This window comes from Amycolatopsis samaneae, assembly GCF_039541975.1.
In the GTDB taxonomy this organism is placed as follows: domain Bacteria; phylum Actinomycetota; class Actinomycetes; order Mycobacteriales; family Pseudonocardiaceae; genus Amycolatopsis; species Amycolatopsis samaneae.
Map to the genome: position 1 here is coordinate 171,508 of NZ_BAABHG010000004.1, position 115,343 is coordinate 286,850.

Sequence of the window (115,343 nt, forward strand, 5' to 3'; positions counted from 1 at the left end):
GGCGGGGGCGGCGGGGGCTTCGGCGCACCGGCCACAGTGGACGTCGGCAGCCCACTGGACACAGTGGACACCGGCGCGCCCGAGCTGGTCATGATCGACGGCGGCGCGGCCGCGGCGGGCCGGGCCGGGGGTGGCGGGCTCGCGGGCGGCGGGCTCCCCCCACCCGGCCCGGACGGCGGCATCGGGCCAGACCCCGGCACTGGTGGCGTGCCCGGAACCGGACCGACGAAGGCACCCGGCACGGCGGGCACCAGCGCATTCGCCGCCATCCAGTCCGTACCTGCCCGCACGGGCACGAAATCCCCCTGCCCCGGCGGAATCGCACCGTCCATTGCGGACGGTGCGACCGGCGGCGCCTGCGCGGCCGGGACCGAGGGCAGCATCTCGGCGGGAACCACCGGCACCACCGGCTCGGCCGGAACACCGGGGATCGCGGGAGTCAGCGCGCCACCGGGCGGCGCACGGAACGGCCGGGCGCCACCCACCTGCCCGGCACCGTCCATTGCGGACGGCGGGGAGACCGGTGGCACCGGCACCACCGGACCGGCGGGCGGCATGGGCCGGACACCCGCCGCCCAGCCCGTACCGGACGACGCACCCGGCGCGGCCGGGGCCGAAGGCAGCATCTCGGCGGGAACCACCGGCACCACCGGCACCGCCGGAACGCCGGGAATCGCCGGGGTCAGCGCACCGCCGGACGGCGCGGGGAACGGCCCGGCAACGTCCGCTCCGCCAGCCACCTGACCGGCGCGATCCATTTCGGACAGTCGCGAGACCGGTGGCGTCGTCCGGGCCGGGGCGTCGGGAAAAGCCGGGACGGTGGGAAGCATCGGGTGGGCACTCGCCACCGCCTGGTCCGGGCCGGAGGGGGCCATCCGCGGCGGCAGCGCGCCGTCCGATCCCGACGGCGCGGGCCCCGTACCACCCGGCGTGGGCGGGCGGAACGCCGGAACACCCTGCGGCGGAACGGATTTCCGGTCCGCCGCGCGGTGGTCGAGCGCGTGCGCGGCCTCGCCGTCGGGGACGCCGGCCATCCGGACCCGCACCGCCGCCCGCTCCTCGTCCGGGAGCGCGGCGAGCAGCTGCTCCGCCGCGGCCAGCACCGGCAGGCCGAGCGGCGCCCCGGCGGCGCCCAGTGTCAGTGTCCAGTGTGCCGGGTCGAACGGCGCCGCCTCCGCGTCCGGATCGGGATCGCCGTCCTCGGCACGCAGCACCAGCCCGGCGGGCACGACGTCGGCGAGCACCGGCACGCCGTCTTCCCCGGTGAACCGGTAGGAGCGCTGCCCTGCCCGCTCCCAGCCGGGCGGGGGTTGCGTGACGGCGAGCACCTGCTGGTCCCCGCCGCTCGCGGACTGCCGCAGCACGATCGGGAAGGGCTGGAACCGCCCGCCCGGCACGACGGTCGTGCCGCCGAGCTGCGGTCCGGCGCTGAACACGATATCCCGCGAGAGGCGCAGCGCCAGCTCGATCTGCCAGGTGTGCTTCGCGGCCTCCGGTGTCGCGGGGACCACCATCACCGGGTGCGGCGGGAATCCTTCGAGCAGCGCGGCGACCTCGGCCACGGTCGGGACCGTGACGATGATCTTGGGGAACCGCTGGTTGACCGCGATGTCGAAGGCGATGTCGACGGCGGTGGTCCCGTCCGCCGCCGCGGGACGGACCAGCAGGCCGCAGGGCACCGGCACGGCCACGACGCCGTCGAGGGTGACCGGGCTGGCCGGCGCCCACGACTCCCAGTCCGGCACCGGGATCCGGGCCCCCTCGAAGCTCACCGTCCGGTCCGGGTGGAACCGGTGCCAGCCGGTGCCGCCCGCGCCGTGGCCCGCGTACAGCGCGGCACCCGGCATCGCCGCGATCCCGCCGTCGGGCGCGACGATCTCGACGCCGAGTTCCCCGGCGAGGCGCTGGGCCGCCTCGGTGTCCGCGGCGAGGCCGCCGACACCGAGCCACAACGTCTCGACACCGGTCAGGCGCTCGCGCAGGAGACCGGGCAGCGCGGACACCAGTGACGGCACCCGGTGCGCACCGGGGGTGGCCAGCACGAGCAGCTCACCGTCGGACAGCGGTGCCGCGCCGATGCGCGGCTGCTCGAGTCCCGCCTCGTCACGGTGCCGGACGAGCACGTGCCGCTCGCGCGACTCGTGCTCCTCGACGACCAAGAGGCCGGGGTCTTGCTGATCCATCGTCTCTCCTCCTCCGCACGGCTCACCTCGTCGGCATGGCTCACCTCATCGAGAGCAGGTCGTCCTCGGTCAGCAGGGTGAGGTCCGCGGTGTCGGCGGTGGCGGCCGCGGCGAGCCGGGAGGCCTGCCGGTCGGTCATCCGCTCGAACACCCGCCGCGCGGTACGCCCGTTGCCGAACGTGCCGTCCTTCGGGATCTCTTCGAAATACTTCAGCAGTGCCGCGCTCGCGCTCTCGGTGAGGCGGTAGTCGTGCTTGCTGCACTGCGCGCGCACGATCGTCACCAGCTCGTCCGCCGTGTAGTTGGCGAACTCGATGGTGCGGCTGAACCGGGATTCCATCCCGGGGTTGGCGGAGAGGAACTCGTTCATCTCCTTGGAATAGCCCGCCGCGATCACGACGACGTCGTCGCGGTGGTCCTCCATCAGCTTCACCAGCGTGTCGATCGCCTCGCGGCCGAAGTCGGGGCCGGTGCCGCCCCCGCCGGAGCTGAGCGCGTAGGCCTCGTCGATGAAGAGCACGCCACCGAGCGCGGTGTTGAACACCTCGGTGGTCTTGATCGCGGTGCCACCGATGATCTGGGCGACCATGTCGGCCCGCGCCACCTCGACGAGGTGCCCCTCGCGCAGCACGCCGAGCTGCGCGAGGATCTGGCCGTACAGCCGGGCGATGGTGGTCTTGCCGGTACCGGGCGCCCCGGCGAAGACCAGGTGCCGCGCCATCGGCGGAGCGGACAGCCCCGCGTCGATCCGCCGCTTCGCCATCTTGTTCAGGTTGACCAGCGACGTCACTTCGCTCTTCACCCCGGCCAGCCCGACCAGCCCCTGGAGCTCCTCCAGCGGATCGGTGCCGGGCGCCGGGCGCCTCGGCCCGGCGCCGGCGGGCGCGGCGGGCGGGGTGGCCCCGGCGGAGGCGGCGGTGCCGTACGCGTCGTTCGCGAGGTTGCCGCCGCTGATCAGCTCCAGCACCTCGATCGCCTTGCTCGGCCGCAGCTGCCGGACACCGCTGCCGTGGTTGTCCCGGACCGTGCAGCCCTTCACCGAGACCGATTCCCCGGTCTCCAGCAGGATCCCGTCGGCGGAACCGCCGGAGAACTCGGAGTCGAGCACGCTGCCGGACGCGCCCTCGGCGAACGTGCAGCCCGCGCCCTTGCTTTCCTGGACCCGGCAGCGCGTCATCGACAGGTCCGCGCCCGCGCCCGCGTGCACCCCCTCGGCGCCCGAGCGGAGCAGCTGGCTGTCGGACAGCGAGAGCGCCGCGCCGACCACCCGGACCCCGGCGTCGGCGAGGTCGCGGGTGTTCAGCCCGCTCACCGACGGCCGCGCCGCGCCCGACACGGACAGGCCCACCCCGGCCCCGCCGTCGATCTCGATGTTCTCCAGCCTGCCGCGGGCACCGCCGTCCACCTCGATGGCCGCGCCGTCGCAGCCCCGCACCTGGAGCCTGCGGAAGAACGGGTCGGAGCCGTCGTCGATCCGGACACCGGAGGAGGTGCACCCGGAGACGGAGACCTGGGCGAACTCCGGCAGGCTCCGTTCGGTCACCCCGATCCCGATACCGTCCACATCGGACACTTCGCAGCCGCTGACGGAACCGGAAGCCCGCCCGGCGAAGTGCAGGCCACGCCCCCTGGTCCCGCGGACCCGGCAGCCGCGCAGCGCCGGCGCGCAGCCCTCGGCGACGAAGACCCCCTCGGCACCCGCGCCGTCGACCGCGCAGTCCTCCAGCATCACCTGCTCCGAGGTGGCCAGGTAGAAGCCGATCGCGGCCGTGTCGCGCACGCCGAGCCTGGTCGCGGTCAGCGCGGCCTGCTGCTCCACCGCGATCGCGGGCTTGCCCGATCCGGTCACCACGGTGTCCTCGACGGTGAGCCTGCCCTGGCCGTTGAGGCAGATCCCGTTGGCCGCGGCGGGACCCACCGTGCTGGACCGCACCAGCAGCGTGCCCTGCTCGGCCACCACGACGGCCGAGGTACCCAGATCGGCCAGCTTGCAGTTGTCGAGCACGCCACCCTCGGGCGAGGTGACCACGACCCCGGCGCCGGCGCCGTTGCGCACCTCGCTGGAGCGCATGAGCAGGGTGCCGCGGTCGCGGACGAAGACCGAGGTCCAGCTCGACGCCTCGACCACGCACTCGGTGACGCTGAGCTGGCCGCTCATCACGAGCACCGCCGGGCTGTCCGCGTCGGCGGCGACCACGGTGACGCCGGACAGCGCCGCCGAATCCGCCTGCAACGACACGGTGACGCCGGTGGCCGCGACGATCCAGACCGTGCCCGGCCCGTCCTCCGCGGTGATGGTGACCGGCTTGGTCAGCACCAGGTTCTCGGTGTAGCGCCCCGGACCGACCACGATCACCGCCCCGTCGTGCGCGCGGTCGATCGCCTCGCCGATCGTGCGGTGCCCCTGCCCCGGTGTCTGGGTGACCGCGATGACGTTACTGCTCACAACTCCTCCATAGTCCCGGCCTCACGCGCCGAGCGGTTGCGGCCGCCCGCCGAGATCGGACGTGGCCAGCCCGTGCCGCGTCCGGCACCCGGCCTTGGCGAACAACCTCGTCAGGTGTTTCGCCACGGTCTTCTCACTCATCCGCACCGCGTGCGCGATCTGCCGGTTCGTCCGGCCGAGGCGGATCAGCTCGATGATCCGCAGTTCGGTTTCCGACAGGTCCTCGTCGCGGTCGCGTTGTTCCTGGACGACGCCGCCGCTGCCCTGGAACACCCGCTTGACCCGCGCGGTCAGCCGTGCCGCGCCGATCGACTGCGCGATCTCGAACGCCTCGGCCAGCCACGGCGCCGGTTCCGCGGTGGTGCTGCCGACCAGCTGGCAGGCCAGCGAAAGCTCGAACCGGTTGCCGCCGCCCCGGACGAGGCGCTCGGCCGTTCGCGCCCTGGCGCCGTCGCCGGTGACCAGGCCCTTCACATACGACACCGTTTCCCGCGCTTCGGGACTGTCGTCGCGCGCGTACGTCCGCTCGGTTTCGGCCAGCACCCGGCGCGCCCGCATGACCTCGCCCGACTCCATCGCGATCGCCGCCATCCGGCGCAGCAGCCGCGCGGTGCCGGGGCCGCCCGCGGCCCGCTCGCCCGCGCTCAGTGCCCCCGCGCTGTTCCCGGTCTGGTGCAGCCAGCCGGCCACCACCCAGGACCACAGCGCCGGGAAGGCGCAGTCCGCGGCGGGCACGGAGTCCAGCCAGGCCGCCGCGCGCTGGTCCTCGCCGCGCCACGAGCACATCTCCGCGGCGTGCAGGCGGGCGCTCTGCCGGGCGAGCGTGTCCGCGTGGGGGTCGAGCTCCAGCTCCCGCGCCGCGCTCAGCGCCGCCGTCCAGTCGCCGTCGGCGTACCCGGCGAGCACCCGGTGGTAGGCGGCGAGCGGCCCGTCGGCCGGGGTGCCGAAGTCCGCGCCGAGCACCGAGGCGAGCACCGGGACCAGGTCGCGCAGGGCGAAGGCGTGTTCGACGCCGACGGTCCGGCGCTCGATCGTCGGCAGGGCGAGCGAGCTCCGCAGCGGCGCGAAGGCCGTTTCGACCTCGCCGATGGTGAGGTCGCCGGCACCGGCGAACCACCGGTCGCAGAACTCGAGCGCGGCGGGCACCCGCCCGTCCCGCGTCACCGCGGCGCGGACGGACGCGGGGACCGGGCGTCCCGAGTGGAGCGCGGCCAGCGCGGCCGCCGCCGCGAGGTCGGCGGGATCCAGTTCCCCGGCGGGGACCTCGCCGACGAACCGCGCCAGCCGCGCGTAGTCCGCCGTACGGACGAAGCGGCGCACCAGCTCGACCGCCGCGCGGGACCGGTCCTCGCCGTCCTCGGTGTGCCACCAGGCCGCGTACCACCTGGCCGTGTCCGGTGCGCCGTCGCGCAGTCCCGCGGCCACCTCCGGGCGCCGCGGCACCGCCGTGCCCGCCGCCGCGAGGTGCCGGGCGAGCACGTGCGGCCGCGCGCCGTCCGCGTCGAGCAGTTCCCCCGCGACGGCCTCGTGCAGCGGCGCACTCCCGTGCTCCGCCACGGCGGCGCCCAGCGCGGGACAGCGGACGCTCAGCCGTCCCTCGCCGTCGGCATCGAGCACCCCGGCCCGGACCAGCCGGTCGGCCGCCCTGCCGTACTCGGCCGTCGACCGGCCGGTGGCGGCGGCCAGCAGCGGGATCTCGTCCACCCCGAAGGCGGTGTCCCCGGCCAGCCGCACCAGATCGCGGCCGAGGTCACCGCAGCGCTCCAGCGCGACGAGCAGCGGATGCTCCGGCGACAGCGCGACCGGCGTCCCCGGATCGCGCAGGCACACGTGACCGTGCACCGTGACCAGCCGCCCCCGGCGGCGCAGATCGGCCACTGTGGACACCACGGTGCCGGGATTCCCGTACAACGCGCCGAGACCCTCGCGCACCGCGCGCCGGAGCCCGTCGTCGACCGGCAGCCCCACGGCCTGCCGGAGCACGCCGTCGGCGTCCTCGGCGGACAGCGCGCCGAGCTCGATCGTCAGGTCGGCCACCTCGCCGAGGCCGGTGTCGTCGGCGCACGCGGCGAACACCGGGCAGCCCGCGTGCCGGGCCGCGGCGAGGCCGATGGCGGGCTGGGCGAGACCGTCGGCGTCGTCGACGAGCACGGCGGCCGGGCCCAGCCTGCGGAACACCGTGCCCAGCGCGTTGACCAGCCGCGAGCGCTCCCAGGCGGACTCGTACCCGGCGGGGACGCACAGCCGGCTCAGCGCGTCGATCGCCTCGGTCAGCCGCGCGCGGCCACCGAGGTCCTCGAATCGCTCACGGATCGCGTCGAGGACGATCCGGACACCGAACCGGTCCCACTCCGGGTGCCGCGCCGCACCGGACAGTTCGAGGACGAAAACCCCGCGCCGCGCCAGTTCGGCACCCGCCCGCGCGAGCACGGCGCCGCGGCCGCTGCCCGGCTCGCCGCGCAGCACGACCAGGCCCCGGCTCTCCGCCGCCGCCCCGAGCGCGGCCAGTTCGGCCTGCCTGCCCACGAGCCCCGCGCGCTGCCGTCCCATCCCGATGTTCCTCCCGCTGCCCAAGGCTGCTCTTCACCGGTCCGCCCCGGTCCACAGCGGACCGGGGCGTTCCGTGGACCAAGCATCCCGACACTCACTTCATGCCTTCTCTACGCGATCTCTATCCGCGGCTGACCAGGTCACCGACAGCGCGCCGCCCTCCCGCATCGCGGCCGACAGCTCGATCCGGGACCGGTAGCCGGTCCGCGCGAACAATCGGCTGAGCCGGTTCTCCACACTCTTCTCACTGACGCGCAGGGCCATCGCGAGTTGCCTGTTGGTGAGTCCGTCGGCGACGAGGACGGCCAGCAGGTGCTCGCTTTCGGCGGCCGTGCGCGTGCGGCCGGGTACGACGATCGCGTGCTCCCGCATGAGATTGCGCAGCCACGAACGGTATAGCAGGGCGTCGATCGCGTCGAGGTGTTCGTACGCCGCGCTCAGCAGCCCGGGATCGGCGGCCCCGTGCCGGACCAGTTTTTCCGACACCGTGGCGATTTCGAAGGGCTGCCCGCGCCGTCGCGCCAGGTCGAGACACTCCTCCGCGCGCGCGGGGTCACCGTCCACAAGAGACCCGACGAGCGCGGCGTGCAGTCTGACGCGGGAGGTCGGCATCGTACGGGCGAGGTCCTCGATCGCGCCGAGGCACCGCTTCGCCTCGTCGTGATCACCCGCCTGTAACGCCAGGTCGGCGAGTTCGGCCCAGCACAGGTCGGTGCCGACGGCGAGGCCCCGCTCGGCCGCGGTCCGCTCGCAGTCGAGGAGTTTCGCCCGCGCCGCCTCGCTTTCCCCGAGCGCCCGCTGGATCTGCGCGTCGGCGATGTCGAGCAGATGGCCCAGCCGAGGGCCCGCCTCCCGCGCGGCGGTCAGCGTTTCCCGTGCCGCGCTCAGCTTTCCCTGCGCCACCAGCATCGCGATGATCGTCTGCTGCATCGCCGAGTACCCGATGTGGTAGCCGCGGTGCGCCCCGCCCGTCCTGGCCCGCCTGGCCAGATCGACGGCGAGGTCGGCCTCGCCCCGCATCGCGGCGAGCGTAGCGCGGTCGCACAACGGCGTCCCGCCGGGCTCCTGACCGGCCAGCAGCTCGCCCGCGCGCTCGGCGTCGCCGAGGACCAGCAGCGCCGCCGCCCGCGAGGTCACCAGCTCGGCGCGGTGCCTGCGCACGGCCCTCGGCCCGGCGCCCTCCGGCGCGGGAAAGTCGCGTTCGGACAGCTTCTCGACCAGGTCACCATGGCCGGTCCACAGCGCGGCGTGCGCTTCGAGCAGCGACCCGTGCAGCACGGTCGTGGCGCTCCCGGTTCGCCAGCGCTCCCCGCTCTCCCCGAGCACGGCACGCACCTCGCCCCAGCGGTCCAGCATGCCCAGCGCCAGTGCCCTGGTCACCGGGCGCTGGCTGGGGTCCTCCCGCCAGCCGCGCCAGGATTCGGCGATCTTGCCGAGGAATTCGTCGTCCCCGGTGCTCTTGAGCGCCCGCACCGCGATCACCTGGAGTTCCTGTGCCACGTCCGGCGCGAGCTGATCGGCGAAGCCGGTCAGCAGCACCTGGGCGCCGCGAAGACTGCCCTCGTGGTAGCCGCGGGCGTGGCAGATCTCGGTGTGCGCGAGCAGCGCCGTCACCCGCCGCGCCGGGGTCTCCGCGAGCTCGATCGCCGCGCCGAGCCAGCGGGAGGCCCGCCACGGCAGCCGGTCACCGACCTCCGCCGCCCGCTCCAGCAGCGTGTCGAAGGCGAGATCGGGATCGATCAGCCGCCCGGCGTCGGCCACGAGATCGGTGAAGTAGTCCCGATCCGCGCAGTGTGCCTCGCCCGCCCACACCGCGGTGACCGCCCTGGCGGCGAGCTGTCTGCGGGCGAAGGGGCCCATGGCGGCGGTGAGCGCGATGGCCAGTACCGGCACCGGCACGCGCCACGAGTGCCCGTGGCGGCCCCGGTGCAGGACGCCCTCCCGGCGCAGGTCGTCCAGCAGCGCCACGGCCTCGGGCTCGCTCGTTTCGAGGGCCTCGGCGACCAGCCGCGGCACCGCCGCGCCGAGCGGTGCGAGCACACAGGCCGCGGTCGCCGCCGCGGCGGCCTTCGGGTGCAGGCCGCGGGCGAAGCGGGGGAACTCGTTGTCCGGTGGGCAGTCCACCGGCCGTGCCAGCGGCGCGAGGTAGGCCCGGTCGCCTGCCTGCCGCACGGCCCCGTTGTGCCGCAGCACGTCGATCGCGTCGTGGACCGCCGCCGGGATCCCCCGGGACAGCTCACCGATCCTGGCGACCAGTTCGGCGTCGGGCCTGACCCGCGTCACCGCCGCGAAGGTCCGGCCGGTCTCGCTCGCCGACATCGGCCGCAGCCGGACCGGGGACACCAGCCCGGCACCACGCAGGTCACGCAGCCAGCCGAGGTGTTCGGCGGGCAGCGGGGTGCGGATCGCGCAGACGCACACCGCGCCGGTGCCGGACAGCCGGTGCGCCAGCGCGCCGAGCACGGCGCGGGAGTCCTCGTCGATCCACTGCGCGTCGTCGACCAGCAGCACGGCCTCCCGGCCCCCGCGCAGCAACGCGGTGGCCGCCGCGGCGGCGGCCCGTCGCGCGATCTCCGGCTCCCGGTGCGCGCCGGCCACCGGGCCGAGCGGCGCCGGGCCCGGCTCGGCGCCGGGCAACCGGACCGGGACGACGTCGCCGTCGCGGGTGAAGCGGATCGCCGACACCCGCGCGCCGTGCCGGGACAGCGTTTCCCCGATCCTGCCCAGCGTCGTGGTACGCCCGATCCCGGCGGGACCGGTGACCGGCACGAGCGGCCGGCCCGAGGCGAGAGCGGTGAGTACGGCGTCCACGCCCGTATCATGCTGTTCGCACGGCCACCGGAGCGCGCGCTGAGCGGGGATCGATGACTTTCGGCGCGTGAGGGGTGCCCAAACTACTTGCCCCGGGTCCCGGGCGGACCACTGAGCTAAGTGGTTCGTTCCCCTCCGTTCATTCAGTAGTAACATCGCTCAATGGAGCTGAGGCAGGTCGAGCACTTCCTCGCCGTGGCGCGGTGCGGCAGCTTCACCGCCGCCGCGCGGGAGGTGCACGTCGTCCAGTCCGCGCTGAGCGCGTCGGTCCGCAAGCTCGAAGCCGAGCTGGGCACACCGCTGTTCGAGCGCACCACCCGCCGGGTGGCGCTGACCGCGGCGGGCGAGGCGCTGCTGCCGCGGGCGCACCGGATCGTCGCCGACGTCGTCGCGGCGCGGGGCGAGGTCGCGGCGGTGGCCGGGCTCGCCCGCGGCCGGGTGTCGATCGGCACCATCCAGACGCTGACCGTGGTGGACCTGCCCGCCCGGCTCGGCGAGTTCCGGGTGCGCTACCCCGGCGTCCGCATCCACGTGCGGGAAAGCCTCGTCCCCCTGCTGGCGACGGCGGTCGTCCACGGTGAACTCGATCTGTCCTTTCTGGCCGGCGACGAGCCACTGCCGGAGGGCCTGCACGGGTTCGCGCGGTGGAGCCAGGCACTGGTACTGCTGTGCCATCCCGGCCACCGGCTGGCCCGGCGGCGCCGCGTCCGGCTCGCCGAGCTGGACGACGAGCCGTTCGTCGAGTTCAGCGGCAGCGGCCTGCAGGAGATGATCGCCCGCGAGCTCGCCGAGGCGAACATCCGGCACAACCGGGTGTGCGAGGCCACCCACATGCCGCTGCTGGTCGACCTCGTCGCGGCCGGCCTCGGCGTCACCGTCGTCCCCCAGCCGGTCGCCGAACGCTCCGGCCTGCCGTTCGCCCGTTTCGAACCGGCGCTCGGCCGGGCCATCCACCTCGCGGGCCGGGGCCAGGAGCTGACCAATCCCGCCGCCAGGGCCCTGCTGAGTCACCTGCTGTCCTGACCCCCGCGCCCCGTCTACAATGGACATTCAGGGCCGCGATGCCCCACCCCGGTTGCCCGATCGGTTCCCGATCCCGGCCCGAACGGGCAACAACCTTCCCGTGCCGTTCCCCCGACCAGCGGTTTCCCCCGGCCGTGTGCCACCCTCCGGCCCATCTTGTCCGTTCCTGTCCACCCGGCCGACTTTCCGTCGTCGTAGCCTGACGGCACACTTCTCCCCCGGAGACGCGATGCCGCTCGCGTCCCGACGGCTGCTTCGGCAGGACGGAGACATCGTTGACACCGCCATCGACACCCCGGACCAGTGATGCCCGCAGAGGATGACGAGCTCAGGGTCGCCCTCCTCGGCCCGGTGACCGCGCACCGGGCCGGTGCCGAACTCCCGCTCGGCCCGCCCCGGCAGCGCGCCGTGTTCGCCGTGCTCGCCCAGCGCGCGGGCAGGCCGGTGCCCCGTGCCGAGCTGCTGTCCGCGATCTGGGGCGCCGAGCCGCCCGCCAGTGCGACCGGCAACATCCACACCTACGTCTCCGGGCTGCGGCGCGCGCTCGAACCGCGGCGCGGCCGCTGGGCCGCGGGCGAACTGCTCACCAGCACGCCCGCCGGGTACACCCTGAACGTCGACGGCGACCACGTCGACGTCACCCGGTTCGAGCGGCTGATCCGGCAGGCACGCGGCGAGGACACGCCGGAGGCCACGACCGGGCTCCTGGACGAGGCGCTGGCGCTGTGGCGCGGCGAACCGCTGTCCGGACTGCCCGGCCCGTTCGCCGAGCAGGAACGCGCTCGCCTCGGCGAACTGCGCGTCACCGCGCACGAGCTGCGCGCCGAAGCCCTGCTCGACCTGGACGGCCACAACGAACTCGTGCCCGGCCTGCTCGCACTGGTGCACGAAAACCCGCTGCGCGAACGGCTCAGCGAGCTGCTCATGCTCGCGCTCTACCGCGACGGGCAGCACGCCAAGGCGCTCGACGTCTTCCGGGACGTGCGGGCACGGCTGCGCGCGGACCTCGGCGTCGAGCCCGGCCCCGGCCTGCGCGAGCTGCACTCCCGAATCCTGACCCAGGACCCCGGTCTCGAACCGCGCCGGAGCGAGCCCGCGCCCGCGCCGGTGCCCACGCACGAACCGCTGCTCGCCCTGCCCGCGCAGATCGCGCGGCGGCGGCAGGCCGCGGCGAACGCCACCTTCGTCGGCCGGGAAGCGGAACTGGCCCTGCTGCGCGGGCTCGTCGACGACGTCCGCGACGGCCGGGGCGGGATGGCCTGGGTCGAGGGCGGGTTCGGGATCGGCAAGTCGGAACTGCTCGTCACCGCGCTGGCCGACGCGCCGGAGCGCGGCTGCCAGCTCGGCTGGGCGATCGCCGACGAGCTGTCCGGCCGGATCCCGTTACAGGTCATGCTGGGCTGTCTCGGTGTCGACAAGGAGACCGGCGACCCGGCGCCGCGGTTCGGCCTGTTCGACCAGCGCGACGGCGAGGACCGCGACCCGGCGCTCGCCACGGTCGGGCGGCTGCTGGCGCTGATCGACGAGTTGTGCGCGCGGGGCCCGCTGGTGCTGGTGGTCGACGACATGCAGTGGGCCGACGAGGCCAGCGTCCTGCTGTGGCACCGGCTCACCGCCGCGACCCGGCAACTGCCCCTGCTGCTGATCGCCGCGGCGCGCCCGATCCCGCGCACCCCGCAGCTCGTCCGGCTGCGCCAGGCGGTGGAGAGCCGGGGCGGCACGATCGCCGACCTGGCCCCGCTCACCGACGAGCAAACCCTGGAACTGGAAAAACGGCTGCTGGGCGCGGAACCCGGCCCGGAACTGCGGGACCTGGTCGAGCGCACCACCGGAAATCCGCTCTACATCACCGAACTCACCGGCACCCTGATCCGTGAGCACGCGCTGCGCACCGAGTCCGGGATCACCGATCTCGCCGACAGCAGCACCTACACCGCGCCGCGCGGCCTGATCGACACGATCCGCCGGAACCTGGACGTGCTCTCGGCCGAGACCCGGGAAGCCCTGCGCTGGGCGGCGTTGCTCGGCACGGAGTTCACCGTCACCGACATCGCCGCGGTGACCGGGAAACGGCCGACGGAGCTGTTCGCGGCGTTCGAGGAGTCCGTCGCGGCCACCGTGATCGTCGACTCCGACACCCACCTCGCGTTCCGGCATCCCTTGCTGCGCCAGGCCTTCTACGACGGCATCCCGGCGGGCGCGCGGGCCGCGCTGCACCGACAGGCCGCCGAGGCACTGTCCACAGTGGGCGCCTCGGTGACCCGCGTCGCCGAACAGGTCGCCGCGACGCCGGTGACCGACCCCTGGGTGCTGCAATGGCTGGTCGACCACGGCACCACGGTCGCGAACCGGGCGCCGCTGCTGGCCGCGGAACTGCTCGGCCGCGCGCTGGAGGCCTGCCCGCTGCGCGATCCCCGGCGCGAGGTCCTCGCCCACGCCCTCGTCAAGGTGCTGTTCCGGCTGGAACGCCGTCCGGAGGAGGAGGCGCGGACCGCGCTCGCGATCGCCACCGATCCCTACCGCGCGGCGGAAATGCGCCAGCTGCTCGCCGCGATGCGCTATCGGCGCGGCGACGTCGAGGGCGCGGTCCGCACCGTCGAGAACGCCGTCGACGATCCGGAAGTCCCGGAGATCTGGCGACAGCGGCACCGGCATCTGCTCGCCAACTTCCGGCGCGGCGGGCTCGACGACCTCGACGCGGCCGAGAACGCCGCGCGCCAGGCGCTGGCAGCCGCGGACGGCGACGCCTACCTCACCGCGCACGCACTCCAGACCCTGTGGCTGACCTCTTCGGTACGACGGCACCACGACACCGCGCTCAAGCACATCGACAACGCGCTCGACGTCGCCGGGCGCGGCGGTGACCTCGCCGAGCTCGAACTCGACCTGCTCGACAACCGGCTGTTCACGTTGCAGAACATGGACCTGCTGCCCGAAGCCGACGAAACGCTGCGGCGTGCCAGGCGGATCGCGATCAGCCACGCCTTCGGCAACGAACTACAGGTCCCCGCCGCGGTGCACAACTACTGGACCGGGCACTGGAACGAAGCGCTCGTCGAACTCGACACGGTCACCGAGGACGGCCCCGCGATCACCTTCCTCGGCCTGCGCGAACCGCCGGCGGCGGCGTTGCTGCTGCACGGCGTCGCGGCGTACATCGCGGCGCGGCGCGGCGACCGGGTCCAGGCGGCGGCGCACCTCGAAGCCGTCGAGGAGTTCGCGGCGGCGACCAGTTCGGAGCGGGAGAGCATCGACTTCCTGCTCGTCGCGCATTCGCTGACGCTCGAACAGCGCGACCGGCCGGCCGAGGCGCTCGAAATCCTCGAACCGTTGCTCACGCCGGAATTCTCCCCGATGATGCTGCGGCACCAGTGGCTGCCGATGATCGTCCGGCTCGCCGTGGACCTCGGCGCGACCGAGCATGCCGAGCGGGCCATGCGGATCTGCGCGGAGGAAGCCGCGAAGGAACGACCCGCCGCGCGGGCGGCGGCCGCGGCGCAGTGGTGCCGCGGTCTCGTCGACGAGGACCCGGCGCCGGTGCTGGCCGCCGTCGACCACTACCGCCGGGTCGGCCGGGTGGTCGAACTGGGCACCGCGCTGGAGGACGCCGCGGTGCTGCTCGCCCGGCGCGGCGACACCGAGGCGGCGCGGACCGCGTTCGCGGAAAGTTCCGCGCGGTACGCGGACCTGTCCGCGAACTGGGATCTCGAACGCGCCACGGCCCGGCTGGCCGCACTGGGTATCCGCCGGGACACCGCCGCGCCACGGGTCCCCGCTCCTCGTGGCTGGGAATCCCTTTCCCCGGTGGAAATCTCCATCGCGCGGCTGGTCGCCGCCGGGCACTCCAACCCCGCGATCGCCGAGCATCTCGACCTGCCGCGCCGTACCGTGCAGGCACACGTCGCCCGGTTGCTCGGCAAACTCGGGACCACCTCGCGGGATCGTGTCGCCGCGGAGATCGGGGCGCTGGGCAGGCCGGGGGCCGGTACCCGGCACGCGCTTTCCGGGTGAGCACTTCCTGGGTGAGCACTTTTTGGGTGAGCACTTGCCGCACGCTTTTTTCTCCTCCCGGAGAAAATGGTGCGTACGCTCCTCCCCGCTACTGGGAAAAGAGGTCCTTTCCGGACCCGGTAAGTCCGGAAAGGACGGTCAGGCCAGTGCCCCGGACCGGATCGCGTAGGCCACCACGTGGGTCCGGTTGGTGAGCCCGAGCCGCTGCATCGCACCACGCAACACGTTCTTGACCGTCCCTTCCGAACAGGACAGCTTCGTCGCGATCTCGTCGGTGCGGAACCCGTCCGCCACCAGGCGGATCGTGTCCAGCTCACGCAGGCCGAGCCCGGACAGGGTCAGCCCGTTCGGTTCGAGGACGTCGCGGCGAAGGCCGTCGAGCTGCCGCAGCAACGCCGACTGCAGACCGCGCGGCAGCATCGAATGTCCTTTCACCGCACCGACCACGGTCATGGCGAGCCGGCCGGCGGTGCAGTGCGCGCCGGGCAGGATGCTCACCACCCCGCACTGCACGGCGAACAGGGTGTCCCGTTCGTCGAACCGGTCGGTGACCACCACACACCGCGGGCCGGGTGCGGTGGCACTGGTGGCGCGCAACCGGCGGACACCGTCCAGCTGGGCGGCCCCCACGGTGTGCTCGGCGATGACGAGCACGTCCGCGCTCGCCCGTTCTCCTTCGGTCAGGATGTCGATCTGCTCGGCTGAGCGCAGCATCGCGGCGATGCCCGCGCGCTTGACCGGGTCGGGCGCCTGGATCAGAACTCGGATGGGTTTCACGGCGGTCCCTCACACTCGCTGGATCCCTGCTGTGGATACAGACTGACGGAGTGGTCTTCATTCCTCCTATAGACGCCCGCCACACCATGAAGGTTCGGTAGATCGCCGCGACTTTTGACCGCTCATTTGAGCAGTCACCCGAAAAAGACGTCCTGACCAGGTGGTTCTATCGCGACAGGAGCGCCAGTTCGGCGAGCGCCCGTTCGCGCCGGTCGCGCGCGGCCGGTCCCCGGGAAAGCTCCACGGCCAGTACGAGACACTCCCTGGCCTCTTCCGCGACACCTTCGGCTCGCCAGGCCCGGCCTTCACGAAGCGCGCAGTCCGCCTCCACGGAGTCGAACCCGCCTTCCCACGCCTGCCATCGGGCGGTGCGGTAGGTCTCCGCGGCCGCCCGCCAGTCGCGGATTTCCCCGAACGCGTCACCGATGCCGCGCAGGGTCACCGCCCGCAGCATCCGGCGGATCTCGGGATTCGCCGCGTCCGCGTACCGCTCGGCGTCGGCGAGGACGGCGCGGTGGATGGCCAGTGCCTCCGTGTGCCGTCCGACCGCCCGCAGCGCGTGCGCGTAGGTGTTGCGGATCGAGCACTGCCCGGACCAGAACGACAGCTCACCGCCGAGCGCCCAGCCCTGCTCCGCGTAGGTGAAGGCTTCGTCGGGCCGTTCGAGGCACAACAGCGCGGACACCAGATAGGCGTTCGCCCACGCCTGCTCGACGCGTTCGTCCACCCGGATCGCGATGTCCAGTGCGCGACGGTGCGCCCTCACCGCGGCTTCGTGGTCGGCGAAACAGACTTCACAGGCCCAGCCGACGAAGTTGAGCAACTTCGCCTCGGTGGCCGCGTCGCCGATCGCCTCCGCCGCCGCCGCGCCGAGCGAGAAGATCTCCCGCCACGGGCGCTGGTTGCTCCGGCCGTCGGAGTACCAGTGCATCGCCGAGGCGAGTTCGCTGACCTCGGCGTGCCTGCCCTTCCGCGCCGCGACGCGCTGGGCGGCCACCCAGTTACCGCCTTCGCTGTCGAGCCACCGGGCGGCCTCGGCCCGTGAGGCGAACTGCCCGGTCTCCAGTACCTCCGGGAAGAACAGCCGCGCCGCCCGCGCCGCCTTGTCGAGCAGGTAGCCGAGCACGGTGTCCGCCGCGCCCGCGTCCTCCTCCGCCTCGAACCGTTCCCCGGCGAAGAGCCGGATCAGGTCGTGGAACTGGTAACGCCCCGGTTCGGCGGTGGCCTGCACCATGCTCGCGTCGACGAGTTCGTCGAGATGCTCGCGGACGTCGGCGGCGGCCGCCCCGGACACCACCCCGGCGAGTTCGAGGCCGAAGTCCGCGCCGGGCACGGTGGCCAGCCGCCGGAACAGCAGCCGCGCCCCGGCCGACACCCCGCGATAGGACAGGTCGAACGCCGGGCGCAGCCGCAGGTCGCCCGCCGAGAGCGCGCGCAGCCGGGTGTGCTCGTCCCGCAGCAGCTCGACCAGGTGCGCGAGCGACCACCGCGGCCGGGTGGCGAGCCGGTTGCCCGCGATCCGCACCGCGAGCGGCAGGTTCCCGCACAGCTCGACGAGTTCCCGTGCCGCCGCGGGCTCGGCGCGGATCCGGTCCTCGCCGAGGATCGCGGCGAGCAGCGCGGTCGCGGCCCCGTCGGTCAGCGGGTCCAGCCCGACCCAGCGGGCGCCGACCAGCCCGGCCAGCGTGCGGCGGCAGGTGATCAGGGTCAGGCAGCCGGGACCGGTGGCGAGCAACGGCCGGACCTGCGCCTCGTCGGAGGCGTTGTCCAGCAGCAGCAACACCTTCTTGCCCTCGAGCAGCATCCGCAGCAGCGCGGACTGCTCCGCCTCGGTGCCCGGCACCTGGCCGGGGCCGACGTCGAGCGCGCGCAGCAGCCGGTCCAGCGCGGCCCGCGCGCTCAGCGGTTCCTCGTCCATCCCGCGCAGGTCGACCGAGAAACAGCCATCCGGGAAGTCCGGGCGCAACCGGTCGGCCGCGGCCACCGCGAGCGCGGTCTTCCCGACCCCCGCCTGCCCGACGACCGCGACCACCCCGCCGCCACCGGCCACCTCGCCGGACAACAACGCCAGCTCGCGTTCCCGGCCGCACAGATCGGCGATCGGGGTCGGCAGCGCGCAGGCACCCGCGACCTGCGCGATCCGCGAGGGACTCCGGCGCCGTCCCTTCCTGGCGACGGTCAGGAAGAACTCGCGATCGCCCTCGGTCAGGCCGAGCGCGTCCGCGAGCACCTCGGCGGACCGCTGCTGGGCGGCCCGCGCGCGGCCCCGCTCCAGCTCACGCAGGGCGCGGACGCTGAGGCCGGACGCACTGGCCAGCCGCTCCTGTGTCCAGCCGGCCGCCCGCCGGTGTTCGAGCAGGAGCTTGCCGAACACCGAGCGCGTTTCGTCTGATTCGTCCACCGGATTCACCGCCGTCCATTCAACCGGCAGGTTTCCGATCGGGGAAAGCTGCCCCCTCGCCGTCCTTGTTCGCCCCTAGGCCGAACGAGTTACCTAGCCCCATGTCGACAACCACGCCCCCGGTGGTCAGGCACACCATCCCGGCGCAGGAACGCAGGCAGATCAGGGTCGCGGTGTGCGCCGCGGACCATCTCGTCCGGGCCGGGCTGCGCGGTGTGCTCGGTGGCAGGCCGGGCATCGAACTGAAGGACGAACCGGCGGCGGCCGACGTCGTGGTCGCGATCGCCGGGGCCGATCTCCGCCGGCTCCCGGCCACCCGCGCCCGGCTGGTCCTGATCGCCGACCAGCCGAAACAACCGGAACTGTGGACCGCGGTCGAGCACGGCCTCGCGGTCCTCGTGCCCCGGGCCGAGGCGACACCCGAGCGGCTGCTGCGCGCGGTCGCCGACGCGCACGCCGGCCGGGGCGATCTGCCCGCCGACCAGCTCGGCGCGCTGCTGCGCGGGCTCTCGCGGCTGCACGAGGAGATACTGGCGCCGCGCGAGCTCACGCTCAGCGGGCTCTCCCCCCGGGAGGCCGACGTGCTCCGGCTGCTCGCCGACGGCCTCGACACCGCGGAGATCGCGCGGCAGGTGGCGTACTCCGAGCGGACCGTGAAGAACATCCTGCACGGGCTGCTCACCCGCTTCGGCCTGCGCAACCGCACCCATGTCGTCGCCCACGCGCTCCGTGAAGGTCTCATCTGAAAACGCTCAGATGAGCGGTTTCAGATGACCCCGGCCCGCATCGCGTACGCCACCGCGTGCGGCCGGTTCCGCAGCCGCAGCCGGTCGGTGATGGCGTAGATGATGTTCTTCACCGTGCGCTCCGAATAGGACAGTTCGGCCGCGATCTCGTTGGTGTCCAGGCCGTCGGCCATCAGGCGCAGCACGTCGATCTCCCGTGGCGAAAGGCTCGCGCCGGTCAGCCCGCCGGGGGCGAGCACCTCCCGGTACAACCGCTCGGTGTGCTCGACCAGCGTGCCGAGCAGGTTCGAGGGCAGGTTCGCCCCGCCGGAGGCCGCGGCGCGGACGCTGTCGGGCAGCCGTTCGTCGGTCACCGCGGCGCGCGGGAGCACGGCCACCACGCGGCATTCCACCGCCACCGGCAGTTCGCTCTCCTTGACCTGCCCGACCACCAGCACGATCGGCTTGCCCACCTCGGCCGCGACCTCGCGCAGCGCGGCCACCGCGTCGGCCGAAAGGCGCTCGAACGCCGCCACGACGACGTCGGCCTCGTCGCGGCGCTGGTTCCCGACCACGCTCATGTCCGTGTGCGACTCGAGGCAGTTGACCATCCCGGCCGTCGTGATGGGGTCCAGTGCACACACCATCACCCGAACACGTTCCATGTGTTCCTCCGTCTCCGGTTCGAGGTGGGGAAAGTATGGGGGGCCAGACTTCACGTCATCTCTAGGCGTAGGAGAAGCGGTGAAGGCCGGATTTCCCGACGTCCACTGTGGAGAAAGGTGCGAAACGGCGCATACGGCAGGCGACCGCGTGGTCACCCCGCTTCCCCGGCCAAGGGAAACCGGGTAGGACTGCTGGCCGGAACGGGCAAGAACCGCCCGGATCCGCGGGTTCCGGTGGCAGGATCGGAAGCCATGGACGGCGACAACGCGGCCCGGCGGGAAGTGCTCTGGGATCGCTGCGGGGAAAGCGTTATCGGGATCTTCACCCCGCACCAGGCACAGGTGCTGCGCGAGCGCCTCGCGGACTATCGGCGGCGCGTCGAACGCGCGCTCGAAAGCCTGCACGACGACGCGGTGATTTCGGCGCTGCTGACGACCGAAACCGACCGACTCCGGGTCAAGCTCGAACTGACACTGGCCCGGATCGCGTTCTTCCTGCACGACCTGCCCGACCACGGCGGCGTGGTCGAACTGCACGACTACCCGCACCGCATGGAGTGGATCTGGATGCTGCAGGAACTGCGCATCGCCGCCGCCTCCGCGGCCGAGGGCGGGCCGCGGCCGTTGGCCGAACCCGGCGCCGAGTGCGCCGAATTCGTCGAATGGTCCTTCACCGTCATCGCGGGCATGATCGCGGTGAGCGAGCAGGAGCCGCCACCCGAGCTGCCGGAGCCCGAGCGGGACCCCTGGCCCGGCGGCGAAGCGGACGTCATCGTGGTCCGGCGGCACCCCGGCGACCCGGTGGCCTGACCGGGGCGAGGCGGCCCGCGAGCCCGGCCCGGAACCGCCCGGCGGCCGTGGAGCCGCGATGAAGGCGACGTGAAGCCCGCTCACGCAAGCTGTTCCCGCGCACGAAACGTCGTCGTCAGCTGCGAGGTGGCCCATGGAGCGGATCCGAGTGCTCGTCCAGACGTCCGACCCGATCACCAGGCTGGGCCTGACCGAGCTGCTGCGTGCCACGTCCGTGCTCGACCTCGACGGAGACGGCGAGGTCGACGTCGTCCTGCTGGCCGAGGACCGGATCGGCAAGGGCCAGCTCGGCGCGCTCTGGCGGGCCCGGCGGTCGCCGGACGGGCGGGGCCCGCGCGGTGTGCTCGTCACGCGGCACTTCGATCCGGGGGACATCCTGGTCGCCGTGCAGTACGGCGTGCTCGGCGTGCTGCCCGCGGCGCACGTTTCGGCGGAGCGGCTCGTGTCGGTGCTCGTCGGGGTGACCCAGGGCCGGGCCTATCTGCCGCGCCATCTGCAGGCGGCGTTCCTCGACCAGCTGCACCACCTGCGGTGCGACCGGCTGGCGCCGAGGGGGCTGACCTTCGGCGACTTCGACGCGCGGGAGCTGGACGTGCTCAACCTGCTCGCCGAGGGTTTCCGCACCGACGAGATCGCGGCGAAACTCGCGTATTCCGAGGGCACCGTCAAGAGTGTCCTCTATGGACTGGTGACCCGGCTCGGGCTGCGCAACCGCACCCACGCGGTCGCGTACGCGATCCGGACCGGCGCGCTGCGCGCCGAGGCCTGCCCGGAGCTGGGCAGGCCCGCCGCCACCAGCTAGATCACGCCCGCGCGCATCGCGTAGGCCACCGCGTGCGGCCGGTTGCGCAGCTGGATCCGCGTGGTGAGCGCGTAGATGATGTTCTTGACGGTGCGCTCGGAGTAGCCGAGTTCCTTGCCGATCTCCTGGGTGTCCAGCCCGTCGGCCATCAGCCGCAGCACGTGGATCTCGCGGGTGGACAGGCCTGAGGCGGTCATCCCCCTGCTCTCCAGCACCTCGCGGTGCAGCCGCTCGGTCTGCTCCAGCAGGTGCCCGAGCAGGTCCGCGGGCAGGTCCGCGCCGCCCGCCGCCGCCGAAACGACACAGCGGGCGAGCTTGTCGTCGCAGGCACCGGCCCGCGACACGATCGCCACCACCCGGCACTCCAGGGCGGGCAGCAGATCGGCCTCCTTGATCTCGTTGGTGACCAGCACGATGGGCGCTCCCGCCTCGGCCGCCGCGACGCGCAGCAGGCGCATCGCCTCGGGCGAGAGCCGTTCGACGGCGACGACGGTGACGTCGACCGGGCCGACGCCCTCGCCGTCGAGCACGGAGATCCGCGGCCGGGGCCGCAGACTGGCCTTGATCCCGCTCGCGGTGATGGGATCCGACGCGTACACCTTTACCCTGATCAGCTCCATGCACCCAGCATCGAGGTTGGGCCTTCACGAACTCTCTACACGATCTCCACGGCGACTCGTGCTTCGAGTCTTCCCTGGTCAATGCCCTACCGTGACAAGCAGCCCGCGCCATGCGGTGGTCATGCGCCCCAATGTGGCGTTCGGTGCGTCCAACGCACCGAACGCCACATTCGCTGCGTCCAACGCACCCAATGCCACATTGGGGCGCTCGACCCCGCGAGTTCCCGGCACAGGAGTTCGGCGTCCCTCGGCGCGCCCCTGGCACAGCCACCGGAGGCGAGGATTTCGGTGCTGGGAAGAGTCCTTCGCAGCAAAGCAATGATCGTTCGGGCAGGATGCCGGGGACGTTCGGGCAGGGCGGTAGCCGGTCGTACCCAGCCGGTGAATGTTCGACATAATCCGGCTGACCCGTTCGAGATGAGGAGCCGCATGACCCGCACACGCGTGTTCGTCCCGGTCCTCGCGCTCACGGCCGCGACGGCTCTGCTCGCGAGTTCCTGCAGTTCGCCCAGCGAGGAAAAGGTCACGCTCTCGGTGGCCACGTTCGGCGATTTCGGCTACGAGCCGCTGTTCAAGCAGTACGAAAAGGACCATCCGAACATCAAGATCCAGAACCGGGTGGCAGCCTTCGACGCGCACAACCAGCAGCTGCTCACCCAGCTGGCGAGCGGGCACGGCGCCGCCGACATCGAAGCCGTCGACGAGCAGTACCTCCCGCAGCTGCGGCAGTCGGCGGACAAGTTCGTCGACCTCGCGAGCATGGGCGCGCAGCAGCTGAGCTCCCAGTGGGCCCCGTGGAAGTGGGACCAGGGCCTGCTCAAGGGTGGCGGGGTGCTCGGCCTCGGCACCGACATGGGCGGCCTGGCGATGTGCTACCGGCCCGAGCTGCTGGCGAAGGCGGGCCTGCCGACCGACCGGGAGCAGGTCGCGAAGCTCTGGCCGACCTGGGAAAAGTACGCCGAGGTCGCGGACCGGTTCACCGCGGCGAACACCGGCGCCAAGTTCGCCGACTCGGCGGGCACCATCTACACCGCGATGATCAACCAGGCCCCGGAGAACTACTTCGCCCGCGCGGACGACGCGTTCATCGGTGACAGGAACCCGAACCTGAAGCACGCCTTCGAGGTCGCGGGCGCCATCGGGGCCAAGGGCCAGACCGCGGGCGTGACCCCGTTCAGCCAGGAGTGGAACGTGGCGATCAAGCAGGCCTCGTTCGCCACGATCGCCTGCCCCGCCTGGCAGCTCAAGCAGATCACCGAGGCGGGCGGCGCGGAGAACAAGGGCAAGTGGGACGTCACCACGGTGCCCGGCGGCAGCGGCAACAACGGCGGGTCCTTCCTCACCGTGCCGAAGCAGGGCAAGCACCCCAAGGAGGCCTACGACCTCGCCGTCTGGCTCACCGCGCCCGCGCAGCAGAAGCAGCTGTTCCTCTCGGCGGGCATCCTGCCGAGCGAGCCCGCCGTCTACCACGACCCCGAAGTGCTGAACAAGACCGACGAATACTTCAGCAACGCGCCGACCGGCAAGATCTTCGCCAGCTCGGCCGACGACCTGCGGCCCAACTACCGGGGGACGCGTGACCGCGACGTGGCCCCGGAGTTCGGCCGGGCGCTCGGCCGGGTGGAAAGCCGTAAGCAGGGCGCCGAAGAGGCGTGGGGACAAGCGGTGCAGGGCGCGCGCAACGTGCTCAAGTAGCCTTCGCGATGATGCGGGCACCGGCTTCCGAGGATCTGGGACAGCGCACCCCGGCACCACCCGCCGCACGCCCCCGCGCACCGAGGGGCGTGCGGCTGCGCCGGGGTGCGCCGCTGCTGTTCGTGCTGCCGTTCCTGGTGATCCTCGTCGTCTTCGGTGTCCTGCCGCTGGTGTTCCTGGCGTGGATCTCGCTGCACGACTGGCATCTGGTGAACGGCGACAACGGCTTCGTCGGGCTCGGCAACTACGTCGCCCTGCTGGGCGACCCGAACTTCTACAACGCGCTCTGGAACACCGTCACGATCTTCCTCGAGGCCTCGGTGCCGCAGGTACTGCTGGCGCTCGGCATCGCCGCGCTGCTCAACCGGCCGCTGCGCGGCGGACGGCTCTGGCGGACCGGGATCCTGCTGCCCAACGTCGTCTCGGTGGTCGCCGTCGCGCTGGTGTTCGGCCAGCTGTTCGGCCACCACTACGGCATCGTGAACTGGCTGCTCGGCCAGGTCGGGATCGCCCCGATCGCCTGGCAGTCCTCGTTCTGGTCCTCGCACCTGGCGATCGCGGTGATGGTGATCTGGCGGTGGACCGGCTACAACGCGCTGATCTACCTGGCGGCGATGCAGGCGGTGCCGAAGGAGCTCTACGAGGCCGCGGCGCTGGACGGCGCGGGCCGCTGGCGGACGTTCTGGTCGATCACCGTGCCCGGCATCCGGCCGACGATCCTGTTCACCGTGCTCACCTCGACCGTCGGCGGTCTCCAGCTGTTCACCGAGCCGCAGCTGTTCGACTCCTCCGGCGTGGCCGGGACCGGCGGGGACAGCCGCCAGTTCCAGACCATCGTGATGTACCTGTACGAAAAGGGCATGGGCACTCTCGACGCCGGGTACTCCGCCGCGATCTCCTGGATCGTGTTCGTGCTGTGCGTGGTCTTCGCGCTGGTCAACGTCGGCCTGGTCCGCAAGCTCGTCCGGGCGGCGTGAGGATCATGGACGCCACCACCGCGCGACGCTGGCGCACGCTGCCCGTCTACTTCGCACTCGTCCTGGTGACCGTCGCGTCGGTCTTCCCGCTGTACTGGTCGTTCGTGATCTCCACGAGTGACAACTCGGTGATCGGGGACCGCACGCCCGCGCTGCTGCCCGGCGGCCACCTGCTGGACAACCTCGCCGCGGTGTTCGACGCGGTCGACTTCTGGGCCGCCATCCGGAACTCGCTGATCGTGGCGTGCACGGTGGCGGTGTCCAACGTGGTGCTGGCCAGTCTCGCCGGGTTCGCCTTCGCCCGGCTGCGCTTTCCCGGCCGCAACTCGCTGTTCCTCGTGGTGGTCGGCTCGATGATGGTGCCTGCCCAGCTCGGCGTGATCCCGCTGTACATCCTGGTCGGCGAGCTCGGCTGGGAGAGCAAGCTCCAGGCGGTCATCGTGCCCGGCCTGGTCAGCGCGTTCAGCGTGTTCTGGATGCGGCAGTCCTGCGAGGAGTCGGTGCCCGCCGAGCTCGTCGACGCCGCGCGCGCCGACGGCTGCTCGCTACTGCGGGTCTACTGGCATGTCGCGCTGCCCGCGCTGCGCCCGCAGGCCGCCGTGCTCGGGATGCTGTCGTTCATGGCGGCGTGGAACGACTTTTTCTGGCCGTTGATCGTGCTCGACCCGAACGAGACGCCTACCGTGCAGGTCGTGCTTTCCCAATTGGCCAGCGGTCGCTTCACGAATTACTCCCTCATGCTCACCGGGGCGACGCTGGGCGCGCTTCCAGTGATAACACTGTTCCTGCTGCTGTCGCGGCAGGTGATCAACGGCATGATCGGAGGAAGGTTCCATGCTTGACGGGACGCCAGACAACGGGGGTGACTCGGCGTCACAACTCACCTTCCCGCGCCGGTTCCTGTGGGGTGCCTCCACGGCGTCCTACCAGGTCGAGGGCGGGGCCACCGAGGGCGGGCGCGGTCCGTCGATCTGGGACGTGTTCTCCGGTCTGCCGGGCAAGATCCACGGCGACGCCACCGGGGAGGTCGCCTGCGACCAGTTCCACCGGTACCCCGAGGACGTCACGATCATGGCGGACCTCGGGCTGCCCGCCTACCGGTTCTCGGTGTCCTGGTCGCGGGTCATGCCGGACGGGAAAACGGTGTCCCAGCGGGGACTCGACCACTACCGCCGTCTCGTCGACGAGCTGCGCGGGCGGAACATCGAACCGGTGCTGACGCTGTATCACTGGGACCTGCCGCAGGCGCTGGAGGACGAGGGCGGCTGGCTCTCCCGCGAGACTGCCGACCACTTCGCCGAGTACGCGACCACGGTGCACACCGCGCTCAGCGACCGGGTCGGCCAGTGGACCACGATCAACGAGCCGTTCTGCGCCGCGTTCCTCGGCTACGGCAGCGGCATCCACGCGCCGGGGCACACCGACTACGCCTCCGCGCTGATCGCCGCGCACCACCTGCTGCTCGCGCACGGGCGCGCGACGCGGGCGCTGCGCGCGCAGGCCACGCCCGGCCAGGAGTTCTCGCTGGCGCTCAACTTCTCCCCCGCGCTCGCCGACGGGCACGGCCCCGAGCACACCGAGGCGGCGCGGAAGTTCGACGGCATCCACAACCGGTTCTTCCTCGACCCGGTGCTGGGCAAGGGATATCCGGAGGACGTGCTCGCCGACGTCGCGCACATCGGCGGCCTCGAACCGGCCATCAAGGACGGCGACCTCGAAACGATCGCGGCGCCGGTGGACTGGCTCGGCGTGAACTACTACGCGCCGACCAGGGTCGAGCCCCTCGACGATCCGCTCGCGCCGAGCAACTGCCCGCTGCCGGGCCTGCGCGGCATGAACGTGCTGCCCCCACGCGGACGGCTGACCTCCTTCGGCTGGGAGCAGACGCCCGCCTCGCTGACCGAACTGCTGCGCTGGCTGAACTGGCACACCGGCGGCCTGCCGCTGATCGTCGCGGAGAACGGCGCCGCGTTCGACGACATCGTCGACGCGGACGACCGGATCCACGACCCGGACCGGATCACCTACCTCGCCGAGCACCTGCGCGCGGTGCACGCGGCGATCGACGGCGGCGCCGACGTGCGCGGCTATCTGGTGTGGTCGCTGCTGGACAACTTCGAGTGGTCGATGGGCTACTCGAAGCGGTTCGGCATCGTGCACGTCGACTTCGAGACGCAGCGGCGCCGGCTCAAGGACAGCGCGCTGTTCTACCGCGACGTGATCGCGCGCAACGCGGTCCCGGCCGGTACCTGAGCGGGCCCGATCGCCGCGATCTCCACGGCGACCCGGTCCCGCGACGCGGTGCCGAGCTTGCCGAGGAGACGGGCGACGTGCGCCTGCACCGTGCGGCGCGGCAGGCCGAGCCGCACGGCGATGGACGGGTTCGAGTGCCCGGCGGCGACCAGCCGCGCGATGTCGATCTCCACCGGCGAAAGCGCTTCCCAGCCGCGACGGGACCGCGGCTGGGGCGCGGACAGGTCCCGGTGGACACCCAGCGCGGCCAGGCGCTTGGTGGCGCGTTCCAGGTCCCACGCCGCGGAGAGGTCGGCGTAGCGGTCCGCGCTCTCGGCGAAGGCCGCCCGGGCCGCTTCCCGGTCGCCGCGCCAGGCCAGCAGCACCGCGAGATCCTCCAGCGCGGTGCCCAGCTCGACCACCCGGCCGACCCGGCGGTAGTGGTCGACGGCGGCCAGCACCGGCGCCGGGTCCTCGTCGACGAGACCGCGGCACCACTGCGCCGCGGCCGCCGCCCGCGCGCCGGGACGTTCCCGCGACGCTTCTTCCTCGCAGATCCACATCGCCCGCCGCACCTGGTCGTGCGCGCCGGCGTCGAGCGCGAGCCGGACCACCAGCGGCAGCCACTGGTGCCGCAGCATCATCGGCGAGAACTGCGGGTTGAGCAGCGGTTCCAGCGCCTGCAACGCCCGTTCGCCCTCGCCGCGCTGCTCGAACATCACCGCCTGCGCGATCAGCAGGAAGTCGATGTTCTCCCGCTCCGCGCTGGTCGCCGGCGCGTACTCCTCGACGGCGTTGAGATGGCCGGTCGCCTGGATCCGGTCGCCGCGCCTGCCCGCGATGTACGCGGCGACGCCGTGCATCAGCAACGCCGCCGCCGGTGACTCGCGCAGGCCGTAGAAGGTGATCGCCGGGCCGTCCTCGGTCACCGAGTCCAGCTCGGCGAGCGCCTCGTTCCACCGCCCGGCCCAGTAGTTGTGCACCGCGGCCGGGACCTGCAGCTCGTTGCCGAGCGACTGGTCGAGCGCGACCCGGCGGGCCAGCCGCAGGGTGTCGTCCGCCGCGGGCAGCCGATCCATGTTCTGCAACGTGAACAGCCGGTTGTCGAGCAGGTCGAGTTCGAGCTCGGCGAGGTCCCCGACGTCCTCGACCACCTCGATCGCCCGGTCGATGTGCGCCAGCGCCGCGCCGTGGTCACGCCGGACCGAGGAGACCAGCCACAGGGTCTGCTGGGCGTGCGCGGTGAGGTAGGCGTCGCCGTCCGCGACGGCCAGCGCCCGGTGCCCGGCCTCCTCCGCGGCGTCGAGGTCGTCGAGGCCGCCGCGCCGGAAGTTGGCGAGCAGGTGCCGGTGCCGCTGCCGCCACAGCTCCGGGGCGTCCGGATCGTCGAGCACCGAGGCGACGATCCGGGTCGCGCCGTCGATGTCGCCGCGGCGGTAGCGGAGCACGGCCAGCAGGTGGTGCATCTCCGCCGCGCGGTGCGGATCGGTGGCGATCGCGAGCGCGGCCCGCGCCTCGTCCTCGGGGTGCCGGTCCAGCCGGAACAGCACGCGCACCAGTGTCGCGGCGAGCACCTCGCGCCGGGGATCGCGCAAGGGGCAGGCCTCCAGCGCGCGGGAAAGCAGCTCCGCGGCCAGCAGCGGCGCCCGGGTGGCGACGTCCGCGCCGTGGTCGACCAGCCACTGCAGCACCCACGGGTCCGGGATGGGCGCGGCGACGACCTGCTCGGCGACCCGGGTCACCGAAGCGCCCACTGTGGACAGTGCCTCGGCGGCCTGTCGGTGCAGCGCGGCCCGCGCCCCCGCCGGGATCCCGTCGTAGAAAGCCTGGCGCAGCAAGGGATGCCGGAACGCGAGATGGGTGTCGGAGTCGACGATCACGGTGGCCGCGACGGACTCCTCGAACGCCGCCACCAGGTCCGAGGGCCGCCGGTCCACGACCGCCGCGATGTCGGTCACGGTGAACTCGGACCCCAGCACCGCCGCCCAGCGCAGCATCTCCCGCGTCTCGGCCGAGAGCACGTCCAGGTTCCGGCGGATCGTGTCGACCAGGCCACGCGGCGCGGTGTAGCTGTCGCTGTCGGCCAGGTCCGCGACACCGGACACGGTGTGCAGCACGTCCTCGCGCACCAGCGTCCCGGTGAGTTCGGTGATGTAGAGCGGATTCCCGGTGGTCCGTTCCACGAGGTCCCGCAGCTGGGGCCCCGGTTCCGCGCCCAGCAGGCGTTTCTCCAGTTCGACGCTCTCCTCGCCGGTGAGCGGGACCAGGTCCAGGACGGTCCCGCCCCTGGCCTCGATCGCCTGACGCAGCCGCACCACCTGGGCGCTGCGCGGCACCGGGCGCGCCGCCGCGATCAGCAGCAGCGGCAGCTGCCGGGTCGCCGCGGTCAACCGGTGCCACAGCAGCACACTGGCCTCGTCGGCCCACTGCATGTCGTCGACCACCAGCACCAGCGGGCCCCGCGCGCACAACTCGTCGACCCACGCCAGCAGCCGCCCGACCGTGGCCGAGGCCGGATCGGGCTCGCCCCACGCGCCGCGCCGCTCCTGGAACAGCGCGGGTGAGGGGGTGTCGATGCCGAGGCAGCTCAGCATGACCTGCAACGGGATCCGGCCGGACAGCTCGTCGGCCAGCACCCAGCCGAGCTGGCAGCCGCGGTCCGGCGCGTCGGCCAGCGCCCGCGCGAGCAGCTCCGACTTGCCGATCCCGAACTCGCCCTCGATCCACGCCGCGCCGCCCCGGCCGTCCCGGACGTCGTCGACCAGCCCGCGCAGCCGGGCCAGCTCCGTTTCCCTGCCGACGAACACGCCGTCCGCGCCCGCCTCGCACCGCCGGACGACCTGCGCGGGCAGCACGAGCAGCCGCTCCGGCACCGCCGGGGGCGCCGGGGTTCCGGCCTGCTCGTCGGTCAGCCCGGGGTCCTGGCTGAGCAGCCGGGCGTGCAGCCGCTGGAGACCGGGACCCGGTTCGGTGCCGAGCTCGGCGACCAGCGTCGCCCGCACGTCCCGGAACACCTCCAGTGCCTCGGCGTGCTGGCCGTTGCGGTGCAGGGCGAGCATCTGGAGTTCCCGAAGCCGCTCGCGCAGCGGGTACTCGTGCGCGAGCGCGCCCAGTTCCGCGGCGAGCCCCGCGCTCTCGCCCAGTTCCAGCAGCGCCTCGGCCCGCAGTTCGTACGCGGTGAGCCGGAGTTCGCCCAGCCGGCTCCGTTCCCGGTCGGCGTAGGGACCGGGCAGGCCGGAGAGCGGATCGCCGTGCCACAGGGCGAGCGCCTCGTCGAGGACCGCGACCGCCTCCGCCGGGGCGATCGGCGCCCGGCCGCCGCGGGCCTCGCCGATCAGCCGCTCGAACTCCAGCGCGTCGACCGACCCGGGCGCGATCCGCAGCGTGTAGCCGCTCGGCCCGCTGGTCAGCAGCTCGGCCGAGCCCCACCGGTCCCGGTCGGGTTCGAGCGCGCGCCGCAGGCCGGAGACGTAGGTGTGCACGCTGCCGGTGACGCTCGCGGGCGGCTGCTCGCCCCACACCGCCGACACCAGCTCGTCGCGGCTGACCAGCCGGCCCGCCCGGAGGGCGAGCACGGCGAACACCGCGCGCTGCCGGGCGGGGCCGAGCGACAGCGCGGTCTCCCCGCGTGCCACGTGCACCGGGCCGAGCACCCCGACGCGCAGGCCGTCACCGCTGGTCGGCATCGTCCGTCCCCGTCACCTGTGGTCTGGCCTCACACTGTCCGAAATCACGCTGTCCGACTTTGTGCTGTCTTGTTGTGTGCTGTCCTGTCCGCTCAGCGATCGTATCCTTTCGCGCAATCGCCGGACGTTCCACTCCGCACCGATCACGTGGTAACGCTCGACCGCCTCGTCGAAGGCCATCGCCGCCTCGTCGTCCCGGCCGTGCTTGGCCAGCAGGCACGCGAGGTCCGCGGTGGCGTGCGCGGCCAGCAGGTCCAGCCCGCCGATCGCGTCACACCGGGCCGCGGCGTCCCGCACCCGGTCGGGCACCTCGTCGACGAGCCCGAAGCAGTACTCGCGCAGCATCTCCTGCTCGGGGGCGAGCTGCTTGCCCTTGTGCGTGCCGACGAGCAGCCGCACCCGGTCCCGCCGCGCGCGGTCGTCGTGCCAGACGGCGAGCCCGGCCAGCCGCGGCAGCCACCGCGTCCAGGGGAACAACCGGCTCGCGATCGGGGAGAACACGTCGATGGCCTCGCGAGCCCGCCCGGCTCGCTCGGCCAGCATCGACCGCGCCATGAGCAGCGTCGCCACGAAGCTGGGGTTCTCCTCGCCGACGGCGGGGTCGGACGCGAGCCGCTCGTACTCCTCCGCGACCTCCCAGTCGTCCCGGTGCGCGGCGAGGATCGCGACGAACGCGTAGACCACTCCCGCGCCGTGACGCAGCACGTACGACGGTCTCGCCGGGTCATCGGTGCGCAGCGCCTCCACCTCGGCCGTCGCCCTCGTCCAGTCCCCCGCCCAGTACAGCTGCCCCGCGTTCACCCGGTGGGCCTCGGCGGGCAGGGCCCGGTACGGGGCCATCCGCCAGGTGGCGGAGACGTCGAGGAAGTCCGGGGGGCCGAACTCGGCGGCGGACTCGTCGTCGAGGAGCCGGAACCCGGCGATGCCCGGCGCCACGGTGTCCGGCGAGGAATGCGCCCAGCCGACCGCGTGGGCGGGCACCCGCGTGTGCGGCTCGTCGGACAGCCTCGCGAGCAGCCGCTCGTGCCGCACGAGCCACCGCTGCGGGATCCGGTCGTCGGCGAGCGCGTCGGTCACCTGCCGCAGCGCCTCGTCGATCTGGTTCCGCCGGTAACCGACGTAACCGAGTATCCAGCGCATCTCGGCGGCCAGCTCGGGATCGGCCGTCCTGGCCAGCACCGAACCGGCCTCCGGGCCGGGGTCGCGGCCCAGCCAGAGCTCCAGCCTGGCGAGCATCGCGGTGAGCGTTTCCTGTACTTCGGGGGCCAGCGAGCCGAGCCCGAGCAGCGGCCGCAGCAGCTCGACGGCGAGTTCGGGGCGTTCCTCCGCGACCGCGCCGACGTGGCCGGTCAGCCACTCCTCGCCCCAGGGGATCGTCGCGGGCGACGCCGCGGCGAGCTGTTCGGCGACCCGCACCGCGGGCGCGCCGGAGGCGATCAGTGTCTCGGCGATCTGCTGGTGCAGCGCGACCCGCATCGCCCCCGGTGTCCGCTCGTACAGCGCGGTCCGCACCAGCGGATGCCGGAACCACAGCGCGTCCCCCGCCGCGTCGAGCACGCCCGCGTCCCGCGCCTCCTCGATCCGTTCGGCCAGCTGGGCCGGGGGCTGCCCGGTCGTGACGGCGAGTTCCCCGAGGGTGAACCCGCTCCCGAGCACCGCCGCCCGTTGGAGTACCGCGCGCGTCGGCGCGGACAGGAAGGTGAGGTAGTCGGTGACCCATGCCGCGAGCCGCCGGGCCGGAGACGTACCCGTCTCCGCGAATCCGGCGACGATTTCCCTGATGTAGCAAGGGTTTCCGGCGGCGGCGTCGACCACCTCCCGCTGCCGCGCGGACAGCGGGGCTTCGCTGAGCCGCCGGGCGAACCGGTACGCGTCGGCTCCGGGGAGCGGGCCGAGACGCAGCGTCCGGCCCCGTGCGCCCGCCCGTCGCCACAGCCGCGCGCGCGGTTCGGCGCGCGGGATCGGCCTGCTCGCGGTGACCAGCAGCAGCGGCAGCCGCTCGGCGAGCCCGGCCAGCCGCTCCCAGACCGCCACGGTCTCCTCGTCGGCCCACTGGAAGTCGTCGGCGACGAGGATGAGCGGGCCCTCGCCGCACAGCCGGGTCACCACCTCGGGCACCTCGTCGGCGGTGAGCCCGGCCGGGCCGCCCTCCTCGCTGAGGCAGTCGTTGACCAGCCGCAGCGGGATGTGGCTGTCCAGTTCGTGCGCCGCGGCCCAGCGCAGCCGCGCCGTCGCGGGCAGCGGGCCGCCCAGCGCCTCGGCGAGCAGCGCCGACTTCCCGATCCCCGGCTCGCCCTCGATCCACACCGTGTCCCCGTGCCCGGCCACCACCTCGGCGACCGCGGTCCGGAGCAGCTCCAGCTCGCGTTCCCGGCCGACGTGGAAGTCCGGTCGTTCCGGCCGCCAGACCGGAAACGCCGTCGTGGCCGGGAATTCCGCGGCCGGACGCGCGCCGAGCAGCCGCTCGTGCAGCCGGCGCAGCTCCGGCCCCGGCTCGATCCCCGACGCTTCGACCAGGTTCGCGCGGGTGGTCTCGAACACGTCGAGCGCCTCGGCGGTCCGGCCGCCTTCGGCCAGCGCGCGCATGAGCAGCGCGGGTGGTTTCTCCCGCAACGGGTGTTCGCGGCACAGCGCGCCGAGTTCGTCGACGAGCTCCGCGTGCCGCCCGAGTTCGAGCAGGGTCTCCGCCCTGCTCTCCACGACGGTCAGCCGCAGTTCCGCCAGCCGGGCCCGCTGGGCCCGCGCGAAGGGCCCCGGCACCCCGGAGAGCACCTCGCCGGTCCACAACGCCAGTGCCGCGTCGAGGTCGGCCACCGCTTCGCGGGGTTCGCCCGCGGCCCGCCGCCGGACCGCGTCCGCCCGCAACGCGTCGAACCGGTGCACGTCGACACCGTCGCGGCCGACCCGCAGCGTGTAGCCCGACCCCGTCGAGGCGAGCAGACCGCCGCCGGAGCGGGGCGCCTGCCCGGGGTCGACGGCCCGGCGCAGCCCCGAAACGTAGGTGTAGATGCTGCCGCTCGCGCTGGTCGGCGGCTCGTCGCCCCACAGCGCGTCGACGAGTTCGTGCCGGGAAACCGTGTCACCGGCGGAAAAGGCGAGCACCGCGAACACCGCGCGGCGGTGCGCCGAGCCGAGGTCGATTTCGGTGCCGTCGCGCCAGGCCCGTACCGAGCCGAGAACCTGTACCCGCAGCTCGGTTCCCGCGTCAGCCATCCTTGTCCCCGTCGTACCGGAATACAGTGCGGCGCCCGGGTCTGCCGATGCCGGGGCGAAGGTCCACCGGGGCACACTACCGGCACCATTGAGGCAATGTCGTGGCGCGGGAGGCGTATTCCCGGTTACGCCGGGAAACGGGCAAATCGAACCGAACACTTCCACGAAGTGTCTCGGTCCGGGAATCGCCGGGCGGCTATCCGTCCGCGCCGGGGTCCTCCGGCGGATGGGTGCCGTGCGTGTTGAGCCAGGCCGGCCACGGCCCGAGCCGCCCGGCGACCGCGGCCGCGCGGTCAGGGTCGGCGGCGAAGACCGAGGCGCCCCGGCGATGCGGGGCGGCGAGCGCACGGCCGACCGCGTCGTCGAGGTCGTGGTAGGCGATCACCGGCAGCACCGGGCCGAACTGGTCCTCGTCCACGACGCGGACGCCGTCGGTGACGTCGGTGAGGATCGTCGGCGCGTAGAAGTACCCGGGATACTCCAGCTGCCGCCCGCCCGCCGTGACGACGGCCCGGTTGGCCACGGCGTCCGCGACGAGCCCGGCGACGTGGTCGAACCGCGGCCGGGTGCCGAGCGGCCCGAGTTCGGTGCCGGGCAGGGCGGGATCCCCGGTCTTCGCCGCGCGGGCGAGTTCGGTGAGCGCCTCGACGAACGGCTTCCGGCGGGACTCCGGGACGTACACCCGCTTCGGCCCGGCATACACCTGCCCGCTGTTGCGGAACGCCGCCGCGAAGACCTCCGCCGCCGCACCGCCGGGGTCCACGTCGTCGAGCACGAGCACCGGGTCGTTGCCGCTCAGGTCGAGGGACAGCGGCCTCGGCTCGACCGCCGAGGCCACCTTCCGGCCGACCCGGACCGAGCCGGTGAACGCGACCGCGCGCACGAGCGGATGCGCGACGAGCCGCGCGCCGAGCGGGTCACTGCCGGACACGACGTTGAGCACACCCGGCGGCAGCACGGCGCGCAGCAGTTCACCGGCCAGCAGCGCGGAAAGCGGGGCGTCCGGCGAAGGCTTCCACACGCAGGTGTTCCCGGCCCGCAGCGCGGGGGCGATCCGCGCGAACGCGATGCTCAGCGGGAAGCTCCCCGGCGTGACGACCGCGATCGCGCCCGGCACCTCCTGCCCGGCCGGGTTTTCCGCGTGGTGGCGGGCATAGCGCGCCGCGACGGTGACCTCGCGCAGCGCGTCGCCGAGTGGTTTTCCCTGCTCCGCGGTGAGTGTGCCGGCGAGTTCGTCCGCCGAGGCGGTGAGCGTGTCCGCGACCGCCGCCAGCGCCGCGCGGCGCGCGTCCTCGTCGGCGGCCCACTCCGAACGGGACGCCCGGTCGGCCGCGATGACGGCGGCGTGGAGCGACGCGGGCGTGGTTTCCGGTGCCATCGCGAACACCCGGCCGGTCGCCGGGTCGATGACGCCGAACTCCCCGCCCGCCGCGCCCGCCGCGCCGTCGACCGTGCTCGTCAGCTCGGCGGCGAGCCCGAGCGGGGACACCGTGCGCTCGCCCATCGTCTGCCCTCCCCGGTTCCGGGCCCCACCGTAGTCCCCCGGCCGCCGGGGGTTCCGGGGGTCGGGACGGACCGGCGCGGTTGCGCGGTCCACCCCGGTCGGCCAGCCTGACCGCATCATGACTGAGATCTCCGGACGCGCCGCCACGCCGCGGCGCGGGACACGGCTGCGCGCCGTGCCCAGGGTGTTCGCCGTCGCGCTGGGCCTGCTGGCCGCGCTCTGTGTCCTCGCCGCACTAAACGCCGCCGTCGGCCGCGGTGTCGAGCCGGTGCGGGAGTTCATCGACGACGCGGTCTTCCCCGCGCCGGCGAACATCGCCTACGGCCTGTTCCTCGCGGTGCTGGCGGGCGCGATCTCGCGACGCAAGCGCGCGGCGCGGGCCATCATGATCGCCCTGCTGCTGGTCCAGGCCGCGTTCACCGCGCTGGCGATCGTGCTGTTCACCGTCGGGCCGGTGGAGGAGCAGGTCGACGAGGACGGCGACCCGCTGGAGCTGACGGGCTGGGACACCTGGGCGCTGTGGCAGTCGTTCGTGCTCGCGGTGCTCGGCGTCGCCGTGCTGGTCGCCGCGCGGCGGGAGTTCTACGGCCGGACGAGGAAGGCCGCGCTGCGCAAGGCGATCCTGCTGTTCGCGGGCCTGCTCGGGGTGTCGATCCTGCTCGGCGGCCTGCTGGTCCAGCTGTTCCCCGGTTCGCTGCGGTCGAGCGCCGACCGGTGGAGCTGGGCGGTCGAGAAGGTCATCGGCGGCGCGATCCGGCTGGACATCACCCGCGTGGGCCACGCGCCGGGCTGGGTGGCGGTCACCGTGTCGTTGTTCGGGGCGGTGTCGATGTTCGCCGCGCTGCTGTGGACACTGCGCTCGCAGCGGACGGCGTCGATGCTCACCACCGGGGACGAGGTGGCGATCCGCGGTCTGCTCGCGGCACACGGCGAACGCGACTCGCTGGGCTACTTCGCCACCCGCCGGGACAAGGCGGCGGTGTTCGCGCCGTCCGGGGAGGCGGCGATCACCTACCGGGTGGTGGCCGGGGTCTGCCTCGCCAGCGGTGACCCGATCGGCGCGCCCGAGGCGTGGGACGGCGCGATCGCGCGCTGGCTGGCGATGTGCGCGGAGTTCACCTGGAGCCCGGCGGTGATGGGCGCGGGCGAGCAGGCCGCCGAGGCCTACGTGCGCGCCGGGCTGAAGGCGATCGAACTCGGTGACGAGGCGATCCTCGACGTCGCGGGTTTCGGCCTGGCCGGGCCGGAAATGCGGCCGGTGCGCCAGGCCGTCACCCGGGTCGAACGCGCCGGGTACACCGCGCGCGTCCGGCGGCACGCCGACATCCCGCCCGCGCAGCTGACCGCCGCGACGAAGCTGGCCGAACGCTGGCGGGACACCGAAACCGAGCGCGGGTTCTCCATGGCGCTCGGGCGGATGAACGACCTCGTCGACGGGCGGTGCGTACTGGTCGAGGCGGTGGACGCGGCCGGGGACGTGCGCGCGCTGCTGTCGTTCGTGCCGTGGGGCGCCGGCGGGCTGTCGCTGGATCTCATGCGCCGGGACCGGAACGCGGACAACGGGCTGATGGAGTTCATGGTCGCCGCGCTCGCCGCGGGCGCGCCCGCGCTGGGCGTGCGGCGGATCTCGCTCAACTTCGCGGTGTTCCGCGCGGTGTTCGAGGAGGGCGCCCGGATCGGCGCCGGACCGGTCCTGCGGGTCTGGCGACGGCTGCTGCTGTTCTTCTCCCGCTGGTGGCAGCTGGAGTCGCTGTACCGGTCGAACGTCAAGTACCGGCCGCACTGGGAGCCCCGGTTCCTGATCTTCGGCGATCGCCGCGACCTGGCCAGGGTCGGGCTCGCCTCGGCCATCGCGGAGGGCTTCCTCGGCCGCGGCACCACCGCCCCCGGCCGCGCCGGGCGCCCGGCACTGCTGACGGCGATCGAAAAGGCCGAGGCGGCCGCGCGGGAGGTGGCCGAGCACGCCGCCCCGGTCCCCGAGCAGACCCGCCTCCGGCTGGAGAAGCTCGCCGAACTCCGTGCCCGCGGTGTCGACCCGTACCCGGTCGGCGTGCCGAGGGACACCACCCTCGGCGCGGTGGCCGGGCGGTTCCCCGGCCTCGCGCCCGACACCCGCACCGGCGAGCGTGTCGCCGTCACGGGCCGGGTCGTCCTGCTGCGTGACCACGGCAAGCTGGGCTTCGCGACGCTGCGGGACTGGTCCGGTGACCTCCAGGTGATGCTCACCGAACCCGAAACCGGCGCGGACACCCTCCGCGCGTGGCGGGCCGACGTCGACATCGGCGACCTCGTCGCCGTCCAGGGCGAGGTGATCACCACCCGGCGCGGCGAGCTGTCCGTGCTCGCCGCGCACTGGGAGCTGGCCGCGAAGTGCCTGCACCCGCTGCCGGACAAGCGCGCCGGGCTCACCGATCCCGAGGCCAGGGTGCGCCGCCGTTATCTGGACCTGGTGGTGCGCCCCGAATCCCGTGCGCTGCTGCGGGCCCGCGGCGCGGCGGTGCAGGCGCTGCGCACGACGTTGCTCCGGCGGGACTACCTCGAAGTCGAGACCCCGATGCTGCAACCGGTGCACGGCGGCGCCAACGCCCGCCCGTTCCGGACCCACATCAACGCCTACGACATGGAGCTCTACCTCCGTATCGCGCCCGAGCTGTACCTGAAACGGCTGTGCGTCGGCGGGGTCGAGCGGGTCTTCGAACTCGGCCGCACCTTCCGCAACGAAGGCGTGTCCTACAAGCACAATCCCGAGTTCACCATGCTGGAGGCCTACGAGGCGTACGCCGACTACGACGTCATGCGGGCCCGCTGCCAGGAGCTGATCAAGGCCGCCGCGCTCGCCGCGCACGGACGCGAGGCCGCGCTGGGCAAGGACGAGGGCGAAGCGGACCTCGACCTGAGCGGCGACTGGCCGGTGGTCCCGGTCAACGAAGCCGTTTCCCGGGCGCTCGGCGAAGAGATCACCACGGAGACGCCGGAATCCCGGCTGCGGGAACTGTGTGACGCCAAGGGGATCCCACACAATCCACAGTGGACACGCGGTGCGGTGGTGCTCGAACTCTACGAACGGCTCGTGGAGGAACAGACCACCGGGCCGGTGTTCTACACCGACTTCCCCGCCGAGGTCTCCCCGCTGACCCGGCCGCACCGCGCCGATCCGGCGCTGGCCGAACGCTGGGACCTGGTCATCCGGGGCACCGAGATCGCCACTGCCTACTCCGAGCTGGTCGACCCGGTCGAACAGCGGCGACGGCTGGTCGCCCAGTCCCTGCTCGCCGCGGGCGGGGACCCCGAGGCGATGGAGGTCGACGAGGACTTCCTCACCGCGCTCGAATACGCGATGCCGCCATCGGGCGGGCTCGGCATGGGCGTCGACCGGCTGGTCATGCTGCTGACCGGGACCACCATCCGCGACACGCTCGCCTTCCCGCTGGTCCGCCAGGAATGACCGGGCGGACCGGCGGGGGCGGTCAGTCGGTGCCGGACTCCATCGCGGCGCGGTCCAGCGGTCCCTCGTTGCCGACCTGGCCGCGCGAGGCGATCACGTCGGCGCCGCCCTCGGGCATCGCGCCGATCAGCCCGGTCGAGGCCGCCTGCGCGGCGCCGATCAGGGTCGGGTGCGAGCTGCCGACCATGCCGAGCCCGGCGTACTGCTCCAGCTTCGCGCGGGAGTCGGCGATGTCGAGGTTGCGCATGGTCAGCTGGCCGATCCGGTCGACCGGGCCGAACGCGGAGTCCTCGGTACGCTCCATCGACAGCTTGTCCGGGTGGTAGCTGAAGGCCGGGCCGGTGGTGTCCAGAATGGAGTAGTCCTCGCCGCGCCGCAGCCGCAGCGTCACCTCGCCGGTGACCGCGGTGCCGACCCAGCGCTGCAGCGACTCGCGCAGCATCATCGCCTGCGGGTCCAGCCAGCGGCCCTCGTACATCAGCCTGCCCAGCCGCCGTCCCTCGTTGTGGTAGCTGGAGAGGGTGTCCTCGTTGTGGATCGCGTTGACCAGCCGCTCGTAGGCCACGTGCAGCAGTGCCATCCCCGGCGCCTCGTAGATACCGCGGCTCTTGGCCTCGATGATCCGGTTCTCGATCTGGTCGGACATGCCAAGGCCGTGCCGACCGCCGACCGCGTTGGCCGCCAGCACCAGGTCGACCGCGGTCTCGAACTCCTCACCGTTGATCGACACCGGGCGGCCCTGCGCGAAGCCGATGGTGACGTCCTCGGTGGCGATCTCGACCTCGGGGTCCCAGAACCGGACACCCATGATCGGCTCGACCAGCTCGATGCCGGTGTCGAGGTGCTCCAGCGCCTTCGCCTCGTGCGTGGCGCCCCAGATGTTCGCGTCGGTCGAATACGCTTTCTCGGTGCTGTCCCGATAGGGCAGGTCGTGCGCGAGCAGCCACTCGGACATCTCCTTGCGGCCACCGAGCTCGCTGACGAAGTCCGCGTCCAGCCACGGCTTGTAGATCCGCAGCGACGGGTTCGCCAGCAGGCCGTAGCGGTAAAACCGCTCGATGTCGTTGCCCTTGAAGGTCGAACCGTCGCCCCAGATCTGGACGTCGTCCTCCAGCATCGCCCGCACGAGCAGGGTGCCGGTGACCGCGCGGCCGAGCGGCGTGGTGTTGAAGTAACCGCGACCGCCGGACCGGATGTGGAAGGCACCGCAGGCCAGTGCCGCGAGCCCCTCCTCCACCAGCGCCGCGCGGCAGTCGACCAGCCGCGCCACCTCGGCGCCGTAGGCCGTGGCGCGCCCGGGGACCGAGGCGATGTCGGGATCGTCGTACTGGCCGATGTCGGCGGTGTAGGTGCAGGGAACCGCACCCTTGTCGCGCATCCACGCGACCGCTACCGAGGTGTCGAGACCGCCGGAGAAGGCGATCCCGACGCGTTCGCCGACCGGGAGGGAGGTGAGCACTTTGGACACGAGTGGAAGTATATACATAGCCATGCATGACCATGCAACCCGGGTGCGGCGTCGCGGTCCGTGAATGCCACATTGAGGGACTCTGAGTCCCTCAATGTGGCATTCACGGATGGTCAGGGGCCGGGATCCGCGGCCCGGTACTCCCGGGGCGAGGCGCCCAGCAGCCGGAGGAACATCGTGGAGAACGCCGCCGGGCTCTCGTAGCCGAGCGCGGCGGCGATGTCGGCGATCGGCCGCCCCTCGGCCAGCGGCGGCAGCGCGTGCAGCACGCAGGCCCGCTGCCGCCAGCGGGTGAAGCTCATCCCGGTCTCGGCGTGGAAGAGCCGGTTCAGGGTGCGCTCGGACACGTGCAGCCGGGCCGCCCAGCGCGCGGGCGGATCGTGCACGTCCGGTGCCGTCAGGAAGGACTCGCACAGCGCGCGCAGCCGCTCGTCGCGCGGAAGAGGGAGGTCGAGCGGCAGCGGGGCGAGCCCGTTCAGCTCGTGCAGGAGCAGGGCCATCAGCGCCGCGTCCCGGCCGCGGCGCGGATAGCGCGGCTCGACCTCGACGGCGGCGAGCACCAGCTCCCGCAGCAGGGGCGAGACGTCGACGACCCGGGGACGTCGCGGGAACCACGGCACCGCGCCCGGTTCGATGTAGAGGCTCCGCGTGCCGCCGCTCATCATGGTGACCTGGTGCTCGGTGCCCGGCGGGATCAGCACCGCCCGGTGCGCCGGGACCACCCAGCTGCCGTCGACCGTCTCGGCACGCATGAAACCTTGGGCGCTGTAGAGAAACTGGGCCCGCCGGTGCCGGTGCCAGGCCACCACGTGATCGGGCGCGTAGTCCGTCCTGATCGCCAGTACGGCGCGGTCGATGTCGTCGACCTCGTCGATCAGCACGTTACGCACCCTGCCGAGGATACGGTGTCCGGTACGCGAAAGAACCTGGCGATCTTTCGATTGCCCGCCGGGGCCGCGCGCTCGTACGGTCACCGGAGTGCTCACCTCGATCCTGATCCTGCTCGCCTTCGGCTGCCTGAGCGGTTTCACCACCGTCCTGTTCGGATTCGGCGGCGGGTTCGTCACCGTCCCCGTCGTGTACGGGATCGCGCAGGCGCGGTCCGGCGGGGACGCGATGCACGTCGCCGTCGCCACCTCGACCGCGGTCATGGTGGTCAACTCCGCGACCGCCACCTTCGCCCAGCTCCGGTCCGGACGGCTGCGCAGGGAGTACGTGTGGCCGCTGATCGCCTTCATCGGAGCCGGTGCCGTGCTCGGCTCGCTGGCCGCGACCATGGCCGACGACGCGGTACTGCGCTTCCTGTTCGTCGCCTACCTCGCACTGACCATTGTGGACAGTGTGCTCCGGAAGGGCTTTCTCCGGCCCGGCGCCACGGACCGGCCCCGGACGCTCGGGAGGGTGACCGCCACCGCGGGCGGCGTCGGCATCGGCGCGGTGGCGAGCTTCCTCGGCGTCGGCGGCAGCGTCCTGACCGTCCCCCTGTTGCGGCGCAAGGGTCTCCCGATGGCCGACGCGGCCGCGATGGCCAACCCGCTGAGCCTCCCGGTAGCCGTGCTCGGCACCGCCGTCTACGCCTTCGCCGCCACCGCGTCCGGCCCTGCCCCCGCCGGGCGGATCGGCTACGTCGATCTCGTCGCGGGCGCCGCGCTGCTCGCCGGTTCACTGCCCACCATCGCGGTCGCGCGGCGGGTGCTCGACCGGCTGCCCGACCGCGTGCACGCGATCACCTACGTCTGCCTGCTCGCCGCCGCCCTGCTCGCCGTCCTCCTCCGCTGACGAAACGGCGAACTCGCGTACCCAGAGGGTCGGCCCGCGAGCCGACCGTCTGGGTACGCGAGCCGACGTTCCAGGTACACGAGCCGACCGTCCGGGTACGTGTGAAGCAGGCCTAACGGCGGCGTTAAGAAACCGTCGATGGACTCTCGGCGGAGCGCGAGGCAGATTGAGCCCTACCCAGCGTCACCGTTTCGGGAGCTTCCTCACCCGGATGGCCGCCGGGTTGGTCCAGGTCAGCGCCCGACCTCCCGTCCGGGTCGCCCGGCACGCGTACAGGAGGCCCCACGGTGAAAGCACTGGTGAAGGACAAGGCGGAGCCCGGCCTGTGGCTGCGCGACGTGCCCGAACCGGCCGTCGGCCCCGGCGAGGTCCTCGTCCGGGTCCTGCGGACCGGGATCTGCGGCACCGATCTGCACATCCGCAGCTGGGACGGCTGGGCCCAGCAGGCGGTCCGCACCCCGCTGGTCGTCGGGCACGAGTTCGTCGGCGACGTCGTCGAGGTCGGCCGCGACGTCACCGAGATCGCCGTCGGTGACCGGGTCAGCGGCGAGGGCCACCTCGTCTGCGGCAAATGCCGCAACTGCCTGGCCGGGCGGCGGCACCTGTGCCGCGCCACCGTCGGGCTCGGCGTCGGCCGGGACGGCGCCTTCGCCGAGTACCTCGCGCTCCCCGCGTCGAACGTGTGGGTGCACCGCGTCGAGGTCGACGTGGACGTCGCGGCGATCTTCGACCCGTTCGGCAACGCGGTGCACACCGCGCTGTCGTTCCCGCTGGTCGGCGAGGACGTGCTGATCACCGGCGCGGGCCCGATCGGGCTGATGGCCGCGGCCGTCGCCAAGCACGCGGGCGCCCGGCACGTGGTCGTGACCGACGTGAACGAACAGCGGCTCGCGCTGGCCCGCAAGGTCGGCGCCACGGTCGCGCTCAACGTCGCGCACACCTCCATCGAGGACGCGCAGCGCGAACTCGGCCTGCGCGAGGGCTTCGACGTCGGGCTGGAGATGTCCGGCAACCCCGAGGCGCTGCGCGGCATGATCGCCAACCTGACCCACGGCGGAAAGATCGCGATGCTCGGCCTGCCGTCGCAGGAGTTCGCCGTCGACTGGGCCAGGATCGTCATGTCGATGATCACCATCAAGGGCATCTACGGCCGGGAAATGTTCGAAACCTGGTACGCGATGTCGGTACTGCTGGAAGGCGGGCTCGACCTCGCCCCGGTGATCACCGGCCGGTACAGCCATCTCGACTTCGAGGCGGCCTTCGACGACGCGGCGCGCGGCCACGGCGGCAAGGTCATCCTCGACTGGGCCGCCTGACCCGCACCGCCAGCCACCGCCCACCCGCGACCTCCCAAGGAATCCAGCATGTTCGACTCCGTCCGCGAAGACCTGAAGGCCACCCTCGACGAGATCACCGCCGCGGGCCTGCACAAGCCCGAGCGAGTCATCGGCACGCCCCAGTCGGCGACCGTCGAGGTCACCGCGGGCGGCCGCCCCGGCGCCGTGCTGAACTTCTGCGCCAACAACTACCTCGGTCTCGCCGATCACCCTGAGGTCATCGCCGCCGGCCACGCCGCGCTCGACCGCTGGGGCTACGGCATGGCGTCCGTGCGGTTCATCTGCGGCACCCAGGAAGTCCACAAGGAACTGGAAAAGCGGCTTTCGGCCTTCCTCGGCCAGGAGGACACGATCCTCTACTCGTCGTGCTTCGACGCCAACGGCGGCGTCTTCGAAACGCTGCTCGGCGCCGAGGACGCCGTCATCTCCGACGCGCTGAACCACGCGTCGATCATCGACGGGATCCGGCTGTCCAAGGCCTCGCGGTACCGCTACGCCAACCGCGACATGAACGACCTCGAACAGCAGCTCAAGGAGGCGACGGCGGCCGGGGCACGGCGCAAGCTCGTCGTCACCGACGGCGTGTTCTCCATGGACGGCTACGTCGCGCCGCTGCGGGAGATCTGCGACCTCGCCGACCGCTACGACGCGATGGTCATGGTCGACGACTCGCACGCGGTCGGCTTCGTCGGCCCCGGCGGCCGTGGCACGCCCGAGCTGCATGGCGTCATGGACCGCGTCGACATCATCACCGGCACCCTCGGCAAGGCGCTCGGCGGCGCGTCCGGCGGCTACGTCGCCGCGCGCGCCGAGATCGTCGCGCTGCTGCGCCAGCGGTCCCGCCCGTACCTGTTCTCGAACAGCCTCGCCCCGGTGATCGCCGCGGCCTCGCTCACCGTGCTCGACCTGCTGGAGTCCGCGAACGACCTGCGCGAGCGCCTCGCCGCGAACACCGCGCGGTTCCGCTCCGGCATGACCGAGGCGGGCTTCGACATCCTGCCCGGCGACCACGCCATCGTGCCGGTGATGATCGGCGACGCGGGTGAGGCGGGCAGGCTGGCCGAACTGCTGCTGGAGCGCGGCGTCTACGTCATCGGCTTCTCCTACCCCGTGGTGCCGCAGGGCAAGGCCCGCATCCGCGTCCAGCTCTCGGCCGCGCACTCGGCCGAGGACATCGACCGCGCGATCGCCGCGTTCGCCGAGGCCAGGAAGGCCCTGGCAGGATAGCCGGGTGATCGAAGCCCGACGGCTCCAGGCGCTGCAGGCCGTGGCGGACCACCACACGGTGACCGCCGCGGCGGCGGCCCTGTACCTGACCCCCTCCGCCGTGTCCCAGCAGATCGCCGCGCTGGAACAGGAAACGGGGCACAAGGTCCTGGAACGGGACCGGCGTGGCATGCGGCTGACCCCGGTCGGGGAAATCCTGCTCCGGCACGCGCACGTCGTGCTCGCCGAACTGGAGCGCGCCAAGGCGGAGGTCGCCGCGTACACCTCGGGCGAGGCGGGCGAGGTCACCGTCGCGTCGTTCGCCACCGGGATCGCCGTCGTGCTGGCCCCGGCCATCACCGCGCTCGGCGCGAGCGCGCCCGGCATCCGCGTCCGGGTCCGCGACGCGGAGGGCGACGAAAGCCTGCCCATGGTGCTGTCCGGCCGCGCCGACATCGCCGTCGCGGTCGAGTACCGGGGCGCGCCCAGCGCCGACGACCGGCTGCTGCGGGTCCCGCTCTACAACGAGCCGTTCGACGCCGTGCTCCCCCGGCAGCACCGGTTCGCCGACGCGGAGACCGTCCCGGTCGCCGCGCTCGCCGACGATCCGTGGATCGGCCCGTACCCCGGGAACCCCTGTCACGACGTGATGGTGCTGGCCTGCGAGTACGCCGGTTTCGAGCCCCGCCTCGAACACTCCTCCGACGACTTCCGTGCCGTGGTCACCCTCGCCGCGGCCGGGGCGGGCGTGACGCTCGTGCCCCGCTCGGCGCTGCGTGACATGGACCTGTCCCGGGTGGCGGTCCGGCCGGTCGACGACGTCGTCGCGACCCGACGGGTGTTCGCCGCCGTGCGGTGCGGCACCGAGGAGCACCCGCTGCTGCGTCCCGTCCTCGACGCCCTGCGCACCGCCGCCACCGCGCCCGCCGCCGTCGGCTGAGTTCACCGTCCGTGAAGGTCCGTGGGGGCCTCCTTGAGGGACTCTAGGTCCCTCAAGGAGGCCCCCACGGACCGTGCGCTACCGATCACTCGACAGCGTTCCAGAAAGCGCTTCCTCGCTCCGTCCCGGCTTCCTGTTTGGACACTGAAGTCTGTCCGGTTGTCAGCCAAAGATCGGACGAATGCCTCTTTGCGTGGGTCGGCGGACAGGCCAAGATCACCCCCATGAAGCTGAGATCGGCTGTCAGACACACCCTGGTCCTCGGCCTGCTGGCCGTGCTCGGAACCACCGTGACGAGCACCGCCACCGCCACTGCGGATCCCGCCTCCCCACCGAATTCCCAGGTCGATGCCACCGGACGACCCCGGAGCGGCTGGGAAGCCATCGGACCGAACAGCATCGGCGGCATGCTGGGCGTGACCACCTCGCCCACCAGGCTCGCCATGATGGAGCCCGCCCCGCCCATGCTGTGGTTGTCCGATGACCGCGGCGCCTCGTGGAGCGCACGGCGCGAGCTGCCCCAGGACACCGTCATCCAGGCCTTCGTCGTCAACCCCACCGACGACAACCGGATGCTGGCCATCGGCACCAAGCAGGAGGGCCGGGGCGACCAGTGGCGCGGCAAGCTGCTCGCCACCACCGACCGCGGCCGGAGCTGGCAGACGCTGCAGGAGTGGTGGCCGGAGGGCGCGTTCCAGCTCGCCGCCGACCCGAGCGGCCGCACCATCGCGGTCATGCAGATGAACGGCGTCAGCATCAGCACCGACGGCGGCGCGAGCTGGCGTGTCGTGCCGAGGACCTGGCCGCGCGAGGGAATCGCCGCGCCGCTCGGCGACCAGCGCATGACCATGGTCGGCGACGACCTCTACTTCACCACGGTCCACCCGGAGTACTCGCTGTGGGCCGTTCGCGGGATCCACGCCGCGGAGCCGAAGGCCGAGCGGGTCTACCGGGCCGAGGACGAGGTCAACCAGGTGGCCTCCGACGGGCGGCAGCTCGTGGTCACCGTCGGCGCCGAACTGCGTGGTTCGGCCGACGGCGGCAAGACCTGGACCGTGCTGCGCCGCGACCCGGCCGGGCAACGGCTGCGCGAACCGCGCTTCGTCAACGGCAGGCTCTACACCGCCACCTACCAGGACCTCGACGTCAGCACCGACGGCGGCAGGACGTGGGCCCGCAAGCCGGTCCCCTCGCCCGGTGAGGGCGTGACCGACATCGCCGATCTCCCCGCCGGCGCGGGGAAACCGGCGGCCACCCTGATTTCCGCGCTGTACCGCGGTGTCTACACCGACAAGGGCAAGGCGGGCTACGAGCAGATCGGCGTGCCCGGCGAGTCGATGCGCGAGCTGGTGACGACCGGGAGCTTCTGGCAGCCGCAGAGCCTGGTCGCGGCCGGGATGCAGGAGATATACAACACCCCGCTCCCGCGCGGGCGGATCACTCCCTCGACCCGGGTCTGGCAGTCGCACCCCGGCGACCGGCTGCACGAAAACGCGTTCCTGTCCGTGTCTCCGAACCGGCCGGACGTGGTCTGGCAGGTCACCAAGAACGGGTTCAACACCGACGTGCTGCGCAGCGGCGACGGCGGCCGGACCTGGCAGCTGGTCAACCACGGACTGGAGGGCGCCCCGCAGGCGTTCCTGGTGAACCCGGCGGATCCGGACCAGATGCTGATCTCGGCCTTCTCCATGTTCGGGTACGTCACCTATCGCAGCGAGGACGCCGGGAAGCACTGGGAGCGCACCGACGCCCCCGGTTTCCTTACCCTGGCAGGGGATTCGTGGAACCGGAACCGGATCTGGGGCGGTGGCACGGACGGTCTGCACCGGTCCGACGACGGCGGCAAGACGTGGACCCAGGTGTCGGACGAGCCGACCACCTCCCTCGCGGTGAGCCGCTGGGGCGAGGGCCGCGTGCTCGCGGGCGGGGCCGGACTGCGGCTGTCCACCGACAACGGCCGGACCTTCCGCCCGGTGCACGAGGGCGCCGGGAACCCCCGGGAGTTCACCCGGATCCTGGCGCACCCGTTCGACCCCCGGGTGTGGTTCGCGAGCCGGATCGGCGAAGACGGCGTCGGCGTGCTGCGCAGCACCGACTTCGGCCGCACCTGGTCGCCGCTGCCCGGCGCGATGCCTGACTCGCGCGTGGTGTCGCTGGCGATCAGCGCGGACGGCGGGCAGCTGTTCGCCGGCACCTCGCAGTCCGGCGCGTACCGCCTGACGCTTTACTGACCGGCTGACCGGCTGACCGGCTGACCGGCTGACCGCGAGGCCGCGGGCGAACCGCCCGCGGCCTCGCGGTCCCTGAGTAGCATCCCCGGCGTGCACGAAGACGCCGAAGCCGCGGCGACCCGGCTCACCGGCCGCGCGGTAACCCGCACCCGGCACCTGTCCGCTTCACTCACCGAAGCCGAGCTGGACGGCGGCCTCGTCGTGGTGGTGAAGCGCGGGCACGCGCGCGACGCCGTCGCGGCGGAGGCGGCCGGGCTGCGCTGGCTCGCCGAACCCGGTGTCGTGCCCGTCCCGGTGGTCCGGGGTGGCGACGCGCACTGGCTCGTCCTCGACCGGGTCACCGCCGGGAGCCCCGGCCCCGCCGCCGCGGAGGACCTCGGCCGCGGCCTCGCCGCGCTGCACGCCGCGGGAGCGCCCGCGTTCGGCGCCGCCCCGCCCAGCGCGCCCGCCGAGGCGTGGATCGGGCTCGCCCCGATGTCCACCACGACAGGAACCGCTTGGCGTGCCTGGTATGCCGAGCAGCGCGTGCTCCCCTACCTGCGCCGCGCGGTCGACGACGGCGTGCTCGACCACACCGAAGCCGCCGTCGTCGAGCGAGCCTGCGCGCACCTGCCGGACTCGGCCGAGCCGCCCGCCCGGCTGCACGGCGATCTGTGGAACGGCAACGTGCTCTGGGGCACCGACGGCCGCGCCTGGCTGATCGACCCGGCCGCGCATGGCGGTCACCGGGAAACCGATCTGGCCATGCTCGGGCTGTTCGGCTGCCCGCACCTGGACCGGCTGCTCCGCGCCTACGACGAGGCCGCCCCGCTCGCCGAGGGCTGGGCCGAGCGGATCGGCGCGCACCAGCTGTTCCCGCTGCTGGTCCACACTGTCCTTTTCGGACGGTCATACGCCGGGCAGGCGATCGCGGCGGCACGCACGGTTCGCTGAGCGGGCCCCGTCCCTTCCGGACGGACGGCGAGTGGATGAAGCGCGAGTGAACGTTGCCCGGTGGGTCCCGATCCATTGGGTGAAGTGAGCTGATCTTGCTCTCGGTCGTCGGTAGCGTCGGAGGAGTCGCCGGCCGAACGAGGAGGACACGGGTGCCTGACCGGCTCTCGGTGGACATCAGGTATCTCCGGCGGCTGAGCCAGGAGTTCCGGACCGCCGCGGACGAACTGCGGGCGAAGATCCAGCGGTTCCGGGAACAGACCGAAAACACCCACGGCGCCTACGGTGAGACACCGAACGCCGCGCAGGCCGAACGCGAGTACCGGCACACCGTCCAGCAGACACTCGACCATCTCGAAAAGATGCACCAGGACCTCGTGCACAACGCGGAAGCCCTGGAGAAACAGGCGAAGGTCTTTCAGGACACCGACACGGCGAACGCCGACTCGGTGACTTCCGTCCTGCGGGCGGAGTTCTGATGACACAGGACGCGCTGGCGAAGGTCGGCCTCCCGAACCCGGGCGGCGATCCGTCGGCCCTGCACCACAACGCGCTGGGCTGGGCGGAGATCTCGGCCTTCCTGACCGAGCACAGTGCCCGCCTCACCGAGCTCACCGCGGCGGGCACCCGGAACTGGGAGGGCGAGTCCGCGAAGGCCTTCGCCGAACGCGGGGCGGCCCTCGCCCGGAACGCCGCCGCGGCCGCGGAGACCACCGCCGCGGTGGCCGCCAAACAGCAGCAGCACGCGAAAACGCACGAAATGGTCAAACAGATCATCATCGAACTGTGCGTCCAGATCGCCGTCATGCTGGCGTTCTACGCCGCGGCGGCCCTGTTCCCGCCGCTGCTGGCCTGGGCGCAGGCGTGGCTGGCCTACCTGATCGCCACCGGGGTCCGGGTGCTGCGCCTGTTCGCCCAGGCGCTGAACATGCTGGTGCGCTTCCTGGTCCAGGCCAGGGCGTGGGTCAACTCCGTCGCGGAGCTGACGTGGAAGACCTCGAAGTTCGGCCTCGGCTACGGCCGCATGATCACCGAAGGCGTCCGCGACATCGCCATCGACCTCACCGCGAACCTGGTGGCAGCCGGTGTCCAGCACAAGAAGATCGACCCGGCGCGGCTGTTCATCAGCGCCGGGATCAGCGGCGGCATCGGCGGGCTCGTCGGCGGGCTGGAGAAAACCGGTTTCAAGAAGGCCGTGGACGCGGGTGGCAACGTCAGGCGCGGCGCGGACGGCCTGCCCGAGTTCGTCCCGCTCAGCAAGCAGGCCCAGAACCTGGTGAAGAAGATCGGCCCCCGGCCGAGGCCCGCGCCCGCCCCGCCACCGCCCACCCAGTCGGCCGAAGTCCTCGCCAACGCCAAGCACGCGTACGAGAACGCACGGAACCTCGGCCTCAAGGGCACTCCCGGCGAGAACCTCCGGCTCGCCGAAAACCTCGCCACGACGCGAAACCACCACAACGGCGCCCTGACCAGGCAGGCCGAAGCGAACGCGGAGATCCGGCGGCTCGGTGACGACGTGTGGACGCGCGAACAAACCGTGCGGGCCTACCGGAACGCGGTGGATCAGGCCGATCTCCGGGTGCGGTCGGCCGAGACGAGGTTGGGCCTGTACCGGGCGTCCGGGAACCGGACCTGGGTGGACGAGGCCGTCCGCGACGCGGCGGACGCCAGGGCGGAGTTCACCGCGGCGAGCGGCGGCCTGCGTACCGCCGAGAACGCGTTGAGCGGGTCTCGGCGAGACCTCGCCCACGCGGAGCGGAACCTGGCGCGCGCGAACGACGACGTCACCTCGGCCGAGACGGCGCACCGGCTCGCACGGGATCGGGCGAACGCCTGGATCAGGCGCGACGCCACCCGCGACGTCGCGCGGAACCACACCACCTTCGGTGAGAAGTTCCGGTTCGTGCGGCGGAACAACGAGTATCAGGACTCCTTCGGCAGCCCCAAGAAGTGGCAGGAGATCGTCTTCTACGACATGCCCAAGGACGCGGTCAAGGGTGCCGCGAACGGTGCCGCCAAATCCGCCACCGAGGTCGCCAGGGGCAACGGCGACAGCGGCGACATCTGGAAGGGCGCGCTGCTCGGCGGCGCGACGGGAGCGGTACGCGGCGGGGTGAACTCGCTGGGGAACAACCGGCTCTTCCCCGCCGGCGGTATCGAGGAAACGCTGTGGAAGACCGGGAGCAAGACCATGGACGACTACGTGCGCGGCAGGATCAAGGACGCCACCTACGGTCAGGCGCACTGACTACGATCACCCCGCGAATTCGCGGACGATCTCGTCGGCGACCCACCGCACGATGCCCTCGGGATAGGGTGACGGCAGCCCGAGGACGAGGTGACCGAAGCCCGCGTCGAGCGCTTCCCCGATCGCGTCGCGAGTGGCTCCGGGCCGGTCGTAGGAGACGGGCAGGTGGATCGAGCGGGTGATCGAGGCGGGGTCCCGGCCGATCTCGGCGCAGTAGCGGTCCAGCAACGCGCTGCGCCTGCCGGCGTCGTCGATGTCGCCACCGGGGATGTTCCACAGGTCGGCGTGCTCGGCGACCACGCGCAACGTCGAGGCCGCCCGCCCGCCGATCATGATCGGCGGATGGGGGCGCTGGACGGGTTGGGGGCTGCCGAACGCGCCGGTGAGCCGGACATGTTCGCCGTCGAAGTCGAACGGTTCCTCCTCCGTCCACAAGCGACGGATCACCGCGCACGCCTCGGCGAGCGCCCCCACCGCGTGCGCGGCGTCGTGAAAGGGCAGGCCGTGCGCGTCGTACTCGCGCCTGGCCAGCGGATGGCCGGGCCGTGAACCGGCGCCGATACCGAAGTCGAGCCGCCCGCCGGACACGATGTCGACGGTCGTGGCGATCTTGGCCAGCATCGCGGGCGGCCGGAACCGGTTGCTGGTCACCAGGATCCCGAGCCGCAGCCGCTCGGTGTGCGCCGCGAGGGCCGAAAGCAGCGTCCAGCCCTCGAAAACCGGCCCGGCGGGGTCACCGCCGATGGGCATGAGGTGATCGAACAGCCAGGCGTGCCCGATCTCCGGGATCGCGTCGGCCTCCCGCCAGACCCGCAGGATGTCCTCGTAGCCGACCTGCATCGGCGCGGTCATGACCCCGAAACGTGGCTGTGTCACGGAACCGTCGCTCCCTTCCGGAGCTCGCGAACAAACGGAACGTTGCTCCGCCCAATATACGGAGCAACGTTCCGTTTGACAACCCACGAGGGTCCGCGACGGAGTCAGCCCTCCTCAGGCGACTTCTCGGCAGGCGCCTTGGCGAGCAAGGACTTCCTGCGCCCGTAGGCGAAGTAGATCACCAGCCCGACCGCGAACCAGATCCCGAACCGCAGCCAGGTGTGCGGGTCGAGGAAGGTGACCAGCCACAGCGAGAAGGCGATCCCGATGATCGGCACGAACGGCATGCCGGGGCACTTGAAGCCACGCGGCAGGTCCGGCCGCCGGTAGCGCAGGACGATCACCGAGACGCAGACGAGCACGAACGCGAGCAGGATGCCGATGTTGGTCAGCTCGGCGGCTTCCCCGATCGGCAGCAGTCCGGCGATCACCGCGGACGCGCCCCCGAGCAGCCAGGTCATCCGGGTGGGAACCTGGCGACGCGGATGCGTCTTGGCGAACCACTTCGGCAACAGGCCGTCGCGGCTCATGGAGAAGCCGACCCGGGAAGCACCCATCAGGAAGGTGAACAGCACCGTCAGGATCCCCAGAATCGCGCCGATCGCGATCACCGCGCCGAGGAGCGGCAGCCCGACGGAAGCGAACGCACTGGAGAAAGCGCTCTCCGAGTTGATGTCCGAGTACTTCACCATGCCGGTCAGCACCAGGCACGCCAGTACGTAGAGCACCATCGAGATCGCGAGCGAGTACAGGATCGCCTTCGGCATGTGTTTCTGCGAATCCTTCGACTCCTCCGCCGCCGTGCTCATAGCGTCGTAGCCGAACACCGCGAAGAAGACCGTCGCCGCGCCGGTGAACGCGCCGGACATCCCGAAGGGGAAGAACGGGTTGTAGTTGCCGGACTTGATGTGGAAGGCGCCGACGACGATCACCACGAGCACCACGCCGACCTTGAGGTAGACCAGCGCGGTCTCGAACCGCGCCGCGTTCTGCATACCCCGGTTGAGAATCCACGCGATGAGCAGGCACAACAGCACCGCGAACAGGTTGATCTTGTACGACCCCGCCGCGACACCCGCCGGTTCGGTGCCCGGCGCGCCCATCATCCACTGTGGCAGTCCGATGTGGAGGAACCCGAGCAGGTCGTTGAAATAGCCGGAGATGCCGATCGCGACGACGGCGACGATGGCGGTGTACTCCAGCAGGAGATCCCAGCCGATCGCCCAGCCGACGACCTCGCCGAGCACGGCGTAGCCGTAGGTGTAGGCGGAGCCCGCCTTGGGGATCAGCCCCGCGAATTCGGCGTACGAGAAGGCGGCCGCGGCGCTCGCGATACCGGCGATGAGGAAGGAGATCAGGACGGCCGGTCCCGCTTTTCCGTTCGCCACGGCGCCTGCCAGCGAAAAGATTCCGGCGCCGATGATGCCGCCGACGCCGATGGCCGTGAGCTGCCGCAGGCCGAGCGCGGGTTTCAGTGCCTGTTGTCCTCCTTCCGAAGTCCCGATCTGCTCGATGGGTTTGCGGCGGAACACCGAACCCGGCTTCGAGCCTCGGGGCGTCGTGGTGGTGGCCATGTTCTGCTTCCTCACTGCGCTCCATTGCGCGTCATAGTTAGCCCGAACAGTCGTCGGAAAGGTAGGGATCGCAACGCAGGCACCGTTGTCCACCGCATCCGTCGCAGGTCGACAGGACCCGCCCACATGGACAGTGGTGATCCGCGAACCGCAGGCGCGGCAACGCTTCGGCGACGATCCGCTCGGCCGCTTCGGCGATCGCGCCGGTCGCACCGGCACGACCCGGTGTGCCCGAACCGTCACCGTTCAGTAATGGCTGCATTGCCCCGCCTCGCTGGTGTGCGCTGCTTTGCCGAGAACCTTAGGAAGCGCCGACCTGTCGCATCCGGTCCATCTGGCCACTGTTCGCGCGGTAGCATTGTCCGATCGCACACTGATGGAGGGTGATGGATCGCCACGCAGCCCGGCCAGGGACCGCGAGTCTTCGCCAGCTGCTGGTGGCGCTCGGCACGCCGCTCGCCGATCTGGTCGCCGCACCGGACGGCCTCGACGTCGAGGTCAACGACGTCGTCATTCTCGACCCGGACGACAAACCCGACTCCTACGCCGGCGATCTCGTGCTGGTCATCGGTTCGCGTGGCCGGGCCGCCGCCCGGCTGGTCCGGGCCGCCGCCCGCCGGGGAGCTTCCGTGGTGGCCGTGAAGGTGCCGAGCGCCGACGCGATCGACGATCTGCGGGCGGCCGCCGGCGAGGCCCGCGTCGCCGTGCTCGCGGTCCGGCCCGAAGTGCGCTGGGACCAGCTGGACTCGCTCGCGCGCAGCGCGGTGGCCGACGCCAAGGCCACGTCACTGGCCGACACCGACGACTCCGACGACCTGTTCTCCTTGGCACAGACCATCGCCGCGCTCACCGGCGGCAGCGTGAGCATCGAGGACAGCGCGAACCGCGTGCTGGCCTACTCACGCTCGGACGACGACGTCGACGAACTACGCAGACTGTCCATTCTGGGCCGTGAGGGGCCCGCCGCCTACCTCGCGATGTTGCGCGAGTGGGGTGTCTTCGACCGGCTGAGCGCCGGGGACGACGTCGTGCACGTCGACGAACGGCCGGAACTGGGAGTCCGCCGCCGGATCGCGGTCGGCATCCGCGCCGACGCCGAACTGCTCGGCTCGATCTGGGTCCAGGAGGGCACCACCACACTCACCGAGCAGTCCGACGGCGCGCTGCTCGGCGCCGCCAGGGTCGCCGCCCTGCACCTGGTACGCCGGCGGACCGGCATCGCCACCGAGGCGCGGTTCCACGACGACCTCCTGAACGGCATGCTCGAAAACCGCATCGACGCGCCCACGGTGGCGGCCCACATCGGCGCCGACGCCACGAAACCCGCCGTGGTCCTCGTGTTCGCCGAATACAGTGCCGAGCCGACGTCCGAATCCGACCGGCCCGCCCGTGAGCTCCGCAGCGCCGCCATCACCAATCTCATCGCCGTGCACGCCGCCGCCTATCGCCGGACCGCGCTGGCGACCACGATCGGCTCCCGGGTGTACGTGCTGCTGCCCGATCTGCCCGCCGACGGCGGCGACACCCTCGCACTCGGGCTGGCAAGGGAAATCATCGCCGCCGCGGGCAAACGCCTCCGCCGCACCGTTCGCGCGGCCGTCGGCTCCATTGTGGACGGTCTGGGCTCGGTCGCCGAATCACGCCACGGCGCCGACCGGGTCATGAACGTCATGGCGCACAAGACCATCGACGTGGCGACCATGTCCGAGGTCCGGTCCGAGGTCCTGGTCTCCGAAACCCTCACCATGATCGCCGAGAATCCCCATCTCCGGGACCCGAGGGTGACCATGCTCGTGGCCCACGACCGGGAACACGGCTCCGAGCTCGTCCCCTCCGTCGTCGCCTACCTGGACCTGCTCGGCGACATCCGCACCGCCGCGCGGCGTCTGCACATTCATTCCAACACCCTGCGCCAGCGGCTCAAGCGGGCCACCGCGATCAGCGGCCTGGATCTCACGGACTCCCACCAGTCCCTGTTCACCCATCTTCAGCTCCTGCTCGCGACGAGCCCGCGGTCCCCGGAATCCGGCCGCCCCTCCTGACGCTTCAGGCGGCGCGGCGCCGCCGGGACGGATCGAGCAGCGACGGCGGGGTGTCGAGCTTCTCGTGCGCCGCCAGGTCGACACCGGGGGCGACGATCCTGTCGATCTCGTCGAGGACGTCGGCGGGGAGCACGGTGTCCGCCGCGGCGAGCTGCGTCCGCAGGTGTTCCTGCGTACGGGGACCGATCAGCGCGCTGGTCACGGCGGGATGCGCGGTGACGAACCCGAGCGCGAGCTGGATCATCGTCAGCCCGGCGCCGTCGGCGAGGACGGCCAGCCGTTCGACCGCGTCGAGCCGGGCACGGTTGGCGGGGATGGTGGTGTCGAAGCGCTGCGGCATGAACTTCGCGCGGTTGGTGGTGACCTCGCGCCCTTCGCGGACCGCGCCCGAGAGCCAGCCCGAAGCCAGCGGGCTCCACACCAGCACCCCGAGCCCGTACTGCTCGGTCACCGGCAGCACGTGGGTCTCGACGCCACGTTGCAGTATCGAGTAGCTGGGCTGCTCGGTGACGTACCGGCCGAGGTGGTGTTCGCGAGCGGCCCACTGGGCCTGCACGATGCGGTACGCGGGGAAGGTCGACGAGCCGAAGTAGCGGATCTTCCCGGCACGCCGCAGGTCGGTCAGCGCGGACAGCGTCTCCTCGTCGCCGGTCTCCGGGTCCCAGCGGTGGAGCTGGTAGAGATCGACGTGGTCGACGCCGAGCCGCCGCAGGCTGTTGTCCAGCTCGGTGACCAGCCAGCGACGCGAGCCGCCGCGGTGGTTGCGCTCCTCGCCCATGGGCATCCCGGCCTTCGTGGCGAGCACGACGTCGTCGCGGCGACCGGCGATGGCCTTGCCGACCAGTTCCTCCGACTCGCCGTCGCTGTACATGTCGGCGGTGTCGACGAGGTTGATCCCGCCGTCGAGCGCGGCGTCGACCATGGCGGTGACCTCCTCCTGGGAGGTACCCCCGATCCGGCCGAAGTTCATCGCGCCCAGCGCGAGGGAGCTGACCCGGACACCGGTGTGCCCCAAGATGCGGTACTGCATGGCCGTTGGCCTCCATGACATCGCAAATAAACGGAACGTTGCTCCGAAAACTATACGGAGCACTGTTCCGCTTGGCAACCGAGGCTGCGACCCTATCCCCCGATACCGCGCTCGACGGCGTCGAACGCCCGCTCCACCCGCCGGACATGCGATTCGGCCAGTTCCCCGAGGTCGTCTCCGGCGAGACGACGCCGGACCGTCTCGACGGCGACCGTCCGGTACGCGGCCACGAGCAGGGCGGCGGCCAGCCCGCCGTCACCGGAGAACCTCGCGTCCGCGTCGAGTTCGGCGGCCAGCTCGGCCTCGATCTCGTACCCGAACACGCGGAGCCGCGCGATCAACGCGGGCGAAGCGGCGACGGTCCGCATGATCGGCTCGATGTCCCCGCCCAGCCCGGAAAGCACGTGCCGCTCCCGCGCCAGCGCGAGCACGGCCCAGCGAAGCGCCTCGACGACCCCGACGTCGTCCGCCCGCTCGCGGACCGCGGCCCGGACCACCTCGACGGCGCCAGGGAGCCGGTCGAGCAGCAGGTCCTCCTTCCGCTCGAAGTGCGCGAACACCGTCACCTTGGACACCCCGGCGGCCGCGGCGACCTCGGCGATCGTGACGTCGTCGAAGCCACGCTCCAGGAACAGCTCACTCGCGACGGCGGCGATGCGCTCCCGTGTCTTCGTCCCGCCCCGATCTCCTCGATTGGGCATGTGGCAGCCCCTTCCCTCCGCGTGCTAGCTTTACTCGGTAAACTTACTCGGTAAATCTACCGAGTAAGGTCTTCCGACAAGAGTAAGGGGTACGCCATGCGGCGAACCGAAGTGATCGTGGCCGGAGCCGGGCCCACCGGGCTGTTGCTCGCCGGTGAACTGGCGATCCAGGGTGTGCGGGTGACCGTCCTGGAACGTCTCCACGAGCCGGACGCGACCATCAAGTCCGGCTCGATCAACGTCGCCAGCGCCGAGATCCTCGACCGCCGCGGCCTGCTGCCCGCGGCCGAGGAGGCGCACCGGCGCCGCTTCGCGGCCGTCAAGGCGCTGACCAGCGGCCAGGCGGACCGCACGGTGCGCGAGCTGGTGGGCGCGGGTGCGCGGGAGGCCCGGCGGTTCCCGGTGATGGGGCACTTCGCGGGAATGCTGTTCCGGAACGACCTGGTCGACCAGGACGACCCGGTGCTGGCCGCGCACACGGCGGTGGCGAACGGCGTCGCGGTGCCGCAGTACGAGCTCGAAGTGCTGCTCGCGGAGCACTGCGCCCGGCACGACGTGGAAATCCGCCGCGGCGTCGAGGTCCACGGGGTCCGCGGCACGACCGGGGACCGCACCGACGACGCCGAAGTCGTCGTCGAGACCAGCGCGGGCGAGTTCGCCGCGGACTGGGTCGTCGCGGCCGACGGCGGGCGGAGCGTGCTCCGCAAGCAGCTCGGCGTCGAGTTCGTCGGCACCGCCCCGGAACTGGTGGGCTACCAGGCGATCGCCGACTTCGACGATCCCGGCGAGCTGCGCCGGGGCTGGACGTGGACGCCGGGCGGGGTCTACGCCTACGGGCCGATCCCCGGCCGCATCCTCGTCGCGCGGTTCGGGCCGCAGCCCGAGGACCGCGACGCGCCCGTCACCGTCGGCGAACTGCAGGACGCGGTGCGCGAGGTCACCGGTGTCCCGGTGACCATCACGGGTGTGCGGGGCCGGGTGACCCGCTGGTCGGACAACGCGCGTATGGCGAAGTCCTACCGGCACGGCCGGGTGCTCTTCGCGGGCGACGCCGCGCACGTGCACTCGCCGTTCAGCGCGCAGGGCCTGAACCTCGGTTTCGGCGACGCGGTGAACCTCGGCTGGAAGCTGGCCGCGACCATCCGGGGCTGGGCACCGGCGGGCCTGCTCGACACCTACGAAACCGAACGTCAGCGGACCGCCGCGTGGGTACTGGACTGGACGCGGGCGCAGGTCGCCCTGCTGCGTGGCGACGAGCGCACCGCGCAACTGCGGAAGGTCGTCGGGGACGTGCTGTGCACCGTGCCGGGCGCGACCAACCGCATGCTCGCGCTCTCCTCCGGGATCATGCAGCACTACGACGTCTCCGAGGACGCCGACGGCCCGGTCGGATCGATCGCCGGGGACGTCGAACTCGCCTCCGGGAAGCGGCTCGCCGACCACGCCCACGACGGCCGCTTCGTGCTCGTCGACCGTTCGCCGGACGGCCGTTTCGCCGAAGCGGCGCGGGAACTGGGACATCGGATCGCCCACGTCCCGGATCCTGCCTCCGACACGTCGCTGCCGAGCCTGCTGGTACGTCCGGACGGGATCATCGTCTGGGCGGACGCGGGGCCTTCCGGTGACGCCCGGCGAAAGCTGCTCGACACCGCGATCGAACGCTGGGCGGGTACCCGATGAGCGACGTCAGCCGGTGACGCCCAGCGCCCGCATCCGGCTGTACAGCGTGGTACGGCTGATGCCAAGGCGCGCGGCCGCGTGCACCTTGTTGCCCGCGGTACCCCGCAGCGCCGCCACGATGGCGGCGCGTTCGGCTCGCTCGCGTCCGCCCATCCTGGCCGTTCTCGGCGCGACGCGGTACTCCGGGGGCAGATCGGACACCACGACGTCGCCGGTGCCGCGCCGCGCGGTCACCCGCCGCAGCACCACTTCCAGTTCGCGGAGGTTCGCCGGCCACGGCTGCGCGGCCAGCGCCTCGACCACGCTCGGGGTGAACCGCGGCGGGGAGTCCGGCCGGATCGTGGCGAGAAGTTCCTTGATCAGCAAGGGAAGTTCGTCGACCCTGGCACGCAGCGCGGGGAGTTCGAGACCGGCGCGGCAGGTCGCGGCCAGCACCGCCGTGGCGGCACCCGCGCGGGCCCCGGCCGGTCCGGTGAGGACGGTCGGGCGGGGCCCGCGCGCCTCGACCGTCTTCGCCAGCAGCGCGCGCAGGCGCTCGGGCAGCAACTGGATCTCCTCGACCACGAGGACGTCGTCGCCCGCCGCGTACTCCGCCAGCCGCCGGGCCCACGCCCGCTCGCCGAGCGCGGGCAGGTCGGTCGCGTCGAGCACCCGGCTCGCCCGGCCGCCGGCGACCACCCGCGCCGCCCAGGTCCGCCCCGATCCCGGTTCCCCGCCGATCAGCACCGGGCCGTCGACCTCGCGGAGCGCGTTCAGCTCACGCCGGAGGTCGGACTCGTACGAGACCGCCGCGGATTCGGTGTGCGACAACGGTTCCAGGTGCAGCACGGTGCCGTTCGCGCCGGGGACGCGCTCGGCGAAGACCGCCACCTCGGCGCCCGAGTTCAGCACCATCCGCCGGGTCCAGCGGTCCCTGGCGAGCCCGTCCATCGCGAGGGCGCGCAGCGTCCCGTGATCGGCCGCGTCCAGCAGGTCCGCCGCGGCCTTGTTGGTCAGCACCACCTCGTCGCCGAAGACCACCACGGGCCGCGCGCGCTGGTGCGCCGCGGCCTGGAACGCGTGCAGCAGCCGGCGTTCGGACAGCCGGGCGCCCTCCAGCAGCCGCAGTTCGATGTCCTGGACCGCGCGGACCAGGAACGGCGCCAGCATCGGGTTGGCGTCCCTGGTGATCCCGGTGATGTCGAGGACGCCTTCGAGACGGCGGGTGACCGGATGGAAGATCGGATGGCCGTAGCAGCTGAACGCCCGCAACGATTCGACGTAGTGCTCGTCGCCGTGCACCACCATGCCACGCCGCACCTCGAGCGGGGTGCCGAGCCCGTTCGTGCCCGCCGACTCCTCCGCGAACCCCTTGCCCGGCACCGCGCCGACGCCGTCGAGCGCGCGTTCCACGAGCGGGGCGTCACACCAGCGGTCGACGATCCGGGCGTCGCCGTTCCCGAGCAGGGTGCAGAACCGCGTGCCGCGCAGCTGCCCCGCCATCTCGTCCAGCACCGGCCGGGCGGCGACCAGCAGCCTGCTGGCCCGGTCGATCTCCGTCACCGCCAGTTCGTCCAGCGCCGTGTCCGGCTCGACACCGCCGAGTCGCGCGCGGCGCCACGACAGCTCGATCTCGGCGCGCGGCGAGCTCGCTCCCCCTGGCAGGCACTCGGGCACGTCCACGCCATCTCCTCGCTGTCGCCCCATCGCGACCGCGGGTCAGGGTAATAACACCGGGCGCCGTTCGGGGAGGTCACGGCAGAGGGAGTACTCGATTCACTCGAACGAGTCACAGGTTCGATGCATTCGCGTATCCGATACGGTACTGTATCGAAAATGGAGACCGGTAAGCGCGTGACGAAGCGGCGGGCCGAGACCCGGCAGCGCCTGCTGGAGGCCGCGCTGGCCGTGTTCGCCGAGGAGGGCTTCGGCCGGTCCACCGTCGAGCAGGTGTGCGATCGCGCCGGGTACACGCGTGGCGCGTTCTACTCCAACTTCGCCTCGCTGGACGAGCTGTTCCTGGCCATGTGGGAGCGGCGGTCGGCGGAACTGGTCACCGGGATGCGGACGACGTTCGACGGGCTCGCGGACACCGAACTGGCGGACGTCCGGTCCGTGGTCGAGCGGCTGCTCCCGGCCATCCCGCTCGACGACGTCTGGTACCGCGTGAGCGCCGAGTTCACCGCGCACGCCCTGCGCAACCCGGGCCTGCGCCGCGTGCTGACCGCCCGCGAGGAGACGATCGCCGACGCGGCGGTCCCGTACCTGGTGGCGCTGCTCGGCCGGATCGGGCGCGCCGTCCCGGATCCGGCGGCGCTGGGCCAGGCCCTGATCGCCGTCCACGACGGCACCGCGACCCAGTGCCTGCTGGAACCGGACAACCCGACCGTGTGGCACCGCCGGACGGACCTCGCCGTCCGGGTGGTGACGGCCTACAGCACCGAAACCGGAGGAAAGCCATGAGTTTCGAACCCGACGTCATCGTGGTCGGCGCGGGGCTGGCCGGGCTCGTCGCGACCCGCGAACTGGTCGAAGCGGGCCGCCGCGTGCTGATCGTCGAGCAGGAGAACCGCGCGAACCTCGGCGGCCAGGCGTTCTGGTCACTGGGTGGTCTGTTCTTTGTGGACAGTCCGGAGCAGCGACGCCTCGGGATCAAGGACTCCTACGAGCTGGCGCTACAGGACTGGCTGGACTCGGCCGGATTCGACCGCGAGCGCGAGGATCACTGGGCACGGCAGTGGGCGCGGGCCTACGTCCGGTTCGCCGCCACGGAGAAACGCGGCTACCTGCACGACCTCGGGCTGCGGCTGACCCCCTTGGTCGGCTGGGCCGAACGCGGCGGCAGCGCCGACGGCCACGGCAACTCGGTACCGCGGTTCCACCTCACCTGGGGCACCGGTCCCGAGGTGGTCCGGGTGTTCGCCGAACCGGTGCTCGAGGGTGAGCGGCGCGGCCTGGTGCGGTTCGCGTTCCGGCACCAGGTCGACGAGCTGATCACCGACGGCGAGGCGGTGACCGGCGTGCGCGGCACCGTGCTGGCGCCGACGGATCTCCCGCGTGGCAAGGCTTCCCCACGCGAGGCCGTCGGCGAGTTCGAGTTCCGCGCGCGGGCGGTGCTCGTGGCCTCCGGCGGCATCGGCCACAACCACGACCTCATCCGGCGCAACTGGCCCGCCGAACGGCTGGGTCCCTGCCCCGCCACCATGATCTCCGGCGTACCGGCCCATGTGGACGGTCGGATGATCGCGATCACCGAGGCCGCGGGCGGCGCCGTCGTCAACCGCGACCGGATGTGGCACTACACCGAAGGCGTGCACAACTGGGACCCGATCTGGCCGGACCACGCCATCCGGATCATTCCCGGCCCGTCGTCGCTGTGGTTCGACGCGCGCGGGCGGCGGCTGCCCGCGCCGAACTTCCCCGGATTCGACACCAACGCGACGATGAAGGCCGTCCTCGCCACCGGGCACGACTACTCCTGGTACGTGCTCACGCAGACGATCCTGGAGAAGGAGTTCATGCTGTCGGGGTCGGAACAGAACCCGGACATCACCGGCAAGGACGTCAAACGAGTGCTGGCCGGGCGTGTCGGCAAGGGCGCGCCGGGGCCGGTCGACGCGTTCAAGCGGCACGGCGTGGACTTCGTCGTCGCGGATTCCCTTCCCGGACTCGTGGCCGGGATGAACAAACTCTCTCGAGGCCCGGTGCTGGACGCCGCCGAGCTGGAACGCCAGATCGTCGCGCGCGATCGTGAAGTCGGCAACGCGTACTCGAAGGACCTGCAGCTGATGGCCGTCGGCAACGCGCGCCGCTACGTCGGGGACCGGGTCGCCCGGGTCGCGAAACCGCACCGTCTGCTCGATCCCGCGCACGGCCCGCTGATCGCGGTGCGGCTGAACGTGCTCACCCGCAAGACGCTCGGCGGGGTGCAGACCGACCTCGACTCCCAGGTACGCCGGCCGGACGGGGCCCCGGTGCCCGGGCTGTACGCCGCCGGTGAGGTCGCCGGGTTCGGCGGAGGCGGCGTACACGGCTACAACGCGCTGGAAGGCACGTTCCTCGGCGGCTGCGTCTTCTCCGGCCGGGCCGCCGGGCGCGCGCTGGCCGGAAAGAGGTGAAGGACACCGGCAGGTTGGAGCGGCCACCGATCTGTGCCAGGGTATGGGGTATCGCGATGTCATCACCGCCATCACCCGGATGACAAGGCAGCACGTCATACCGAACGGGGGATGGGATCGGACGCAGGACATGCATCCCACCAAGATGGTCGCGACGCCGCTGACGGCGTTGCTGGACAATGTGCTCGCCGGGGTGAGACGTGACGTACCCGGCGAAATCGGCACCGCGGTCAGCATCGCCCACCCGGCGTCCCGCCTCGGCGGCGGCAGGCTGCGGGTGCTGACCGCGACGGGTGTCGGGCAGGTCCTCACCCCGATCACCACCGGGCACCTGTGGGGCCCGTCGTTGCTGGTCGCCGCCGGTGAGGAACCCGTCATCTCCGCCGACCTGTGGCACGACCTCCGCTGGCCGCACCTGACCCCGGACACCGTGTGCGCCCAGGCCCCCACCGAATACCACGACGCGATCTCCCGGGTCCGCGGCGTGGCGGCGGTGCCGGGTGTCTGGGACGACAACGGCGTCGTCGTGCTCTCGGTCTACCTGGAAAGCGCGGCCGACGAGCACACCCTCGGCGTGCTTGCCCGGCACGAACGCCTGGTGGCCAGCGCGGTCACGGTCGCCGACATCGCCAGCCGCAGCGTCGAGGACGCCGAACGGGTCCTCGACGCACTGGCCTCGCGGGCCATCATCGAACAGGCCAAGGGCGCGCTCATGACGTTGCTGCGCTGTGCCGCGGACGAGGCGTGGGCCGTGCTGCGGCGAGCCAGCCAGCAGTTCAACGTCAAGCTGCGCGAACTGGCGCTCGCGCTGGTCGAGCACATCGGCCAGGCACCGGCCGAGCAGCCCGGCGACACCGAACGCCACGTCGTCGCGAGCCCGGAGGCACGCCACGCCGCCACCCTGGTGTGGCAGGCACTGAGCGGTCCATCCCGCGCGCTGCCCGTCACGCAGGAGGAGCGCTCCCACGCCGCGCAGCGCGACGTCGAGTTCTCCTGAAGCAAAAATCCTTACCGCACAAGGCTTCCGGAGCCGTGTGTACCGGACCGGGGTAGGGACGGCTCCACCACCGGCCGACCGGGCAGCACCACTGAGTTTTCCCGACCGCGACCCTAGAGTCGCCGCCATGACCAGGAATTCAACGTTCCCTCGGCGCTTTCGCCGTGCTGGCGCGGCTTTCACCGCCGGCGCGGTTCTCGTCGGCACGCTCGCCGCCTGCGCATCGCCTGCCGCTCAATCGCCCGCCGCTCCGTCGCCGACATCGGTGCCGGTGACGACGGCTTCGCCACCCACCGATCCCACGGTGCGGAAGGTCACCAACCACGGCCACGAGCTCGCGTTCCACGTCACGCCCGGCCGGCTGCCCGCGATCGTGCTCGACGCCGGTGGTGGCGCCGACTCCTCCTACTGGAAGGACCTGGTACCCCGGCTGGCCAGGGACACCGGTTCGGAGATCATCACCTATGACCGCGCCGGTACGGGAGCCAGCGACGAGGTTCCCGGACCGTGGAAGGTGCAGGACGCGGTGTCGGATCTGGAAGCCGGTCTCACACAGTTGGGCGCCACCAAGGATGTCATGCTGGTGTCGCACTCTCTCGCCGGTGAGATCGCCACCTACTTCGCGAACAGGAATCCGCGGTGGGTCACCGGCGCGGTGCTGGTCGACGCCAGCCTGCCCACCTTCTACACCGACGGTGAAGTGGCCAGGATCGAGGCCGTGAACGCCAAGCAGATCGAGGAGCTGAAGAAGCAGCCCTCCACGAAGCAGAACCGCCAACTGCTCGCGGTGGCCGAAGGCTACGGCGACCTGCATCGCGCCTATCACAAGATCTCCTGGCCGGAAAGCGTACCGGCAACGGTGATCGTGTCGGCGAAGACGCCCTTCGACACCCCGGACGACGCCCAGGCCTGGCGCGACGCCCAGGCGCGGTTCGCCGCGTCCGCCCCGAACCGCGAACTCGCCGTCGCCGGAAACAGTTCACACGAGATCCCGGTCGACCGCCCGGACGTCGTGCTCAAGGCAGTCGTCGACATGGCGAAGAAACTCGGCTGAAAGCCGGAGAATCCGCAGATAGTCCTGTGTCGCAAGGAAAATCCGGGGCAGAGAGGTTCACCCGATCGATAGCACATGTGTTCGATCGGGCGGCGTAGGGTGGAGGTATGGCAGGCCAGTGCAGTACCTCCGCATCGCGCACCGAGTGGTGGCGCGAGGATGCCGACTGCCTGCTGTCCGAACTCGTCCGCACCGAACGCGCACAGCGACGTTTGGCGGCGCGGCAAGGGGAAATCCTGGCCGAACTGGAACGACGGGGTGTTCGGGAGGTCACGGGGTATGGGAGTCTGGCGCGGTTGTTGTGTGAAACCCTGCACCTTCCGTTCTCCGAAGCGAAAACGCGTGCGGCACGGGCGGTGGCGTTGAACGGCACCCAGGATCTGACGACCGGCGAGCAACCGCCGATCGCGCCCGCGACCGCGCTCGCGGCGGTGGAGGGTGCGGTCGGGGCGGCACAGATCGACAAGATCCTCAGTGTTCTCGGGAAACTCCCGAAGACGCTGCCGGTGGATGAGCGGGAGCAGGCTGAGAAGATCCTCGCCGAACTGGCCCGTGCGGCTGGGCCTAGGGAGATCGACAAGGCCGGAGCCCGGTTGCTGGCCCAGCTCGATCCGGACGGGCCGGAGCCGAAGAACCCGGACCCGGAACCCTTCCGGCCCGAGTTCTCCATCGCCCCACACCGCGACGGCGGGCACCAGATCAAAGCCCGCGTCGACGACGAAACCTCCGCACGCCTCCAGGCAATGCTCAATCCCCTGGCGAAACCCCGCCCCGCCACCGAAGCCGAAGGCCGCGACACCCGCTCACCCTGGGAACGACGCGGGCACGCCTTCTCCGAACTGGTGCGGATGTGGGCCGAGCTTCCGGAGTTGCCGACGCAGGCCGGGGAAGCCACCCACATCGTGGTCACCGTCGGGCTGGAGGAACTACGCACCGGCATCGGACAGGCCACCCTCGACCCCCACGGCGAGATCACCGCCGCCCAAGCCCGACAGCTGGCCTGCGACGCCAAAATCATCCCCATGGTGCTGGGCAGCCACAGTGAACCTCTTGATGTCGGACGCGCCCACCGACTCGCCACCCCCGCCATCCGCCGCGCCCTCATCCACCGCGACCGCGGATGTGCGTTCCCGGGCTGCGAAGCACCCGCCTCCCAATGCACCGCGCACCACATCGTCTACTGGGCACACCACGGCGAGACCAAAGTGGACAATACCGTGCTCCTATGTTCCATACACCACAAGGTCATCCACCGATCCGAATGGGAAGTCCGCATCGCCAACGACGGACTCCCCGAATTCCTGCCACCCGCCTGGCTCGACCCCACCCGCACGCCTCGACGCAACACCATCCACCGAACCTGAGCCCACGGGTCCACCCGCGAACCGCCGAACGCCCGCGTCCGGCGCCGCTAGGGAAGCGGCGTCATGCGGTCGGGCATGTGCGCGCACAGGTCGTTGCCCAGCGCACGCAGATCCTGTTCCCGCAGATACGTTCCGGCACAGGCGTCGGCCAGCACCGCGCACGGCCCGGAGTCCTCGGCGTGTTCGGTGAACGGCACGACCGCGACGTCACCGGCCACCGACCGGACCTGCCCCGCCCGGATCGCGGTGATCAGATCACCGGCCTGCGCGTAACTCAGCCGGACCGACCGCCGTGGCACCCCGTATGCGGGCACCAGCAACCGCAGACCACCTGCCGTGCGCCGTACATCTATCCGCGCGGACATCAAGATTCCTTCCCCGACAAGGACTTCCAAACGTCTACAATCGCCTGGCCGCGCGGACAGCTCAACCTTGCCACGGCCACAATCACCCAGTAGCCCGGCCGACACCACACCAAGAACGGGCACAGCGGATATTCCGGACAGTCGCCGATGACTGTCCGTCACCAATTGTCAAAGATCAGTAAAGTGTGCACGGGCGACCACGAGAACGCAAGGATCTGGGCAACCCATTCGGCCTGGTGAGGTGGTGTACTGTGCGCCCCACCGACAAGTGGCCAGTTGCTTCTCCGTCATCTTCGCCGTGCTGATCGAATTCAGGAGGAACAGGCGGTGCGGCTGCCTGATCCCGAACACTCGTACGCGGTACTCATCGGCGCGAGCACCTATGCGTCGGATGAGTTGCCCGACGTGCCCGCCGTTCGCAACAACCTCGCGGGATTGGCCGCCGCGCTGACCGACCCGGGCCGGGGCGGCCTGCGGCGAGAGCACTGCGTCACCCTGGGCGATCCGACGACCGTTCGCGAAACCTACCGCGTCCTGCGCGCACACGCCGAACGCGCCGAGGACACCTTCGTCGTCTACTTCGCGGGCCACGGCCTGACCGGGCCGAAGCATCACGAGCTGTACCTGGCACTGAGCGATACCGGCCTCGACGAACTCCCGGTCAGCGCGCTGTCCTTCGAGTTGATCCGGAGTGTCTTCAACGACTGCCCCGCCAGCAACCGGGTACTGATCCTGGACTGCTGCTTCAGTGGCCGTGCCGTGCGGGACTTCATGGCGAAGCCGGAGGAGATGTTCCTCGGCCAGGTCGAGATCGCCGGCACCTACACCCTGGCCTCGGTACCGGCCAACGCGTTGGCACTCGCGCCGCCGGACGAGACGTACACCCTGTTCACCGGTGAACTGATTCGCCTACTCGACGAAGGCGTACGAGGCGGGCCGGAACTCCTGACACTCGGCGAAATCTACCGCGGCCTTCGGAAGACCATGTCCGGTCGCGGCCTGCCACTCCCCGAGCAGCGTGGCACCGGAACCGCCGACTTCCTCGCGCTCACCCGCAATCCCGCACACGGCAACCCACCGGCTCCAGCACGAAAAGAATCCACCACGGAAGGTTCCGGCACCGGCAATCGGCTGACAGGAACGGCGATCGCCATCATCTCGTGCGCCGCGGTGGCCGTGGCCGCGATCACGATCATCGCCCTGCGGCTCGTCCCGCAGGCCCAGCCGACCTCCGGCGCACCGAACCCGGCCGCCACCACACCGCACCCGACCTACGCGCCCTCGAACTCCCCGGCCACAACGGCTCCCACCGTGTCTTCGACTTCCGCACCCGGCACCTCGCGAACACCGGCCTCGGTGCCACCCGGCCCCAGGGAGCTGGCCCAGGAAGCCGCATTGAAGTGGATGAAAGCGTTTGTGACACATCCCCTCGGCATAAGCAACGAGAAATGGCTCGAAGGTTTACGTCCCTACACCGCGGAAAGCTACCTTCCCACTTTGGCCACCATCAACCCCGACAACATCTCCGACAACGAGGTGATCGGGTCCCCGGTGTTCAAGAGTTCCCACACCGCCGGAATGCTCTTCGAGGCGAAAACCGATCGAGACGTGATACTGCTCTTCATGGTCAAGACGGACGCGGGATGGCAGGTCGCACAGCACGACCTCGCCTGACGGACACCGGGGAAAGGCTATTCGGTGACTTCGGCCAGTACCTCGTGCATGAAGCCGACCAGCCAGTGCTGTGCCGGGCTGCGCGCGTGCCCGTGCCGGGCGTAGAGCGCGACCTGCGCGGATTCGATGTCCAGCGGCAGTTCCAGCAGCCGCACCCGGTGCTCGGCGGCGAACACCAGCGCCACGTTGCGCGGCACGATCGCGACCAGCTCGCCCTGCTGCACCAGATAGGGCAGCGTGGCGAAGCGGGTCACCTCCAGGACCACCCGGTCGAGCAGGCCGTAGGCCTCCAGCGCCTTGCGCGGCCCCTCCTGGCCCGCCGGGCCGAACACCGTGACGTGCCGTTCGGCGGCCAGCGCGATCCTGGTCACCCGGCCGCCGCGTAGCCGGGGGTGGTCCTCGGCGACCATGCCGAGGTAGCCCTCGGTGAACAGCGGGACCCGCGCCACCCGCTGGGAACTCAGCAGCGGCGTGGCGATGAAGGCGTCGATCTCGCCGCGGCCCAGCTGGTCGACGACGTTGACCACGTCCAGCGGCCGCACCGTCAGCGTCACGCCCGGCGCCCGCTCCGGCAGCGCCGCCATCAGCCGCGGCAGCAGCGACACCTCGCCGAGGTCGGACAGGCACAGGGTGAAGGCGGTGTGCGCGGTGGCGGGGTCGAATTGCCGGGACCCGCTCACCGCGGCCTCGATGCCGGTCAGCGCGGCGTGCAGCGGTTCGTACAGCTCGCGGGCGGTGGTGGTCGGCATCAGGCCGTTCTTCGTGCGGCGGAACAGCTCGTCACCGAACCGGCGGCGGAGTTTCTGCAGGCTGTAGCTGATCGTCGGCTGGGTGAGATGCATGGACTCCGCGGTGGCGGTAACACTGCGGGTCTCGTAGAGCAGCACGAACGTCCGCACGAGGTTCAGGTCGAACTGCTGCATTATCGATCCCATCGATATCGGTGGTCGTGAACATTTATTGGAACACAGTCCGGGCAGACTCTAGGTTCTGTCGGACAGCGCCAGAGGAGGACTCCGCCCCATGCCCACCGCACGCCGGATCGCCCACGAGTTCCTGGAGCGTCGTGGCCTGACCACGATCTTCGGCAATCCCGGCTCCAACGAGCTCCCGTTCCTCGCCGATCTGCCCGGCGCCTTCCGCTACGTGCTCGGCCTGCACGAGGGCGTCGTCGTCGGGATGGCCGACGGCTACGCCCAGGCGACCGGCCGCCCCGTGCTGGTCAACCTGCACGCCGCCGCCGGTTCGGGCAACGCGATGGGCGCGCTGACCAACGCGGTCTACTCCCGCTCCCCGCTGGTGCTGACCGCCGGTCAGCAGGTCCGTCCCGCGATGGGCATGGAGGCGATGCTCTCCAACGTCGACGCCACGCAGCTGATGCGCCCGCTGGCGGGCTGGGCCGGCGAGCCCAGCTGCGCCGCCGACGTGCCACGTTCGCTGGCGCAGGCGGTGTTCGAGGCCGAGCTGCGGCGCTGCCCCACCTACCTGTCGGTGCCCTACGACGACTGGGACACCGAACTCGACGCGAACGCGTCCGCGACGCTCGACCGCGAGGTCCGGCGTGGGCTGGTGCCGGCGGCGGACCAGCTGGACGCGCTGGTCGAGCAGGTCGGGGCGGCCCGCAACCCGGCGCTCGTGCTCGGCGGCGATCTCGACTCCGCCGGGCTGTTCGACCGCGCGGTCGCGCTCGCTGAGCACCTCGAAGCGCCGACCTGGGTGGCCCCGTCGCCGTTCCGGCTGCCGTTCCCGAACCGTCACCGGCTCTTCCGCGGCGTCCTCCCGGCCGGGATCGCCTCGATCTCCTCCGCGCTGGAGGGACACGACCTGGTCCTGGTGCTCGGCGCGCCGGTGTTCCGCTACCACCAGTACGTGCCGGGGCGGTACCTGCCCGAGGGCACCAGGCTGGTGCAGGTCACCGACGACGCCGGTGCCGCGGCCCGCGCCCCGATGGGTGAGGCGCTGGTCGCCGACCCCGGCGTGGTGCTCGAAGCGCTGCTGGCCAGGACCGGCTCCCGCGCGGTGGAGGCCGGGGCGCGCTTCGTCCCGAACCCCGAACCGCTGCGGGGCGAGGACAAGCTGCACCCGGAGCAGGTGTTCGCCACGCTGCGCGAGACCCAGCCCGCCGACACCAGCTACGTCGTCGAGTCGACCTCCACCAACTCGGCCTGGTGGCGGCAGATGGACCTGCGCCACGGCAGCTCGTACTTCTTCCCCGCCTCCGGCGGCCTCGGGTTCGGCCTGCCCGCCGCAGTCGGCGTGGCGATGGGCCGCCCGGACCGGCCGGTGGTCGGCGTGGTCGGCGACGGCTCGGCGAACTACGGCATCACCGCGCTGTGGACCGCGGCCCACTACCGCGTGCCGGTCACGTTCGTCATCCTGCGCAACGGGGCCTACGGCGCGCTGCAGTGGTTCGGCACGCTGCTGGGCACCGAGGACGTGCCGGGCACCGAGATCCCCGGGCTCGACTTCGCCCGCATCGCCGAGGGCTACGGCGTCCCCGCCACCACGGTCACCGACCTCGACGACCTGCACATCCAGCTGAAGGCCGCCACCGACGGCCCCCGGCTGATCCAGGTCGACACCCAACTCACCACACCGGAGTGATGATGTCCTTGCTCGACAACGAAATCTGGTCGGAAAAGCTCTACATCGACGGCTGGACCGCCGGGTCCGGCGGCACCTACCCGGTGACCGAGCGCGCCACCGGGAAGCAGCTCGCCGCCGTCGGCAACGCCACTCCCGAGGACGTCGCCCGCGCGGCGGCGCGCGCCGCCGAGGCGCAGAAGGACTGGGCCGCGCGCAAGCCCGCCGAACGCGCCGCCGTGCTGCGCAGGGCCGGTGAGCTGTGGGAACGCCACGCCGAGGAGGTCCAGGACTGGCTTGTCCGCGAGGCGGGTTCGGTGCGGGCCAAGGCCGCGCTGGAAACCGAGATGGCCGCCGGGATCTGCTTCGAGGCGTCCGCACTGCCGACCCACCCGCGAGGCGAGGTGCTCAGCACCGCCGAACCGCGCTGGTCGTTCGCGCGCCGCCTGCCGGTCGGCGTCGTCTCGGTGATCGCGCCGTTCAACTTCCCGCTGATCCTGTCCATCCGCTCGGTCGCGCCCGCGCTGGCGCTGGGCAACGCGGTGCTGCTCAAGCCGGACCTGCGCACCGCGGTCTGCGGCGGCGTGTCGCTGGTCCGCGTGTTCGAGGAGGCCGGGCTGCCGCCGGGGCTGCTGCAGCTGCTGCCCGGTGACGCCGCCGTCGGCGCCGCGGTGGTCGACGCGCCCGAGGTGTCGGTGGTCTCGTTCACCGGCTCCACCGCCGCCGGGCGGAAGGTCGGCGAGGCCGCGGCGCGCGCGCTCAAGCGCGTCCACCTGGAGCTGGGCGGCAACAACGCCCTCGTGGTGCTGCCCGGCGCCGACGTCGCGGCGGCCGCGTCCGCCGGTGCGTTCGGCTCGTTCCTGCACCAGGGCCAGATCTGCATGACCACCGGACGCCACCTGGTGCACGAGTCCCTTGTGGACGAATACGTGGCGGCGCTGGCGGAGAAGGCCCGCGCGCTCCCGGTCGGTGACCCCGCGACCGGTGAGGTCGCGCTCGGCCCGATCATCGACGACCGGCAGCTCGCGCACATCGACCGCGTCGTCACCGACGCCGTCGCGGCGGGCGCCACGGTGGAGGCGGGCGGCAAGGCCGACGGGCCGTACTACCCGCCCACCGTCCTCAGTGGACTCGACGCGGAGAACCCCGCCTGGCGCGAGGAGATCTTCGGCCCGGTCGCCCCGGTCATCGCCTACCGCGACCTCGACGAGGCCGCCCGCGTCGTCAACGACTCGGAGTACGGGCTGTCGGTCGGCATCCTCGGCGACGTCGGGACCGCGATGAAGCTGGCCGATCTGGTGCACTCCGGCAAGGTGCACATCAACGAGCAGACCGTCGGGGACGAGCCGACGGCGCCCTTCGGCGGCTGGAAGGACTCGGGCAACGGCTCCCGCTTCGGTGGCGCGCAGGCGAACATCGAGGCGTTCACCGAGACCCAGTGGCTCACCGTCCGCTCCGACATCGCCGGCTACCCGTTCTAGTCCCCCTGCTTCAGCCCCCTGTTTCACGAACTGTGCAAGGAGCACGGCAATGACGACGTCACCCCGCCGATCCATGTGGACGGCGGTGCTCTGCTGGCTGACTGTCCTGCTCGAGGGCTACGACCTGGTCGCGCTCGGCGCGACGATCCCGACCCTGCTGAAGACCCATCACCTCGGCTTCACCGCCGCCGGGGCGACACTGGTCGCCACGGTCTCGCTGGTCGGGGTCGCGGTCGGCGCCGCCTGCGTCGGCCCGATCACCGACCGGTTCGGGCGACGCGGGATGCTGATCGGCTCGGTCCTGCTGTTCTCGGTGTTCACCCTGCTGACGCCGCTCGCGCCGAGCGTCGCGGTGTTCGCCGTGCTCCGGTTCGTCGCGGGCCTCGGCCTCGGCGCGTGCATGCCGGTCGCGCTGACCACGATGTCGGAGAACCTGCCGGAGCGGCGCCGTGCCAGCGCGAGCACGATCACCATGACCGGCTACCACGTCGGCGCGGTGCTCACCTCGGTGCTCGCGCTCTCGGCGGGCACGGACAACTGGCACCTGCTGTTCTACGGCGGCGGTGTCGTCGGCCTGCTCGTGGTGCCGATCATGTGGTGGAAGCTGCCGGAGTCCGCGGCGTTCCTCGCCGCCAAGGAGCAGCCCGCCGCCGAGAAGATCGGCCTGCGTGACCTGCTCGGCGCCCGCTACCGTCGCACCAGCCTGCTGGTCTGGACCGGTTCGTTCATGGGCCTGCTGCTGGTCTACGGCCTCAACACCTGGCTGCCGCAGCTGATGCGCACCGCGGGCTACCCGATCTCGACCTCGGTCACCCTGCTGCTGGTGCTCAACGCGGGCGGTGTCATCGGCCTGCTGGTGGCGGGCGCGGTCGCCGACCGGTTCGGCATCAAGCCCGTCGCGGTGATCTGGTTCGGGGCGGGCGCGGTGCTGCTGGCCGCGCTCAGCATGCGCATCGACAGCAGCGTGCTGCTCAACCTGATCGTGCTGCTCACCGGGGTGTTCGTGTTCTCCGCCCAGGTGCTGATCTTCGGATACGTGGCGAAGACGTTCCCCGCCAACGCGCGGGGCACCGCGCTGGGCCTGACCTCCGCGGTGGGCAGGCTCGGCTCGATCCTCGGCCCGTTCGTCACCGGCGCGCTGGTCACCGCGGGGATCGCCTACCCGTGGGGTTTCTGGTTCTTCGCGGCGGTGGCGCTGCTCGGCCTGCTCGCGATGGCGTTCGTCGCCGGACGCGCCCGCACCACCGGTACGCCCGCCGTCGAGGAGCAACCCCTCGGCGCGTGAGTGGCCAGGGCCACCCGGCCGCCCGCGCCGAAGGGTGCGGGCGGCCGGTTTGTGTCAGGGTGGGGCCGTGATCGCGAAGAATCGTTCACCGCTGCTGTCCTGGACGGGCATCGTCCCCGTGCTCGCCCTCGTCGTGCTGGCCGTGGCCTGGGGCCGTGACCTCGGCGTCTTCCCGGTGGTGCTCGTCGCCATCGTGCTCGGCGCGACCGTGCTCGCCGCCGTGCACCACGCCGAGGTGGTGGCCCACCGGGTGGGTGAACCTCTCGGGTCGCTCGTCCTCGCGGTCGCGGTCACGATCATCGAGGTCGCGCTGATCGTCACGCTGATGATCTCCGGCGGGCCGGACACGGCGACGCTGGCGCGCGACACGGTGTTCGCCGCGGTGATGATCACCGCGAACGGCATCGTCGGCCTCTCCCTGCTGCTGGGCGCGCTGCGCTACGACGTCACGCTGTTCAACTCCGAGGGCACCGGCGCCGCGCTGGCGACGGTGGCGACGCTGGCCACCCTGAGCATGGTGCTGCCGACGTTCACCACCAGCCATCCCGGGCCCGAGTTCTCCCCCGCGCAGCTCACCTTCGCCGCGCTCGCCTCGCTGGCGCTGTACGCGATGTTCGTGTTCACCCAGACCGTGCGGCACCGTGACTTCTTCCTCCCGGTCACCGAGGACGGCGTGGTCGAGGAGGAGGAACACGCCTCGCCGCCGAGCAAGAAGGCGACCGTGTTCAGCCTGGTGCTCCTGCTGATCGCGCTGATCGCCGTCGTCGGGCTGGCGAAGGTCGAGTCCCCCGCCATCGAGGCCGGGGTGCGGGCCGCCGGGTTCCCGCCGTCCTTCGTCGGCGTGGTGATCGCGATGCTCGTGCTGCTCCCGGAAACGCTCGCCGCCTCGCGGGCCGCGCTGCGGGAACGGGTCCAGATCAGCCTCAACCTCGGCTACGGCTCGGCGATGGCGAGCATCGGGCTGACCATCCCGGCGATCGCGCTCGCGTCGGTCTGGCTGAAGGGCCCGCTGGAGCTGGGCCTCGGCCCCACGCAGATGGTGCTGCTCGGGCTCACCGTGCTGGTCAGTGTGCTGACGGTGGTGCCGGGCCGGGCGACCCGCCTGCAGGGCGGGGTGCACCTGGTGCTGATGGCGGCGTTCCTGTTCCTCGCCATCAACCCCTGACCGTCCACACCGGACCCATCGGGCTCACCGGGGCGCGCCGGCGTTGGCGCGGACCTCGTCGAGGTAGGCCGAGATCGCGTCCCGGTTGCGCAGCAGGAAGTTCGCGCGTTCGGTCATCCGGTCGCGCTCGTGTTCCAGCAGCGCGAGCATCTCCGGGGTCGCGTCGCGGAAGTGGATGACCCGGGGCTTGTCGAGGCAGGGCAGGATCTGTTTGATGATCCGGGTGGGCAGCCCGGCGTCGAGCAGCCCCCTGACCTGGCCGACGCGGTCCACAGAGGACTCGTCGTAGGACCGGTAGCCGTTCTCGCACCGCTGCGAGACGATCAGGCCCTGTTCCTCGTAGTAGCGGAGCAGCCGGCGGGAGGTGCCGGTCCGCTCCGAGAGCTCTCCGATGCGCATGTGCTCGACCTCACGCCAGCCGGGTTGACCCTCACATTTGTGTGAGGGTTCGAGCATACGTCCATGAGCCAACGCACGAGTCCCACCGCTCCCCGGGATACGACCGGGAAGCTGCCCTACACCGCGCTGCTCGCGCTGACCACCGCCGCCTTCGTCACCGTGCTGACCGAGGCGCTGCCCGCGGGTGTGCTGCCCGCGATGAGCGCCGGTCTGCGCGTCGGCGAATCCGCCGCCGGGCAGACCGTGACGGTCTACGCGGCCGGGACCGCGCTCACCGCGATCCCGCTCGCCGCGGTCACCGCGGGCTGGCGCCGCAAGCGTCTGCTGCTGGCCGGGGTCGCGGGTTTCGCCGTCGCCAACACGGTCACCGCGCTCTCGACGAACTTCCCGCTGACCATGGCCGCCCGGTTCCTCGCCGGGGTCGCCGCGGGCGTGGTGTGGGCACTGCTGGCCGGGTACGCCCGCCGGATGGCGCCGGAACACCTGCGGGGCAAGGCGATCGCGGTCGTGATGGCCGGGATCCCGCTCGCGCTTTCGCTGGGTGTCCCGGCGGGGACCTTCCTCGGCGGGCTGCTCGGCTGGCAGGTCACCTTCGGGGTGATGTCGGTGCTGGCGGTGGTCCTCGTCGGCTGGATCCTCGCGGCGGTGCCGGACCACCCGGGACAGGCCCGCGGCGACCGGGCCCCGGTGCTGCGGACGCTGACCGTGCCCGGGGTGGCGCCGGTCCTGTTCGTGACGCTGACCTTCGTGCTGGCGCACACCATCCTCTACACCTATCTCGCCACCTTCCTCGACCGGCTCGGCATGGGCGGCTCCGTCGACGTGGTGCTGCTGGTGTTCGGTGTCGCGTCGATGGTGAGCATCGGCGTCGTGGGCGCGCGGATCGACCGGCACCTGCGGGCACTGCTCGTCGCGGGCACCCTCCTGGTCGCCGTGGCGGCCGCGATCCTGGCCGTGCGCGGCGGAAATCCCGTGCTCGTCCACCTCGCGGCCGCGCTGTGGGGACTCGGCTGGGGCGGCGTCCCGACGCTGCTGCAGACCGCCGCCGGAAACGCGGGCGGCGAGGCGGCCGATCTCGCGCAGGCCATGCTCGTCACGCTGTGGAACGCGGCCATGGCGGGCGGCGGTGTCGTCGGCGGGCTCCTGCTCGACGGGTTCGGGCCCCGGTCCTTTCCCTGGAGCGTCCTGGTGCTCCTGGTGCCGACGTTCGCCGTGGTCCTCGCCGCGCGCGGGCACGGCTTCCCCGGCCGTCGTGCCTCATGACGTCGCCAGGCTCGGCTCGGTCAGCCGGGTGGCCAGCGCGGTCACCGCTTCGCGGGCCGCGGCGAGCGATTCTGCCGCCAGGCCCTGGAAACCGGCCAGGGTGGGGATGTCCCCGGCCCTGGTCAGCTCGGCGGCGACGAAGTGCAGGTGCTCCTCGGCCACCCCGAGCCGCCGGAAGTACGCGCGCAGATAAGGGGTCTGGAAGTCGAGACCTTCGAGCGGCGCCCCCGGCCCGTAGCCGCCGCCCCGCGCCATGACCACCACGACCCTGGTGTCGCGTAGCAGGCTTTCCCCGGTGTCCGGATCGGTGAACAGTCCGGGAAAACTGACCCGGTCGATCCACGCCTTGAGCGCGGCCGGTATCGCGAGGTTGTACATCGGGACGCCGAACAGCAGGACGTCGGCGGCCAGCACCTCCGCGATCAGCGAACGGGTCAGCGCCCATTCCCGTTCCTCGGCGGCGTCCCCGATCAGCGCCTCCACCCGGGACGCCGGTACGACGCCGTGCCGCTCCACCCGGGTACCGAGCGCGACGTAGGCGGGCCCCACCAGCGGCACCGGGTCGGCGGACAGATCGCGGTGGCGGTACCCGGCCGCGCCGTGCGCGCTCCGCCAGATGTCGGCGAACGACCCGGTCAGGCCCCTGCTGACGGAGCCGCGGTCGGCGCTGGAATCGAGGTGCAGCAGGGACGGCCCCGGCTGCCGGGTTAGGCTTTCGCTCATCGGTTTTCTCCTCGCGCTCCGGCTGTGTTCTCCACTCACCCGAATCGACGGAGCACGGGGGAAAAAGGTGACCATGAACGACCAGAACGCGCTGAGCACCCGGTTCGAGGCGCATCGTGACCACCTGCGGGCGGTCGCGTACCGGATGCTGGGCTCCTCGGGCGAGGCGGAGGACGCCGTGCAGGAGACGTGGCTGCGCGCGTCCCGGGCCGACCTCGGCGAGGTCGGGAACCTGGCGGCGTGGCTGCGGACCGTGCTGTCCCGGGTCTGCCTCGACCTGCTGCGTTCCCGCCGGGCGCGCCGGGAGGACCCGGTCGGCGAGATCCCCGAGATACCCGGGGACGAACGGGACCCCGGCACCGAGGCGGTGCGGGCGGAGTCGGTGGGGCGGGCGCTGCTCGTGGTCCTCGACACCCTGGGGCCCGCCGAACGGGTCGCGTTCGTGCTGCACGACCTGTTCGCCGTGCCGTTCGAGCAGATCGGCCCGATCGTCGGGCGGACCACGGTCACCACGAAGAAACTCGCCAGCCGCGCGCGGCACAAGGTCAAGGGTGTCCCGGCGGTCCCCGCCGCCGACTTCGCCCGGCACCGGAAGGTCGTCGAGGCCTTCCTCGCCGCCGCGCGCGGCGGCGACCTGGACGCGCTGCTGACCGTGCTCGCCCCCGACGTCGTGCGCCGCGCCGATCCCGCCACGCTCCCGCCGGGCGTCCCGGCCGAGGTCCGCGGCGCGCGGGCCGTCGCCGAGGAGACCATCGTGCTGCGCCGGAACTCCCGGGTGGCGGAACCGGCGCTGGTCGACGGTTCGGTGGGGCTCGTCGTCGCGCCGTACGGGCGGCTGGTGCTCGCCCTCGTCATCACGGTGTCCGGCGACCGGATCGCCGGCTACGAGGTCATCGCCGATCCGGCGCGGCTGCGCTGTCTCGATCTGTCCCTTGTGGACGATCCGGTCCCGGTGGGTACGCCGCTCAGCAGGTGAAGTCGACCAGGTCGAAGGACTCGTAGTGGTCGGCGGTGTAGTAGTCCTCCTGTGCCCGCTCCCCGGTGACGATCCGCCGCGCGCCCCGGGTGTCACTGCCCGGGGTTTCGACGGTGTACTCGTGGTAGTAGCCCGAGGGCCGCGACGGCAGGACGCCCTCGCGGTTCGAGAAGACGGTGCCGTCCTGCGGGTAGGGGAAGGGGCCGTCCGAGGCGATCAGGTCCAGGGTCTCGTGGGCCTCGTCGGGCAGGTCCGAGGTACAGATACTGCCGACCGAAGCGACCGAGACGGCCGGAGCGAGAGGGGCTGGCGCGGCGGCCGCGACGGTCGTGGAACCGAGCAGCAGGGCCGAGCCGACGGTGATGAGCGCACTGACGCGGGCGAACCGGCGAAGTGAAATCATGCCCCGAGTATCGCCACCGGCGCGGGGCGGCGAGAACCCCGCGACGGCGCACTTCACCGGATGGCCATGTCCCGTCGTCACTTTCCCACCCGTTTGTTGTGACCCGAGTCACTTTTCCACGTCACGAGAACCCGGGCCGGTGTCCGCGTCGACTTACCCGATGTTCCCGCGCACTCCGCGGGGAGCACCGAGTGTCCGAAAAGGACACACAGGAAGGGAGATCGCCATGGGGAACCGGAAGAGCGTTCGCACGCTGGTCGGCATCACCGCTTCGGCGGGCCTGGTCGCGGCCGCGGCCGCGGGGATCGTCGGACTGAGCAGCGCGTCGGCGAGCACGGAAAACACCGGGCAGCCGAACGCCGCGAGCGTCCAGAAGCAGCAGCCGCCGAAGGGCGCGCGGGCCGTGGTCGAGGTGAGCCCGAACCCCACCGCGAAGCGCGGTGAAGAGGTGACCATCACCGGCAACTGCGGTGGCGGCACCGGCCTCAAGCAGATCATCGGCAACTCCCCGGCGAACCCGGCGCTGGAGAACATCCGGATCCTGAACGCCGACCCGAAGGGGTTCCTCGCGAAGGCGAACGTCGCCCAGCACATCGGGAACGGCGTCGGCCCGGTCCTGGTCGACTGCGGCGGCGAAGCCGGCGTGACCCTGCTGGTCACCCACGTCTGAGGGTGACCATGCCGTGAAGGCCTCCTTGCCAGCGCTCAACGCTGCGAAGGGGGCCTTCACGGCGTTACGCCGCGCTACGCTCGCCGGACACGAAGAGCGACGTCTCGCACAGTGAAAGAATGGTCCGAACCAATTACCGCGCAAGGCTATCTCCCCACCCGATAGGGGTATAACATCGGCGGATGGCGGAGCTCGAACTGCGTCATCTTCGTGCGGTACGCGCTGTCGCGGAGGCCGGCAGCGTGAGCAGGGCGGCGACCCTGCTCGGCGTCAGCCAGCCCGCGTTGACCGCGCAGCTCAAACGAATCGAACGCATTCTCGGCGGACAGCTGTTCGAACGGGGGTCGCAGGGCACCAAGCCGACCGACCTCGGCAAGTTCGTGCTCAACCGGGCCGAGGCGCTGCTGGCGGACCTGCAGGCGCTCGTCGTCACGGCGAAGGAACGCGGGCAGGCGGACGGGCGCTCGGTGCTGCGGGTCGGCAGCATCCCGCTGACCATGCTCGGCGGGTTCGTCGAGCACCTGCACCTGCGCGCCACCGAGCTCGACGTGCAGACCTGGGTGGAGCCATCCGCGCCGGTACTGCTGAAACTGCTGGCCACGCATCGGGTCGACGTCGCGTTGCTGGAACGTTTCGACGGCATCGAGCCGTACCACCTCGCCGGGCTGACCGTGCGGACACTGGGCACCGAGCCGATCTTCGCCGGGGTGGCCGACGGGCACCCGGCGGTCAAGGACGACGTCATCGACCTCGCCGATCTCGCGGACGAGGAGTGGGTGCTGCCGCCGCCGCACGAGAACGGCGTGCGGATGCGACTGCTGGCGGCCTGCGAGGCCGCGGGTTTCACACCGAAGATCCGGCACTACACCACGGACGCGATCACCGCGCGCACGCTGATCAAGGCGGGCTGCGTGGTCATGGCGTCGGCGTCGTTCCGGCCCAGCGGCGGGGTCTCGGCCTACCCGCTGCGCGGTGATCCGGTACTCGCCGACATGTTGTTCGCCATGCGCGCCAACGACGTCCTGCTGAACTCGATGGACGAACTGTTCCGGTGCGCCGCGCTGGCCTACCGGCACGTCGTCGACAACAACCCGCACTATCGGCGCTGGTGGGACAGTCATCCCGAGGCGCATCGGGAGGTCGACGCCGCCCTGAGCGACGTCACCGAAAGTGAGATCGTCTACCCATAACGTGCGTGTTATCCCCGATGGGATTACCCCCGTTCGAGCCATTCGGCCGATGCTTCGCATGGTCCTCGTTCCCGAATCCGGCCCCCGCGGTCGGGCCGAAAGGAGCAACCATGCCCAGCACGAGTGCGCCGCCCCGCGGCGCGCGGAGATCAACGGCGAGCCGCCTGCGGCGGGCCGCCGTGTTCGCGGCGGGCGCCCTGGCGGTGGGTGTGCTCACCCCCGCCACCGTCGCTTCGGCCGCCCCCGCCGGACCCACCGCGAGCAAGCAGCTGAACATCAGCCAGCAGGTCCAGGAGCAGGATCAGTGGTGCTGGGCCGGCAGCGGGCTCACCATCGCCCAGTACCTGCAGAAGGACCAGGGCTACAGCCAGACCGACTTCTGCTCGGTCGCGCGCGGCGGCCAGCCCGGCGAGTACTGCCCCAACGAAGCGGGCTACCTGGAGTGGGTCCAGACGGCGTTCCAGGCGCTCGGCATCAACGGCGGGCGAATCGGCGGAGCGCTCAGCTTCGCGCAGGTCCAACAGTCGATCGACGGTAACTCGCCGATCGAGACCGGCATCTACTGGACCGCCGGCGGCGGCCACGCGCAGGTGATCTACGGCTACGACAGCTCGACCCAGGCGCTGTCCTACGGCGACCCGTGGCCGTCCAGCCCGCGCTACAGCCAGATGCGGCACCAGTCCTACCGGTCGAACGGTCAGTTCCGCTGGGCCGAATCTCTCTACGGGGAGAAGTGATGGCGATGAACAAGACGACACGACTGCTCACCGGCTCGGCTGTCGCCGGTTTCGCACTGCTGCTGGGCACCGCCACGGCAAGCGCTTCCCCGGAGCCTGACGCCGTCGGCCAGGCCGCCACCACCCCACAGGCGACCGACTTCATCGCCCATTTCTTCGTCGACGCCGACCGCCACGCGGCGGGCCAGCCGTCGTCGATGATGAGCAAGGCCGAGGAAAACGCCGCCGCGGCGGCGAAAGCGCCTCAGATCGTCGGCACGCCGCTCACGGTGAACACGCTCAACCCGGCATTCGTCACCGGGGGCTCCTCCGACGTCGCGACGTTCGGCTACTACGCCGTGCACGCCCGGTCGGCCAGCGGCCAGGACGCTTCGGTCTGGCTGACCCGTCAGGGCGAGGGCTGGGAAGCCAGCAATATCACCACAGGAACCGAAGAGATCACCTATCCCGCGCAGGCGGGCGGCGATACGGTCTTCACGGAACCCCAGATCAACGCCTGGTACCGGGTGCACGAAGGCCGCGTCGTCGGACTGAACGACGTCGCGAAGCGCGTGGTCGGCCCGTCGGGCGCGACGCTGGCGGAGTACCAGCGGACCGTGCACGGCAAGTACGCCGACAAGATGCCCGGCTCGGACTATGTCCGCAAGGGCAGGCTGGGCGGCTTCGATCAGGCCCCGGCGGTCAAACCCGCCGAGGCGCAGTCGCCGGTTTCCGGTGGCACGGCCACGGAGTGGATCCTCGGATCCGGCTTCGCCGCCGTCGCCGGGCTGGCCGGTGTGTTCGTGGTTCGGCGTCGGCGCGCGGGCCGTACGCACTGAACCAGGGTGGAGTCCGCGGGTGGGCCTCTTTCGCCGAAAAATGAGCGCCCCCCGGACACCGCCTGCATGTCGCGGAGGTGCCTGCTGGTCCGCGGGCACCTCCGCGATTTCTCTTGTCCGGCACGTGATCCACCCCATCCCGAGGTTGACCTCCAGCGAACTGGAGCTTTTAGCGTCGACCGCATGACGACGACGGTTGCGGACCAGGCCGGGGGCACGTGGCGGGATCTGCTGAGCAGGCGCCACCTCGGCACGATCGTGGTACTGGCCGGGGGCGTGGCCCTCTACGCCACCAACATCTATCTCACCGCGAGCATGCTGCCCACGATCGTGGCGGACATCGGCGGCGAACGGTTCTACGCCTGGAGCACCACGGTCTTCCTGGTGGCTTCGGTGTCCTCCTCGGTGGTGGTCGGCCGGACCGTCGCGCGCTTCGGGGCCCGCGGTTCGTACGTGCTCGCGCTGGCCTTCTTCGTCGCCGGGTCCGTGCTGTGCGCCGTCTCGCCCACCATGGCGGTGCTGCTGGCGGGCCGCGCGGTGCAGGGCGTCGGCGGCGGCATGCTGTCCGGGCTCGGGTACGCGCTGATCCGGTCCAGCCTGCCCGAACGGCTGTGGGCACGCGCTTCCGCGCTGATCTCCGCGATGTGGGGCGTCGGCACGCTGGCCGGGCCCGCGCTCGGCGGGCTGTTCGGGCAGCTGCGGCTGTGGCAGGTGGCGTTCGTCGCCCTCGCCGCCGCGGCGCTCGGGCTCGCCGTCCTCGTCCCGAAGGCACTGCCGCGTGCACGTCCGGAAGGGACGGTCATGCCGACGCCGCTGGTGTCGATGCTGCTGCTGTCGGCGGCGGTGCTCCTGGTGAGTGTCGCCGGAGTGGCGGAACAGCACACCGTGCGCATCGTTTTCCTTGTCGTGGCGGCGATTCTGGTCGTCGGGTTCGTCGCGCGGGAACGCCGCGCCGAGGCCAGGGTGCTGCCGCGCTCGACCTTCGAGCACGCGGCGCCGACGAAGTGGATCTACCTGTTCATCGTCGTGCTGTCGATCGGTTCGACGGCGGAGGCGTTCGTACCGCTGTTCGGGCAGCGGCTCGCCGGGCTGGCACCGGTGGCCGCCGGATTCCTCGGCGCGGTGCTCGCGGCGGGCTGGACGATCGGCGAGATCCCGGCGGCCAACGCGGTCCGCGCGAGCGCGATCCGGCGGATCCTGCTCGCCGCGCCGCTGCTGCTCGGCGGCGGCCTTGCGGTGCTGGCCCTCACCCAGCGGGCCGACGCCGGGGCGGGCACGGTCGTCGTGTGGGTCCTCGGCCTGCTGGTGGCGGGCAGCGGGATCGGGATCGCGTGGCCGCACCTGGCGACCAAGGCGATGGGTGTCGAATCCGGCGGCGCGGAGGCGGACCGCGCGTCCGCGGCCATCAACACCGTCCAGCTCGTCTCCAACGCGTTCGGCTCGGCACTGGCGGGGCTGCTGGTGAATCTCGGCGGCGACGCGGACACCGGTTCGGCGCGGTGGATGTTCGGCGGCGTGGCGGTGCTCGTGCTGGTGGGCGCGCTGGTCAGCCGGCCACTGACCCGGCGGGCCTGATCCCCTTTCGGCCGCTTCGCACGGATCGCCGGGTTCCTGGGGGTATCACCGCATCCGCGACCAATGGCCGTGGCAGGGACACGCCTGGCGAGGTACTAATCCGGCGGGAGCGCACCGTGACACCGCCGAGCTGGAGGAACACCGAATGTCTGCTGGGTTCAGCCGAGACCGAGGTCCGCACCGCGTACGGAGGGCGCTCGCCCTCGCCGCGGGCACGGCCGTCGCGGTCGCCCTGTGCGGGGCGGGCACGGCGGGCGCCGCACCCTCCGGGGACCACGCGAGTGCCAAGCACCACAGTTTCAGCGAAGCGGCGAAACTGCTCGGCGCCACGAAGAACGCCGACGAGCGCGCCGCGCTGACCGACCGGGCCATCGCCGCCGCCGGCAACAACCTGCAAACCGCGTACCACACGAAACCTTTGTACGACAAGGGAATCGACGGTACCGGCACGGCGCTGGCGACGATCGTCTCCTACGGCGACAAGAACATCAAGGCCTACATCGACAGCTATTCGCGCTCGCACGGCCTGCCGCCCGCGGACGTGGAGATCCTCGAACCGGCGGGCCCGGTGCCCTCGTGCGACGACCCCGGCGTGCCCGCCGACTGCGCCAGCTGGGGCGGCGAGACCGACCTCGACGTCGCGATGTTCCACACGCTCGCGCCCAAGGCGAAGATCCTCGTCGTGGCCACCCCGACCTCGGAAACCCAGGGCATCGACGGGTTCCCCGACATGATGAAGGCCATCGACTACCTCGCCGACCACAAGTCGGCCAACGTCATCTCGATGAGCCTCGGCACGCCGGAAGACGACTTCGACAGCTCGCAGCAGCTGCACGATCTCGACGCGCACTTCAAGAAGGCGACCGACGCCGGGATCACCATCACCGCCTCCAGCGGTGACGACGGCTCGACCGGCAAGAAGAAGGACGGCAGCGCGTGGGGCAAGCAGGTGGTGAGCTTCCCCGCCGCCAGCTCCTACGTCACCGCGGTGGGCGGCACCGTGCTGCACCTCAACCCCGACGGCACCCGGACCCGGCCGGACGACCTGTGGTCGCGGTCGGGCGGCGGTGTCTCGCACGAGTACGGCGTGCCCGACTGGCAGAAGGAGGTCGGCAAGGTGACCAAGGCCAAGGGCCGGTCGCTGCCGGACATCTCGCTGCTGGGCACGTCGGGCACCTCGCAGTCCTCGCCGTTGTTCGCCGCGGTGGTCGACCTCGCCTCGCAGCAGGCCGGTAAGGGGCTCGGGTTCATCAACCCGGCGCTGTACCGGCTCGGCTCCGGCGGCACGGCGTCCGGCATCGTGGACGTGACCAGCGGGAACAACGCCTACAACGGCGTTCCCGGATTCTCCGCGGGCAAGGGCTTCGACATCGTGTCCGGCTGGGGCACCGTCGACGCCGCCAAGTTCGTCCCCGCCCTGCTCAAGCACCTCCGCTGACGCGGCTGTCCGTGAATGCCACATTGAGGGACTCAGAGTCCCTCAATGTGGCATTCACGGAACTCTACGCCGCGGCGCCGAACCAGCGGGTCAGCGCCTCGCGCAGGCCGTCCGTCTCCTGTGGACGGTCGGCCGCCCAGGCGACGTAGCCGTCCGGCCGGACGAGCACCGCCGCGACCGGAGTGTCCGAAGTGGACTCCGACACCACGTCGACGCGGTCCGCCCAGCCCGCCGCGGCCGCGGCGAACTCCACACCACCGGTGAAGTCGACCAGCACCGGGCGCGCCGCGCGCAGGAGTTCGGTGACCCGGCGGGAACCGACGGCGAGTTCCGGGACCATCCGGCCGGACAACGGATGCGCGTCCCCGATGTCGTACCGGACCTCGGAACCCGCCATCAGATGCGCGATGTACCCGGAGTTCTCCGGCTTCCGCATCAGTTCCCCGAACAGCTGCCGGAGCGCGGTGACGCCGGGTCCCGGCGCGATGAGCGCGCTCTGCGCGAGCGAGTGCGTCATGACGCGCTCCCCGACCGGATGGCGTTCGCTCTGGTACGTGTCGAGCAGGCCCTCGGGTGCCCGGCCGCGCAGGTGCGCCGCGAGTTTCCAGCCCAGGTTCGCCACGTCCTGCATGCCGAGGTTGAGCCCGGGGCCGCCCATCCCGGAATGCACGTGCGCCGCGTCGCCGACGAGGAAGACGTTGCCCGCGCGGTAGTTCTCCGCCTGCCGGGTGTTCTGGACGGTCACCCGGCGCAGCGCGTGCGGGCCGGGACCCGTCGGCGCCTCGAACGCCAGGTCGACGCCGAGCACCCGGCGAACGCTGTCCCGGAGCTCGTCCAGCGTCAGGGGTGTGCCGTCCGGAATCGGCTCACCGGCGAGTTCGCCGGTCGCGATCACCGGCTTGCCCGGCTGGAGCTCCGCGAAGACGAAGGTGCCGCGTTCCAACCGGTTGAAGCCGAAACCGAGCGGCCCGAAGCCCGGTACGTCGATTCCGCCGTTCGGCGTCCGCCGCGCGTCCGGCATGCTGACCGCCGCCATCCGCGTGACGCCGCTGGTGTCGGTGGTCCCCGGGAACGCGATGCCGGTCCGCTTGCGCACCAGGCTCTTCCCGCCGTCCGCGCCGACCAGGAACCGGGTACGCACCTCGTATTCGCCGCGCGGGCCCGTCACGGTGAGGGTCACGCCGTTCTCGTCCTGGCCGAATCCGGTCAGCTCGTGGCCCCGCCGGACGTCCACGCCGAGGCCGAGCGCGCGCTTGTCCAGCAGGCGCACGAGTTTCGGCTGCGGGATGGGCAACAGGTGGACCGGGTTGTCCACCACCTCGGCGAACGAGAGGGTCATCCCGCCGAAGAAGAACGCCGGGGCGGGGTGTGGCGGACCGGCCCTGCCGCTGATCTCCTCGTACAGCCCGCGCTGATCGAGGAAACGCACGACCTGGCCGACCATCCCGTTCGCCTTGGGCTCGTCGCTGGGCTCGGGCAGCCGCTCCAGCACGACCGGACGGATCCCGGCCAGCGCGAGTTCCGCAGCGAGCATGAGCCCGTTCGGGCCCGCGCCGGAGATGACCACTTCGGCGTTTTCGGGCATGACAGTGTTTTCGGGCATGACAAACAAACCCCCTGTTTCCGTGTCCATTACCTGGAAAGGTCAGGCGGAGGGGTCGGGCAACCCGGCGGCGATCTGTTCCAGCGCGCGCCGGAGCAGGCCGACGATGGGCACCGGTGGCTCGGCGTTCAGGTACACCTCGGACGCCGCCTGCCAGGCGGACCCGATCGCGGCCACCACCAGCCGCGGATACAGGTCCTTCGCCGGGTCGGTGCCGGTGCGCTCGGCGATCAGGGTGATCAGCTCGCCGTCCGCGCCGAGCACCGCCTTCTGGAGCGTGGCCGCCATCTCCGGCGCGCCGAGCAGCTCGCGCACCGCGGCCAGCTGGGCCGGGCTCGGCACGCCGCCCTCCCCGCCGTCGTCCTCGAGCGGTTTGGTGCACGCCACCGTGATCGCCGTCCACAACGGCTCGTCGGCGGGCCTCGACCGGAGTATCCTGACGCTGCGTTTCATCCGCTCGATCTGCCGGTAGGCCAGCGCTTCGTACTTGCTCGCGAAGTAGTTGTTGAACGTCCGGATCGACACCCCGGCCCGCGCCGCGATGTCCTCGCGCCGGATATTCTCCAGCCCACGCTCGAAAACCAGGTCCAGCGTCGCGTCACTCAGCGCCTTGCGGGTCTGTAGCTTCTTGCGCTCCCGCAGGCCCGGCACCCCGTCCTCCGCCATGCCCCCGACGGTACACACAAACTTGCCCACCGAGCAACTTTTCTCGGTGGGCAAGTTTTATCGGGTTCTGGCTCGCCGGGGTCATGCGGGCACCACGGGAGCGGAGACGCGCTCAGCTCAGGTGGTGGACCTCCTGCAGGCCGTAGACCGGGGTCGGGATGCCCTCGCTGCGTGCCTTGAGCTGCAACGCCAGGTACAGCGAGTAGTGCCGCGACTGGTGCAGGTTCCCGCCGTGGAACCACAGCCCGTCCTGCCGGGTCGGCTTCCACATGTTCCGCTGCTCACCCTCCCACGGCCCGGGGTCCTTCGTGGTGCCCGAGCCGAGGCCCCAGCACTTCCCGACCTTGTCCGCGACGTCCTGGCCGATCAGGTCGGCGGCCCAGCCGTTCATCGAGCCGTAGCCGGTGGCGTAGACGACGAGGTCCGCGGGCAGCTCGGTGCCGTCCTCCAGCACCACCGCGTGTTCGGTCAGCTCCCGCACGCCGCCGTGGGCCAGGTTGATGTCACCGTTCGCCACGAGCTCCGCCGCGCCGACGTCGATGTAGTAGCCGGAGCCGCGGCGCAGGTACTTCATGAACAGGCCGGAGCCGTCGTCACCCCAGTCGTGCCGGAAGCCCGCCTTCTCCAGCCGGTCGTAGAAGTCCGCGTCGCGCTCGGCGATCGCCCGGTACACCGGGATCTGGAACTCGGGCATGATCCGGTAGGGCAGCGAGGCGAAGGTGAGGTCCGCCTTCTGCGTGGTCACCCCGGCGGCCACCGCGCGCTGCGAATAGAGGTCCCCGAGCCCCAGCTCCATCAGCGAATCGGACTTCACCACATGCGTCGAGGACCGCTGCACCATGGTGACGTCCGCGCCCGCCTCCCACAGCGCGCCGCAGATGTCGTGCGCGGAGTTGTTGGAGCCGATCACCACCGCGCGTTTGCCCGCGTAGGCCTCCGGCCCCGGATGCGCGCTCGAATGGTGCTGGTCGCCGGCGAACCGGTCCTGCCCCGCGAAGGTGGGCAGGTTCGGCTTGCCGGACATCCCGGTGGCGAGCACGAGTTGCTGGGGGCGCAGGGTGACGCGCTCGCCCGCGCGGTCCACCTCGACCGTCCATTCCTTTGTGGACTCGTCGTAGGATGCGGACAGGCAGGTGGCCGACGTCCAGTACGGGATCTCCATCACCCGGGTGTACATCTCCAGCCAGTCCCCGATCTTGTCCTTCGGCGCGAAGACCGGCCAGGTGTCCGGGAAGGGCAGGTACGGCAGGTGGTCGTACCACACCGGGTCGTGCAGGCAGAGCGTCTTGTAGCGGTTGCGCCACGAGTCGCCCGCGCGGGGACTGCGTTCGAGCACCAGCGCGGGCACCCCGAGCTGACGCATCCGCGCGCCGAGTGCGATGCCGCCCTGTCCCCCGCCGACCACGACGACGTAGGGCTGCCGGGTGTAGCCGAGTTCGGCCTCCTCCGCCTCGCGCTGGTCCGTCCAGGTGCGCCGGTCCGGGTCCGCGCCGTGCGCGGCGCCCTTCGGCCGGTTGAACCCGCGCGGCTCCTCGTGCCCCTTCAGCTCGTGCATCGTGGTGAGGAACGTCCAGGCGCCCTCGTCCTTGAGCCGCAGATGACCGAGTCCGCGACCGGCCGCGGTCTCGAACTCGATCCACGCCGAGGTCACCCCGCCGTCCTCCTCGGGCGGTTCGGTGGTCCGGAATCCGGCCGGATCGATGCTCTCCAGCTGCGCGGTCAACATCGCGGCCACGCCCTCGCGGCCCTCGACCGTCTTGATGTTCCAGGTGAACGCGATCAGATCCCGCCAGAAGCTGTCGACGGCGAACATCCCGGTGGCCCTCGGCACGTCCCGCGCGGCCAGCGCGGCCTCGAACTCGCCGAGCCAGGTGTCGACCCGTTCCTGCGGTGTCAGCCTGCTTTCCACGGTCGCGGTCATCGCACTCCCTTTCGCCTCGTGTGACCCACAGCACAGCGAACGGCGAGCAGAGCGGCAAGGGTTGCGGCGCATTGCACGGCCCGGGCCTATGGCGCTCGTCATGCACCCGGAGTTATGGTCCAAGGCACCCCAGCGACGGAGCCGGTGATCGTGAGCGTCTTCCCAGCGATCGAGCAGGGTATGGACCTGCCGACCTACGCGCGCGCTCTGACCAGGACCTACGACGCCGTCCTCGGCGGTGCCCGGCCCGCGCTGCGGCCGAGGGAGCTCGTCGCCCGGTCATGGCGGCGCGTGCTCGCGCTGGGGCTCGACCCCGACGGGCGCAACGGCCGCGCCCCGCTGCCCTTCGACGAGGTCGAGCGGCTGCGCCGGGAGTCCCCGCTGCGGTTCGTCATCGACGAGATCAAACGGCTGATCTCCTCGGTCGCGGACGCCTCGCAGTTCCTGCTCGTGGTCACCGACGGCGACGGCGTCATCCTGTGGCGGGAGGGCGCGGCGAGCACGCGGCTGCGCGCGGACCGCCTCGGCTTCGTCGACGGCGTGGTGTGGACCGAGGCGGCGGTGGGCACCAACGCCATCGGCACCGCGATCGCGGAGGCGGCGCCGGTCCAGCTGTTCTCCGCCGAGCACTTCGAGCAGCCACAGCATCCCTGGTACTGCACGGCGGCGCCGATCCACGACCCGCGCACCGGCGAGCTGCTCGGCGTCGTCGACGTCAGTGGTCCGGCACTGACCCTGCATCCCACCATCGGCGCGCTCATCGAGACCGCGGTCCGCCTCGCCGAGCTGATGCTGTGGCGGCATCACCAGCACGAGCTGGAACAGCTGCGCACCGCGGCCGCGCCGTGGCTGGCCGGGGTGAACGGGCCGCTGCTGCTGGTGGACGAGCACGGCTGGGTGGCGCACAGCGCGGGCATCGCGGCCAGGGACCGGGTCACACGGCCGCGGGGCGACCGCGCGATCACCGTGCCTGGTCTCGGGCTGTGCCTGCCCGAACCCGTCGCGGGCGGCTGGCTGGTCCGGCCGAACAGCACCGACACCGCGGTGCGGCTACTGCTCGACCTGTCCGGGCCGCCGCGCATCGAGGTGAGCGGGAGCGGGACGCCGTGGCGCAGCCCGCTGACCGTCCGGCACGCCGAGATCCTCCTGCTGCTGCACCACGCCGGTCCGGCCGGGCTGACCGCGGCGGCGCTGAGCAGGGCACTCTACGGCGACGCCGACCACGTGATCACCGCGCGGGCCGAGGTGTCCCGGCTGCGCAAGCTCCTCGGCACGGTGGTCGACACCCGCCCGTACCGGGTGGCGAGCGGTGTCGACCTGCGGCTGGACCTCGGCGACGCCGGGCGGCCCGCCGACTGCCCGTTCGTCCGGGACTCGACGGCGCCCGGCGTGCGCGCCATGGCGGTCAGGGGATTTCGGGCGCCGGGCCCAGCGCGTTGAGGGCGGTCACGATCGACCGTTCCTCGTAGGCGAAATGGGCCTCCAGCTCGGCGGCCAGCCGGTCGAGTTCCTCGCGCAACCGGACCGGATCGCTCTCGCCGGGGACGTACTCCTCGACGAGCACGCGGATCCGTTCCTGCGCGCGGGCGACCACCACGTGCTCCGCAGCGAGCTTCTCCAGCACCGGCGCGAGCGAGGGGAACCGGGCGGCCAGCATCGGGAACGCGCCCGCGTCCTCACCGTGGTGATGCTGTTTCAGCGCCCCGCAGAAGCTCAGGCAGTGCGCACGCAGTTCCCGGCCGAGATCGGCGGTCCTGATGAGCGCCTCACCTTCGCCCGCCCGGCGGCGCAGCTCGGCGAGTTCGGCGCGCAGCCAGTCGTGCGCCTCGACGACGAAGTCCCCCATGCCACGCACCCGGTCGGCGCCCCCGTCCACGCGGTGCAGCGTGACCACCGGGATCGGCCGCGTGGTTTTCGCCTGGTACTCCCCGAAACCCGGCTCGATCGCGACCACCTCGGCGAACAGCGCGTCGCGCGCGGGCCCGGCCGGGATCGCGGCGATCGCCTCGAACGTCTCGGTGCCGGTCTCCACGGTCACCATCGCGTTCTTCCGGATGTTGTGGTACCAGGCGGGATTCCGGGGCGCGCCCATCGCGGAGGCGACGATCACCTTCTGCCCCTTGACGTCCACATAGGACAACGGGACGGTGCGGGGCAGCCCGCTGCGTGCCCCGGTGGTGGTCACCAGCGCCAGCGAGGCCTCGTCGCCGAACATCGCGACCTTCCCGGCGTTGGCGCGGAATTCGGCGATGACCCGGCGCTGGAAGGCGCCGACGTCGAAGTGCTCGTACTGTTCCTCGGTCATGAAGTCCTTTTCGGATCGATGAAAGATCGCAGGAGGGACACCCGGGAACGGACACGGAAAAGCCCCGCGGCCGACACGCGCGAAGGAACGGCGGACACGGGAAATACCCGTGCCGTTCACCAGGGTGACTGTGCGGCGTTCGCCGCAAAGAAGACCGCTACCTCCATGCGTAGGCCCATACGGGGCGCGGGAAAAAGCTAGCACGGGCTTCGCCGGGCCCGCAAACCCGTTCGCGTCCGGGGTGCGCGCGATGCCATGATCGAGAGGCCATGACCTCATCCGATCTCGTGCGGCGCCTGCTCCGCCACGTGCTGCCCGGCGAACCGCCGATCCGCCGCGTCGACGAGGGCGGCGACCACGACACCTGGTGGGTCGGTACCGGCCACGTGCTGCGCCTGGCGCGCGACCCGGCCGGATCCGCGGGGCAGCGCCGGGAAATCGCGCTGCGCGAAGCGATCCGCCCGTACCTCACGGTCGCCGTGCCGCGCAGCGTCGCCGTCGGCGAGTGGGCCCCTGGGCTCGGTTTCACGCTCGACACAAGGCTTTCCGGGGTGTCGGCGGAACGTCAGTCGGTTTCCCCGGCCGGGGAACGGGATCTGGCGGACCTGCTGACCGGCCTGCGCGCGGTTCCCTTGGCCACACTCGACCTTCCGGCGGCACCGGCGCGTTCCCTGCCCGCCCTCGTCGACGAGGCGGCGCACGCGGCGGCCCGGCTCGGCGGGGACCACGCCGCGCTCGCGCACCGGCTCACCGGGCCCGTTCCCGCGGCGGGCCCGGCGACAGTGCTGCACCACGACCTCAAAGGCGAACACCTCCTGGTGACCGGGTCGGGCCGGATCGGCGGCGTTCTCGATTGGACGGACGCGGTCCTGGGCGATCCGGCCGAGGACATCGCCGGGCTCGTCATCTCCGTGGGCGCGAACGCGGCCCTGCGCGTGGCACGGCTCGCGGGGGACGCGACGGGACCGCGGGCACTGCTGCTGGCCCGCTGCGACACCCTGATCCGGCTCGCGGACCGCGTCCACGGCAGCGACGACAGCCCCCTGCCGTTGCTGCGCGCGCAACTGGCCCGTGCCTGGGAAACCGTGCCGGAGGACCAAGGCGGGTAAGGAAACCGGGTGGGCGAACGAGGTTTCGCACGTAGTGCGAAACCTGCCGGAGGTTCGCGACTTTCGTGGGTGGAGCGGTATTTCGTGAAACCGTAACCTGGTCGTCGCGCGCTTTTTCGCTTGTCCGCACCGGTGTGTCATCGCTCGAATCCCCAGAGGACGGAGATGACCATGTCCACAGCACGTATCCGCAGGCGGACCAGACGAGGGATCGTCGTCTGTGCCGCCGCGGGACTCGTCACCGGCGTGGTGCTCGCCGCACCCGGCCCGGCCGCGGCGAGTTCCCTCGACGCCCGCGGCGCCACCGCGCTGTCCGCCAAGGTCACGACCGCACTCGGTGACCGGACCGTCGGTTCGTACTACGACAGCGCGAGTTCGCGGCTGTTCGTCACCGTCACCGACGCCGCCGGTGCCGACCAGGTCCGCGCGGCGGGCGCGGTGCCGAAGTTCGTCGACTACCGCGCCTCGGAGCTGGCCGCCGTGACGGGCGAACTCGACCGCTCGGCCCGGATCCCCGGCACGGCGTGGCGCGTCGACCCTCGCTCCGGGCACGTCCTGGTGACCGCCGACTCGACGGTGGCCGGTGCCGACCTGGCGAAGCTGACCGGCGTGGTCGACGGCTTCGGGGCCAAGGCCCAGCTGAAGCGGACCGCGGGCAAGCTGCGGCCGCTGATCAGCGGCGGCGACGCGATCTGGGGCCAGGGCCTGCGGTGCTCACTGGGCTTCAACGTGCACGACAGCAGCGGCAACCCCGCGCTGCTGACCGCGGGGCACTGCGGCGTGGCGACCAACGACTGGTGGGCCGACCAGGGCAACTCCCAGCACATCGCCCGCACCCAGGACGCCAGCTTCCCCGGCCACGACTACTCGTGGGCCTCCTACGAGTCCGGCGTCGACACGCCGAGCTCGGTCAACGACGGTACGCAGATCACCGGCGCCGGCGAGGCCACCGTGGGTGAGAACGTGACCCGCAGCGGTTCCACCACCGGGGTCCACTCCGGTTCGGTCACCGCGCTGAACGCCACGGTGAACTACGAGGAGGGCACCGTCACCGGCCTCATCGACACCACCGTCTGCGCCGAACCCGGCGACAGCGGCGGCTCGCTGTACGACAACTCCACCGCACTCGGCCTCACCTCCGGGGGCAGCGGTGACTGCAACTCGGGCGGCGAGACGTTCTTCCAGCCGGTCCCGGCGGCGCTTTCCGCCTACGGGCTGACCCTGCCCTGACGGAATACGTAGCGTTTCTCCGTAGATCTACCGATGAGGTTCCGCCGCCGGGCGGGCACGCTGCATGACGTGAAAAACGCGGAGCGTGTCCACGACCGAGGCGTCGACCACGGTGGCGCGGTGCTGCCGCCCACCGTGGTCGACGCGCTGCGGGCCCAGGCGGGCACGCTGGCCCGCGCCATCGTCGAGGGCGTCCGGCGATCGGTCCCCGAGTACTCAAACGTCCTCGACGGGCCGCTCGGGAGGGTGTTCACCGCCGCGGTCGAAACCCTGCTGGTCCGCTGCCTCGACGCGCGCACCCGGCCGGGCGCCGGCAAGGAGTCGGCCGAGTTGCTGCGCGACCTCGGCCGAGCCGAGTTCGCCCGCGGTCACTCGCCGCGGGCGTTGCGGGCCGCCTGTCAGGTCGGCGGCCAGATCGCCTGGCGCTGTCTTTCCGACCATGCCCGGCACCAGGGCCTGAGCGCCGAAACCCTGTCCCGCTGCGCGGAGACGATCTCGCTGCACGTGCGCATGCTGTCCACCTGGGCCGAGGAGGGGCACGCCACGGCCGAGGCCGCCGCGACCACTCCCCGGATCCGGCTGCTCCGCCTGGCGGTGACCGCGCCGCCGGTCGGCGGGCCGGACCTCGCCGAGGCCGCCGCGGCGGCGGGCTGGCCACTGCCCGAGCGGGTCACCGTGGTCGCGCTCCAGCCACCGGCGGACGCGGATTCCTTGTCCCCCAACGCTTTCGGCGAGTCGGTACTCGCCGACCTCGACGCGCCCGAGCCCGCGCTGCTGATGGCCGAGGACCGGCTCGACACCGCCGAACTCGTCGCCGCGCTGCCCGGCTGGCGGATCGCCGTCGCTCCCCCGGCGGCCCCCCGCGCGGTGGCCGCGGCCTACCGGGCCGCCCGGCGGGCCCTCGACCTCGCCGGCCGCGGGCTGCTCCCCGCGCAGCCGCTCATCGACTGCGCGGACCACCTCCGCACGCTGCTGCTCCTCGCCGACGACGCGCTGCTCGGCCGGCTCGCCGAGCGGCACCTCGCCCCGCTGGACGGGCTCGGCGAGCGGGAACGCACCGCGCGGCTGGTGACACTGGCCGCGTGGCTCGCGGCCAGGGGGAACCTCGCCGAGGCGGCCCGGCGGCTCGGCGTCCACCCGCAGACGCTGCGGCACCGCGTCACGAAGCTCGACGGCCCGCTCACCGCCGCCCTCTCCCGGCCAGGGGACCGGTTCGAGCTGGAGATCGCGGTCCGCGCCGAGCTGCTCCGGCTGGGCAAGGCGTCATGAACGGCGGGAGACCACCCAGACGGCGATCTGGGCGCGGCTGGTGAACCCCAGTTTGGTCAGGATGTGATCGACGTGGGTCTCGGCGGTGCGGCGGGCAATCACCAGCTTCTCGGCGATTTCGCGGTTCGTCATGCCTTCCGCCACCAGCTCGGCGACCTGGCTCTCCCGTTTGGTGAGCACCGCGGTCCCCTCGGGCCGGGTTTCCTCCGGCGGCCCGGTGTCGAGCACGTAGGCCACCGCCTCGTCCACCGACAGCGCGGTCCCGCGCAGGAACTCCTGCGCCGCGTCTTCGAGCCCGAGTTCCGCGGTCACCAGCTGGATGTCGCGCTGCATCGGCTCCTCGAACGCCGCGTAGGTGTTCAGCGAGGCCCCGACCGACCGCCAGATCTCCGCGGCGGCGCCGAACATCCTGGCCGCCGGGCGCGGCTGCCCGGTGTGCGCGGCGCAGCCCGCCATGACGGTCAGCGCGAAGGCGACGAGCGTCCGGTCGCCGCCTGGCTGCAGGCGCAGCAGCTCCAGCCCCGCCGCGGCCGAGGCCGCCATGTCCCCGTGCAGGTACTCGGCGGCGCTGAGCGACCACAGCGCCCAGCACCGCCAGGACACCTCACCGCGTGCGGCGTAGCGCTCGACGCACTCCGTCAGCACGCGACGGCCCTGGTCCCGGGCGCCGGTCAGGCTCACCGCGAGGCCGTGGTTGTAGGTCGACCACAGTTCCGCGGCCTCGTCGCCCTGTTCGCGGAACCGCGCCGCGGCGGCGCCGAACAACGCCGCCGCGCACTCGCTCCGGTTGTCGATCAGCAGGGAGTAGGCGCGGACGTGGTCGACGTAGGCGAGCGCCTTCGCGTCCCCGGTGCGTCCGGCGATCTCGGCGGCCCTGGTCAGCGCGTCCTCGAACGCGTCGCGGTCGACCTGGATCAGCGCGAGGAAGGCGTACATCCACAGCGCCGCCGCCCGTCCCGGCGCGTCCGGCGGCGCGACGTCGAGGAGCTTGCCCAGCCACATCCGGCCTTCGGTGTTGAGGCTGCGGACCCAGAACTCCTTGATCTCGTACACCATCCGCAGTCCGGCGACCGCCTCCTCGGCGTCTCCAGCGCAGAAGTCCAGCGCGGCCCGCAGGTTGGCGTGCTCCTGCCGGAGCCGGGCGACCCAGGCGACCTGCTCGCCGCCGAACCAGCCCGCCGCGAACCGCCCGGTCAGCTCCAGGCACCAGTCGCGGTGCCGTCGCCGCCACCGCGCGAGGTCGTCCTCCGCGCGCAGCCGGTCCTCGCCGTACTGCCGGACGGTCTGGAGCATCCGGTACCGCGCGACGCCCCGCTCCTCCTCGCGCAGCAGCAGGGACTTGTCGATCAGCCCGTCGATCACGTCGAGTACCGCGGCCCGGTCCAGCCCGTCCCCCGAACACACGTCCTCGGCCGCGTCGAGGTCGAAACTCCCGGAGAACACCGACGCCCGCGACCAGAACAGCCGCTCCCGCTCGGTGCACAGCTCGTGGCTCCAGTCGATCAGCGCCCGCAGGGTCTCGTGCCTGCTCGGGCCGCCCTTGAAACCCCTGGTCAGCAACGTGAACCGGTGATCGAGCCGATCGGCGAGCTGCCGCACCGACAGCGACCGCAGCCGGACCGCGGCCAGCTCGATCGCCAGCGGCAGGCCGTCCAGCGCCCGGCACAGCCGGGCCAGGTCCTCCGCGTTGTCCGGGGTGACCGCGAACGAGGGCACCACCGCCGTCGCGCGGTCCGCGAACAACCGGAGCGCGTCGTACCGTTCGGCTTCCACCGGCTCCCCGGCGGGCGGGACGGCCAGCGGCGGCACCGGCAGCACCCGTTCCCCCTCGACACCGAGCGACTGCCTGCTCGTGGCCAGCACCACCACGTCCGGGCAGGATCGCAGCAGCGCGTCGGCCAGCCTGCCGCACGCCTCGACCAGATGCTCGCAGTTGTCCAGCACCAGCAGCAACCGCCGGTCGCGCAGCTGGTCCACCACCAGGTCGACGGGCGGACCGGCGGACCGGTCGCCGAGGCCCAGCCGGTCGGCGACCATGCTGACCAGCAGCTGCGGCTCGCCCAGTTCGGCGAGCCCGACGAACACCACGCCGTCGGGGAACGACCCGCGCGCGCCCGCGGCCACCCGCTGGGCCAACCGGGTCTTGCCCACCCCGCCCGGCCCGGTGAGGGTGACCAGCGACGCCGCCCCGAGCAGCCGCGCCGCCTCGGCGAGCTCGGCATGGCGGCCCACGTACGTGGTCACCTCCACCAGCGGGGAATCGTTTGCCCCAGGTTCGTCTCCAGCACGCAGCACGTGTCCCATCACCACCCAGCCGCTAGGCAGAGGATCATTCTGGTCCAACTGGACCACCCCCGCCCGGGTTACTCCGTTTTCACCACATCGAGTGGATCGCTGTGATGTGCGGCACTGTGCTGTGAAGGACCCCTACCTGCGCTGACCCGTCGCGGATAGGCGTGGTCGAGCGCCCCAATGTGGCATTGGGTGCGCTCAACGCACCGAACGCCACATTGGGGCGCATGGGCCGCACACCTTCCCGACATTGAGGTTTCCCCTGTGAAGGCCCCCTTACCGGAGCTCAGCGCCGGTAAGGGGGCCTTCACGGCATTGGGGAGGCCGTCAGGACCGCCGCCGGGCGACGACGGGGCGTTGCCGGGCAGCGGCGCTCTCCAGCGCGCCGGTCAGGTGAGCCGCGATGACCTCGACGTTCGGCGGGTCGAGCACGGACAGGTGATGCCCGGGGACAGTGACCACCTCCAGGTCACCGCACACCGCGTCCCAGCCGCGCGCCGGGTCGGTCCGGTCGAACCGCGGATCCCGCAGCCCGCCGGGCACCGGCTCGGCGGCGCTGTAGAACACCGTCCGGCCCGGATACGCCGACGGCCGGTAGCGCTCCAGCAGCCGCGCGTCGAGGAACGAGCTCCGCTGGTGCGCCAGGATCGCGCCGCTCACCCGGGAGTCGATGACCCCGGCGGCGAGGATCGTCTCGATGAGCAGGTCCGCCTGACCCTCGTCGTCGAGCCGGGCCAGCTCGGCGTAGGGCAGATCGACCGGACGCCCGTAGCTGGTCCGCAGGAACTCGCCGAACCGCTCGAACCTGCGCTCCAGTTCGTCCACTTCGGACAGTCCGGTTTCCGGGGGCAGCGGCAAGATCGGATCGACCATGGCCAGCAGCTCGACCCGTTCGCCCGCCGCGGTCAGCCGCTGCGCCGCCTCGAAGGCCAGGAACCCGCCGAACGACCAGCCCGCGAGCCGGTACGGGCCGAACGGCTGCACGCTGCGCAACCTCGGCAGATAGGCCTCGACGCGGTCCTCCACGGTGCCGGTTCCGTCGACACGGTCGAAGCCGTACGCGGGCACGTCGCCCGGCAGCAGGTCCACGAGCTGGCGGAACACCGCGGTGTCCCCGCCGCCGGGGTGGAAGAAGAACACCGGCGCTTCGGTGCCACCCTCGCGCAGGACCCGGACCGGGCCGGTCTGTGCGAGGGCGTCCCGCACGAGGTCGGCCATCAGCTCCGGTGTCGGCCGCTCGAACAGCTCCGCGCGGTCCAGCGGGCGCCCGGTGCGCTCGCTCAACAGCTCGGTGACCCGCTCGGCCGCGGCGGCGTCCCCGCCGAAGCCCTGCGTGACCCCGACCGGCTCGCCCAGTACCTCCGCCCACACGGACACGACGAGCCGCTCCGCCGCGTCGCGCGGGGGCACCCGCACCGGCGCGTGCCGCCGCTGCTCGGGCAGCGCCGCGCCCGCGACGCCGAGTTCGCCGAACAGCCATTCCCGCAGGTCGGCCAGCGTCGCGCCGCGCAGCAGCAACGACACCGGTGGCACGGCCCCGAAGTCGTGCTGGAGACCGTTGCCGATGCGGACCGCGAGCAGGGAGTCGACGCCGAGGCCGGTGAGCGGCACGTCGTCGGCCAGCCCGCCGGGTTCCATGCCCATCACCGACGCGATCCGCGCCCGCAGTTGCTCCCCGGCGAGTGCCCGGATCTCGGCGGGCGCACGATCCCGCACGGCATCGAGGCCCGGCCAGCCCGTCGACGGTGCCGGCGCGGCGGCGTGCCCGGCGAGCAGCTCACCGAAGAACGGCACCGTGACCAGGTCGGGGAACGCCGCGGCGAGCCGGGCGGCGTTCAGCCGCAGCGCGCCGAAAGCGCCGCCGCCGGTGGAGAGGACCTCCTCGATCAGCCCGAGCCCCTCGTCCGGGCCGATCGGGGTCAGCCAGGGCACCTCCAGTCCGGCGGCGGCGCCGACCTCGGCCCAGGTCCCCCAGTTGATCGTGGCCCCTGGGAGGCCACGCGCGCGTCGCGCGGCGACGACGGCGTCCAGATAGGCGTTCGCGGAGGCGTACGCCGGCTGCCCCGGCAGACCGTGCAGCGCGGCCGCCGAGGAGAACCCGAGCCACCAGTCCAGCCCGGAGTCCACAGTGGCCTCGTGCAGCCGCCAGGCGCCGAACGCCTTGGGCAGCCAGGACTTTCGCAGTGTACCATCGTCCACAAGCGACACCGTGCGATCGTCGAAGACGGCGGCCGCGTGCACCACACCGCGGACGACGGCGTCCTGGCCCGCCGCCGCGAGCAGGCGTTCGGCGACCCCGGGTTCGGCGACGTCCCCGAGCACGACCTCGATCCGGGTGCCCGCCGCGGTCAGCTCCTCGATCACCGCCCGCGCCGCCGGTCCCGGCGCCGACCGTCCATTGAGGACAATCTTGGCGGCGCCGCGCGCGGCCAGCCGCGCGGCGAGCGTCAGGCCAAGCCCGCCGAGCCCGCCGGTGACCACGTAGCCACCGTCCGGGCGCACCACGGGTTCGGCCGCGGTGGACAGCGAAGCCGGTGCGAGCCGCGCGACGTACCGCTGCTCGCCGCGCCAGGCCACCTCGTCCTCGTTCGCCTGTCCGGCGAGCTCGGCGAGCAGCGCTTCGGCGGTGTCGACATCGAGCCAGGTCGCGCACAGGGCCGGGTGCTCGAACGCGGCGACCCGCACCAGCCCGCGCACCGCGGCGAGGCCGGGCCTGCCGGGCTCCCCCGGTTCGACCGCGGCCGCCGACGAGGTCACCAGCCACAGCCGGGGTGTCTCGCCGGAGCCGGCGAGGGCACGGATGGCCTCGACCGCCTCGCCGATCGCCCGCAGCCCGGCCTCCGGCGTCTCGGCGGCCTCGTCGTCCAGCAGCACGACGAGGTGATCCGCGCCCGCGCCCTCGGCGACGCCCTCCACCTGGCTCGCCTCGATGCCCGCCTCGGTGAGGACGCGCATCACCTCGTCCGCCCGCGCGCCGCCGCCGAGCAGCGCCACCGGGCCGCTCGGCCACCGCTCGACACGCTCGGCAGGACGCCACTCGTGGGCAAGGAGACTTTCCTTCAACGGCACGGACTTCCGCGACAGCCGCCGCGCGAACACGTCGGCGATCTCCAGCACGACGTGCCCGTCGGCGTCCAGCAGCCGCAGCCCGCCGAGCACGCCACCGGCGCCCGGCTCCGGCGCGTCCACCGACACCTGGCCGGTCACCGCGGCGCGTGGGTCGCCGAAGACCCGCACCCGGCCGAACTCCATCGGCAGGTACGCGTCCCCGGACTCCACAGTGGACAGTGCGGCGGCGAAGGTCTGCAACCCGGCGTCGAGCACCACCGGGTGCACGAAGAACCCGGCCGAGGGCACGCCGTCGGGTGCCGCCACGGTCGCGGTCGCGCACCACTCGCCGGTGCTGACGTCGAGCACCCCGTTGAAGGCGGGCCCGTAGTCGACGCCGAGCGAGCGCAGCCGGTGATACAGCTCGGCGGGCGCCAGCGGCGTTTCCGGCTCGCATCCGGGTTCCGGGGCGGGCCCGGCCTCGGCGGCTTCGGCCACGGTCACGCCGCAGTGCAGGATCCAGCCGTCCTCGCCGCGGGTGTGCACGGCCAGCCGCCCGTCGGCGGCGGTGAACGTCGTGGTGACCCGCGTGTGCGCGGTGAGCGGCAACGGCGCGTGCAGGGTGAGGCCCCGCAGTTCCAGCAGCTCCGGCGGGCGCCCGAGCGCGGTCGACGCCGCGGTGTAGGCCATCTCGACGTAGCAGGCGCCGGCCAGGATCGCGGTGCCGTCGACGCGGTGATCGGCCAGCCACGGCCGGTGCTCGGTGCCGAGATCCGCCTGCCACAGGTGGGTGTCGGCGTCGGGCAGTTCGACGTGCACGCCGAGCAGCGGGTGGGTGCCCGCCACCTCCGGCCGGGCGAGTTTCGGCGCCCAGTGCTCGCGGTGCTGCCACGGCGTGGTCGGCGGGTCGAGCAGCCGTCCCGCGGTCCGCGGCCGCCGGTCGCCCGCCGCGAGCGCGGCGCCGAGGTTGAGGTGGAACTGGCGGCGTTCGTCCTCGTCCCGGCGCAGCGTGCCGAGCACCGTCACTGGGCGCTCGCCCGCGGTTTCCGCGATCGCATGCCGCAGCACCGGATGCGGCGAGATCTCGACGAACGTGCCGAAGCCGTCGCCGATCGCCTGCTCGATCGCCTGGGTGAACCGGACCGGGTTGCGCGCGTTGGCCGTCCAGTAGTCCGCGTCGAAGCGCGGCTCGCCCGATTCGACGGCCGTGCGGTACACCGGGACCGCCGGTTCGCGGGCGACGACACCGGCGAGCGCGGCACCGAGTTCCGGGAGCACCGGGGCGATGATCCGGGAGTGGCTGGCGACGTCGACGTTGACCGCCTTGGCCAGCAGCCCGCGCCGCCCGACCGTTTCGACGAGCGACGCGATCTGGTCCGGGGCACCGGAAACGACCGTCTGGCCCGGCGCGTTGTACACCGCGAGGTCGACGTCCGGGTAGTAGCGCAGGAGGTCGGCGACCTCCTCGGCGGGCAGTTCCAGCAGGGCCATCGCGCCCTCGCCCGCGGTGGTGGCCAGCAGCCTGGACCGGCGCACCGCGACGCGCGCGCCGTCGGCGAGGGAGATCGCCCCGGCCACGACCGCGGCGGCGACCTCGCCGACCGAATGCCCGATCACCGCGGCGGGTTCGGCGCCGTAATGCCGCCACAGCCCGGCGAGCGCGACCTGGATCCCGAACAGCACCGGTTGCAGTTCGGCGAATCCGACCGGTTCGACGCCGGATTCCAGCACGCCCCGGATCGACCGGCCCTCGGCCCGCATCGCCACGTCGACCTCGTCGATCGCGGCGGCGAACGCGGGCTCGTCGGCCAGCAGCCGCCGTCCCATGCCCGCCCACTGCGACCCCTGCCCGGAGAACACCCAGACCGGGCCCGCCTGCTCGGCCCGTCCGGCGGCGACGCCGGGCACGGTGACGCCCGCGACGAACGCGCGCAGGCCGGACACCAGCTCGTCGTGATCGCCCGCCGTCACCACGACGCGGTGCCGTCCGCCCGCGCGACGCGCGAGCGAATGCTCCACATCGGACAGTGGCAGCCGCCCGGAGTCGCTCAGCCAGTCGGCCAGCCGCCCGGCCGCCACGCGCAGGCGCTCCGGGGACGGCGCGGCGAGCAGGTACTGCCCCGGCCGCCCGGACGCCGGTTCCTCGTGCGGCACCACGGGTGCCTGCTCGGCGACGACGTGCGCGTTGGTGCCGCCGAAGCCGAACCCGGAGATCCCGGCGCGCGCGACGCGACCCTGTCCCGGCCACGGCTGCTGCTCGGCGACCACCGACAGCCGCAGGTCCTCGAACGGGATGTGCGGGTTCGGCTCGGTGAAGTGCAGGCTCGCCGGGATGCGGCGGTTCGCCAGCGCCAGCACGACCTTGATCAGGCCGGCGATCCCGGCGGCGGCTTCGAGGTGGCCGAGGTTCGACTTGACCGAACCGAGCAGCAGCGGCCGGTCGGCCGGGCGTCCCTCGCCGAGCACCGCGCCGAGCGCGCCCGCCTCGATCGGGTCCCCGAGCAGGGTCCCGGTGCCGTGCGCCTCCACGTAGTCCACTTCGGACGGTTCGATCCCCGAGGCGGCGCAGGCGGCACGCAGCAGCGCCTGCTGGGCGGCCGGGTTCGGGGCGGTGAGGCCGTTGGAGCGGCCGTCGGAGTTCACCGCCGAACCACGCAGCACCGCCAGCACGCGGTCGCCGTCGCGCTGGGCCCTGCTCAGCGGCTTGAGCACCACCACACCGGCGCCCTCGGCCCGCGCGATGCCGTCGGCGGAGGCGTCGAACGGCTTGCACAGCCCGTCGGCGGAGGTGATCCCCATCTGGTCGAAGTTGGCGGTGACCCCGGGGCTGAGCAGCAGGTTCGCCCCGGCCGCGAGCGCGACCTCGCTTTCGCCCGCGCGCAGGCTCTGGATCGCCAGGTGCACCGCGACCAGCGAGGACGAGCACGCGCTGTCGACCGCGACGCTCGGGCCACGCAGGTCGAGCACGTAGGAGAGCCGGTTCGCCGCGATGCTCAGCGCGGAACCGGTGCCGCTCCAGGCGTCGATCCGGCTGACGTCGCCGAAGGTGAGCTGGCCGTATTCGTTGCCGCTGATCCCGACGAAGACCCCGGCCGGGCTGCCGCGCAGGCGTTCCGGCGCGATCCCGGCGTGTTCCAGAGCCTCCCAGGCGACCTCCAGCAGCAGCCGCTGCTGCGGGTCCATGGCGCTCGCCTCACGCGGGGTGATGCCGAAGAACTCGGCGTCGAACGCGGAAACCGAGTCGAGGAAGCCGCCCCAGCGGGTGGTGCGGGCCAGTGCCTCGGCCTGCTCCGGCGAGTCGTGGCCGAACTGCTCCCACCGGCCGTCCGGGACCTTCGAGATCGCGCTTTCCGCGGCCATCAGCAGCCGCCACAGCTCGTCGGGCCCGCGCACGCCGCCGGGCAGGCGGCAGCCGACGCCGATCACCGCGATCGGCTCGGCGGCGTCCGGACGCCGGTCCTCGCCCGCCGACGCGCTCGACGAGATCGACGTCTCGCCCTCGGTCCCCGGCACCAGCGCGGCGGCCAGCGCGGTGATCGTGGGGTGCTGCCACAGCAGCTGCGTCGGCAGCTCCCGGTCCAGTTCGTCCTCCAGCTCCCCGACGAGCGCGACCGCGTCACGCGAGGTCAGGCCGTATTCCCGCAGCGGGCGGTCGGCGTCCACTTCGGACACCGGAAGGCCGCAGATCCCGGCGAGCCGTTCCGCCAGCCAACGGCGCAGCTGTGCTCTGGTCACGCGATTTCTCCCTTCAGGTAACGGGCACGGGTGGCCGAGCGGGCGATCTTGCCGCTCGAGGTACGCAGCACGGTGCCCGGCCGGACGAGGACGAACCCGTGCAGCCGCAGGTCGTGGTGCTTGGCGACGGCCGCGCGCACCGCGCGTTCGACCTCGCCCGCGTCGAGTTCCCCGGCGGCCACGTGGTTCGAGTACTCGGCGACCACCACCGGGGCCTCGCGGCCCTCGTGGGTCACGCTGAACACCGCGAGCCGGTCGCGCCGCAGCACCGGGTGCGCCTCCTGCGCGGTGGCCTCGATGTCCTGCGGGTAGTGGTTCTTGCCGTCGATGATGATCAGGTCCTTGAGCCGCCCGGTGATGTACAGCTCGCCGTCGACGTACACGCCGAGATCGCCGGTCCGCAGCCAGCCCGTCTCCGGGTCCGCGCCCTTCAGGCGCCCGTCGAAGGTCTCCGCGGAGCGTTCCGGCTGCCGCCAGTAGCCGTCCGCGACGTTCGCGCCGTGGATCCAGATCTCCCCGACCGCGCCGTCGTCCCTCGGCGCCCCGGTGGCCGGGTCGGCGATCCGCACCCGCTGGCCGAACGGCACCCCGGCGGAGACGAGGCGGAGCGCGCGGTCGTCGTCCTCGGCGACCGGGACCGCCCGTCCCGCACCGAGTTCGGCGCGGTCCAGGACGAGCACTCGCGGCGGGCGCGGCGGTGTGGTGCTGACGAACACCGTCGCCTCGGCGAGCCCGTAGGAGGGGCGGTGGGCCTCGGCGCGGAAGCCGAGCGGACCGGCGGCGGCCAGGAACCCCGCGATGGTCTCCGCGCGGACCGGTTCGCTGCCGTTGATCGCCGAGCGCACACCCGACAGGTCGAGTTCCGCCGCACCGTCGCTTTTGGACAGTTTCGCGGCGGTGTACTCGAAGGCGAAGTTGGGCGCGGCGGTGATCACGTCCGGACGTCCGCTCATCAGCTTCAGCCAGCGCACCGGGCGCCGGGTGAACGCGAACGGCGTGGTGAAGACCGAGTGCGCGCCGGTGTGCGCGGGCAGCGCGACGAGCTGGATCAGGCCCATGTCGTGGAAGAACGGCAACCAGCCCGCGCAGGTGCTGTCCTCGCCGACGCCGAAGGCCGCCACCACCTGGCGGACGTTCGTGGCCAGCGCCCGGTGGGTGATCACCGCGCCCGCCGGGCGCCGGGTCGAGCCCGAGGTGTACTGGAGGTAGGCGGGCCGGTCCGGTTCGACGGCGACCGGCTCGAACCCGTCGGCGAGCGCGTCGTCCACAGTGTCCACTGCCAGCAGTTGTTTGGGCCGGGGCACCGGATGCCCGTTCATCAGTGCCTCGATGTCGGCCAGCGCCGAGGCGGAGGTGAGCCAGACCTCGGGGTCGCTGTCGGCCAGCGCGCCGACGAGCCGTTCCCCGTGCGCGCTCACCTCGGGCGCGAACAGCGGCACCGCGATCACGCCCGCGTACAGCGCGCCGAAGAAGCCGGCGACGTAGTCCAGGTTCTGGGGGCACAGCACGGCGACCCGCTCGCCGGGCTTGGTGACCTGGCTCAGCCGCGCGGCGACGGCGCGGGCGCGCCGGTCCAGCTCCGCCCAGCTCAGCGTCGTCGCCACGCCGTCCCGGTCGTCGCGGTAGTCGACGAAGGTGAAGGCGGGCCGGTCGGAGTCCCGGCGCGCGGCCAGTGTGGCGGTCAGTGGGCTGAAACCGGCCACGAAATCGATTTCCTGGTTGGACATGACGCTCCCACCTCGATCGTTCTTCGAATCCGTCCGGCACGGGCCGGACGGGCGGGCTTTTCTGACGTGAAAGCGGCGAACCGAGCGCGGCGGTCCCGACTACACGCCGATCGGCTCACTGCCTGGGTGCAAGCGACGTTGCAAGGCGGCTCGGACGCTACCGTCCGCACTTTTGCCTACGCAAGAGCGTGACCATTGTGAGCCCAGCCACCCGAACCGGGAAATGCGTCTCCCGCAGCGGAGAACGCGGGATTCACGACGACGGCGGCCGCTTTTTCACAGTTTTCACAGTCGCATCATCCGGGATACCGGCACATTCACTTTTGACGAAAACCGAACGCGATTTCTTCACGGCCCCGGCGAACGCAACGCGTCCACCAGGAACGGCCAGGACCGGTCGAGTTCCCGTTGCCACGACGGCCAATCATGCGTCCCGGCACCGAAACTCGTCGTCGCGGGCCAGCTCAGCGCGGCCAGCCTGCGCGCGAGATCGTGACTCGCCGGGCCGACGATCCGCTCCAGCAGCCGGTCCCCCGGTGCGGGCGGATCACCGCGCACCCGGTTCCCGTCGCCGGCCGCGAGGTAGACCGGGGTGCCGAGGAGCCCGTCGGCGAGATGGTAGGGATCGTTGCGCAGCCAGCGATCCCGGCTGCTCCAGCGGCCGCCCCACATCGCTGCCATCCGCTCGCCGACGGTACGCAGATAGCGCCGGAGCAGCAGCGGCGTGCCGAGCCGGGTGGTGTGCACCATGCCGCTGTAGGAGGCCGCGGCCGCGAACAGGCCGGGATTCCCCGCCGCGTAGACGAGCGCGCCGTACCCGCCCATCGACACCCCGGCGACCGCGCGCACGTCGCCGCCGCGATACCGGCGCTCGACGAGATTTCTCAGCTCCACCAGGTGGAATCGTGGCCAGTCCGGGATCGTGCCGAACTGGTCTGGCGCGCGCCAGCGCGTGTAGAAGCCCGCCCGGCCGCCGTCGGGCAGCACGACGAGCACGTCGTCCTCGCGGGCCCGCCGCGCGAGGTCGGTGTGTTCCAGCCAGCATTCCGGACCGTCGTCACCGCCGTGCAGCACATAGAGCACCGGCCAGGTCCGGCGCGATTCCGGCGACCAGTCACGCGGGGTCAGCAATAGCGCGGAAGTGGTCCGGCCGAGCGCATGCGAACGAAGCCGGAGGTCGATCCGGTTCGGTGCCGGCGATGTTTCTTCGGTTACCTCGGCTTCATCGTCGGTATACATTTTCTCCGGTCTTCGGTGTTTGCCCGCAAAGCACACCCGGCTATCGTGGTAACCAGGCGGGAACGAAAACGGATCGAACCCGCGTTTCCACTTCTTCGGCCCCGCATCAGGTGGGCAGGGAAGGTCGTTTCATGACATATTCGGACTCCTTTCGGAAATCGGCGCCCGCCCGGCGGCCGGGCTGGACGCTGCTGGCGGTTTCGCTCGGCGGCGCGATGGTCGGCCTCGACGGGACGGCGCTCACCATCGCCGGGCCCGAGATCGGCCGGTCGACCGGCGCCTCGCTGTCCGGGCTGCAGTGGATCACCACCGCGTACCTGCTGGCGCTGGCACTGGCGCTGTTCCCCGCCGGGCGGCTCGCCGACCGGTTCGGCAGGCGGGCGGTGTTCCTCGCCGGGGTCGCCGGGTTCGGCGTTGTCTCGGTACTCATCGCGCTCACCTCGACCGCGGCCACGCTGATCGCGCTCCGCGCGCTACAGGGCGTCTGCGGGGCGATGTTGCAGCCCGCGGCGCTCGCGCTGCTGCGGATGGCCTTCCCGCCGCACCGGCTGGAACTGGCGCTCGGCGTCTGGGGCGGCGCGTCCGCGGCCTCGATCGCCGCGGGCCCGATCGTGGCCGGGCTGCTGGTGCGCTGGGCGGGCTGGCAGGCGGTGTTTCTGGTCAACGCGCCGATCGCGGTACTCACCACGCTGCTGACGCTGGCGACCGTGGCGGAGTCGCGCGCGGACGCGGGCCGCGCGCGGGCCGCGGACCTGCTGCGCGCGCCCGGGGTCGCCGTCGGTGCCGCGCTCACGGTGCTGAGCTACTTCTCATTGTTCGGTCTCCTGTTCTTCCTGACGCTGTACCTGCAGAACGTGCGCGGCCTCGGCCCGGTGGACGCCGGGCTCTGGCTGCTGCCGGTGACCGTGGTGGTCGTGCTCAGCGCGCCGCTGGGCGGGGCGCTGACCGCGCGGTTCGGCCCGCGCCGCCCGGCGATCTGGGGATTCGTGCTGGTCGCGGTCGGCATGCTCGGCTTCACCCTGCTCGACGTGGACACCGGCTGGACCGACGCGCTGCCCGCGTCGCTGGTGCTCGGCCTCGGCACCGGCGTCGCGCTGATCGCCTCGACACAGGTGATCGTCGCGGGGGCGCCGCTCGCGCTGACCGGGCTGGCCTCCGCACTGCAGCAGGTGGCGACCCAGCTCGGCGGAGTGGCCGGGATCGTCGTGCTCGGCGCGGTGATGTCATGGCGTGCCAAGGCCGTCCTCCCCGACGAAGCGGTCACCCAGGGGCTCGTGCCGCCCGGCGCCGACCCTGGCAAGGCGCATCTCGCCTTCCTCTCCGGGTTCGCCGCGACGGCGGCGGTCGCGTCCGTGGTCGTCATCGCCGGTGCGGTGGTCGCGGTCCGGATCCGCTCAGGCCGCGCCGTGCCGGAGCCTGCCGGGCCACCAGACCTTGCGTCCGATGTGGACGGTGAGGGCGGGGACCAGCAGTGACCGCACGAGCAGGGTGTCGAGCAGGACACCGAAGGCGACCAGGAACGCGATCTGGGCCATGAACAGGATCGGCAGCACCGACAGCGCGGCGAAGGTCGCGGCGAGCACCACCCCCGCCGAGGTGATCACGCCGCCGGTGACGGTGAGCGCCTCGAGCGTGCCCGCCCGGGTGCCGTCGGTGAACGCCTCTTCGCGGACACGGGTCATCAGGAAGATGTTGTAGTCGATCCCCAGTGCCACCAGGAAGACGAACGCGTAGAGCGGCACGGACGGATCCGAGCCGGGGAAGTCCAGCACGTGGTTGAACACGAGCGCGCCGACACCCAGCGTCGCGGCGAAGGAGAGCACGACCGTCGCGATGAGCATGAGCGGCGCCAGCAGCGAACGCAGCAGCAGGGCCAGCACACCGAAGATGACCAGCAGCACGATCGGGATGATCACCCCGCGGTCCCGTTCGGCGGCGGCGCGGATCTCCTGCTGGATGGCCGTCTGCCCGCCGACCTTCGCCTCCGCGCCGGGCACCGCGCGCACCGCCTCCCGCACGGTGTCCACTGTGGACATCGCGGCAGTGGAGTCCGCCGGATCGTGCAGGGTCGCGTCGATCGCGACCAGCCCGTCGAGCACCTTCGGTTTCCCGGTCGCGGGGTCGAGGCTCACCCGCGCGCCGCCGTCCACCCCCGGTACCTCGCCGACCGCCCTGGCGACCCGCTCTGCCGTCTCCTCCCGTGCCACAACCACCACCGGATCGCCCGCCCCGCCGGGGAAGTGCGCGGCGAGGGCCTCCTGCCCGGTGACCGCCTCGACCCTGGTGAGGAACACGTCGGCCTGGTTCACTCCCTCGGACTTGAGCGTCGGCGCGAACGCCGCGAGCGCGGCGAGCACGATCGCGGTCGCCGCCCACACCCACCGGTAGCGGCGCCCGACCAGCGCCCCGACCCTGGCCCACAGGCCGTGCCGGGCACCGGCCGCGGCGCCGACCGGCCAGAAGGCGGCCCGGCCCAGCAGGGCGAGCACCGCGGGCAGGAAGGTCAGCGACACCAGCAACGAGGCCGCGATGCCGATCGCGGCCACCGGGCCGAGCCCCCGGTTCGAGGTCAGCTCGCTGAACAGCATGCAGAGCAGGCCGAGCACGACCGTGCCCGCGGAGGCCACAATGGACTCCGCGGAAGTACGCAGTGCCACCGAAATCGCGGTCCGCGCGTCGCCCCGGCGCGCCAGCTCCTCCCGATAGCGCGCCACCAGCAGGAGCGCGTAGTCGGTCGACGCGCCGAAGACGAGGATGAACAGGATTCCCTGGGTCTGCCCGTTGAGGGTCACCACCCCGTGTTCGGCCAGCGGGTGGACCACCGCCGACGCGGCGATCAGCGCGAGCCCGGCGCCGGCCAGCACGACGATCGGCAGCAGCGGGCTGCGGTAGACCAGCACGAGAATCGCCACCACCGCGAGCGCGGTGATGACCAGCAGCTTCCCGTCGATCCCGCCGAACACCTCGCTCAGGTCGGCGGTGAACCCGCCCGGCCCGGTGATCGCGGCCGACAGGCCAAGCGGCGTCGTGGCGTGGACGAGATCGCGCATCTCCCGGACGGTCTTCCCGGTGGCGTAACCGTCCACAGCGGACACCGGGACGACGAGTTGGACGGCCTTCCCGTCCTCAGAGTCCACCGGGGGGCCGACCGGTCCGGCGAGCCCGCCGAGTTTCCCGATCTCCGCGGCCGAGCGGGTGATCGCGGCCCGGTCGGCCCCGGTGATCCCGGTGTCCCTGCTGTAGACGACCAGCGCGGGCTGGATCTTGCCGCCCGCGAAACGCTCCTGCAGGTGCGCGACCTCGGTCGCCTCCGCGCCCGCGGGCAGGAACGACGCGCCGTCGTTCGTCTGCACCTCGGACAGCTTCCCCGGGAAACTCCCGCCGAGCACCCCGAAGGCCAGCCACGCGAGCACCACGAGCGCGGGCCACACCCAGCGCCGCCGGGCCCGCGCGGGCCCGGCGCCGGTCTCGTTCTCGTTCGCCAGCCGCAGAGTCATGGGAACCTCGGATGCGTGGTAAGAATGGGACGCCCGTACAGGCGCACAGCTCACCAGGCGCGTGCGGCGGCAAGCAACCAGCCAGCACCCCGTGACCGGGGAGTTCCCGCCGCCCGGACCGGTACGGGAGTACCGATCCCGCTCATCGGTGCACCCCGTTCACCGCGCCCTTCCAGGCCTTTCACCGCAGGTCACGCGGAGTGTGAAACTGTGAACAGCACGTGCTGTGGCCCGGCTCTCACCCCACCCGCACGGGTCACCGCCCCGGCGTGCGGCCGAGCCGGACGAGCCACCACAGCTCGGCGATGTCCGCCGGGTCGCGCAGGTCCGCACCGGTGTACTCGGTGAAGTGGGCGAGCCTGCGCCGCAAGGTGTTGGGGTGCACCGGATGCGCCGCGGCGGCCTCGTCCACCCGCAGGCCGTGCGCGAGGTAACCGACCACTGAACTCCAGATGTCCGTACCGTAACGTCCCTTGTCCCGCAAGGGATCCAGCAGCCGACGGCTCAGTATCGCGGTCAGTTCCTCGTCGGCCGAAGCGACGGCGGCGAGCCGCAGATCCGCGAGTGCGTGCGCCCCGGCCATGCCGAGCCGGGCCGCCGCGGCCAGCGCCCGCGCCGCCGAGCGCGCGGACAGGTGCAGCCGCTCGGGCGGCCCGAGCGGCCCGATCCCGAACGTCCCGAGCGCGGCGCCCGGCAGCACGCCCGGCCCGAGTACCCCGGTGACGTCCCCGCGCCCGACCGCCGCCAGCACCGCCCCCGAGGGCACCGATTCCCGGAGCGCGGACACGGTGACGCCCGGCGCCAGCCGTCCCCGCACCGCCGCGTACCGGCCGTCCGGGTCCAGCCCGAGCCCGGCCAGATGCCCTCGGCTCGCCGCGGGCGAGGTCGTCGGCGCGAGCAGCGCGCGCAGGGAGTCGCCGATCCGCTGCTCGTCCTCCCGCGCGACCCGCAGCTGGACCTCGTGATGCGCGGTCGCCGCCGCGACCGTGACCACGTCCAGCCATCGCCACACCAGGCCCATCGTGGCGAGCAGTGCCGCGTCGTCCGCGCCGCGTTCCCGTGCCCGCGCCTCGATGAGATCCCAGCAGGCCTCGCCCGCGACGCGGTAGGCGGCGAGGACCGCGGCGAGACCGACGCCCTGCCGGGCGCGGGCGGCGCCGATCGCGGTGATCTCCCGCAGTTCCGCCGCGTCGGGCAGCCGATGCGCGCGCAGGTGGGCCAGCGCGGTGGCGACGATCCGGCGGTTCCCCGACCGCAGCGCCTCGTCGCTCACCGCGGCGTACTCGGGCACGCTCTCCCGGATGCGGGCGACGAGCCGGTCGACGACCGCGTCGAGCCGGGCGGGTTCGCCGAGCAGTTCGTCCAGCGCGGGAGCGGTCATGGTGGAAACCTCCAGCGAAGGGGGCGGACGGCACAACGTTGCCCGGCGTTCATTGTCGCAAACTCCCGTCCCGCGCGATCATCGGCGAGCGGACACGACGACGCGAGGAGGAGCATGGACCGCACGACACTGGCCGCCCGCCTCACCGGCCTCGCCGAGGAGACCCCGGACGCCGCCGCGCTCACCTGTGGCGGGGTCACGGTGGACCGGCGGGAGCTCGACCGGCGCGGCACCGCCCTCGCACACGCGTACGCGGATCTCGGTGTCCGCGCGGGGTCGCTGGTGACGATCGCGCTGCCCAACGGGATCGAGTTCGTGCTCGCCGCGCTCGCGGCCTGGAAGCTCGGCGCCACGCCACAACCGCTGTCCTACCGGCTCCCGGCGGCCGAGCTGGAAGCGGTGGTCGCGCTCGCCGATCCGGCGCTCGTCGTCGGGCCCGCGGTACCGGGACGGCGGCACGTGCCGCCGGGATTCACCCCGCCGGAGAACCACGAACCGCTCCCCGCCGTCGAACCCGGCCCGTGGAAGGCGCCCGCGTCCGGCGGCAGCACCGGCCGCCCGAAGATCATCGTCGCCGGGGAACCCGCGTACGCCGACGTCCTGGCCGGGGTGGCGGCCCTGTTCGGGATGACGCCCGGCGGGACGCACCTGACCGCCGGACCGCTGTATCACAACGCGCCGTTCATGATGGCCGCCTCGGCGCTGTGCACCGGGAACCACGTCGTGGTGCTGCCGAGGTTCGACGCCGCGGAAGCGGTGCGTACCATCGAAAAGCACGGTGTGGACTGGGTTTTCCTCGTCCCGACGATGATGCACCGGATGTGGCGGCTGCCCGGGGCCGAGCGCGACGCGGCCGATCTGTCGAGCCTGCGCGTCGTGCTGCACGGTGCCGCGCCGTGCCCGGTCTGGCTGAAGCAGGCGTGGATCGACTGGATCGGACCGGAGCGCCTGCACGAGCTTTACGCGAGTACCGAGGCGCAGGCGGGCACCCTGATCACCGGCGCGGAGTGGCTCGCCCATCCCGGCAGCGTCGGGAAGGTGGCGCTCGGCGAAATCCGGGTACTGGACGAGGAACACCGCGACGTCCCGGTCGGCGAGACCGGCGAGATCTGGACGCGGTCCGCGCCCGGCACGCCCGCGACGTACCGGTACCTCGGCGACACCGCGACGACCCTGCCCGGCGGGTGGGAGTCCCAGGGTGACCTGGGCCGGTTCGACGCCGAAGGCTACCTCTATCTCGCCGACCGCAAGCCGGACATGATCCTGGTCGGCGGCGCGAACGTGTTCCCCGCCGAGGTGGAGGCGGCGCTCGACGAGCATCCCTCGGTGCTGTCCAGCTGCGTCATCGGGCTGCCCGACGAGGACTACGGCAACGTCGTGCACGCCGTGGTGCAGACCGACGGACCGCTCGACGAGGTGGCGCTGCTCGAACACCTCAAATCACGGCTGGCGCCGTACAAGCTCCCGCGCGGCTTCGAGCGGGTGGACGAGCCGCTGCGGGACGACGCGGGCAAGGTCCGTCGCGCGGCGGTGCGCGCCGAACGCCTGGCCGCGCGCCGGTGACGACGGCGTCCACGCGGACCGGGCTCACCGTCGTTTCCCGCCGGGCGCTGGGAAAACGCCTCGTCGAGTACACAATGGACTCACCGGCGGTCGGCGGGACCACCGGCCTGCGGATCCTCTTCCCCACCGAGTACACAGTGGACACCGAACGGCGGTTCCCGGTGCTCTACCTGCTGCACGGCGGGGACGACGACTACCGCTCGTGGACGGACAAGGGCGAAGCGGCCGAGGCCACGGAAAAGTACCCGATGCTCGTCGTGATGCCCGACGCGCGCAACGGGTTCTACTCGGACTGGGAGCGGCCGGGACGGCTCGGCAGGCCCCGCTGGGAGACCTACCACCTCGGCGAGCTGCTGCCGTGGGTCGACACGACGTTCCGCACGATCGCGCGACGCGAAGGGCGGGCGGCGGCGGGTCTTTCCATGGGCGGGTTCGGCGCGTTTTCCTACGCGGCACGGCATCCGGACCTGTTCGTGGCCGCGGCCGGCTTCTCCGGGGTGCTCGACACGAACCGGCACTCGTGGATCACCGAGATCGCCGCGCGCCGGGACGGCGGCGGCTTCGGCGCGATCTGGGGCGACCGGCTCACCCGGCGCGCGCACAACCCGTGGGACCTGGCGGAAAACCTGCGCGGCCTGGCGCTGAGCGTGCGCACCGGGACCGGGATACCGGCCGGTGGCGAGCACCGCCGCCCGGATCCGGTGGAGGCGATCGTGTACCACCAGTCGGCGCGGACGCACCGGAAGCTCACCGAGCTGGGGATCGAGCACCGGTGGTACCAGCGGCGCGGGGTCCACGACTGGCCACAGTGGATCGACGATCTCCGCGTGACGGTACCGTGGCTGGCCGGGGTCTTCGCCGATCCGCCGCCCGCGCCGGACCCGTTCTCCTACCGATCGGCGGAGCCGGACTTCTCGGTGTGGGACTGGTCGGTGAGTTTCTCCCGCGCCCACCGGGAATTCGCCGTTCTGTCCCATGTGGACAAGGAAGGATTCGCGCTCACCGGCACCGGAAGCGCGCGGGTGCGCACGGCGGCCTGGTACGAGCCGGGCCTGCGCCACACCGTCCAGGTCGACGACATCGCCGGCGGAGTGCTCGCCGACCGGGCAGGACGGCTGTCGTTCACCCTGCGGCTCGGCGCCCGCACCGGCACGGCTTGGGTGAAGATCCGGTGACCGCGCCAACGACGCCGGTGCGACCCGGGTGGATCGGCGCGCTCTCGGCCGCGACGCTCGGGATGTCGATCGCGGTGCTCACCCCGATCCAGGTGCTGCTGCCGTTGCAGATCGAGGCGATCGACCCGGCCCGCAAGGTGGCGAACCTCGGCTGGATCACCGCGGTCGCGGCGGTGCTGTCGATGGTGGTGTGCCCGGTCGCGGGCGCGTTGTCGGACCGCACGGTCTCGCGGTTCGGCAGGCGACGGCAGTGGGTGGCGGGCAGCGCGCTGGTGTGCGCGGCCGGGCTCGTGCTGCTCGGTGTGCAGACCACGATCGCCGGGGTGGCGGTGACCTGGTGTGTCGTGCAGGCGGGCACCAACGCGATGTACGCCGCGCTCACCGCGTCGGTGCCCGACCTCGTGCCGGTGCGCCAGCGCGGCGTGGTGTCCGCGTTCGTCGGGCTCCCGCTGCCGCTTTCGTTGGTACTGGGCAGTTTCCTGGTGAGCACGGTGGTCACCGGCCGGTTCGCCGGGTACTGCCTGCTGGCCGGGTTGCTGCTGGCCCTCGTCGTCCCCTTCGTGCTCCTGCCGACCGACGGTCCGAGGCCGGAGCGGGTCCCCGCGGGGTTGCCGAGGTTCACCCACGACCTCGGCTGGGCCTTCGGCTGCCGCCTCGGCATCCAGCTCGCGAACGCCGTCGGCACCCTGTACCTGCTGTACTACC

At 72.1% G+C, this 115,343-nt stretch carries 79 protein-coding genes (2 of these 79 only partly in view); 46 read left to right on the plus strand and 33 right to left on the minus strand.

The window, feature by feature from the left end; translation table 11 throughout:
- The 4 genes from ABD987_RS11150 to ABD987_RS11165 all read right to left on the minus strand — a co-directional run.
- Window positions 1–2,183 carry the 5' portion of a hypothetical protein gene (locus tag ABD987_RS11150; RefSeq protein ID WP_345390204.1) on the minus strand. The gene continues 1,054 nt to the left of window position 1, outside the view, so 2,183 of the gene's 3,237 nt are visible here — the first part of the coding sequence; its start codon is at window positions 2,181–2,183; its stop codon lies beyond the left edge, outside the window.
- Between the two features lie 40 nt (window positions 2,184–2,223).
- A complete protein-coding gene (locus ABD987_RS11155; RefSeq protein ID WP_345390207.1) occupies window positions 2,224–4,629 on the minus strand; it encodes a right-handed parallel beta-helix repeat-containing protein in 2,406 nt (801 codons plus the stop codon).
- A 21-nt stretch (window positions 4,630–4,650) separates the two neighbouring features.
- Entirely contained in the window at window positions 4,651–7,179 is a 2,529-nt protein-coding gene (locus ABD987_RS11160; RefSeq protein WP_345390210.1) for a helix-turn-helix transcriptional regulator, read from the minus strand.
- A gap of 99 nt (window positions 7,180–7,278) precedes the next feature.
- Entirely contained in the window at window positions 7,279–9,990 is a 2,712-nt protein-coding gene (locus tag ABD987_RS11165) for a helix-turn-helix transcriptional regulator (RefSeq protein WP_345390213.1), read from the minus strand.
- Window positions 9,991–10,152: 162 nt separating this feature from the next.
- On the opposite strand from ABD987_RS11165, the gene ABD987_RS11170 reads away from it, so the two are divergent.
- Both ABD987_RS11170 and ABD987_RS11175 read left to right on the plus strand, forming a co-directional pair.
- Window positions 10,153–11,013 (plus strand): LysR family transcriptional regulator, encoded by an 861-nt coding sequence (locus ABD987_RS11170; protein ID WP_345390216.1) that lies wholly within the window; start codon window positions 10,153–10,155, stop codon window positions 11,011–11,013.
- Window positions 11,014–11,319: 306 nt separating this feature from the next.
- On the plus strand, window positions 11,320–15,024 hold the full coding sequence (locus ABD987_RS11175; RefSeq protein WP_345390219.1) for an ATP-binding protein: 3,705 nt from the start codon (window positions 11,320–11,322) through the stop codon (window positions 15,022–15,024).
- Between the two features lie 138 nt (window positions 15,025–15,162).
- On the opposite strand, the gene ABD987_RS11180 is transcribed toward ABD987_RS11175, so the two are convergent.
- Together ABD987_RS11180 and ABD987_RS11185 are read right to left on the minus strand one after the other, a co-directional pair.
- Complete coding sequence (locus ABD987_RS11180) at window positions 15,163–15,801, minus strand: helix-turn-helix transcriptional regulator (RefSeq protein ID WP_345390222.1); 639 nt, start codon at window positions 15,799–15,801, stop codon at window positions 15,163–15,165.
- 166 nt (window positions 15,802–15,967) lie between these two features.
- Window positions 15,968–18,202 carry a helix-turn-helix domain-containing protein gene (locus tag ABD987_RS11185; protein ID WP_345390225.1) on the minus strand — a complete coding sequence of 745 codons (2,235 nt, stop codon included), beginning with the start codon at window positions 18,200–18,202 and terminating at the stop codon, window positions 15,968–15,970.
- Window positions 18,203–18,303: 101 nt separating this feature from the next.
- On the opposite strand from ABD987_RS11185, the gene ABD987_RS11190 reads away from it, so the two are divergent.
- Complete coding sequence (locus ABD987_RS11190; protein ID WP_345390228.1) at window positions 18,304–18,948, plus strand: helix-turn-helix transcriptional regulator; 645 nt, start codon at window positions 18,304–18,306, stop codon at window positions 18,946–18,948.
- A 20-nt stretch (window positions 18,949–18,968) separates the two neighbouring features.
- Here the strand turns inward: ABD987_RS11190 and ABD987_RS11195 are convergent, their stop codons facing one another.
- A complete protein-coding gene (locus ABD987_RS11195) occupies window positions 18,969–19,538 on the minus strand; it encodes a helix-turn-helix transcriptional regulator (RefSeq protein WP_378213952.1) in 570 nt (189 codons plus the stop codon).
- Between the two features lie 306 nt (window positions 19,539–19,844).
- On the opposite strand from ABD987_RS11195, the gene ABD987_RS11200 reads away from it, so the two are divergent.
- Both ABD987_RS11200 and ABD987_RS11205 read left to right on the plus strand, forming a co-directional pair.
- Complete coding sequence (locus tag ABD987_RS11200) at window positions 19,845–20,402, plus strand: hypothetical protein (protein WP_345390234.1); 558 nt, start codon at window positions 19,845–19,847, stop codon at window positions 20,400–20,402.
- A 133-nt stretch (window positions 20,403–20,535) separates the two neighbouring features.
- Window positions 20,536–21,204 (plus strand): helix-turn-helix transcriptional regulator, encoded by a 669-nt coding sequence (locus tag ABD987_RS11205; RefSeq protein ID WP_345390237.1) that lies wholly within the window; start codon window positions 20,536–20,538, stop codon window positions 21,202–21,204.
- On the opposite strand, the gene ABD987_RS11210 is transcribed toward ABD987_RS11205, so the two are convergent.
- Window positions 21,201–21,824: a helix-turn-helix transcriptional regulator gene (locus ABD987_RS11210; RefSeq protein WP_345390240.1), complete on the minus strand. Its 624-nt coding sequence runs from the start codon at window positions 21,822–21,824 to the stop codon at window positions 21,201–21,203. The genes ABD987_RS11205 and ABD987_RS11210 overlap by 4 nt on opposite strands.
- A 429-nt stretch (window positions 21,825–22,253) precedes the next feature.
- Between ABD987_RS11210 and ABD987_RS11215 the strand changes: the two genes are divergently transcribed.
- Genes ABD987_RS11215 through ABD987_RS11230 form a run of 4 tightly spaced genes read left to right on the plus strand, consistent with a single transcriptional unit; the run spans window position 22,254 to window position 26,749 of the window.
- The gene (locus ABD987_RS11215; protein WP_345390243.1) at window positions 22,254–23,519 is read left to right on the plus strand and encodes an ABC transporter substrate-binding protein; all 1,266 of its coding nucleotides are present in this window, start codon (window positions 22,254–22,256) and stop codon (window positions 23,517–23,519) included.
- 8 nt (window positions 23,520–23,527) lie between these two features.
- The gene (locus ABD987_RS11220) at window positions 23,528–24,496 is read left to right on the plus strand and encodes a carbohydrate ABC transporter permease (protein WP_378213945.1); all 969 of its coding nucleotides are present in this window, start codon (window positions 23,528–23,530) and stop codon (window positions 24,494–24,496) included.
- 5 nt (window positions 24,497–24,501) lie between these two features.
- Window positions 24,502–25,338: a carbohydrate ABC transporter permease gene (locus ABD987_RS11225; RefSeq protein ID WP_345390249.1), complete on the plus strand. Its 837-nt coding sequence runs from the start codon at window positions 24,502–24,504 to the stop codon at window positions 25,336–25,338.
- Window positions 25,331–26,749 carry a GH1 family beta-glucosidase gene (locus ABD987_RS11230; protein ID WP_345390252.1) on the plus strand — a complete coding sequence of 473 codons (1,419 nt, stop codon included), beginning with the start codon at window positions 25,331–25,333 and terminating at the stop codon, window positions 26,747–26,749. The genes ABD987_RS11225 and ABD987_RS11230 overlap by 8 nt, the downstream gene beginning before the upstream one ends.
- Here ABD987_RS11230 and ABD987_RS11235 read toward each other — a convergent pair.
- From ABD987_RS11235 to ABD987_RS11245, 3 genes are all read right to left on the minus strand, one after another.
- Window positions 26,704–30,414, minus strand: coding sequence for an ATP-binding protein (locus ABD987_RS11235; protein WP_345390255.1), 3,711 nt, complete (start codon window positions 30,412–30,414; stop codon window positions 26,704–26,706). The two genes, ABD987_RS11230 and ABD987_RS11235, sit on opposite strands and share 46 nt — an antisense overlap.
- 12 nt (window positions 30,415–30,426) lie before the next feature.
- Window positions 30,427–33,627, minus strand: a complete 3,201-nt coding sequence (locus ABD987_RS11240) for an ATP-binding protein (protein WP_345390258.1) — start codon at window positions 33,625–33,627, stop codon at window positions 30,427–30,429.
- Window positions 33,628–33,823: 196 nt separating this feature from the next.
- Window positions 33,824–35,131: an aldehyde dehydrogenase family protein gene (locus ABD987_RS11245; RefSeq protein ID WP_345390261.1), complete on the minus strand. Its 1,308-nt coding sequence runs from the start codon at window positions 35,129–35,131 to the stop codon at window positions 33,824–33,826.
- 118 nt (window positions 35,132–35,249) lie between these two features.
- Between ABD987_RS11245 and lysX the strand changes: the two genes are divergently transcribed.
- Window positions 35,250–38,576, plus strand: a complete 3,327-nt coding sequence (lysX, locus tag ABD987_RS11250; RefSeq protein WP_345390264.1) for a bifunctional lysylphosphatidylglycerol synthetase/lysine--tRNA ligase LysX — start codon at window positions 35,250–35,252, stop codon at window positions 38,574–38,576.
- Window positions 38,577–38,598: 22 nt separating this feature from the next.
- Here the strand turns inward: lysX and argG are convergent, their stop codons facing one another.
- Together argG and ABD987_RS11260 are read right to left on the minus strand one after the other, a co-directional pair.
- The gene (argG, locus tag ABD987_RS11255) at window positions 38,599–40,044 is read right to left on the minus strand and encodes an argininosuccinate synthase (RefSeq protein ID WP_345390267.1); all 1,446 of its coding nucleotides are present in this window, start codon (window positions 40,042–40,044) and stop codon (window positions 38,599–38,601) included.
- 113 nt (window positions 40,045–40,157) lie between these two features.
- Window positions 40,158–40,934 carry an AraC family transcriptional regulator gene (locus ABD987_RS11260; protein ID WP_345390270.1) on the minus strand — a complete coding sequence of 259 codons (777 nt, stop codon included), beginning with the start codon at window positions 40,932–40,934 and terminating at the stop codon, window positions 40,158–40,160.
- 88 nt (window positions 40,935–41,022) lie between these two features.
- On the opposite strand from ABD987_RS11260, the gene ABD987_RS11265 reads away from it, so the two are divergent.
- From ABD987_RS11265 to ABD987_RS11300, 8 genes are all read left to right on the plus strand, one after another.
- On the plus strand, window positions 41,023–41,823 hold the full coding sequence (locus ABD987_RS11265; protein ID WP_345390273.1) for a sulfite exporter TauE/SafE family protein: 801 nt from the start codon (window positions 41,023–41,025) through the stop codon (window positions 41,821–41,823).
- 287 nt (window positions 41,824–42,110) lie between these two features.
- A complete protein-coding gene (gene tdh / locus ABD987_RS11270) occupies window positions 42,111–43,139 on the plus strand; it encodes an L-threonine 3-dehydrogenase (protein WP_345390276.1) in 1,029 nt (342 codons plus the stop codon).
- 48 nt (window positions 43,140–43,187) lie between these two features.
- Entirely contained in the window at window positions 43,188–44,387 is a 1,200-nt protein-coding gene (locus ABD987_RS11275) for a glycine C-acetyltransferase (RefSeq protein ID WP_345390279.1), read from the plus strand.
- Window positions 44,388–44,391: 4 nt separating this feature from the next.
- The gene (locus ABD987_RS11280; RefSeq protein ID WP_345390282.1) at window positions 44,392–45,306 is read left to right on the plus strand and encodes a LysR family transcriptional regulator; all 915 of its coding nucleotides are present in this window, start codon (window positions 44,392–44,394) and stop codon (window positions 45,304–45,306) included.
- Between the two features lie 224 nt (window positions 45,307–45,530).
- Window positions 45,531–47,537 carry a WD40/YVTN/BNR-like repeat-containing protein gene (locus tag ABD987_RS11285; RefSeq protein ID WP_345390285.1) on the plus strand — a complete coding sequence of 669 codons (2,007 nt, stop codon included), beginning with the start codon at window positions 45,531–45,533 and terminating at the stop codon, window positions 47,535–47,537.
- Window positions 47,538–47,627: 90 nt separating this feature from the next.
- Window positions 47,628–48,470, plus strand: coding sequence for a fructosamine kinase family protein (locus ABD987_RS11290; protein ID WP_378213946.1), 843 nt, complete (start codon window positions 47,628–47,630; stop codon window positions 48,468–48,470).
- 152 nt (window positions 48,471–48,622) lie between these two features.
- The gene (locus ABD987_RS11295) at window positions 48,623–48,949 is read left to right on the plus strand and encodes a type VII secretion target (RefSeq protein WP_345390288.1); all 327 of its coding nucleotides are present in this window, start codon (window positions 48,623–48,625) and stop codon (window positions 48,947–48,949) included.
- Entirely contained in the window at window positions 48,949–50,718 is a 1,770-nt protein-coding gene (locus ABD987_RS11300) for a hypothetical protein (RefSeq protein ID WP_345390291.1), read from the plus strand. Before ABD987_RS11295 ends, ABD987_RS11300 begins: the two co-directional genes overlap by 1 nt.
- A 6-nt stretch (window positions 50,719–50,724) precedes the next feature.
- On the opposite strand, the gene ABD987_RS11305 is transcribed toward ABD987_RS11300, so the two are convergent.
- Both ABD987_RS11305 and ABD987_RS11310 read right to left on the minus strand, forming a co-directional pair.
- Window positions 50,725–51,594, minus strand: a complete 870-nt coding sequence (locus tag ABD987_RS11305; protein WP_345390294.1) for an LLM class flavin-dependent oxidoreductase — start codon at window positions 51,592–51,594, stop codon at window positions 50,725–50,727.
- Window positions 51,595–51,698: 104 nt separating this feature from the next.
- The gene (locus tag ABD987_RS11310) at window positions 51,699–53,168 is read right to left on the minus strand and encodes an amino acid permease (RefSeq protein WP_345390297.1); all 1,470 of its coding nucleotides are present in this window, start codon (window positions 53,166–53,168) and stop codon (window positions 51,699–51,701) included.
- 386 nt (window positions 53,169–53,554) lie between these two features.
- Here ABD987_RS11310 and ABD987_RS11315 point away from each other — a divergent pair, with 386 nt between their 5' ends.
- A complete protein-coding gene (locus ABD987_RS11315; protein ID WP_345390300.1) occupies window positions 53,555–55,210 on the plus strand; it encodes a PucR family transcriptional regulator in 1,656 nt (551 codons plus the stop codon).
- A 4-nt stretch (window positions 55,211–55,214) separates the two neighbouring features.
- On the opposite strand, the gene ABD987_RS11320 is transcribed toward ABD987_RS11315, so the two are convergent.
- The gene (locus ABD987_RS11320; protein WP_345390303.1) at window positions 55,215–56,240 is read right to left on the minus strand and encodes an aldo/keto reductase; all 1,026 of its coding nucleotides are present in this window, start codon (window positions 56,238–56,240) and stop codon (window positions 55,215–55,217) included.
- A gap of 92 nt (window positions 56,241–56,332) precedes the next feature.
- Window positions 56,333–56,941, minus strand: coding sequence for a TetR/AcrR family transcriptional regulator (locus ABD987_RS11325; protein ID WP_345390306.1), 609 nt, complete (start codon window positions 56,939–56,941; stop codon window positions 56,333–56,335).
- Between the two features lie 96 nt (window positions 56,942–57,037).
- Here ABD987_RS11325 and ABD987_RS11330 point away from each other — a divergent pair, with 96 nt between their 5' ends.
- Entirely contained in the window at window positions 57,038–58,621 is a 1,584-nt protein-coding gene (locus ABD987_RS11330; protein ID WP_345390309.1) for an FAD-dependent monooxygenase, read from the plus strand.
- 6 nt (window positions 58,622–58,627) lie between these two features.
- Here the strand turns inward: ABD987_RS11330 and ABD987_RS11335 are convergent, their stop codons facing one another.
- On the minus strand, window positions 58,628–60,283 hold the full coding sequence (locus ABD987_RS11335) for a sigma-54-dependent Fis family transcriptional regulator (protein ID WP_345390312.1): 1,656 nt from the start codon (window positions 60,281–60,283) through the stop codon (window positions 58,628–58,630).
- A gap of 153 nt (window positions 60,284–60,436) precedes the next feature.
- Between ABD987_RS11335 and ABD987_RS11340 the strand changes: the two genes are divergently transcribed.
- The 5 genes from ABD987_RS11340 to ABD987_RS11360 all read left to right on the plus strand — a co-directional run bounded on the left by ABD987_RS11340 (window position 60,437) and on the right by ABD987_RS11360 (window position 66,133).
- Entirely contained in the window at window positions 60,437–61,063 is a 627-nt protein-coding gene (locus ABD987_RS11340; RefSeq protein ID WP_345390315.1) for a TetR/AcrR family transcriptional regulator, read from the plus strand.
- Window positions 61,060–62,718: an FAD-binding dehydrogenase gene (locus ABD987_RS11345; protein WP_345390318.1), complete on the plus strand. Its 1,659-nt coding sequence runs from the start codon at window positions 61,060–61,062 to the stop codon at window positions 62,716–62,718. The genes ABD987_RS11340 and ABD987_RS11345 overlap by 4 nt, the downstream gene beginning before the upstream one ends.
- 130 nt (window positions 62,719–62,848) lie before the next feature.
- Window positions 62,849–63,715 (plus strand): ANTAR domain-containing protein, encoded by an 867-nt coding sequence (locus ABD987_RS11350; RefSeq protein ID WP_345390320.1) that lies wholly within the window; start codon window positions 62,849–62,851, stop codon window positions 63,713–63,715.
- A gap of 37 nt (window positions 63,716–63,752) precedes the next feature.
- Window positions 63,753–64,769 (plus strand): alpha/beta fold hydrolase, encoded by a 1,017-nt coding sequence (locus ABD987_RS11355; RefSeq protein WP_345390323.1) that lies wholly within the window; start codon window positions 63,753–63,755, stop codon window positions 64,767–64,769.
- A 107-nt stretch (window positions 64,770–64,876) separates the two neighbouring features.
- Window positions 64,877–66,133 carry an HNH endonuclease gene (locus ABD987_RS11360; protein WP_345390325.1) on the plus strand — a complete coding sequence of 419 codons (1,257 nt, stop codon included), beginning with the start codon at window positions 64,877–64,879 and terminating at the stop codon, window positions 66,131–66,133.
- A 47-nt stretch (window positions 66,134–66,180) separates the two neighbouring features.
- Here ABD987_RS11360 and ABD987_RS11365 read toward each other — a convergent pair whose 3' ends face one another.
- Window positions 66,181–66,498 carry a hypothetical protein gene (locus ABD987_RS11365; protein WP_345390328.1) on the minus strand — a complete coding sequence of 106 codons (318 nt, stop codon included), beginning with the start codon at window positions 66,496–66,498 and terminating at the stop codon, window positions 66,181–66,183.
- Between the two features lie 327 nt (window positions 66,499–66,825).
- Between ABD987_RS11365 and ABD987_RS11370 the strand changes: the two genes are divergently transcribed.
- Window positions 66,826–68,172: a caspase family protein gene (locus ABD987_RS11370; protein ID WP_345390331.1), complete on the plus strand. Its 1,347-nt coding sequence runs from the start codon at window positions 66,826–66,828 to the stop codon at window positions 68,170–68,172.
- 17 nt (window positions 68,173–68,189) lie between these two features.
- On the opposite strand, the gene ABD987_RS11375 is transcribed toward ABD987_RS11370, so the two are convergent.
- Window positions 68,190–69,095 carry a LysR family transcriptional regulator gene (locus ABD987_RS11375; RefSeq protein WP_345390334.1) on the minus strand — a complete coding sequence of 302 codons (906 nt, stop codon included), beginning with the start codon at window positions 69,093–69,095 and terminating at the stop codon, window positions 68,190–68,192.
- A 100-nt stretch (window positions 69,096–69,195) separates the two neighbouring features.
- Between ABD987_RS11375 and mdlC the strand changes: the two genes are divergently transcribed.
- The 4 genes from mdlC to ABD987_RS11395 all read left to right on the plus strand — a co-directional run bounded on the left by mdlC (window position 69,196) and on the right by ABD987_RS11395 (window position 74,686).
- Window positions 69,196–70,776, plus strand: a complete 1,581-nt coding sequence (gene mdlC / locus ABD987_RS11380; RefSeq protein ID WP_345390337.1) for a benzoylformate decarboxylase — start codon at window positions 69,196–69,198, stop codon at window positions 70,774–70,776.
- Window positions 70,777–70,778: 2 nt separating this feature from the next.
- Window positions 70,779–72,236 carry an aldehyde dehydrogenase family protein gene (locus ABD987_RS11385; RefSeq protein WP_345390340.1) on the plus strand — a complete coding sequence of 486 codons (1,458 nt, stop codon included), beginning with the start codon at window positions 70,779–70,781 and terminating at the stop codon, window positions 72,234–72,236.
- Window positions 72,237–72,285: 49 nt separating this feature from the next.
- On the plus strand, window positions 72,286–73,521 hold the full coding sequence (locus tag ABD987_RS11390; RefSeq protein ID WP_345390343.1) for an MFS transporter: 1,236 nt from the start codon (window positions 72,286–72,288) through the stop codon (window positions 73,519–73,521).
- 67 nt (window positions 73,522–73,588) lie between these two features.
- Window positions 73,589–74,686: a calcium:cation antiporter gene (locus ABD987_RS11395; protein WP_345390346.1), complete on the plus strand. Its 1,098-nt coding sequence runs from the start codon at window positions 73,589–73,591 to the stop codon at window positions 74,684–74,686.
- Between the two features lie 24 nt (window positions 74,687–74,710).
- On the opposite strand, the gene ABD987_RS11400 is transcribed toward ABD987_RS11395, so the two are convergent.
- Window positions 74,711–75,085, minus strand: coding sequence for a MerR family transcriptional regulator (locus ABD987_RS11400; RefSeq protein WP_345390349.1), 375 nt, complete (start codon window positions 75,083–75,085; stop codon window positions 74,711–74,713).
- A gap of 63 nt (window positions 75,086–75,148) precedes the next feature.
- Between ABD987_RS11400 and ABD987_RS11405 the strand changes: the two genes are divergently transcribed.
- Window positions 75,149–76,348 (plus strand): MFS transporter, encoded by a 1,200-nt coding sequence (locus ABD987_RS11405; protein WP_345390351.1) that lies wholly within the window; start codon window positions 75,149–75,151, stop codon window positions 76,346–76,348.
- Here the strand turns inward: ABD987_RS11405 and ABD987_RS11410 are convergent.
- Window positions 76,343–77,071 (minus strand): FMN-dependent NADH-azoreductase, encoded by a 729-nt coding sequence (locus tag ABD987_RS11410; RefSeq protein WP_345390354.1) that lies wholly within the window; start codon window positions 77,069–77,071, stop codon window positions 76,343–76,345. The two genes, ABD987_RS11405 and ABD987_RS11410, sit on opposite strands and share 6 nt — an antisense overlap.
- A 73-nt stretch (window positions 77,072–77,144) precedes the next feature.
- On the opposite strand from ABD987_RS11410, the gene ABD987_RS11415 reads away from it, so the two are divergent.
- Complete coding sequence (locus ABD987_RS11415) at window positions 77,145–78,047, plus strand: sigma-70 family RNA polymerase sigma factor (RefSeq protein ID WP_345390357.1); 903 nt, start codon at window positions 77,145–77,147, stop codon at window positions 78,045–78,047.
- On the opposite strand, the gene ABD987_RS11420 is transcribed toward ABD987_RS11415, so the two are convergent.
- On the minus strand, window positions 78,037–78,450 hold the full coding sequence (locus ABD987_RS11420) for a ribonuclease (protein WP_345390360.1): 414 nt from the start codon (window positions 78,448–78,450) through the stop codon (window positions 78,037–78,039). The two genes, ABD987_RS11415 and ABD987_RS11420, sit on opposite strands and share 11 nt — an antisense overlap.
- A 226-nt stretch (window positions 78,451–78,676) precedes the next feature.
- On the opposite strand from ABD987_RS11420, the gene ABD987_RS11425 reads away from it, so the two are divergent.
- The 6 genes from ABD987_RS11425 to ABD987_RS11450 all read left to right on the plus strand — a co-directional run bounded on the left by ABD987_RS11425 (window position 78,677) and on the right by ABD987_RS11450 (window position 84,878).
- On the plus strand, window positions 78,677–79,120 hold the full coding sequence (locus ABD987_RS11425) for a hypothetical protein (protein WP_345390363.1): 444 nt from the start codon (window positions 78,677–78,679) through the stop codon (window positions 79,118–79,120).
- A gap of 182 nt (window positions 79,121–79,302) precedes the next feature.
- On the plus strand, window positions 79,303–80,310 hold the full coding sequence (locus tag ABD987_RS11430; RefSeq protein WP_345390366.1) for a LysR family transcriptional regulator: 1,008 nt from the start codon (window positions 79,303–79,305) through the stop codon (window positions 80,308–80,310).
- A 110-nt stretch (window positions 80,311–80,420) separates the two neighbouring features.
- Window positions 80,421–81,047, plus strand: coding sequence for a papain-like cysteine protease family protein (locus ABD987_RS11435; protein WP_345390369.1), 627 nt, complete (start codon window positions 80,421–80,423; stop codon window positions 81,045–81,047).
- Window positions 81,047–81,865 (plus strand): hypothetical protein, encoded by an 819-nt coding sequence (locus tag ABD987_RS11440; protein ID WP_345390372.1) that lies wholly within the window; start codon window positions 81,047–81,049, stop codon window positions 81,863–81,865. Before ABD987_RS11435 ends, ABD987_RS11440 begins: the two co-directional genes overlap by 1 nt.
- 183 nt (window positions 81,866–82,048) lie before the next feature.
- Entirely contained in the window at window positions 82,049–83,440 is a 1,392-nt protein-coding gene (locus ABD987_RS11445; RefSeq protein ID WP_345390375.1) for an MFS transporter, read from the plus strand.
- 145 nt (window positions 83,441–83,585) lie between these two features.
- A complete protein-coding gene (locus tag ABD987_RS11450) occupies window positions 83,586–84,878 on the plus strand; it encodes a S53 family peptidase (RefSeq protein ID WP_345390378.1) in 1,293 nt (430 codons plus the stop codon).
- 64 nt (window positions 84,879–84,942) lie between these two features.
- On the opposite strand, the gene ABD987_RS11455 is transcribed toward ABD987_RS11450, so the two are convergent.
- The 3 genes from ABD987_RS11455 to ABD987_RS11465 all read right to left on the minus strand — a co-directional run bounded on the left by ABD987_RS11455 (window position 84,943) and on the right by ABD987_RS11465 (window position 89,068).
- Complete coding sequence (locus tag ABD987_RS11455) at window positions 84,943–86,481, minus strand: FAD-dependent monooxygenase (RefSeq protein WP_345390381.1); 1,539 nt, start codon at window positions 86,479–86,481, stop codon at window positions 84,943–84,945.
- A 42-nt stretch (window positions 86,482–86,523) separates the two neighbouring features.
- Window positions 86,524–87,147, minus strand: coding sequence for a TetR/AcrR family transcriptional regulator (locus ABD987_RS11460; RefSeq protein WP_345390384.1), 624 nt, complete (start codon window positions 87,145–87,147; stop codon window positions 86,524–86,526).
- A gap of 112 nt (window positions 87,148–87,259) precedes the next feature.
- On the minus strand, window positions 87,260–89,068 hold the full coding sequence (locus ABD987_RS11465) for a flavin-containing monooxygenase (protein WP_345390387.1): 1,809 nt from the start codon (window positions 89,066–89,068) through the stop codon (window positions 87,260–87,262).
- Window positions 89,069–89,218: 150 nt separating this feature from the next.
- On the opposite strand from ABD987_RS11465, the gene ABD987_RS11470 reads away from it, so the two are divergent.
- On the plus strand, window positions 89,219–90,508 hold the full coding sequence (locus ABD987_RS11470; protein ID WP_345390389.1) for a sigma-54-dependent transcriptional regulator family protein: 1,290 nt from the start codon (window positions 89,219–89,221) through the stop codon (window positions 90,506–90,508).
- On the opposite strand, the gene ABD987_RS11475 is transcribed toward ABD987_RS11470, so the two are convergent.
- Window positions 90,474–91,373, minus strand: coding sequence for a nitroreductase/quinone reductase family protein (locus ABD987_RS11475; RefSeq protein WP_345390392.1), 900 nt, complete (start codon window positions 91,371–91,373; stop codon window positions 90,474–90,476). The genes ABD987_RS11470 and ABD987_RS11475 overlap by 35 nt on opposite strands.
- A gap of 269 nt (window positions 91,374–91,642) precedes the next feature.
- Here ABD987_RS11475 and ABD987_RS11480 point away from each other — a divergent pair, with 269 nt between their 5' ends.
- The 3 genes from ABD987_RS11480 (at window position 91,643) to ABD987_RS11490 (ending at window position 94,981) form a co-directional block, all read left to right on the plus strand.
- The gene (locus ABD987_RS11480; protein ID WP_345390395.1) at window positions 91,643–92,482 is read left to right on the plus strand and encodes a phosphotransferase family protein; all 840 of its coding nucleotides are present in this window, start codon (window positions 91,643–91,645) and stop codon (window positions 92,480–92,482) included.
- A 171-nt stretch (window positions 92,483–92,653) separates the two neighbouring features.
- Entirely contained in the window at window positions 92,654–93,712 is a 1,059-nt protein-coding gene (locus ABD987_RS11485) for a S1 family peptidase (protein ID WP_345390398.1), read from the plus strand.
- Between the two features lie 69 nt (window positions 93,713–93,781).
- Window positions 93,782–94,981, plus strand: coding sequence for a helix-turn-helix domain-containing protein (locus ABD987_RS11490; RefSeq protein WP_345390401.1), 1,200 nt, complete (start codon window positions 93,782–93,784; stop codon window positions 94,979–94,981).
- Here the strand turns inward: ABD987_RS11490 and ABD987_RS11495 are convergent.
- From ABD987_RS11495 to ABD987_RS11510, 4 genes are all read right to left on the minus strand, one after another.
- Entirely contained in the window at window positions 94,976–97,225 is a 2,250-nt protein-coding gene (locus tag ABD987_RS11495; RefSeq protein WP_345390404.1) for an ATP-binding protein, read from the minus strand. The two genes, ABD987_RS11490 and ABD987_RS11495, sit on opposite strands and share 6 nt — an antisense overlap.
- A 375-nt stretch (window positions 97,226–97,600) precedes the next feature.
- Window positions 97,601–104,056, minus strand: a complete 6,456-nt coding sequence (locus ABD987_RS11500) for a beta-ketoacyl synthase N-terminal-like domain-containing protein (RefSeq protein WP_345390408.1) — start codon at window positions 104,054–104,056, stop codon at window positions 97,601–97,603.
- Entirely contained in the window at window positions 104,053–105,783 is a 1,731-nt protein-coding gene (locus tag ABD987_RS11505) for a fatty acyl-AMP ligase (protein WP_345390411.1), read from the minus strand. Before ABD987_RS11505 ends, ABD987_RS11500 begins: the two co-directional genes overlap by 4 nt.
- A 348-nt stretch (window positions 105,784–106,131) precedes the next feature.
- A complete protein-coding gene (locus ABD987_RS11510) occupies window positions 106,132–107,022 on the minus strand; it encodes an alpha/beta hydrolase (RefSeq protein ID WP_345390414.1) in 891 nt (296 codons plus the stop codon).
- A 131-nt stretch (window positions 107,023–107,153) separates the two neighbouring features.
- Between ABD987_RS11510 and ABD987_RS11515 the strand changes: the two genes are divergently transcribed.
- Window positions 107,154–108,497: an MFS transporter gene (locus ABD987_RS11515; protein ID WP_345390417.1), complete on the plus strand. Its 1,344-nt coding sequence runs from the start codon at window positions 107,154–107,156 to the stop codon at window positions 108,495–108,497.
- Here the strand turns inward: ABD987_RS11515 and ABD987_RS11520 are convergent.
- A complete protein-coding gene (locus tag ABD987_RS11520; RefSeq protein ID WP_345390420.1) occupies window positions 108,417–110,519 on the minus strand; it encodes an MMPL family transporter in 2,103 nt (700 codons plus the stop codon). The genes ABD987_RS11515 and ABD987_RS11520 overlap by 81 nt on opposite strands.
- A gap of 256 nt (window positions 110,520–110,775) precedes the next feature.
- Window positions 110,776–111,900, minus strand: coding sequence for an RsbRD N-terminal domain-containing protein (locus tag ABD987_RS11525; RefSeq protein WP_345390423.1), 1,125 nt, complete (start codon window positions 111,898–111,900; stop codon window positions 110,776–110,778).
- Between the two features lie 114 nt (window positions 111,901–112,014).
- On the opposite strand from ABD987_RS11525, the gene ABD987_RS11530 reads away from it, so the two are divergent.
- The 3 genes in view from ABD987_RS11530 to ABD987_RS11540 are tightly spaced (each overlapping or abutting the next) and all read left to right on the plus strand, a layout consistent with a single transcriptional unit that may run on beyond the window.
- Window positions 112,015–113,463 (plus strand): AMP-binding protein, encoded by a 1,449-nt coding sequence (locus ABD987_RS11530; RefSeq protein ID WP_345390426.1) that lies wholly within the window; start codon window positions 112,015–112,017, stop codon window positions 113,461–113,463.
- Window positions 113,460–114,638 (plus strand): alpha/beta hydrolase, encoded by a 1,179-nt coding sequence (locus tag ABD987_RS11535; protein ID WP_345390429.1) that lies wholly within the window; start codon window positions 113,460–113,462, stop codon window positions 114,636–114,638. The genes ABD987_RS11530 and ABD987_RS11535 overlap by 4 nt, the downstream gene beginning before the upstream one ends.
- Window positions 114,635–115,343, plus strand: the 5' portion of a protein-coding gene (locus tag ABD987_RS11540; RefSeq protein ID WP_345390432.1) for an MFS transporter. 476 nt of this gene lie beyond the right edge of the window; the window shows 709 of its 1,185 coding nt (coding positions 1–709); its start codon is at window positions 114,635–114,637; its stop codon lies beyond the right edge, outside the window. Before ABD987_RS11535 ends, ABD987_RS11540 begins: the two co-directional genes overlap by 4 nt.

Bases quoted from the DNA above. Each gene is read 5' to 3' on its own strand.
- ABD987_RS11160 (WP_345390210.1), bottom strand. From the start codon at position 7,179: ATGGGACGGCAGCGCGCGGGGCTCGTGGGCAGGCAGGCCGAACTGGCC.
- ABD987_RS11170 (WP_345390216.1), top strand. From the start codon at position 10,153: ATGGAGCTGAGGCAGGTCGAGCACTTCCTCGCCGTGGCGCGGTGCGGC.
- ABD987_RS11175 (WP_345390219.1), top strand. From the start codon at position 11,320: ATGCCCGCAGAGGATGACGAGCTCAGGGTCGCCCTCCTCGGCCCGGTG.
- ABD987_RS11190 (WP_345390228.1), top strand. From the start codon at position 18,304: ATGTCGACAACCACGCCCCCGGTGGTCAGGCACACCATCCCGGCGCAG.
- ABD987_RS11195 (WP_378213952.1), bottom strand. From the start codon at position 19,538: ATGGTCAACTGCCTCGAGTCGCACACGGACATGAGCGTGGTCGGGAAC.
- ABD987_RS11200 (WP_345390234.1), top strand. From the start codon at position 19,845: ATGGACGGCGACAACGCGGCCCGGCGGGAAGTGCTCTGGGATCGCTGC.
- ABD987_RS11205 (WP_345390237.1), top strand. From the start codon at position 20,536: ATGGAGCGGATCCGAGTGCTCGTCCAGACGTCCGACCCGATCACCAGG.
- ABD987_RS11210 (WP_345390240.1), bottom strand. From the start codon at position 21,824: ATGGAGCTGATCAGGGTAAAGGTGTACGCGTCGGATCCCATCACCGCG.
- ABD987_RS11215 (WP_345390243.1), top strand. From the start codon at position 22,254: ATGACCCGCACACGCGTGTTCGTCCCGGTCCTCGCGCTCACGGCCGCG.
- ABD987_RS11220 (WP_378213945.1), top strand. From the start codon at position 23,528: ATGATGCGGGCACCGGCTTCCGAGGATCTGGGACAGCGCACCCCGGCA.
- ABD987_RS11225 (WP_345390249.1), top strand. From the start codon at position 24,502: ATGGACGCCACCACCGCGCGACGCTGGCGCACGCTGCCCGTCTACTTC.
- ABD987_RS11230 (WP_345390252.1), top strand. From the start codon at position 25,331: ATGCTTGACGGGACGCCAGACAACGGGGGTGACTCGGCGTCACAACTC.
- ABD987_RS11235 (WP_345390255.1), bottom strand. From the start codon at position 30,414: ATGCCGACCAGCGGTGACGGCCTGCGCGTCGGGGTGCTCGGCCCGGTG.
- ABD987_RS11240 (WP_345390258.1), bottom strand. From the start codon at position 33,627: ATGGCTGACGCGGGAACCGAGCTGCGGGTACAGGTTCTCGGCTCGGTA.
- ABD987_RS11245 (WP_345390261.1), bottom strand. From the start codon at position 35,131: ATGGGCGAGCGCACGGTGTCCCCGCTCGGGCTCGCCGCCGAGCTGACG.
- lysX (WP_345390264.1), top strand. From the start codon at position 35,250: ATGACTGAGATCTCCGGACGCGCCGCCACGCCGCGGCGCGGGACACGG.
- ABD987_RS11275 (WP_345390279.1), top strand. From the start codon at position 43,188: ATGTTCGACTCCGTCCGCGAAGACCTGAAGGCCACCCTCGACGAGATC.
- ABD987_RS11285 (WP_345390285.1), top strand. From the start codon at position 45,531: ATGAAGCTGAGATCGGCTGTCAGACACACCCTGGTCCTCGGCCTGCTG.
- ABD987_RS11300 (WP_345390291.1), top strand. From the start codon at position 48,949: ATGACACAGGACGCGCTGGCGAAGGTCGGCCTCCCGAACCCGGGCGGC.
- ABD987_RS11310 (WP_345390297.1), bottom strand. From the start codon at position 53,168: ATGGCCACCACCACGACGCCCCGAGGCTCGAAGCCGGGTTCGGTGTTC.
- ABD987_RS11315 (WP_345390300.1), top strand. From the start codon at position 53,555: ATGGATCGCCACGCAGCCCGGCCAGGGACCGCGAGTCTTCGCCAGCTG.
- ABD987_RS11320 (WP_345390303.1), bottom strand. From the start codon at position 56,240: ATGCAGTACCGCATCTTGGGGCACACCGGTGTCCGGGTCAGCTCCCTC.
- ABD987_RS11325 (WP_345390306.1), bottom strand. From the start codon at position 56,941: ATGCCCAATCGAGGAGATCGGGGCGGGACGAAGACACGGGAGCGCATC.
- ABD987_RS11330 (WP_345390309.1), top strand. From the start codon at position 57,038: ATGCGGCGAACCGAAGTGATCGTGGCCGGAGCCGGGCCCACCGGGCTG.
- ABD987_RS11340 (WP_345390315.1), top strand. From the start codon at position 60,437: ATGGAGACCGGTAAGCGCGTGACGAAGCGGCGGGCCGAGACCCGGCAG.
- ABD987_RS11345 (WP_345390318.1), top strand. From the start codon at position 61,060: ATGAGTTTCGAACCCGACGTCATCGTGGTCGGCGCGGGGCTGGCCGGG.
- ABD987_RS11350 (WP_345390320.1), top strand. From the start codon at position 62,849: ATGCATCCCACCAAGATGGTCGCGACGCCGCTGACGGCGTTGCTGGAC.
- ABD987_RS11360 (WP_345390325.1), top strand. From the start codon at position 64,877: ATGGCAGGCCAGTGCAGTACCTCCGCATCGCGCACCGAGTGGTGGCGC.
- ABD987_RS11365 (WP_345390328.1), bottom strand. From the start codon at position 66,498: ATGTCCGCGCGGATAGATGTACGGCGCACGGCAGGTGGTCTGCGGTTG.
- ABD987_RS11375 (WP_345390334.1), bottom strand. From the start codon at position 69,095: ATGCAGCAGTTCGACCTGAACCTCGTGCGGACGTTCGTGCTGCTCTAC.
- mdlC (WP_345390337.1), top strand. From the start codon at position 69,196: ATGCCCACCGCACGCCGGATCGCCCACGAGTTCCTGGAGCGTCGTGGC.
- ABD987_RS11385 (WP_345390340.1), top strand. From the start codon at position 70,779: ATGTCCTTGCTCGACAACGAAATCTGGTCGGAAAAGCTCTACATCGAC.
- ABD987_RS11390 (WP_345390343.1), top strand. From the start codon at position 72,286: ATGACGACGTCACCCCGCCGATCCATGTGGACGGCGGTGCTCTGCTGG.
- ABD987_RS11400 (WP_345390349.1), bottom strand. From the start codon at position 75,085: ATGCGCATCGGAGAGCTCTCGGAGCGGACCGGCACCTCCCGCCGGCTG.
- ABD987_RS11405 (WP_345390351.1), top strand. From the start codon at position 75,149: ATGAGCCAACGCACGAGTCCCACCGCTCCCCGGGATACGACCGGGAAG.
- ABD987_RS11410 (WP_345390354.1), bottom strand. From the start codon at position 77,071: ATGAGCGAAAGCCTAACCCGGCAGCCGGGGCCGTCCCTGCTGCACCTC.
- ABD987_RS11415 (WP_345390357.1), top strand. From the start codon at position 77,145: ATGAACGACCAGAACGCGCTGAGCACCCGGTTCGAGGCGCATCGTGAC.
- ABD987_RS11420 (WP_345390360.1), bottom strand. From the start codon at position 78,450: ATGATTTCACTTCGCCGGTTCGCCCGCGTCAGTGCGCTCATCACCGTC.
- ABD987_RS11425 (WP_345390363.1), top strand. From the start codon at position 78,677: ATGGGGAACCGGAAGAGCGTTCGCACGCTGGTCGGCATCACCGCTTCG.
- ABD987_RS11430 (WP_345390366.1), top strand. From the start codon at position 79,303: ATGGCGGAGCTCGAACTGCGTCATCTTCGTGCGGTACGCGCTGTCGCG.
- ABD987_RS11435 (WP_345390369.1), top strand. From the start codon at position 80,421: ATGCCCAGCACGAGTGCGCCGCCCCGCGGCGCGCGGAGATCAACGGCG.
- ABD987_RS11440 (WP_345390372.1), top strand. From the start codon at position 81,047: ATGGCGATGAACAAGACGACACGACTGCTCACCGGCTCGGCTGTCGCC.
- ABD987_RS11445 (WP_345390375.1), top strand. From the start codon at position 82,049: ATGACGACGACGGTTGCGGACCAGGCCGGGGGCACGTGGCGGGATCTG.
- ABD987_RS11450 (WP_345390378.1), top strand. From the start codon at position 83,586: ATGTCTGCTGGGTTCAGCCGAGACCGAGGTCCGCACCGCGTACGGAGG.
- ABD987_RS11455 (WP_345390381.1), bottom strand. From the start codon at position 86,481: ATGCCCGAAAACACTGTCATGCCCGAAAACGCCGAAGTGGTCATCTCC.
- ABD987_RS11460 (WP_345390384.1), bottom strand. From the start codon at position 87,147: ATGGCGGAGGACGGGGTGCCGGGCCTGCGGGAGCGCAAGAAGCTACAG.
- ABD987_RS11465 (WP_345390387.1), bottom strand. From the start codon at position 89,068: ATGACCGCGACCGTGGAAAGCAGGCTGACACCGCAGGAACGGGTCGAC.
- ABD987_RS11475 (WP_345390392.1), bottom strand. From the start codon at position 91,373: ATGACCGAGGAACAGTACGAGCACTTCGACGTCGGCGCCTTCCAGCGC.
- ABD987_RS11480 (WP_345390395.1), top strand. From the start codon at position 91,643: ATGACCTCATCCGATCTCGTGCGGCGCCTGCTCCGCCACGTGCTGCCC.
- ABD987_RS11485 (WP_345390398.1), top strand. From the start codon at position 92,654: ATGTCCACAGCACGTATCCGCAGGCGGACCAGACGAGGGATCGTCGTC.
- ABD987_RS11505 (WP_345390411.1), bottom strand. From the start codon at position 105,783: ATGTCCAACCAGGAAATCGATTTCGTGGCCGGTTTCAGCCCACTGACC.
- ABD987_RS11510 (WP_345390414.1), bottom strand. From the start codon at position 107,022: ATGTATACCGACGATGAAGCCGAGGTAACCGAAGAAACATCGCCGGCA.
- ABD987_RS11515 (WP_345390417.1), top strand. From the start codon at position 107,154: ATGACATATTCGGACTCCTTTCGGAAATCGGCGCCCGCCCGGCGGCCG.
- ABD987_RS11520 (WP_345390420.1), bottom strand. From the start codon at position 110,519: ATGACTCTGCGGCTGGCGAACGAGAACGAGACCGGCGCCGGGCCCGCG.
- ABD987_RS11525 (WP_345390423.1), bottom strand. From the start codon at position 111,900: ATGACCGCTCCCGCGCTGGACGAACTGCTCGGCGAACCCGCCCGGCTC.
- ABD987_RS11530 (WP_345390426.1), top strand. From the start codon at position 112,015: ATGGACCGCACGACACTGGCCGCCCGCCTCACCGGCCTCGCCGAGGAG.